We start from the raw sequence: 114,656 nt of genomic DNA, 5'->3' as shown, positions 1-114,656 counted from the left end.
GGATCGGCTCCCGGTCGAGCTGGTCGGCGAGCCGCAGGAACAGCGGGCGTACGTCGGCGGCCCGGTCCGCCACACGGTCGGGGTTGCCGGGCTCCGACGCCCACGCGGCGAAGTGCGGGAAGGTGTCCTCGACCCCCTGCTCGTGCGCCGCGAGCCAGGCCCGGTTGACCAGAGCCGGGTCGGGGTTGTCGACGCTGTCCAGCACGATCCGGTCGGTGCGGTGCGGGAACAGCTGCGCGTACACGGCCCCGACGTACGTCCCGTACGACACTCCCCACGCGGAGATCCTCCGCTCGCCGAGCGCGGCCCGGAGGCGGTCGATGTCGCGGGCCTCGTTGGCGGTGCTGAGGTGCTTGATCAGCTCGCCGCCGTTGCGTGCGCAGGCGTCGGCCATGCGCCGGGCGGTGGTCATGTTCCCGTCCACCGAGCCGTCGGGAGCCGGCCAGGGGCGCAGCCTGGAGGTGGCGAGGTCGCCGTACTCCAGCCCGCAGTCGGCGGGAGTGGACGGCGCGAGGCCGCGCGGTGCGAACCCGATGAGGTCGTGGGTGTCACGGACGTCCTGGGGGAGCTTCTGCCCCTTCCCCGAAGGGTCGTTCAGGCTCGACCCGCCCGGCCCGCCGGCGATGAGCAGCAGCGCCCCGCGCCGGGACCCCGGCTTCTCGGCGGGGATGCGGGAGACGGCCATCTCGATGCGGGGGCCGTCGGGATCGGCGTAGTCCATCGGCACGTCGAGGGTGGCGCACTCCTGCCGGGGGTCGAGCCCCGTGCCCGCGCAGGCGGACCAGGTGAGGGGCTCGGGCCCGCCCGCGCTCGTCGCGGAGGCGGTCACCGGCGCGGTGACGCCGAGGAGGGCGGTGGACACGCCGACGATGGCGGCGTTGCGGATGCTTCTGCTGTTGCTTCGCTTGCGCTGCGTCATGCGAGGAGCCTCGCGGAAGCCCGGGGGCTGCCACATCCGGGCAACAACCCGGTATTTACGGGGGGTTGCCCCCTAGGGAGCGCGCCGGTGCGGGGCTACCAGTCGCTCACGTTGGTCTCGAAGTTGAGCCAGGCCAGGGAGGCGATGGTGCTCATCGAGGGGCACAGCTCCCGCAGCTTGGCCGAGTCGGTCTTGGGCGGCGTGGAACCCATGTCGTAGCAACCGAGCTTGCGGACGGTGTTCACCGCCTTCACCACCTGCCCCGCGGAGTCCTCGACGTCCGTGTACTGACCGTCCGGGAAGTCCCGCTTGACGCTCTCGGCCATGGCGCCGGCGAGCTCCCCGGCGGCGGTGAGGTCCTCCCCGCACCCGGGGTCGTCCCAGGCGACGTGGCTGCACATCGGGGAGCTGCTCATGCCGTAGGCGATCCGGTAGGCCGGCATCAGCTCCGCCGGGGTCGCGGGCTTGTCCGAGGAGGCGGCCGCCGACGGCTGGGCCGAGTCCGCCGGGGCGGAGGAAGCGGCCCGGGTCGGTTTCCGGTCGTCGGCCGCCTGCCCGTCATCGCCGCCGCAGGCGGACAGCGTCAGGAGCGTCGTGGCGGCCGCGGACAGGGTGAGGGCGAATCGGCGCGTGAGCATGGGGCCACTCAAGCGCCGGACGAGTTGTTCAGACACCCGCTCCGCGGGACTGAACAACGGTGCGGACGAACTCCGTCCAGGCCGCCGACCCGACGACGATCACCGGGCCGTCGGCCACCTTGCTGTCCCGGACGGGTATGACGCCGGGGACTCCGTCGGTGACTTCGAGGCAGTCCTCGCCGCCGCTTCCTCCGCTGTAGCTGCTCTTGCGCCAGCAAACGTTGGTCAGGTCGTACCCGCGCATTGTCTGTAGCCCTCCGCCGCCGCCTCGATCATGTCCAGGGACGCCTCCAGTGGCAGAGCCGTGACCCTGAGAAGATCGTAATCCGCGTGCACCCGCTTCACTACTGCCGGATCGTCCAGCAGACTGCCCGACAGCACGCCCTCTGTATAGACGGTCGGTGGAGCGTCCTCGAACTCCATGAGCTTCATCGCCTTGCCCATCTGCGGATGCGCCCCGGTGGAGAACGGCAGGACCTGGGCCAGGATCTTGCGACTGCGCACCAGCTCCGTGACATGCTCCAGTTGCTGGGCCATCACGTCGGAGGAGCCGACCGGGAGGCGTAGTACGGCCTCGTGCAGCAGAGCCCAATACACGGGCCGTGTAGCGTCCTTGAGGAGTCGGGTCCGGTCCATACGGAGACCGACCATCTCCTCGATCCACTCGTCCGGCGACAGCGGGTTGCTGGCCAGGTAGAGAGCACGGGCATACCCCGATATCTGCAAGAGTCCTGGGACCACTGTGGGCGCCCACTCGCAGATGCTCGTAGCCAGACGTTCAAGTTCCGCAGCGTGCGCAAAGTACTCCGTAAACGGCTGATCCTTGATGAGCTTCTTCCACAGCCGCTCGAAAATACCGTCGGTTTGTAGTGTCTCGTCGATCCGCTGGGCCACGTCCAACTGTGGTTTCCGAATTGCCTGTTCGAACTGGCCGATGTAACCACCCGACACGAATACCCGTGCACCGAGCTCTACTTGGGTGATTCCGGCGTCCTCCCGCCGTCGTTTCAGTTCCGTTCCGAAGAACTCCCACGCGGCCTGCCGTGAACCATTGGCCATAACCAACCCCCATGTGCTGACCCGCACTTGTAGTGCACGTACTCCTGCCGAGTGTAGACACGTCGCGGCATTCTGGGGACACGAAGAGTGAAACCGTAAAGGGAAGGGAAAGCGGTGGAAGCACGACACTCGGCGCTCTGCGTCGAAGGAGCGGAGGACACGGTGAAAGAATTGCGCGCGGCGCTCGCGGAGGCAGGAATTACTCTGCCCTCACTCGGGCTCGACCCGGTGAGTCTTGCGCGGGAGGCACCCTGCCCGCTCGTCGAATTGGGCCGGTGTTCCGTCGAGACCGCGCAGCGCCTCGCGGCGGCGCTGCGATGACGACGACGCCGCCCGTCGGGGTCTACGCCGTGGACGTCCGCAGTGGACGGGTCGGGATCGTCATGGGCCACGAGGGACCGTACGTGCAGATGCGACCGTACGGCGGGGGACGGGAGTGGGACGCCGAGCCGGGTGACGTACGCCACGCCACCGCGTCGGAGCGGCTCAGCGCGGCGACGGCGTACACCAACGCCCGAAGCCGTGGCGAGGTGCCTTGAAGGATGCGCGAGAATGGGCGGCATGAGTCTGTTCCGCGACGACGGCATCGTGCTGCGCACCCAGAAGCTGGGTGAGGCGGACCGGATCATCACCATGCTCACGCGCGGTCACGGGCGCGTACGCGCCGTGGCGCGCGGGGTGCGGCGCACGAAGTCGAAGTTCGGCGCGCGGCTGGAGCCGTTCTCGCACGTGGACGTGCAGTTCTTCTCGAAGAACAGCGAGCTGGTCGGGCGCGGGCTGCCGCTGTGCACGCAGAGCGAGACGATCGCGCCGTACGGTGGCGGGATCGTGACGGACTACGCGCGGTACACCGCGGGGACCGCGATGCTGGAGACGGCCGAGCGGTTCACCGACCACGAGGGCGAGCCGGCGGTACAGCAGTACCTGCTGCTGGTCGGCGCGCTCAGGACCCTCGCCCGGGGCGAGCACGCGCCGAACCTGGTGCTCGACGCGTTCCTGCTGCGCTCGCTGGCCGTGAACGGGTACGCCCCGACCTTCGGGGACTGTGCGAAGTGCGGTCTGCCCGGTCCGAACCGGTTCTTCTCGGTCGGCTCGGGCGGCTCCGTCTGCGCCGACTGCCGGGTGCCCGGCAGCGTCGTACCCTCGCCGCAGGCCCTGGAACTGCTCGGGGCGCTGCTTGCGGGAGACTGGGGCACGGCGGACGCGGCCGAGCCGCGGTACGTGCGGGAGGGGAGCGGACTGGTCTCCGCCTACCTGCACTGGCACCTTGAGCGGGGACTGCGCTCCCTGCGGTACGTCGAGAAGTAGGAGAGAACCGATATGGCCGTACGCGGGATTCTGGGGCGGCAGCGCCGGGAGTACAGGACGCCGGAGCCGCACCCGTCCGGTGCGCGGCCGCCCGGGCTCGGTGAGCTGGTCCCGGAGCACGTGGCGATCGTCATGGACGGCAACGGCCGCTGGGCCAAGGAGCGCGGGCTGCCGCGCACCGAGGGGCACAAGGTCGGCGCCGAGCAGGTCATGGACGTCCTCCAGGGCGCGATCGAGATGGGCGTGGGGAACATCTCCCTGTACGCCTTCTCCACGGAGAACTGGAAGCGCTCGCCGGAAGAGGTGCGCTTCCTGATGAACTTCAACCGCGACTTCATCCGCAAGTCCCGTGACACCCTCGACGATCTCGGGGTGCGGGTGCGCTGGGCGGGCCGGATGCCCAAGCTGTGGAAGTCGGTGGCCAAGGAGCTCCAGGTCGCGCAGGAGCAGACCAAGGACAACGACCGGCTGACGCTGTACTTCTGCATGAACTACGGCGGCCGGGCCGAGATCGCCGACGCGGCGCAGGCCCTCGCCGAGGACGTGCGGGCCGGGAAGCTCGACCCGTCGAAGGTGAACGAGAAGACGCTCGCGAAGTACCTGTACTACCCCGACATGCCGGACGTGGACCTGTTCCTGCGGCCGAGCGGGGAGCAGCGGACGTCGAACTACCTGCTCTGGCAGAGCGCGTACGCGGAGATGGTCTTCCAGGACGTCCTGTGGCCCGACTTCGACCGGCGCGACCTGTGGCGGGCCTGCCTGGAGTTCGCCTCCCGCGACCGCCGCTTCGGCGGCGCCATCCCCAACGAGGAGCTCCTGGCCATGGAGGGCAAATTCAGCCCGTCTGGGGGTACCCCCTCTGGGGGAGCTTGAGGACGAGGCCGTTCAGGCTGATACAGGGGCCCGGGGCGCAGCCCCGGCCCCACCCCGCTCAACCGCCGGAGGCCCCCGCACAGTCGGCGCAGGTGCCGAAGATCTCCACCGTGTGCGCCACGTTGACGTAGCCGTGCTCCGCGGCGATGGCCTCGGCCCACTTCTCGACGGCGGGGCCCTCCACCTCGACGGCCTTGCCGCAGGCGCGGCAGACCAGGTGGTGGTGATGGTCGCCGGTGGAGCAGCGGCGGTAGACCGACTCGCCCTCGGCGGTGCGCAGGACGTCGACCTCGCCGGCGTCGGCGAGGGACTGAAGGGTGCGGTAGACCGTGGTGAGCCCGACCGCGTCGCCCTTGTGCTTGAGCATGTCGTGGAGCTCCTGCGCGCTGCGGAACTCCTCGACCTCCTGAAGGGCGGCCGACACGGCAGCCCGCTGCCGGGTGGCGCGGCCCTTCACGGGCGGTCCAGCGGTGGTCACTGGATTCCTCCTCACGTCTTCGCGGCTTGCCGGGCCATTGTGCCAGCCCGGCAGTCCCGCGGTCAGACGCCGACCTCGTCGGCGGCCCCCCTGGTGGCCGGAATCTTGCACTCCGCCGGATCCTCGGCGGGGTGCGCGGCGGCGAGTGCCCGCGCGCGTCGCCTGGCCAGCGGTGCGGCCAGCAGGCTCAGCAGGATGAACGCGCCGATGGTGAGCAGCACGATCGTCGCGCCGGGCGGCACGTCCTGGTAGTACGAGGTCACCGTGCCGCCGATCGTCACGCTCACACCGAGCGCGACGGAGATCGCGAAGGTGGCGGCGAAGCTGCGGGTGAGCTGCTGCGCGGCGGCCACCGGGACCACCATCAGCGCGGAGACCAGGAGCAGGCCGACGACGCGCATCGCGACGGTGACCGTGACCGCCGCCGTGACGGCCGTCAGCAGGTTCAGCGCGCGCACCGGCAGGCCGGTGACCCGGGCGAACTCCTCGTCCTGGCTGACGGCGAACAGTTGGCGGCGCAGACCGACGGTGACCAGGACCACGAAGGCGGCAAGGAGGCAGATCGCGGTCACGTCGGACTCGGAGACCGTCGACAGCGAGCCGAAGAGGTACGAGGTGAGGTTCGCGTTGGAGCCGCCCGGCGCGAGGTTGATGAACATCACACCGCCCGCCATGCCGCCGTAGAAGAGCATGGCGAGGGCGATGTCGCCGCGGGTCTTGCCGTACCAGCGGATCAGCTCCATGAGGACCGCGCCGAGGACGGAGACCAGGGTCGCCATCCACACCGGGGACCAGGAGAGCAGGAAGCCGAGGCCGACGCCGGTCATCGCCACGTGGCCGATGCCGTCGCCCATGAGGGCCTGGCGGCGCTGGACCAGGTAGATGCCGATGGCCGGGGCGGTGATGCCGACCAGGACGGCGGCGAGCAGCGCCCGCTGCATGAAGGCGTAGTTCAGGATTTCCATGGTCGTCGCCTTCTCAGCTCAGCAGGCCGGTGCGGATCGGTTCGGCGCCCGCCGGTGCGTGCGGGTGGACGTGGTCGTGGCCGGGCAGCGCGTGCTGGCCGACCGCCTCGGGCGGCGGGCCGTCGTGCAGGACGCAGCCGTCGCGGAGCACCACGGCCCGGTCGATCAGCGGCTCCAGGGGGCCCAGCTCGTGCAGCACGAGGAGGACGGTGGCGCCGGCCGCGACCTGCTTCCGCAGAGTCGCCGCCAGCACCTCCTGGCTGGCCAGGTCAACGCCCGCCATCGGCTCGTCCATGATCAGCAGTTCGGGTTCGGCGGCGAGCGCGCGGGCGATCAGTACGCGCTGGTGCTGGCCGCCGGAGAGGGCGTTCACCGAGTCCTTGGCGCGGTCGGCCATGCCGACCAGGTCGAGGGCGCGGCGCACGGCCTCGTGGTCGGCCTTGCGCAGGACGCCGAAGCGGGCCCGGGAGAGCCGGCCCGAGGAGACCACCTCGGTCACCGTGGCGGGGACGCCGCCCGCGGCCGTGGTGCGCTGCGGGACGTAGCCCACGCGCCCCCAGTCGCGGAAGCGGCGCCTGGGGGTGCCGAACAGCTCGATCTCCCCGTCCGTCACCGGCACCTGGCCGATGATCGTGCGCACGGCCGTGGACTTGCCCGAGCCGTTGGCGCCGAGCAGCGCGACCACCTGGCCGCGCCGCACGCTGAGGTCGATGCCGCGCAGGACGGGGCGTGAGCCCAGCTCGGCGCGGACGCCGCGCAGGGATATGACGGACTCGTCGCTCACGATGTCCTCCGTAACGATCGAACGGGCCGGGCTGCCCGGCCGGGCTGCTTACTTGGCGCCGAGGGCGGTTTCCAGCGCCTTGAGGTTGGCCTCCATGACCCCGACGTAGTCCTCGCCCTTGGACTTGTCGGTGATGCCCTCCAGCGGATCGAGGACGTCCGTCTTCAGGCCCGCGTCCTTGGCGAGGGTCTTCGCGGTCTTGTCGGACACCAGTGTCTCGTAGAACACGGTGGTGACGCCGTCGGCCTTGGCCTCCTCCTGGAGCTCCTTGATCCGGGCGGGGCTGGGCTCGCTCTCCGGGTCGAGGCCGTTGATGGCCTCCTGGGTGAGGCCGTAGCGCTCGGCGAGGTAGCCGAAGGCGGCGTGGTTGGTGAAGAAGACCTTGCTGTCGGTCTTCGCCAGGCCCTCCTTGTACGCCGTGTCCAGGCCGCCCAGCTTCTTCGCCAGCGCCTCGGCGTTCTTGCGGTAGTCGTCGGCGTGGTCCGGGTCGGCCTTCTCGAAGGACTCGGCGACACCCTGGGCGATCTCTGCGTACTTCACCGGGTCCAGCCAGACGTGCGGGTCGAGCGCGTGCTCGCCGCCCTCGGAGTGCTCCTCCTCGGCGTGCTCGTCCGCGTGCTCCTCGCCGCCGTGGTCGTGCTCCACGTTGCCGTGGTCCTCGAGCTTCGTCAGCGTGGCCGCGTCGATCTTCGTCTTCACGTCGGACTGGGCGATGGCCTCGTCCACGGCGGGCTGGAGGGACTTGAGGTAGAGCACCGCGTCCGCCTCGCCCATCTGGGCGGTCTGCTTGGCGCTCAGCTCCAGGTCGTGCGGCTCCTGGCCGGGCTCGGTGAGCGTGGTGACGTTCACGTGGTCCCCGCCGATCTGCTCGGCGAGGTACTCCATGGGGTAGAACGACGCGACGACGTCGAACTTGTCCGTGTTGCCCGCCGCCGAGCTGTCGCTGGAGCAGGCGGAGAGGGTGCCGAGGCCGAGCGCGGTGGCCGCGGTGACTGCTATGCCGGATATACGGCGTCGTCGTACGTTCATGACACCCATTTTCAACAAATATGGAAACCGTTGTCAACAAGCGTCCGATCGTGCAGACGGCAGGCCCCGATTTGGTCGTGGGGCGACCCACGCCGGTAACCTGAAGCATTCTCTGGAAGCATCTCGCTTCGTCGCCCGTCGTCGTAATGAAGAGAGCACCGTGGCCGCCGACAAGATCGACACCATCGTCAGCCTGAGCAAGCGCCGTGGCTTCGTATTCCCCTGCAGTGAGATCTACGGCGGTCAGCGCGCCGCCTGGGACTACGGTCCGCTGGGTGTCGAGCTCAAGGAGAACCTCAAGCGCCAGTGGTGGCGCTACATGGTCACCTCGCGCGAGGACGTCGTCGGTCTCGACTCCTCCGTGATCCTGGCCCCCGAGGTCTGGGTGGCCTCCGGTCACGTCGCCACCTTCACGGACCCGCTGACCGAGTGCACCTCCTGCCACAAGCGGTTCCGCGCGGACCACCTGGAGGAGGCGTACGAGGAGAAGAAGGGCCACGCCCCGGAGAACGGCCTGGCCGACCTCAACTGCCCCAACTGCGGCAACAAGGGCACCTTCACTGAGCCCAAGCAGTTCTCCGGTCTGCTCTCCACCCACCTCGGCCCGACCCAGGACAGCGGCTCCGTCGCCTACCTGCGGCCCGAGACCGCCCAGGGCATCTTCACCAACTTCGCCCAGGTGCAGACCACTTCGCGGCGCAAGCCGCCGTTCGGCATCGCCCAGATGGGCAAGTCCTTCCGCAACGAGATCACGCCCGGCAACTTCATCTTCCGCACCCGCGAGTTCGAGCAGATGGAGATGGAGTTCTTCGTCAAGCCGGGCGAGGACGAGAAGTGGCAGGAATACTGGATGGAGCAGCGCTGGAACTGGTACACGGGCCTTGGTCTCCGTGAGGAGAACATGCGCTGGTACGAGCACCCGGCCGAGAAGCTCTCCCACTACTCCAAGCGCACCGCCGACATCGAGTACCGCTTCTCCTTCGGCGGCAGCGAGTGGGGCGAGCTGGAGGGTGTCGCCAACCGGACCGACTACGACCTCTCCTCGCACGCCAAGGCATCCGGCCAGGACCTCTCCTACTACGACCAGGAGGCCCAGGAGCGCTGGACGCCGTACGTCATCGAGCCGGCGGCCGGTGTCGGGCGGGCGATGCTCGCCTTCCTGCTCGACGCGTACATCGAGGACGAGGCGCCGAACGCCAAGGGCAAGCTGGAGAAGCGCACCGTGCTGCGGCTCGACCCGCGGCTGTCGCCGGTGAAGGTCGCCGTGCTGCCGCTGTCCCGCAACCCCGACCTGTCGCCGAAGGCGAAGGGGCTGGCGCAGGCGCTGCGGCAGCACTGGAACATCGAGTTCGACGACGCGGGTGCGATCGGGCGGCGGTACCGGCGTCAGGACGAGATCGGGACGCCGTTCTGTGTGACCGTCGACTTCGACACGCTGGACGACAACGCGGTGACCGTGCGGGAGCGGGACACGATGAAGCAGGAGCGCGTGTCGCTGGACCAGATCGAGGGGTACCTCGCTTCTCGGCTGGTTGGCTGCTGAACGTCCGTTCGCGTTGAGGTACCAGGGGGCTCTGCCCCCTGGACCCCCGGGCCTATGCCCACCCACCACCCGACTCGGTCGGCTGGTGGGTGGGCGTTTCGGCGTTTCGGGGGATCGGATTACAGGTTCAGGGGGCCGGATTACAGGTTCAGCCCTCGGCTCAGCGGCCCTGCAGGGACTTCACGTTGGTGCCGAAGGTCCAGTTCTTCGAGCCGTCCCAGTTGAGGGACCAGGTCATCAGGCCCTTGAGGGAGCCGTTGTAGTGGTTCCACGCCTGGGAGACCAGGGACGGTGACATGTGGCCGCCGCCCGCGCCGGGCTGGGCGGGCAGGCCCGGGACCTGCTTGTCGTAGGGCAGCCGGATCGTCGTGCCCTGGATGACCAGGCCCTTGTTCAGGCAGTCGGTCTGGGCGGTGAAGCCCTGCACGGTGCCGGCCGAGTAGGAGTCGCCGGAACAGCCGTACATGCTGCCGTTGTAGTACTGCATGTTCAGCCACCACAGGCGGCCGTTGTCCGCGTACTTCTTGATGATCGGCAGGTACGCGCCCCAGATCGAGCCGTAGACGACGCTGCCGCCGGTGACGTACGCCGTCTCGGGGGCCATCGTGAGGCCGAAGTTCGAGGGCATGCGGGCCAGGACACCGTCGATGATGCGGATCAGGTTGGACTGGGACGCGGAGAGCTGGTTGATGTTGCCGCTGCCGGTCAGGCCGGTCTCGATGTCGATGTCTATGCCGTCGAAGTTGTACGTCTTGAGGATCGGCACGATCGTGTCGACGAAGCGGTCCGCGACCGCGGTCGAGTTGAGGTCGATGCCGGCCGTCGCGCCGCCGATGGAGAGCAGCAGCGTCTGCCCGGACGCCTTGGCCGCGCACATCTCGGCGGGCGTCGCCACCTTCACGCCGGAGTCCATGCCGTCCTCCCACAGGGCCGTCCCGTCGGAGAGGATCACCGGGAAGGCCGCGTTGAGGACGTTGTAGCCGTGGGCGGCGATCTGGGGGTTGGTGATCGGGGTCCAGCCGAAGGGCGGGTGGACGCCGTTGGCGGCTCCGTCCCAGTTCTCCCAATAGCCCTGGAGGACCTTGCCGGCGGGCTTCGACTTCACGGCGCAGGTGTCCGCGGCCGCGCCGGTGGGGGCGGCGCCCTCGGGAGCCGCCGACGCGGTGGCGACTCCCAGTGGGACCAGAACGGTGGCCGCCAGTGCGGCGGCCAGTAGACGGATCTTGCGGCGGATCATGCCGGGCCTCCCGGTGGGGGATCGGTGAGGGAGAGACGTCTTGTGTCGTAGGCATGACAGTGCTGTGGTCCAGACCTTTCGTCAAGAGGTCTGGACCAAGTGGCGGGGTGTGGAGGTGTGGATCGGGCCGTCGTCAGGCGATCGTCCGGGGCATGCGCAGGCTCAGCAGACCGGTCAGCGCCACCCCGGCGAGCTGGACCAGCAGCGTCGTCACCAGGGCGTCCCGCATGCCCATCCCCGGGACCAGCGACAGGAACAGCGTGCCCAGGGTGGCCACACCCAGAGCCAGGGACGCCTGCTGGGTGGTGACCATGACGCCACCACCCACGCCGGCCCGTACGGCAGGCACCTCCGACAGGACCACCCGCAGGATGACCGGGAGTTGGAGCGCCTGGCCCGCCCCGGCCACCGCCGCGCCCGGCAGCAGTTCGACCAGTCCCAGGTCGGGCCAGGAACGCCACGCGGCCAGCGTCATCAGGGCCAGGCCCACCCCCTGGAGGGCGGCGCCGACGGGTACGACACGGGTGCCGTAGCGGGCGACCAGGCGAGGGCCGGCGAGGGAGAAGAGGAAGAACACCACCGCGAGCGGGGCCAGGGCCAGGCCCGCGGCCACCGGGCCCAGGCCCGCGCCCTGCTGCAGGGCCACCGCGATGACGAACATGAAGCCGCTGAAGCCGATCGAGAACGGCACGATGAGCAGCAGGCCGCGGCGCAGCGAGACGATCGCGAACAGGCTCGGCGGGACCAGCGGCGTACGGCCCGCGCGGTCCGCCCGGCGCTCCACCGCGTAGAACGCCGCCGCCGCGAACGGGAAGGCGGCCAGCGACAGCCACGTCCACAGCGGCCAGCCCGCCGCCCGGCCCTCGGTCAGCGGGACCAGCAGGGTCAGGATCGAGGCGGCCAGCAGGAAGGTGCCGGGCACGTCCACCGGCTCGGGGCGCGCGGAGCGGGTCTCCGGGACCGCGCGGGCCGCGAGGAACAGGCCCACGAGGACGACCGGGACGTTCACCAGGAAGACGGAACGCCAGCCGGTGCCCGCGATGTCGGCCGCCACCAGGACGCCGCCCAGGATCTGCCCGGCCACCATCGACAGGCCGGCCGTCGCCCCGTACAGGCTCATGGCCCTCGCGCGCCGGGGACCGGTCGTGGTCGCCTGGATGGTCGCCAGCACCTGCGGCAGCATCGCGGCGGCCGAGGCGCCCTGCGCCACCCGCGCGGCCACCAGCGACCAGGCGTCCGGCGCGAGCCCGCAGGCCAGCGAGGTCAGCCCGAAGGCCGCCATGCCGCCCAGGAACAGGCGGCGCCGGCCGAAGAGGTCGCCGAGCCGGCCGCCGAGGACCAGCAGGACGGCGTACGCCACCCCGTACCCGGCGACGACCAGTTCCAGGACCGCCTCGCTCGCGGAGAGGTCGGCGCCGATGGTGGGCAGGGCGACGTTGACGATGAAGAAGTCGACGAGCGGGAGTGCCGCACCCAGCAGCACCGTGAAGAGTCCGAGGCCGCCGAGTGCGGGCGGCGCCTCCGGGGTGCCCGTACGGACGGGACGTGAAGTGATGGTTTCGGTCACGTGGTCGAGCCTGCGACCGTTTCCAGGGTGGTACCAGAGTCTTCTTATGCTGGTAGTAGAAGTACCTGGCAACAGGTTTCCGGGCGCGGCATCCTTGAGGCATGACGACGATGACGGGTCAGGAGACGGTGGTCCAGTCCCCGCCCCGGGACACCGGCTCGGAGATCCGGCGGCACGAACTGGCCGCCTTCCTGCGCAGCCGCCGCGAGCGCATCGCGCCCGAGCAGGTCGGGATGCCCCGCGGACGCCGGCGCCGGACCCCGGGGCTGCGCCGCGAGGAGGTCGCCCAGCTCTCGGCCGTCGGCGTCACCTGGTACACCTGGCTGGAGCAGGCCCGGGACATCCAGGTCTCCGTCCAGGTCCTCGACGCCCTCGCCCGCGCCCTGCTGCTCGACCCCTCCGAACGCGCCCACCTCTTCCAGCTGGCGGGGGCCGTCGACCCGACGCCCGCGCGGGTGTGCCCGGCGATCACCCCGGCGGTGCGCGCCCTGCTGGAGCAGTTCGAGCCGTACCCCGCCTGTGTGCAGAACAGCCGGTACGACATCCTCGCCCACAACCGGACGTACGGGCTGCTGCTGTGCGACCTGGAAGCGGTGCCGCCCGAGGATCGCAACTGCATGATCCTCTCCTTCACCAACGAGGACTGGCGCTCCTCGATCGTGCACCTGGAGGAGACCCAGCGGCTGATGGCGGCCCGTTTCCGCGCGACCATGGCCGGTCATCTCGCCGAACCCGCCTGGAAGATGCTGCTCAAGCGGCTGCGCACCCAGTCGCCGGACTTCCGCGAGGTCTGGGAGCGGCACGAGGTCGTCGCGCACCGCAGCAAGCGCAAGGAGTTCGTCAACCGGCACGTCGGGCGGATCCGCGTCGACCACACCGACCTGTGGCTCGGACCGGAGGCCGGGCCCCGGATGGTGACGTACGCACCTGCCGACGAGGTGTCCCGGGAGCGGCTGGAGAGGCTGCACGCGATCGCTCTGGAGCGTGGGCCGACTTCGTCCGGATGAGTGCCCGAGGTGCGGGAACCCGGAGATATGCGGAAGGTGATGTTCCCGGGGTTTCCACGGCCCGGGGGCCGCGGGTTCCCACAGCACGGACAGGGCGAGGACGAAGAGTCATGGCTGAGCAGAAGTCGGCGCGGACACTCCCGCGGCCGTTGCACGCGGCCGCTTCGGCGGTGCGGAAGGTGCCGGGTGCCGGGACGGTGGGCAAGGCCGCCGAGGGCGCGCTGGACAGGATCGGGGCGGTGTCGCCGCGCGGGCGGCGCGTGCTCGTCTACACGGGCGCCGGGGTGCTGGGCGTCGCCGGACTGGTGGAGTGGCCGGTGGCGGTCACCGGGGCGGCGGTGGCCTGGCTGACGCAGCAGCGCGGACAGGACCGGAACGGGAACGCGGGCAAGACGACCGCCAGGGCGGGGGCGGGAGCGGGGCACACGGGCACGGCGAAGGCCGGTACGGCGAAGTCGGGTGCGGGGGAGTCGGGTACGGCCGGTACGGCCAAGGCGGCCGGCTCCACCGGGACGGCCGCGGCGAAGCGGGCCGGCGGGGCCAAGAAGGCCGCCGCCAAGTCCACCGCCGCCAAGTCGACGGCAGCCAAGTCCTCCGCCGCGAAGAAGTCGGCCGCCGCGAAGAAGTCGGCCGCGAACAAGACCACGGCGAAGAAGACCACCGCGAAGCAGACGCCCGCGAAGAAATCCACCGCGAGGAAGTCCACCGCGAAGAAGTCCACCGCGAAGAAGACCGCCTCCCCCACTCGGGCCAAGAGCCAGTCGGGGACCAAGGCGTCCTCCAGTCGGCCCTCCACCTCCCGCGGGAGCCGCACCCGCAAGACGGCCGCCGCGTCGCGCACCCATACGTCCGGCTGAGGGACAGCCATGGCCGGTGGACTGCTGACGCGTTCCCAGGACGCCGTCACGGGGCTGGTGCTGGCCGGTCCCCGGCTCCTCGCGCGCGGCACCGCGCCCGCCGTGGGTGCCGCGGCCGGAGCGGCGGCGGGCACCGCGCGGGCCGGGGTGCGCGGCGCCGACTTCGCGGCGCGGGCGGCCCGAGTGGCCCGCGCGGCACTGCCCGGCGGATCGCGGGACTGGCGGGCCGGACCCCGGGCGCACCTCGCGCTGCGGCCGGTCGCCGCGGACGAGGTGCGCCGGGCGGGCGGTACCGAGCGGGTGGCGCGAAAGGTGGCGGCGGCACTGGCCGAGCACCCGGACGTCCTGCTCGCCTACTGGGACACCGGTCTGGCCCGGCTGGTGGTGACCGCGACCGAGGACACGCTCACCGACCGCGTCGTGGACCACGCCACCGAACTCGCCGAACACCACGGCCTCACCCGGGTGGACCAGACCGACCTCACCACCTCGGACGGCCCGGCGGACGGCTCGGCGGACGACCTGGTGGACGAGCCGGACCACCCCGGCGACCCCGCGCCCGTGCGTGTCGCGGCTGCCGCGCTCGGCGCCGACGTGCTGGGCATCGCCGCCGCCGTGACCGGTGCGCGGCTGCGGCTGCCGCCCTCGCCCCGCCTGGTCACCGCCGTCGCGACGCTGCTGCGCGAGAACCCGGCCTTCCGCGCCTGGCTGCGCGAGCGGCTCGGCGACCACCGCATGGACGTGGCGCTGGCCGCCGCCAACGCCGCCGTCCACGGCGCCGGGCAGAGCCCCACCTCGCTGGTGCTCGACGGGGCGCTGCGCGTCTGCCAGTTGACGGAGGCGGTGGCACGGGGAGCCGCCTTCGAGGTCGTGCACGACCAGTTGTGCGTCCCCGGCCGGGGCAGCCTGCCCGCCGTGTCCGCCCTGCGTCCGGCGCCGCGCACCTCACCGGCGCAGGACTACGCCGCCCACGCCTCCGCGGGCAGTGTGGCGGGCGCCGCGGCGACCCTGCTGGTCAAGCACGACCTGGCCGAGGCGGCGGAGGCGGTGCTCGCCGGTTCGCCCAAGGCCGCGCGCTACGGGCCCGCCGCCTTCCACGCCGTACTGAGCGCCGCGCTGTCCCGCACCGGTGTGCTCGTGCGCGACCCCGGGCGGCTGCGGCAGCTGGAGATGGCCCGCACGGTCGTGCTGCACCCCAGCGCGCTGCGGGTGCCGGACGCGGGCGCCGACCCGTGGACCGAGGACGTGCTGGACGCGGCGCGGCGCGCGGGACTGCGCGTGGTCATGGTCGAGGACCCGGCGCTGGCCGACTTCACCGGTCTCGCCGACCAGGTCGTCGGCGCCCGTCGCCCGCTCGCGGACGTCGTGGCCGAACTGCGCGCCGAGGGCGGCGTCATCACCGTCGTACGGCCGCTGCCCGGCGACGACGGGTCGCTGTCGGACGGGCTGCTCGCCGGGGACGTGGCCGTCGCGCTGGCCGACGCGGACTGCCCGGTGGCCTGGGGCGCGGACGTGCTCGCACCGCAGGGGCTGGCCGACGTGTGGCGGGTGCTGCGGGCGGTGCCGGTGTCCCGCGCGGTCGGGCACCGGTCGCAGACGCTGGCCAGGTCCGGGGCCGCGCTGTCCGGGCTGCTGGTGGCGGTCGGCGAGGCGCGCGGCCGGAGCCGGGGCGGCGTGTCGTCGCTGCTGGGGATGCGGCACGCGCCGGTGGACGCGAGCGCGGCGGTGGCCCTGCTGTCCGGGACGCGGGCCGCGATCGGCGTGGCGATGGCCCGCGCCCCGCACCCCCGGGCCCGGGTGGCGTGGCACGCGCTGGACCCGGACGACGTACAGGACCGGCTGGAGCGGGAGCGCGAGCCCGAGCCGACCGCGGTGGAGCAGGCCGGGGCCCGATTGCGCGCGGCCGCCGAGCGGGCGGGCCGGGTGCCGGTGCTGGCGCCGGTCCGCTGGTCGTGGCAGCTGGCCCGCGCCGTACGCGGGGAGCTGGACGATCCGCTCACCCCGGTACTGGCGGTCGGCTCGGCCGCCTCCGCCATCCTCGGGTCGGTCGTGGACGCGCTGCTCGTCGTCGGCGCCCTCGACCTGAACGCCCTGGTCGGCGGCTTCCAGCGGCTGCGCGCCGAGCGGGCGCTGTCCGGACTGCTGGCGGAGCAGAAGCAGAAGGCCCGGGTCACCGAGGAGCAACTCGGCCCGGAAAGTGCGGAGTTCGCCATGGAGGGCGAGCCGAGGATCGTGGACGCGGCCAAGCTGCACCCCGGTCACGTGATCGAGCTGAAGGCGGACGACGTGGTGCCCGCCGACGCCCGGCTGCTGTGGGAGGACGGCCTGGAGGTGGACGAGTCCGCACTGACCGGTGAGTCGCTGCCGGTGGACAAGTGCGTGGACCCGGCGCCCCGCGCCCCCGTCGCCGAGCGGTACTGCATGGTCTTCGAGGGCACGACCGTGGTGGCCGGACGGGCCCGGGCCGTCGTCGTCGACACCGGCGACCACACCGAGGCGGCGCGGGCGGTCGCGCTGGCGGCCCGTACGCCGTCGGCGGCCGGAGTGCAGGCCAGGCTCCAGGAGCTGACCCGCAAGGCGCTGCCGCTCACCCTGGCGGGCGGCGCCGCGGTGACCGGGCTCTCGCTGCTGCGCGGGGCACCGATCCGGCAGGCCGTCGCCGGTGGCGTGTCGGTGGCGGTGGCCGCGGTGCCCGAGGGGCTGCCGCTGGTGGCGACGGTGGCCCAGCTCGCGGCGGCCCGCCGGCTGAGCCGCCGGGGCGTCCTGGTGCGCACCCCGCGCACGCTGGAGGCGCTCGGCCGGATGGACACCGTCTGCTTCGACAAGACGGGCACCCTCACCGAGAACAGGCTGCGGCTGTCGCGGGTCGCGGGCCCCGACGGCACGGTCCGCCGAGTGGGCGCCCCGGAGACCGCCGACGCCGTACGGGTCGCCGCGCGCGCCTGCCCCCGGCTGAACGGCGACGGCGCCCGGCCCACCCACGCCACCGACGAGGCCGTCCTGGACGCGGCCGGGGACGACCCCGACTGGACGCAGGAGGAGGGCCTGCCCTTCGAGACCTCCCGGGGCTACGCCGCCGCCGTCGGACGCGAGGGCGGCACCGGCCCCGCCGTGCTGGTGGTCAAGGGCGCCCCGGAGACGGTGCTGCCCGCCTGCGCCGACCTGCCCGCGCACACCACCGAGGTGGCGCAGCGCCTCGCCCGCGACGGACTGCGCATCATCGCGGTGGCGCGGCGGCCCCTGGCGAGGGGCGAGAAGGCCGCCGAGGTCCTCGAACAGCCGCCGTCGAAGCTGGAGTTCACCGGACTGCTGGCGCTCGCCGACGTGCCCCGCGAGACCTCCCCGGCGCTGGTGCGCGGGCTGCGCGAGGCGGGCGTGCGGCCCGTGGTGCTGACCGGCGACCATCCGCAGACCGCCCACGCCATCGCCGTCGACCTGGGCTGGCCCGAGGACGCGGTCGTGGTCACCGGCGACGAACTCGCCGCCGCCGACCGCACCGTCCGCTCCCGGATGCTGCGCGACGCGGACGTGGTGGCCCGGGTGGCGCCCGAGCAGAAGCTCCAGGTCGTCGAGTCCCTGCGGGACGCCGGACGGGTCGTCGGCATGGTCGGCGACGGCGCCAACGACGCCGCCGCGATCCGGGCCGCCGACATCGGCGTCGGCATCAGCGCCCGCGGCTCGGCCGCCGCCCGCAACGCCGCCGACCTGGTGGTGACGGGCGACGACCTGCTGGTGCTGGTGGAGGCGGTGCGGGAGGGCCGGGCGCTGTGGCACAGCGTCGCCGACGCCATCGCCATCCTGATCGGCGGCAACGCGGGCGAGGTCGGCTTCGGCATCCTCGGCACGGTGCTGGGCGGCGCCGCCCCGCTGTCCACCCGCCAGATGCTGCTGGTCAACCTCTTCACGGACCTGTTCCCGGCGATGGCGGTCGCGGTGACCAAGACCGGCGACCCGGAGCAGGAGGCCGCCGACGCGGGCGCGCCGCTCGGTACGGCGGTGCTGGGCGAGCCCCTCATCCGGCAGATCCGGCACCGGGCCCTGACCACGGCGCTCGGGGCGACCGCGGCCTGGCTCTTCGGCCGCTTCACGCCGGGCACGCAGCGGCGCTCGACGACCATGGCCCTGTGCGCGGTCGTCGGCACCCAGCTCGCCCAGACCCTCGCCGACCGCCGCGACAGCCGCCTGGTCCAGGTCACCTCCCTCGGCTCCGCCGCCGCCCTGGTCGCCCTCGTCATGACCCCGGGCGCCAGCCGCCTCTTCGGCTGCACCCCGCTGGGCCCGGTCGCGTGGACGGGTGTGGCCGCGGCGATCGCGCTGGCCCTGGCGGGGCAGCGGGCGCTGCCGGGCGTGGAGGACGCGCTCGTGAAGTACTGGCCGAAGCTGGCGGACCGGCTGCCGGCGGTGAAATCCGGCGCGGGGCCCCAGGGCACCGGGGGATGATGCGCGGGTTCGCCGTCACCGACCGAAAGGCGTGTTCGTGCTTCCCCTGGACGAGATCCGGACGCTGCTGGGCGAACACGACGACCCGCACCACCGGGAACGGCCCCGGGACTTCGACCCGGAGACCGCGGTACGCCGCTTCGACCTGCTCACGGGCGAGCTCAGACGGCGTTTCGGACCGTCCACCCGGGCGGGGCTCTACCAGGACTCCAGCGCGTGCGGTCGGTTCTCGGTCCCGGCGGACGGTACCGGGCCGGTCGGCGGGCTGTGGGTCGAGCTGAGCAACTTCGGCGGCTTCGTCACCGCCGGAACGGGCGCCCACTGGACCGCGGACTCCGCGGCGGGCCTGAGCGGGGAGTTCGTGACGTGGCTGGACGAGGTGTGCACGGCGGCGGGGTGCGTCTTCGTCCCGCTGGACGTGCTGCTGGAGCCGTACGACGGCCCGACCCGGACGCTGGTGGACGAGGACCGGATCTTCGTGGAGACACTCGCCGCGCTCGGACACGACGGCGAGGACGGCGAGGACGAGGACGGTGAGGACGAGGACGGCGAGGACGGCGACATGCGGGCTGTCTGGGCCGACCGGTACTTCGACTACGTGTGAACCGCCGTCACGCCCCCGTCCGCGCCGCCTCCCGCACCTCCGGCGACTGCAGGCGCTCGGCCGTCCGTTCCGCCGTGCCGCGGGCCCAGCGGCCGCTCGTGACGGCGCCCAGGACGAGGACCGCGAGGCCGCAGGCGGCCAGGATCCACCAGCCGGGGCGGGCGGCGGAGACGAAGGTGTCGCGGTACGACGAGGCGCCCACGCCCGCCGCCAGCACCGCGCCGACCACCGCCACGCCGAGCGTCTGGCCCAGCTGGCGGCTGGTGGAGGCGACGGCCGCCGCGACCCCGGCCTGGGACCGGGGCATGCCGGAGACCGCGGTGTTGGTGATGGGCGCGTTGACGAAGCCGAAGCCGATGCCGAACAGGACGTAGCCGACGAAGAGCGTGACGTCGGAGGTCTCGGCCTCGAAGGCGGCGAACAGCGTCCCGCTCACGGTCAGCGCGCCGCCCGCGATCAGCAGGGGCAGGCGCGGCCCCCGGCTGCCGACCAGCCGCCCGGCGAGCGGGGCGCACAGGAAGGTCGGGACGGCCATCGGCAGCATCCACAGGCCGGCCTCCAGGGCGCTCAGTCCGCGCACGTTCTGGAGATACAGCGTGGACAGGAACAGGAAGCCGCCCAGCGCGGCGAACGCGCTGACCGCGATCACGGTGGCCCCGCTGAACGGCGCCGACCGGAAGAAGCGCAGCTCGACGAGGGGGTCGGTGCGCCGGGGCTCGTGGACGAGCAGGCCGATCAGCGCGGCGAGCGCCAGGACGGCGAAGGGCAGCACGTGCATGAACCCGGAGTTCGGCGCCTCGATGATCGCGTACGTCAGGGAACCGAACAGCACGATGACCATCAGCTGGCCCAGCGGGTCGGGGCGCCGGGCCTTCGGCGCGCGGGACTCGGGGACGAAGCGGAGGGTGAGCAGAAGGGCGGCCAGGCCCACCGGAAGGTTGACCCAGAAGATCGAGCGCCAGCCGACCGACTCCACGAGGACCCCGCCCACCAGCGGCCCCGCGGCCATGGATATGCCGACCACCGCGCCCCAGACGCCGATCGCACGGGCGCGTTCGCGCGGGTCGGTGAAGGTGTTGGTGATGATCGACATCGCGACCGGGTTGAGCATCGAACCGCCCACCGCCTGCAGCATCCGGAAGACGATCAGCGAGGACAGGTCCGGGGCCAGGGAGCACAGCAGCGAGCCGAGGGTGAAGAGCACCAGACCGGTCATGAAGACCCGTTTGCGGCCGATCCGGTCGGCCGTGGAGCCGGCCAGCATCAGCAGGGCGGCCAGCACCAGCGTGTACGCGTCGATCGCCCACTGCAGGCCGGACGTGCTCGCGTGCAGGTCGCGCTGCATGGAGGGGAGGGCGACGTTGAGGATCGTGTTGTCGATACTCACGATCAGCAGGCTCATGCAGCAGATGGCGAGCACGAGCATGCGGCGGCGATGGGTCAGCTCGGGCATGAACTCCATCGTACGCGCATTTCGATAGTGCGACTAACTAATGACTGATACATGATCTCCCCGCGTGCGTGACAATGGGGGAATGCCCACGCTCACCACGCCCGCCCCCGACCGCACCGCCGCACCCCTGCGGATCGGCCCGCACACCGTCGCGCCGCCCGTGGTGCTGGCGCCGATGGCCGGTATCACCAACGCGCCCTTCCGCACCCTGTGCAGGGAGTTCAGCGGGGGCAAGGGCCTGTTCGTGAGCGAGATGATCACCACCCGGGCGCTGGTCGAGCGCAACGAGAAGACCATGCAGCTGATCCACTTCGACGCGACCGAGACCCCGCGCTCGATCCAGCTGTACGGCGTCGACCCGGTGACCGTCGGCAAGGCCGTCCGCATGATCGCGGAGGAGGACCTCGCCGACCACATCGACCTGAACTTCGGCTGCCCGGTGCCCAAGGTGACCCGCAAGGGCGGCGGCTCGGCGCTGCCGTACAAGCGGAACCTGCTGCGCGCCATCGTCCGCGAGGCCGTCACCGGCGCCGGTGACCTGCCCGTCACCATGAAGATGCGCAAGGGCCTGGACGACGACCACCTCACCTACCTCGACGCCGGCCGCATCGCCGTCGAGGAGGGCGTCACCGCGATCGCCCTGCACGGCCGCACCACCGCCCAGCACTACGGCGGCACCGCCGACTGGGACGCCGTCGCCCGCCTCAAGGAGCACGTCCCGGAGATCCCCGTCCTCGGCAACGGCGACATCTGGTCCGCCGAGGACGCGCTGCGCATGGTGCGGGAGACCGGCTGCGACGGCGTCGTGGTCGGACGCGGGTGCCTGGGACGGCCCTGGCTCTTCGCCGACCTGGTCGCCGCCTTCGAGGGCCGCACCGACGCCTTCGTACGGCCCACGCTGCGCGAGGTCGCCGACGTGATGGTGCGGCACGCCACGCTGCTGGGGGAGTGGATCGGCGACGAAGCACGCGGCGTCATCGACTTCCGCAAGCACGTCGCCTGGTACCTCAAGGGCTTCGCCGTCGGCTCCGAGATGCGCAAGCGGCTCGCGATCACCTCGTCCCTGGAAGCGCTGCGCGCCGGGCTGGACGAACTCGACCTCGACCAGCCCTGGCCCACCGGCGCCGACGGCCCCCGCGGCCGCACCTCCGGCAACAACCGGGTGGTCCTGCCGGACGGCTGGCTGAAGGACCCCTACGACTGCGCCGGCATCGGCGAGGACGCGGAGCTGGACACCTCCGGCGGCTGACGGCCGCCGATCAGTCCCCCGCACGGGGGGGTGGGGATCAGTCCCCGGCCCCGGTGGGGTGCGGGACCGAGCCGTACGCCGTCAGGAAGCGGTCCCGGAAGGCGCTCATCGGCCACACCGGGGCGTCCTTCGCCGGTTCGAGGCCCTCCGTCCAGTTCCAGTCGTCGATCGCGTCGAGCACCTTCGGGTCCTTGGCGACGATCGACACCGGAACGTCCCGGCTCGCGCCGTCGCCGCTGACGCGGGCCAGCGGCTGGTGGTCGCCGAGGAAGACCAGGACGGTGTCGTCGGTGCCGTAGCGCTCCAGCCACTGGGTGAGGCTGGTGACCGAGTACTGGATCGACCTGCCGTACTCCTCCTTGGAGCGGGTGGAGTCGGTGATGACGTCGGACGCCTTCACGCCCGACGCCTCGATGCCGTCGTACACCGACCCGTCGCCGACCTCGTCCCAGCCGACCATCCTCGGGATCGGTGCCCAGGGCTGGTGGCTGGAGGTGAGGATGACCTCCGCCATCAGCGGCCGGTCGCGCTTCCTGCCGTGCTCCAGGCGCTGGAACGCCTCCAGCGCGTACTGGTCGGGCATCGTCGACCAGCTGAACTTCGGCCCCCGGTAGCCCACGTCGAACGCGTCGTACACCTTGTCCAGGCCGTACCAGTCCGCCTCCGGCCAGGCCTTCTGCACCCCCGGCATGACCCCGACCGTGTCCCAGTCGCCGGTCTTCTCGAACGCCTTGGTGAGGGTGAGGTGGTCGCCGGACGTGACGGTGCGGTAGCGCTGCTGGTTGTCCACCCACAGGCCGGACAGGAAGGTGGAGTGGCCGAGCCAGCTGCTGCCGCCGTACGTCGCCGACGTCAGCCAGCCGCTGCGGGCGTGGAAGCCCGCCTTCGCGAGCGATGCGGTGCTCGCGTCCAGCGTCCGGCCGACACCCGGTGCCATCACCGGGTCCTCGATCGCGCTGCGGCCGTAGCTCTCGATGAACGTGAAGATCATGTCCTTGCCGCGCAGGTCCGGCACCAGTTGGTCGCCGGGCGTGGCGCCGAACCGGTCGGCCTTCGCCTCCTTCGCGAAGGCCGCCTCGTCCCGCAGCGTGTCCACCACCCGGTGCGCCTGGGCCCGGGCCGCCTTGGAGGCGCTCGTGGTGGCGACCGGCACGCCGAAGGTCTGCACACCCAGCGCCGCGGAGGTCATCCACACGGTGGCCGCCATCAGCGCGCCCCGCGCCGCCCGCTCCCGGTGCGCGGCGAGCAGCTCGCCGAGCCGGACCGCCGCCAGCGCCATGAGCACCAGCAGCAGGACCGCCAGCACGACGGCGCCCACCGCGGCCCAGGTCGCCGCCGCCCCGCCCATCGCGTCGGCCACGAAGGACTGCGCGTCGTCGAGCAGGCCCCAGTCCAGGACCAGGTTGAAGCTGCGGCCCAGGTACTCGGTGAAGCCCATGTCGAGCAGGTTCAGCACGGTCAGCGCCCCGAGGGCGGTGCCGAACAGCGCCGCCGCCACCAGGCGCGGCACGCGCGGCAGGCAGAGCAGCAGCACCGCCGCGACGACCGCCTCCCCCGGGATCCGCGCGAAGCGGTTGGGCTCCAGCGCGACGAGGGTGTTGGGCAGCAGGAGGGACCCGAGCACCAGAATGGCCGAAAAGGCCGTCGTGACCCGGCGGACGACGAGAGCGGCGCGCGGGTGCCGGGTGCGCCACGAGCGCCAGTGGGCGAGCCGCGTCCTGAGGTTCTCCAGCGGGGCCGGACCCGCTGCGGCGGGGGTGTCGGGGTCGTCGGGAGCGTCGTCGGAAGGCCGCGGCGAACGGCGAAAAGGCGTGATGACGGGCACCCGAAGGTCCTTCCGTACGAAACCCGGTGGACGGCGGGCCCCGGCGAGGGGGCCGGGACCCGCCGGACTCTCGTACGTCCGCCGCGGGCCGTCCGTTCACCGGGTCCGTCCGCCGGTCCGCATGGTGAAATCCGGCGTCCTGTGGGAGCGTGATTCTCGCCACCTCTGATAGGAGTGGCGCTCAGATGAGCGGATCTTGAGCGACTCCACTTCTCCAAAGGGTGGCACTGAGTGCCACGCGATGATCGTTCATCGGACGAACTCAAACGTGGAGAATGACGCTCAGGTGAGCAGTTAAGTGGGTGTTCGAGAGTCCGTGCGTTCAAGAAGTGAAAACACAAGCGGTCGGTCGCTTGCCAAGCCTTGACTTTCGATCCGCTGGCGGACGAGTGGTTACGGGCGCATGACGCGCAAGTGGACGTACCCAGGTGCCTTTGATCTGGGTACATTCCTCGCCGTCAGGGCAGCCACCGCGTCCTCGAGGAGTCGAGACCCGTGTCGGAAAACAAAGATCCCCAGGTAGCGAACGCAGCGAAGTTCGTTTACGACTTCACCGAGGGCAACAAGGACCTCAAGGACCTCCTCGGCGGCAAGGGCGCCAACCTCGCCGAGATGACCAACCTGGGTCTCCCGGTCCCTCCCGGCTTCACGATCACCACCGAGGCGTGCAAGACCTACCTCGACAGCGGCGAGGAGCCGGCGGCACTGCGTGACGAGGTGAGTGCGCACCTCGACGCCCTCGAAGCGAAGATGGGCAAGAAGCTCGGCCAGGCCGACGACCCGCTCCTCGTGTCGGTGCGGTCCGGGGCCAAGTTCTCCATGCCCGGCATGATGGACACCGTCCTCAACATCGGCCTCTCCGACAAGTCCGTGCAGGGACTGGCCAAGCAGGCCGGCGACGACCGCTTCGCGTGGGACTCCTACCGCCGCCTGATCCAGATGTTCGGCAAGACCGTCCTCGGCGTCGACGGCGACCTCTTCGAGGAGGCGCTGGAGGCGGCGAAGACGGCCAAGAAGGTCGCGGTCGACACCGAGCTGGAGGCCGCCGACCTCAAGAAGCTCGTCACCAAGTTCAAGAAGATCGTCAAGACCGAGGCCGGCCGGGACTTCCCGCAGGACCCGCGCGAGCAGATGGACCTCGCCATCAAGGCGGTCTTCGAGTCCTGGAACGGCGAGCGCGCCAAGCTCTACCGCCGCCAGGAGCGCATCCCGCACGACCTCGGCACCGCCGTCAACGTCTGCTCCATGGTCTTCGGCAACCTCGGCCCCGACTCCGGCACCGGCGTCGCCTTCACCCGCGACCCCGCCTCGGGACACCAGGGCGTCTACGGCGACTACCTGCAGAACGCCCAGGGCGAGGACGTCGTCGCCGGCATCCGCAACACCGTCGCGCTGGCGGAGCTGGAGCAGATCGACAAGAAGTCGTACGACCAGCTGATGCAGATCATGGAGACGCTGGAGAACCACTACCTGGACCTGTGCGACATCGAGTTCACCATCGAGCGCGGCCAGCTGTGGATGCTCCAGACCCGCGTCGGCAAGCGCACCGCGGGCGCGGCCTTCCGGATCGCCACCCAGCTCGTCGACCAGGGCCTGATCGACGAGGCCGAGGCCCTCCAGCGGGTCAACGGCGCCCAGCTCGCCCAGCTGATGTTCCCGCGCTTCGACGACGAGGCCAAGGTCGAGCAGGTCGGCCGGGGCATCGCCGCCTCGCCCGGCGCGGCGGTCGGCAAGGCCGTCTTCGACTCGTACACGGCCGTCAAGTGGTCCCGGTCCGGCGAGAAGGTCATCCTGATCCGCCGCGAGACCAACCCGGACGACCTGGACGGCATGATCGCCGCCGAGGGCATCCTGACCTCGCGCGGCGGCAAGACCTCCCACGCGGCCGTGGTCGCGCGCGGCATGGGCAAGACCTGTGTCTGCGGCGCCGAGGAGCTGGAGGTCGACACCAAGCGCCGCCGGATGACCGTGCCCGGCGGGCAGGTCGTCGAGGAGGGCGACGTCGTCTCCATCGACGGCTCCTCCGGCAAGGTCTACCTCGGTGAGGTGCCGGTCGTGCCCTCCCCGGTCGTCGAGTACTTCGAGGGCCGCATGCACGCGGGTGCCGAGGACGCCGACGAGTTGGTCGAGGCCGTGCACCGGATCATGGCCTTCGCCGACCGCAAGCGCCGGCTGCGGGTGCGCGCCAACGCCGACAACGCCGAGGACGCGCTGCGCGCCCGCCGGTTCGGCGCCCAGGGCATCGGCCTGTGCCGCACCGAGCACATGTTCCTCGGCGACCGGCGCGAGCTGGTGGAGCGGCTGATCCTGGCCGACACCGAGGCCGTGCGCGAGGAGTCCCTGAAGGAGCTGCTGCCGCTCCAGAAGCAGGACTTCGTCCAGCTCTTCGAGTCGATGGACGGACTGCCGGTCACCGTCCGCCTCCTGGACCCGCCGCTGCACGAGTTCCTGCCCGACATCACCGAGCTGTCGGTGCGCGTGGCGCTCGCCGAGTCCCGCCAGGAGCCGCACGAGAACGAGCTGCGCCTGCTCCAGGCCGTGCACCGGCTGCACGAGCAGAACCCGATGCTGGGCCTGCGCGGTGTCCGCCTCGGCCTGGTCATCCCCGGCCTGTTCACCATGCAGGTCCGCGCCATCGCCGAGGCCGCCGCCGAGCGCAAGGCGGCCAAGGGCGACCCGCGCGCCGAGATCATGATCCCGCTGGTCGGCACCGTCCAGGAGCTGGAGATCGTCCGCGAGGAGGCCGACCAGGTCATCGCCGAGGTCGAGGCCGCGACCGGCACGAAGCTCAAGCTGTCGATCGGCACGATGATCGAGCTGCCGCGCGCCGCGCTGACCGCCGGGCAGATCGCCGAGGCCGCGGAGTTCTTCTCCTTCGGCACCAACGACCTGACCCAGACCGTGTGGGGCTTCAGCCGCGACGACGTCGAGGCCAGCTTCTTCACGGCCTACCTGGAGAAGGGCATCTTCGGCGTCTCCCCGTTCGAGACCATCGACAAGGACGGCGTCGGCTCCCTGGTCGCCGCCGCCGCGCAGGCCGGCCGCGCCACGCGTCCCGACCTGAAGCTCGGCGTCTGCGGCGAGCACGGCGGCGACCCGGAGTCGGTCCACTTCTTCCACGAGGTGGGTCTGGACTACGTCTCCTGCTCCCCCTTCCGGATCCCGGTGGCCCGCCTGGAGGCGGGCCGGGCGGCGTCGCGGTCGAAGGGCAGCGACCACCGGTAACCCCGGAAAGGGGTCAAAGGCCCCGGAGCCGCCGTCTGTCACCCGACCACCCTCACCGATCGGCGGCGGCTCCGGTCCACCAGAAAAGGCGGCACCCGTGCGGGGGTGCCGCCTTTTGTGACACGTTCAACGGTGTGAATTCCTGTGTGTGGAGCAGCAGCAAGCTGTCAGCAGAGTTGGAGGGCCCTGGCAGCGGACAGTGGCCGGCAGCCGGAACGGTGGTTGGATGACGCAGACGGATCACAGGGAACCGGCCGGCACGACCACCCGGGACGGGACCGGCGACAGAGCCGCCGACGCGGTCCCCGGCCCCCGGAGCGGGCCCCAGGAACGGGTCCCCGCCGGACCCCCCGTCCGCAGGAACCGGCTCGCGGCCCTGGACGGACTGCGTTTCCTGGCCGCCCTGTCCGTGGTCTTCTTCCACTTCGTCGGCCAGGTGCCCTCGACGATGCAGACCATCTGGGACCGCCCCGTCGAGGACGTCTTCCCCGAGGCCCACGGCTACTTCGCCTACGGCCGGCTCGGCGTCGAACTCTTCTTCCTGATCAGCGGTTTCGTCATCTGCATGAGCGCGTGGGGCCGCACCCCGCGCGACTTCTTCATCTCCCGCGTCACCCGGCTCTACCCGATGTACTGGGCGGCGATCCTGATCAGCGGGTGTGTGATCTTCTTCGCGGACAACCCCTTCGGGCACCCGTCGCCGCGCGTGATCTTCGCCAACCTGACGATGCTCCAGACCCCGCTCGGGGTGGAGCACCTCGACTCCGTCTACTGGACGCTCTGGCCCGAGCTGTGCTTCTACCTCACCTTCGCGGTGGTGGTGTGGAAGGGCCTGACCTACCAGCGCGTGGTGATCTACTGCGGCCTGTGGACGGTCGCCGCCGTGCTGGCCCCGAGCGCCGACATCCACCTGCTCACGCTGCTGGCGAACCCGCCGTCCGCGCCGTACTTCATCGCGGGCATGGCCTTCTACCTGATGTACCGCTACCGGCCGACCCCGTTGCTGTGGGGCATCGTCGCCATGTCGTGGCTGGTGGCGCTGCACTACCTGCTGACGCCCGACGGGGGCCGCCTCAACTGGGACTCCTGGCAGCCGGACCGCGCCTGGCTGGTCGTGGTGATCACGGTGTTCTTCCTGCTGATCGCCGCCGTCGCGCTCGGCTGGACCGGCCGCGTCCGCTGGCGCGGGCTGACCGTCGCGGGCACGCTGACCTTCCCGCTGTACCTGCTGCACGACGCCATCGGCGTCAACGTCCTGCACCGTTTCGGCGACCGGGCCCACCCGTGGGTGGTGGTCTGCGTCACCGTCGCCGCCCTGGTCGCGCTCTCCTACGTCGTGCAGCGGTTCGTGGAGCGGCCGGTGGCCCGGGCCGCACGGCGCTGGCTGAGCAGCGCCGCCTTCAGTCTCAAGCCGCCGGAGCCCCGCCGCTGAGCGGACGGGGCTCCGGGGCGGGGTGCCGTCGGGGGTAGCGACGCGGGCCGGGTCAGGCCGCGCCGTCGCCCCGGCGCCGTCGTGCGGCCAGCAGCAGTCCACCGCCCGCGAGCACGACGATCCCGCCGCCCGCCGCGAGGTACGGCGTGCTGTCGTCGCCGCCGGTCTCGGCCAGGTCGGTGCCCTGCTGCCCGGCGGCCTCGTCCCCGCCGCCCTGCTCGCTCCCGGAGTCCTTGCCGCTGTCGGTGCCCGCCGCGTCGTCGGTGTCCTTGTCGCTCGCGGGCACGAAGCCGGCCGGCGGCTTGTCGCAGCCCACGCCGTCCTTGTCGCGGTCCAGGTGCTCGCCGTAGTGCTCGTTGCCCTTCGGGATGTTGGAGTACCCGGCGTCGTACGCCTCGGTGCAGTTCTTGAACGGGTGGGCGCCGTCGTGCGCCTGGGCGGCGGCGGCCGGCAGGGCGGCCAGGGCCAGTGCGGCGACGGTCACGGCGGCGGGCTTGCGGAGCAGCTTCATCGAGAGTCCCGGGAATGGTGTGGATGGGCGGATATGAGGTGACGAAGCTATTGAGGTGACCGGGATGTGGTGGGGATATGGAGGACTCGTGATGGGAACGTGACGTGACTGGACGGTAGCTCTCCGCTCAGGGCCGCCGGGCGCGTACGGTGAGACGGGTCCGGACCAGCGAAGGAGCCGCGGATGACCGGCTGGAACACGGGCGACATCCCCGACCTGGACGGGCGCGTCGCCGTCGTCACCGGGGCCAACGGCGGCCTCGGCTACGTGATCGCCCGGGAGCTGGCGCGCAAGGGGGCGTCCGTCGTGCTCGCCTGCCGCAGCGCGGAGCGGGGGAGCGCGGCCGTGGAGCGCCTCCTGGGCGAGGTGCCCGCCGCCGCCGTGGAACCGGCGCGGCTGGACCTCGGGGACCTGGCCTCGGTCCGTGAGTTCGCCTACGGACTGCCGTACGAGCGGGTGGATCTCCTGGTCAACAACGCCGGGGTGATGGCGCTGCCGCACAGCACGACGACGGACGGCTTCGAGACCCAGTTCGGCGTCAACCACCTGGGGCACTTCGCGCTCACCGGGCTGCTGCTGCCCTCCCTGCTGGCCGCACCCGGCGCCCGGATCGTGACCGTCTCCAGCCTGCTGCACGTGCTGGCCAACGTCGATCCGCGCGACCTCAACAACGTGCGCCGGTACGGGCGCTGGACCGCCTACGCCCGCTCCAAGTCCGCCAACCTGCTCTTCACCCACGAGCTGGCGCGCCGGCTCGCGGGCCGGGAGGGCGCCTCGGACGTCCGCGCGGTCGCCGCTCACCCCGGATACGCCGAGACCGGACTGACGACCGCCGGGCCCCGGGCCGAGGGGCGCCGGCTCGCCGAGCGGCTGGCGCGGCTCGGGAACCGGGTCGTCGCCCAGTCCCCGGAGGCCGGCGCGCTGCCCGTGTTGTACGCGGCGACCGCGCCCGGCGTCCCCTCCGACTCCTTCACCGGCCCGTCCTTCGCGATGTGGCGCGGGGCGCCCGCACCGTCCTGGCGGGCGTCCTGGACCACCGACGACGCGATGGGGGAGCGGCTGTGGGCCGCCTCCGAGCGGCTGACCGGCGTCATCTACGAGTCGTTGCTGCCCTGAGAGGGTTCCGGGTCCGACCCTCCCTGGGGCTCAGGCCGTCTGGCCGCCGTCCACCACCAGGTCGGTGCCCACCACCGACGCCGAGTCGTCCGACGCCAGGTACAGCACGGCCGCGGCGACCTCCGCCACCTCCGAGACCCGGCCGAGCGGCGTCTCCTCCCGCATCCGCTCGGCCCGCCCGGCCTCCGTCTCGCCCGGCTGCAGGGACATGGAGGTCGCCGTGGCGCCGGGGCTGACGGCGTTGATGCGGACCCCGTCCCCGATGTGGTCCAGGGCGGCGCCCCGGGTGAGGGCCGATACGGCCGCCTTGGTCGCCGCGTAGGCGGTGGCGCCGGGGCTGCGCTTGTGCGCCCCGAAGGTGGAGGCGATGTTCACGATCGTGCCGCCGCCCGGCTGGGCGCGCATCTGCCTGACCTCCGCCCGCAGGGCGAGGAACACCCCGGTGACGTTGATGTCGAGCTGGGCGTGCCAGTCCTCCTCGGACAGGTCCGCGACGGGCACCCCGCCGCGGAAGACGCCCGCGTTGTTCACGGCCACGTCGAGGGAGCCGAAGTGGTCCACGGCGGCGGCCACCAGGGCGTCCACGTCCTCGCGCCGGGTGACGTCCGCGGTGACGGCCAGCGCCTTGCCGCCCGCCCGCTCGATCAGGGCGGCCGTCTCGTCGAGCGGTCCCCGCGCGCGCCCGGCGACGACGACGTGCGCGCCCTCGGCGGCCAGGGCGAGGGCGACGGCCCGTCCGATGCCGGAGCCCGCGCCGGTGACGAGGGCGGTCCTGTCGGTGAAACGCTGGGTGGTCATGAATCTCCCCTTTTTCCTGACCGAACTTCTGGGACGAATTTCTGGGACGAATTTCTTGACTGATCGGTTCAATATGTGGCCGTGAAAACACCCCTCCGCAGAGGGGCGCGCCCGGGGCTCAGTCGAGCAGCGCGAGCGCCTGTTCCGCCGCGTCCCGCATCCTGGCCGGGTCGGGCGAGGCCTTGCCGACCACCCGCATGCCCTGGAGCAGGACCAGCAGCATCCGGGCGAGGGCCAGCGGATCGCGTCCGGCGGGCAGGTCGCCCTCGGCGCGGGCCCGGGCCAGCGCCGAGTGCAGCACGGTCTCCAGCTGGTCCCAGTTCCGCTCGACCCGCCGGGCGGCGACCGCGTCGTGCGGGGCCAGCTCGGCGGCGGTGTTGGTGACGAAACAGCCGTGCAGCCGCGAGTCGTCGGCGCTCGCCTCCGCGGCGTAGCGCCGCACCAGGGACCGCACGCCCGGCAGGGCCGGGCCCGGCCGGGACAGGTCCTCCAACAGGTCCGGGAGCAGCCCCTGCTCGTAGCGCGCCAGCGCCTTCAGGTACAGCTCGCGCTTGTTGCCGAAGGTCGCGTAGATGCTGGCGCGCCCGACGCCGAGGTGCTCGACGAGGTCGGACATCGACGTCGCCTCGTAGCCGCGCCGCCAGAACAGCTCCAGGGCTGCCCGCAGCGCGGCGTCCGGATCGAACTCCTTGGTCCTGGCCACGACCCGGAGCCTAAGCCCATCTGAAACGATCAGTCAAGAAAGGCTGGGTGCGGTCAGGAGGGTGGCCGGCTCAAGCGGCCTTCACGGCCTGCACCTGGTACGTCTCCACCCGCATCGCCGCGTCGTCCAGGCACTCCCCGGTCGTGAGGTCGAAGCGCTGCTTGAGCAGCGGGGAGGCGACGAACGGGCGGCCCTGGTGGGTGCCGGTCAGGCCGCGGGAGAGGACCGCCGCGCCGGTGAAAGGGTCCCGGTTGTCGATGGCGTACAGCCCGCCGTCCCGGTCGCGGAAGAGGGCCACCTGGCCGCCGTCCGGGAGCAGGGCCGCCACGCCACGGCCCGGGAGCAGGGCGCCGAGGTCGCAGGCCGTGAACCAGTCGTCCGTCAGCCGCAGCCGGACCTTCAGGTCGGTCGTGTCGGGAGCGAGGGTCTCGGGTGCCAGGGTCATCGCAGGGTGCTTCCTTCCAGGAGGTCGTCTGCGGAGGCGGGCCGCCGGCCGATGTCCAGCAGCGGCAGGTCGGGCTTCATCTGGTCGCGTTCGGGCACGAAGCCCACGACCGGGTCGGGGGTGTCGGGGGCGTTCACGAAGGACACGAACCGGGCCAGCTTCTCCGGGTCGTTGATGGTCTCGGCCCACTCGTCGCGGTAGTGCGAGACGTGGGCCCGCATCAGGGACTCCAGCTCGTCGCAGATGCCGAGCGAGTCGTGCACGACGACGTCCCGTACGTGGTCCAGGCCGCCGGGGATGCGCTCCAGCCAGGTGGAGGTGCGCTCCAGCTTGTCGGCGGTGCGGATGTAGAACATCAGGAACCGGTCGATCAGACGGACCAGTTCGGCGTCCGAGAGGTCCTGCGCGAGCAGGTCCGCGTGGCGCGGGGTGGCGCCGCCGTTGCCCCCGACGTACAGGTTCCAGCCGTTGGAGGTGGCGATCACGCCGAAGTCCTTCGACTGGGCCTCGGCGCACTCGCGGGCGCACCCGGAGACCGCCGACTTCAGCTTGTGCGGGGAGCGCAGGCCCCGGTAGCGCAGCTCCAGGTCGATCGCCATCCGCACCGAGTCCTGGACGCCGTAGCGGCACCAGGTCTGGCCCACGCAGGACTTCACCGTGCGCAGCGACTTCCCGTACGCGTGCCCCGACTCGAAGCCGGCGTCCACCAGCCGCGCCCAGATCAGCGGCAGCTGCTCGACGCGGGCGCCGAACATGTCGATCCGCTGACCGCCGGTGATCTTCGTGTAGAGCCCGAAGTCCCGGGCGATCTCGCCGATGACGATCAGCTTCTCCGGCGCGATCTCGCCACCCGGGATGCGCGGCACGACGGAGTACGAGCCGTTGCGCTGGAGGTTGGCGAGGAAGTGGTCGTTGGTGTCCTGGAGCGCCGCCTGCTCGCCGTCCAGGACGTAGCCGCTCGCGCCGATCGCCGGTGCCAGCGAGGCGATGATCGAGCCGACCGCCGGCTTGCACACCTCGCAGCCCTCACCGCCCCGCGCTCCCTCCCGGCCGTGCCGGTCGAGCAGCTCGCGGTAGGAGGTGATCCGCAGGGCGCGGACGATCTCGTACAGCTCCTCGCGGGTCTGCGCGAAGCAGCCGCACAGCCCCTTGTCGACCTCGACGCCGCTCGCCTCCAGCTCGGCGGTGACGAGCTGGCCGAGCACCTTGACGCAGGAGCCGCAGCCGGTGCCGGCCCGGGTGCACTTCTTCACCTCGGGCACGGTGGTGCAGGAGTGCTCGGTCACCGCGCCCCGGATGGTGCCCTTGGTGACGTTGTGACAGGAGCAGATCACCGCGTCGTCGGGCAGCGCGGCCGGGCCGAGCTGCGCCGGGGCCCCGGCACCGGCGGGCAGTACGAGCGACTCGGGGGAGAGCGGCGGGACCGAGCCGGTGAAGGCGCGCAGGGTGCCGTACGCCTCCGCGTCGCCGACCAGGATGCCGCCGAGCAGCGTGCCGTCGCGGCCCACGACCAGCTTCTTGTACAGGCCCGCGCGGGAGTCGGAGTAGACGACGTCCAGGCAGTCCTCGGCGGTGCCGTGCGCGTCGCCGAAGGACGCCACGTCCACGCCGAGCAGCTTCAGCTTGGTGGACAGGTCGGCGCCCGTGAAGGACGCCTCGTCGTCGGCGATCGTCGCGGCGGCCGTCTCGGCCTGCTCGTACCCGGGCGCCACAAGACCGTACACCCGGCCGTCGGACGCCAGCGCGCACTCGCCGATCGCGAACACGTGCGGGTCGGTGACCGTGCGGCACTGCTCGTCGACGCTGATCCCGCCGCGCTCGCCGACCGCGAGGCCGCAGTCCCGGGCCAGCTGGTCGCGGGGGCGGACACCGGCGCTGAACACCACGAGGTCGGTGGCGAGTTCGGAGCCGTCGGACAGCTTCATGCCGGTGACGGCGCCGTCCGCGCCGGTCACGATCTCCTGGGTGCCGACGCCCGTGTGGACGGACAGGCCCATCTCCTCGATGGTGCGCAGCAGCGCCGCGCCGCCGCCCTCGTCGACCTGCACGGGCATCAGGCGGGGCGCGAACTCCACGATGTGCGAGGTGAGTCCGAGCCCCTTGAGCGCACCGGCGGCCTCCAGGCCGAGCAGCCCGCCGCCGACCACGGCACCGGTCGTCGCGTTCTTCGCGTACTCCTCGATCGCGAGCAGGTCCTCGATCGTGCGGTAGACGAAGCAGCCCTCGGCGTCCTTGCCGGGCACCGGGGGGACGAACGGGTAGGAGCCGGTGGCCAGGACGAGGACGTCGTAGTCGACGACCAGCCCGGAGCGGGCGGTCACCTTGCGCGCCTCCCGGTCGATCGTCTCCGCCGGGTCCCCGACGCGCAGCTCGATGCCGTGCTCCTCGATGAAGGCCATGTCCGTCATCGACAGGTCCTCGGGGGTCTTCCCCGAGAAGTACGAGGTGAGCTGGACGCGGTCGTAGGCGGGGCGCGGCTCCTCGCACAGGACGACCACGCGGTGCGTGCCGGTCAGGCCGCGCTCGGCGAGGGCCTCCAGGAAGCGCTGGCCGACCATGCCGTGGCCGACCAGCACGATCGTCGGGGGGTTCCCCGGGGTGGCGGTCATCAGGAGCCTCCGTCTTGGGTGAGCAGGTGGAGCAGGGGGCCGCCGTCGGAGGGGAGCGGCTCTGCTCCCTCCCAGGCGCGCGCCAGCGCGCCGACGGTGCCGAGTTCGCCGACCAGGACCCCGCCGACCAGCCGGTCGTCACGGACGACGACCTTGCGGTAGGTGCCCCGGGTGGCGTCGGCGAGCTGCACGACGTCGTCGCCGGGGCGGGGGTCGGTCTCGCCGAACGCGGCGAGGTCGAAGGGGTCGAAGGAGCCGCCGGACCCGGTGAGGGTGAGCCGGGTCAGCGAGCGGGTGCCGGTGTAGCGAGCGGTGCCGTCCCCGGCGAGCAGCTCGGCGAGGACGCCGGCCTGTTCGAGGGCGGGCGCGGCCAGCCCGTACACGCGGCCGGCGTGCTGGGCGCAGTCGCCGATCGCGCGGATGTGCGGGTCCGAGGTGCGCAGCTCGTCGTCGACGAGGACGCCCTTGCCGACCTCGAGGCCCGCCTCCCGCGCCAGCCCGACCCGCGGCCGGACCCCGCAGGCGAGGACCACCAGGTCGGCGCCGAGGGCGTACCCGTCGCCCATCTCCACCGACCGCACCGCCCCGCCGACGCTGCGCACGTCCCGTACCCGGCACTCGGTGTGCACCTCGACGCCGAGGCCCTCCAGATGCCGCCGGACCAGCGCGGAGGCCGCCGGGTCGAGCTGCCGCTCCATCAGCCGCTCGGACTGCTGGGCGAGGACGACCTGGGCGCCGCGCACGGCCAGCGCGCGGGCGGCGGACACGCCGAGCAGCCCGCCGCCGATGACGACGGCCCTGGCCCCCGGCCGCACCGCCTTCGACAGCCCGAGGCAGTCGTCCATCGTCCGGAAGGCGTGCACGCCCTCGGGCAGCTCGTGGTCCGGGGTGAACAGACCGCGCAGGGGAGGCAGCACGGCGTTGGAGCCGGTGGCCAGGACCAGCGTGTCGTACGCGATCACCGACCCGTCGGCGCAGCGCACGGTCCGCCCGGCCCGGTCGATGCCGGTGACCCGGCCGCGCAGCAGCCCGGCGGGCGCCGGCAGGGCGATCACCTCGGCGCCGTACCGTCCGGCCAGCACCTCGGCGAGCAGCACCCGGTTGTACGGGCGGTGCTCCTCGTCGCCGAGCGTCAGCGCGGGCGTGCCCAGCTCACCGAGCCGCCGGGCGAGCGTCACGCCCGCGAGTCCGGCGCCGATCACCACCACACGCGTTTTCGAGGTCATGGCACCGAGCGTGCGGTGCGGGTGTTACCCGGCCGCATCCCCTCTGTTTCCCACGGGGAACGCTGCCCTCAGCGCCCCCGGCCGGGGCGTGTGAGGGCCCCGGCCGGGGGCGCGGGAACCTCAGAAGTCCCTCATCTCGATGGACGGCACATCCATCCCGTCCATAAGGTCGCGATCATGCCCGACATATCGCTGACCACGGTCGTCCTGCTCTGCCTCGCCGCACTCGTGGCCGGCTGGATCGACGCGGTGGTCGGCGGAGGCGGCCTGTTGCTGCTCCCGGCGCTGCTGCTCGGCCTGCCCGCCGGCACCCCGGCCGCGCACGCGCTGGGCACCAACAAGGCGGTCGCCATCGTCGGCACCACGGGCGCGGCGGTGACGTACGCCCGCAAGGCGCCGGTGGACGTGCGCACCGCCGTACGCATCGGCCTGGCGGCGCTGGCCGGGTCCTCGGGCGGTGCCTTCTTCGCCGCCGGGATGAGCACCGAGGTCCTGAAACCGGTGATCATGGTGGTGCTGCTCGCGGTGGCGGCCTTCGTGATCCTGCGCCCCGCCTTCGGCACCGCGCCCGCCACCGGCCCGGCCACCCGCCGCCAGATCCTCGCCGCGATCGGTCTCGCGGGCCTCGGCATCGGCTTCTACGACGGGCTCATCGGCCCCGGCACCGGAACCTTCCTGGTCCTGGCCCTCACCGCCCTGCTCCACCTGGACCTGGTGACCGCCTCCGCCACCGCCAAGATCGTCAACTGCTGCACCAACGCGGGCGCCCTCGCCACCTTCGCCTGGCAGGGCGCGGTGCTGTGGCAGCTGGCCGTCCTGATGGCCGCCTTCAACCTGGCCGGCGGCATGTTCGGCGCCCACACCGCCCTCAAGAAGGGCAGCGGCTTCGTCCGCGTCGTCCTGCTGACGGTGGTCTTCGCCCTGGTGGCGAACCTGGCGTACGAACAGTGGGTGGCCTAGGGGGTGTCGTTTGGATCTTGCCGGGGTCGCGGGGGCTGGCACGCGCATCTGCGGCGTTGTCGTCGGTTGCCAACGCTCCGCGTTGTCGCCCTCCTCCGCCTTGCAGCTGCACGCACCAGACCCCGCTCGGGTCGGCCACAAGGCACCGTCGGCCGCGGCCGGCCTGATCCAAACGACACCCCCTAACCGCGCGGCCGGGAGCTGAACGCGTCACCGGCTGCCGGTCAGGTGGGCGAAGACGACCACGTTGCCCTGGTACCCGGTACTGCGTGAGTAGGGGCCGCCGCAGGTGATGACGCGCAGTTCGGGGCGGTCGGCGGCGCCGTAGACCTTCTCGTCGGGGAAGGCGTCGGCGGCGTAGACCTCCACCGCGTCCACGGTGAAGACCGCGACGCCCCCGTCGCGCCGGTCGATCTCGATCTCCGCGCCCTTCTTCAGGGCACCGAGGCGGTAGAAGACGGCGGGGCCCTCCGCGTTGTCGACGTGCCCGGCGACGATCGCGGTGCCCGTCTCGCCCGGGGTGGTGCCGGCCTCGTACCAGCCGGCGAGGTTCTTCTTCTCGGCGGGCGGCACGTCCAGGCTGCCCGTGCCGGTCAGGCCCAGGCCCGTCAGCGGGGCGTCCACGCCGATCGCCGGGATGCGGACCCGGTCCGGCGGGGAGGGCGGCAGCGCCGGTGCGGCGGCGCCCCGGTCACCCCGGTCGGCCTGGCCGGTGGTGCGGGCCTGCGCGGCCGACGGCTGCGGCGGGGCGTCGGTGCGGTCGCCGTCGAGCAGTAGCCACGCCCCCGAACAGAGGGCGGCCGCGGTGACGGCCGCTATCGCGGTGTCCTTGACCCTGCGCATGACGTCCCCTCTCCCTCGCATCCCTGGGACCCCCGGCCCCCTCCGGGCCGCGAGGGGCGTCGGACCCGGAGGGGGTGGGGAAGTGCGGTACCGGCGGACGGGCAGCGGAGGGTGCCCGTCAGATCCCGTCGCCTCTCGCCCGGCGATGCAGGAGCCAGGTACCGCCCGCGGCGGCGACGGCGAGAGCCGCCACGCCGGCCGCGGTCTGCACGGGATCGGAGCCAAGAGCGCCGCCGACCCCCGTCTTCACGCTTCCTCTGGGGTACACCTGCTCGGCGGCCGAGGTCAGCGTGACCACCAGGTCGCCCGTCACCCGCCGCTCGTCGTCCCCGCAGGTCGCGACGATCTCGTACGTCCCCGGCTGCGCGCTCGGCGGCACCTCGAAGTGGCCGGTCGCCTCCCCCTCGCCGGTGCCGGGGGCCAGCGGGAACGCGCCCGCGCCGACCGCGCTGGCGTCACCCGCCGCCGAGCCGCCCTCTCCGCACACCGCGGTCGTCACCACGGCCCGGTCGCCCGGCACGACCGAGGAGGGGTACACCGTCAGGCCGCCGGTGGCGACGGCATCCCCGGCGTACACCGGGGCCGCGGCGGCCGCGGTGGTCAGACCGACGGCCGCGGCGGCGAGCGCGGTACCGGTCAGCAGGCGGGCGGTACGTCGCATCGGTGCTCCTTTGAGCTCTTCGGTGGCCCCTGCCCTACCGAGGAAAGTGGCACCGGCCCCGGCCCGCTCCCCGGGCGGGTGTGAACGGGTGACCGGTGCCTCCGAACGGACCCGGGAGCGACGCGGCTTGACCTCAAGCAAACTTGAGGTACCAGGATCTCCGGCATGGACACCATGACCAGCACGACCACCGTGAACACGACGACCGCACCGCTGCGCGTCACCTTGCTCGTCGGCAGCAACCGCCACGGCCGTTTCGGCCCGGTCGTCGCCGACTGGCTCCTGGACCACCTCCGGGCCCACGAGGACCTGGTGCCCGAGGTGGTGGACGTCGCCGGGACCGAGCTGCCCACGACCTTCGCCCCGACACCGGAAGCGACCGCCGCGCTGGCGGAGATCACCCCGAAACTGGCGGGCGCCGACGCGTTCGTCGTGCTGACCCCTGAATACAACCACTCGTTCCCGGCGGGCCTGAAGAACGTCATCGACTGGCACTTCACCGAGTGGCGGGCCAAGCCCGTCGGCCTGGTCTCCTACGGCGGTCTGGCCGGCGGCCTGCGGGCCGCCGAGCACCTGCGCCAGGTCTTCGCCGAACTGCACGCCGTCACCGTCCGCGACACCGTCTCCTTCCACAACGCCGGCGCGTCGTTCGACGACGAGGGCAGGCTCAAGGACCCGTCCGGTCCGGACGCGGCGGCCAAGACGATGCTCGACCAGCTGGTGTGGTGGGGCCGGGCCCTGCGGGAGGCGAAGGAGAAGCGTCCCTACGACGGAGCGTGAGGCGCCGCAGGAGCGTCGCAGGGGTGCCATAGGAACGGGTGCCATAGGAACTTCCTATGGCACCCGCTGCAATTTCGTCTTTGCCCCCGCTCATTTCCCGGACCTACCGTGAGTGCGTCATCACGAGATTCCCGGAAAGGGCAGTGGAATGACCACGAACGAAAACACGTCGGGAAATCGGGAGCTCGCCGGAAAGCGGGCCCTGGTCACCGGCGGCACGCGCGGAATCGGAGCGGCGATCGTCCGCGGGCTCCTGGACGCCGGCGCCGAGGTGATCACGACCGCCAGGTCGGCGACCGGCCCGGCGCCGGAGGGGGCGCGCTTCGTGCAGGCGGACGTGCGGACCCCCGCCGGGGCCGAGGCGCTCGCCGGGGCCGCGCACGAGGCGCTCGGCGGGGTGGACATCCTGGTCCACAACGCGGGCGGGGCGCGGCCCCAGAAGGACGGCCTGGTCATCCCCGACGAGGAGTGGCTGGACACCCTGAACCTCAACCTCCTCGCGTCGGTCCGGCTGAACTCCCTTCTGGTGCCGGGCATGCGGGAGCGGCGTTCGGGTGCGATCGTGCACATCTCCTCCGCTGCGGTCGCGCCCCCCGCACCCCCGTTCCTGCACTATCAGGCGGCGAAGGCGGCGCTGGACAACTACAGCGCCGGACTGGCCGCGACGCTGGCCCCCTCCGGCGTGCGGGTCAACACCGTCAGCCCCGGCCGGACCTCCACCCCCGGCGGGGAGGAGACCCGGGAGCACTGGGCGCGTCTCGACGCCGGTCCGGCCCCGAGCGGCACCGCCCCGCTGGGGCGCGACGGCCTGCCCGACGACATCGCCCACGCGGTGCTGTTCCTCGTGTCCGACCGCGCGGGCTGGGTGACCGGAACCAGCCTCGCGGTGGACGGCGGGGAATATCCCAGGGGCTGACATTCTGGGGGTGCGCCCCCGAATTCCCGGGGTGCGCCCCCGAAAGAAATGAAGCTGGAAAAGTCTGCGAAAAGGGGCCCGGAAATGGGAATGTACAGCAACAGGAATGCCGTGATCACGGGTGGCGGCAGCGGAATGGGCCTCGCGATGGCGGAGCTGCTGGTGGCCGGCGGAGCCCGCGTCGTGATCACCGGCCGTTCGCAGGCCACGCTCGACGCCGCCCGGGAGCGGCTCGGCGAGAACGCGGTGGCCGTACGGGGCGACGTGGCCTCACTGCCGGACCTGGACACCCTCACCGACCGGGTGAAGGCCGAACTCGGCACGGTCGACGCCCTGTTCGTCAACGCCGGCATCGCCACCCTCACGCCGCTCGGCTCGACGACCGAGGAGGCGTACGACGAGCTGTTCGACATCAACGTCAAGGGCGCCTGGTTCACCGTGCAGAAGCTCGCCCCGCTGCTGAACACGGGCGCCGGCGTCGTCCTCACCACCTCGATCGCCAATGTCATCGGCATGGCGGACACCAGCGTCTACGCGGCCGGGAAGGCGGCGCTGCGCTCGATGGCCCGCAGCTTCTCCAGTGAGCTGCTGCCCCGCGGCATCCGGGTCAACGCGGTCAGTCCCGGCCCCGTCGACACCGGAGCCCTGGACGCGGCGATGACCGCCGAGGAGGCCGAGCGGTTCAAGGCGGAACGGGTCGCGGACAACCCCATGCGGCGCTTCGGCACCCCCGAGGAGATCGCCCGGGCCGCCGCCTTCCTCGCCTTCGACGCCACCTACACGACCGGCGCCGAGCTGGCCGTGGACGGCGGCGCCACCCAGCTCTGAGCGAACCGGTACCAGGTCTCCTGCCGCAGGAACTCCAGCAGCGCCGTCTCCGCGGGACCCGCGCCGGGCCGGACCGCGGCGACCACGGGCTGGGACACGGCGGGGGACACCGGGCGCACCAGGTGCTCGTTACCGGGGGGCACCGCGGAGGCCGGGACGAACGTCACCCCGAGTCCGTGGGCGGCCCAGCGCACGGCCGTCGCCGTCTGGGAGACCCGGGCGACGGTGGTCGGGGCCAGCCCGTTCTCCCGCAGCACCTCCACCAGGACGCCGTCGAGCGCGCTGGCGGGATCGAAGCGCACCCACGGCTCCCGCTCCAGGTCACGCAGCGCGACCCGGTCCGCGGCGAGCTGCGGGTGCCCGGCCGCCAGCACCACGACGAACTCCTCGTCACCGAGGTGGTGGCCGTCGTACAGGCCCTCGTCGCACGGTCCGGCCATGATGGCGAGGTCCAGCACGCCGCCGCGGGCCAGCCGCTCCAGCTCGGTGGGGTTCGGCTCCTCGAAGACGGTGACCTCAAGGCGCGGGAAGCGGCGGCGCAGCGCGCTCAGGGCGCCCGGCAGCTGCCGCGTGCCCAGGCCCATCTGCACCGCGACCACCAGCTCTCCCGCCAGCTCCTCGGAGCCGGCCCGCGCCGTCGCCCGCGCCCGGCGCGCCGCGTTCACCGCGATCTCCGCGTCCCGCAGGAAGGCGCGGCCGGCCACGGTGGGCACCAGACCGGTCGGGGTGCGGGAGAACAGCTCCACACCGAGGTCCCGCTCCAGGCCGCGGATCTGCTGGGACACCGAGGGCTGGGCGACGCGCAGCGCCTCGGCCGCGGCCGTCACCGAGCCCTCCTCGGCGACGGCCAGGGCGTACTCGAACTGCCTCAGGCTCATCGGCTCCCGTCCCGTCGTTCGTGCTCTCGCCGCAAGCCTAAGCGAGCGCGGGCGGGACGGGTGCCGGACGACCGGAGGTCAGTCGGGGTCAGTCGACGTACACCGCGCTCCACGCCGCGCCGACCGCTGCGTACTCGGCGCTGTCGGTGCCGTACAGGTCACCGGCCGCGCTCAGGGTGGCGGCGCGGGCGCCCGCGTAGTCGGTGGACGAGGTCATGTACACCGTCAGCGCCCGGTACCAGATGTCGCCCAGCTTGTCCCGGCCGATGCCGGCGACCGTGGACCCGTCGCAGGTCGGGGAGTCGTACGCCACGCCGCCCACGGTCCGCGTACCGCTGCCCTCGGCCAGCAGGTAGGCGAAGTGGTTGGCGACGCCGGAGGAGTAGTGGACGTCCATGTCGCCCACCGCGCTGCTCCAGCAGTCGGCCGAACTGCCGTCCCGGCTCGGCCGGTCCATGTACCGCAGGGCGTCCCGGCCGAAGCCGTCCCGGACGACCTTCTCGCCGATCAGGTAGTCCCCGGGGTCGGTGGCGTTGTCCGCGTGCCACTCCACCAGGGTGCCGAAGATGTCGGAGGTCGCCTCGTTCAGGCCGCCCGACTCGCCCGAGTACGTCAGCGCCGCCGTCTTCGACGTCACCCCGTGCGACATCTCGTGCCCGGCGACGTCCAGCGAGACCAGCGGCCCGAAGGTCGTCCCGTCACCGTCGCCGTACGTCATGCAGAAGCAACCGTCGTCCCAGAAGGCGTTGTTGTACCGGGTGCCGTAGTGCACGCGGTTGTACGAGCCCTTGCCGTCGCCCGCGATGCCGGTGCGCCCGTGGGCGTCCTCGTAGTAGTCCCAGGTGGCGTCCGTGCCGTACTGCGCGTCCACCGCGGCCGAGGCGCGGTCGTCCGCCTTCCCCGTGCCCCAGTGGTTGTCGGCGTCGGTGAAGAGCGTCGCGGGCGCCCGCACCAGGCAGACGGTGAGGAAGCACAGGTCGGTCCGGTTCTCCGCGTCACCCGTGTACGTGCCGCCGCGCGTCGGGTCCTCGAGCCGGTACGACGAACCCGACTGCGTCGTCTCCAGCGGCACCGTGCCCCCGTACAGCGACTCGCCGTCGCCGGACACCGACTCGATGGTGTCCCAGGCGTCGATGCGGGCGCCCGTGCCCGCGTCGGTCAGCACGGTGCGCGCGACCGGGTTGCCGAGGGGGTCCAGCGCCGCCGCGTCGGTGCGCCAGGCCAGCTTCGGGGCGCCGTGCAGGGCGTCGACGACCAGCTCGGGCTTGGCGGTGAGCTTCTTCAGCAGCTCGCCCGGGCTGGCGGCGCGCAGCACGTTCGCGGCCAGGTCGGCGGCCCTGGGCGCCGACAGCTTCGGGGTGACGGTGGGCAGGGAGATCGGGGCGTCGGTGGCGCGGTCGGCACCGCGGAAGCCGCCGCCGGGGGCGAGGTGGACGACGAAGTCACCGCCCAGGACGGGGAGTTCGCGGTAGGTGCGGTCGTAGCGGACGTGCTGGGTGCCGTCCTCGTCGACGATGACGTCGCGGACCTCGGTGTCCTGGGCGTCCGTCAGGCCCAGGGCGGCGGCGTGGTCCGACAGGGCGGCCGCCGCGTGGTCGAGGGCCGTGGCCGGGGTCGGGCGGCCGGCCGCCGCGGCGCCGGGGGCGAGGGCGGCGATCAGCAGGGTCGCGGTGGTGGCGGCGGTACCGGCCAGGACGAGACGGGAACCTCTGACGTGCCGTATTCGGCTCATCGATCTCCTCGGGACGGGCGCGCCTTTCGGCGCTGGGGGGCGCTGTTGCCTGACCCGGATTCAAGATCCCTGGGCATGACATGTCCATAGCGCTCCCGTGGAGATCATGGGAGGAGAGGATGACGCCGCTAGGACGTCACCGTTTCCACCCGTACCGCGCACACCTTGAACTCCGGCATCCGCGAGGTCGGGTCCAGGGCCGGGTTGGTCAGCGTGTTGGCGCGGCCCTCGCCCGGCCAGTGGAACGGCATGAACACGGTGTCGGGCCGGATGCCGGTGGTGATGCGGGCCGGCGCCACCGCCCGCCCCCGCCGGGACACGACCGCCAGCGGGTCGCCCTCGGCCGCCCCCAGCCGCGCCGCGAGCCGCGGGTGCAGCTCCACGAAGGGGCCCGGCGCGGCGGCGTTCAGCTCGGCCACCCGCCGGGTCTGCGCCCCGGACTGGTACTGCGCCACGACCCGGCCCGTGGTCAGCAGCACGGGGTACTCGTCGTCCGGTTCCTCGGCGCTCGGCCGGTGCGCCACGGGCACGAAGCGGGCCCGGCCGTCGTCGGTGGCGAAGCGGTCGAGGAAGAGGCGCGGGGTGCCGGGGTGGGGCGCGGTGGGGTTACGGGTGTCGTCGCCCCCGGTCGGCGCGGGGCAGGGCCAGAAGACGCCGTTCTCCTCGGCCAGTCGCCGGTAGTCGATCCCGGAGTAGTCCGCCGGGCCGCCCGCGCTCGCCCGCCGCAGCTCCTCGAAGACCTCCTCGGGATCGGTCGGGAACCCCTTTTCCACGCCGAGCCGCCCGGCCAGCCCGTGCAGCACCTCCAGGTCGCCGCGCACCCCGTCCGGCGGTGTGATCGCGCGCCGCCGCAGCAGCACCCGCCCCTCCAGGCTCGTCGTGGTACCCGTCTCCTCCGCCCACTGGGTCACCGGCAGTACCACGTCCGCGAGTTCGGCCGTCTCGGAGAGCACCACGTCGCACACGGCCAGGAAGTCCAGCGACCGCAGCCGCTCCTCGACGTGTGCGGCGCGCGGCGCGGACACCACCGGGTTGGACCCCATCACCAGCAGCGACCTGACGTCCGTGCCCAGCGCGTCCAGCAGTTCGTACGCGCTGCGCCCCGGCCCCGGCAGCGAGTCGGGGTCCACGCCCCACACCTCGGCCACGTGCCGCCGGGCCGCGCCGTCGGTCAGCTTGCGGTAGCCCGGCAACTGGTCGGCCTTCTGCCCGTGTTCGCGCCCGCCCTGCCCGTTGCCCTGCCCGGTCAGACAGCCGTACCCGGACAGCGGCCGCCCGGCCCGCCCGGTCGCCAGGCACAGGTTGATCCAGGCGCCCACCGTGTCCGTGCCCTTGGCCTGCTGCTCGGGCCCGCGCGCGGTGAGCACCATCGCCGCCTCGGGCGCGCAGAACAGCCGTACCGCCTCGCGCAGTTCGGGAACGGACACCCCCGTGATCCGCTCCACGTGCTCCGGCCAGTGCGCCATCGCCGCCGCCCGCGCCTCCTCCCAGCCGGACGTGCGCTCCTCGACGTACGGCTCGTCGACCCGGCCCTCGGCGACGACCAGATGCAGCATGCCCAGCGCGAGGGCGAGGTCGGTGCCGGGCCGGGGCGCGAGGTGCAGGTCGGCCTGCTCGGCGGTCTTCGTCCGGCGCGGGTCGACGACGATCAGGGTGCCGCCGTTCTCCCGCAGCTCGGTGAAGTACCGCAGGGACGGCGGCATCGTCTCCGCCGGGTTCGACCCGACGAGGATCACGCACCCGGTCCTCGGGACGTCCTCCAGCGGGAACGGCAGCCCCCGGTCGAGCCCGAAGGCCCGCGTCCCGGCCGCCGCGGCCGACGACATGCAGAACCGCCCGTTGTAGTCGATCTGCGAGGTGCCGAGCACCACCCGGGCGAACTTGCCCAGCGCGTACGCCTTCTCGTTGGTCAGCCCGCCCCCGCCGAACACCCCGAGCGCGTCCGCGCCGTACCGCGCCCGCGTGCGCTCCAGGTTCCCGGCGATCCGGTCCAGCGCCTCGTCCCAGCCGGCCGGCACCAGCGCGCCGTCGCCCGAGCGCACCAGCGGCGAGGTCAGCCGCGCTCCCGGCGCCAGCACCGCCGCCGCCGTACGCCCCTTGCCGCACAGCGCGCCCCGGTTCACCGGGAAGTCCGCCCGCTCGGACACCTCGACGGTGCCGCCCTCGACGGGCGTCAGGTTCATCCCGCACTGCAGGGCGCAGTACGGGCAGTGCGTGGGGGTGGTGGCGGGGTTGCGCGTGCCGGTGCTCTGCATGCCGCCCAGCCTGCGGCTTCCGTGTTACGCGACCGGGCGGCGCCCTGTTACACGGCGGGGACGGCGACCTCCCCGCCCCCGCCGGGCCGCGGTGAGGGACGCGTCATCCGGCGTCGGCCAGGGCCCGCGCCACCCCCGGTTCCCTCGGCCCGAGGAAGCGCGGATCCGGCTCGAGAACCGCGTCCAGCGCCGCCTTGCCCGCCGCGAGGATCTCCCGGGCGCCCCCGTAGTACCAGGTCACGTCGTGTTCGTCGTCGACCCCGACGCCGTACGAGGCCACCCCGGCCTCCTGGCACAGGGCGACCGCCCGCCGGATGTGGAAGCCCTGGCTGATCAGCACCGCCCGGTCGACGCCGAAGATCTTCTTCGCCCGGACGCAGGAGTCCCAGGTGTCGAAGCCCGCGTAGTCGCTGACGATCCGCCCGTCCGGGACACCGTGCCGGACCAGGTAGGCGCGCATGGCGTCCGGCTCGTCGTACTCCTCGGTGCTGTTGTCCCCGGACACCAGCACCACCTCGATCCGCCCGGCCCGGTAAAGCCGCGCCGCCGCGTCCAGCCGGTGCGCGAGGTACGGCGACGGCTCCCCGTCCCACAGCCCGGCCCCGAAGACGACGGCGACCTCGGTGCGCGGCACGTCGGCGACGGTACGCAGCCGGCCGTCGGTGACCAGGTGCAGCCACGCGCCCGGCAGCAGCGCCAGCACACACCCGGCCATCACCGCCTGCACCAGCCGCCGCTGCCCCTTGCGGGTGCGCGGAAGACGCGGTCTGCGAAGCCTCGGGCGGCGCATGCGGGCGGTCCCCTCCCCGGTCGGTTCCTGCCACCAGGGACGCCCGCGGAGGCCGTCCGGTTCACCCGGCAGCGCTCACACGGCGGGGGCGGCGCCGTGTGAACCGACGGAAAATCCCCGTGACACCCACGCAACGGGGAGGCAATCTCCGGCCGTCACCCTCGGTGCATGACGGTGACGACAGTGACGAGCAACAGGACCGCGCCGGCCACCGGCGGCACCCCCGCCCTGGTCGTCGTCGCGCACGGCAGCCGCGACCCGCGCGCGCTCAGCACCGTACGGGCCCTCCTCGACCGGGTCCGCGCCCTGCGCCCCGCCCTGCCGGTGCACCTGGGCCACGTCGAGCTGAACGAGCCCCTGCTGCCGGACACGCTCGCCGCCCTCGGCGACGCGGCGGCCGTCCTCGTCCCGCTCCTGCTCAGCCGCGGCTACCACGTCAAGCGGGACATCCCGGAGATGGCCGCGCTCTCCCCGGCCCGCACCCGCGTGGCCGCCCCGCTCGGCCCGCACCCCCTCCTGGTGGACGCCCTGCACGCCCGCCTCACGGAGGCCGGCTGGCCCACCCACCCGGGCCCGGAGCACGCCGTCGTCCTCGCCTCGGCGGGCTCCCGGGACCCGGAGTCCCGCGCGGACACGGCCCGCACGGCAGCGCTCCTCGCCGCCCGCCTCGGCGTCCCGGTCGTCCCCGCGTACGCCTCGGCGGCGACCCCGACGGTCGGGGAGGCGATCCGCGCCCTGCGGGCCCGCGGCCACCGCCACGTCGCCGTGGCCTCCTGCTTCACGGCCCCGGGCCGCTTCGCGACCCAGTGCGCGGCAGCGGCCCCGTGGATCGCCTCGTCCCCCTTGGGCACCCACCCGTCGATGGCCCACCTACTGCTCCACCGCTACGACGAGGCGGCGAAAACCGGCAGCGACTTGAAATCCAGGGCGATGGCCACCCCCTAAGGGGCGCGGGGAACTGCGCGACAAGCCACGGACGGCCCGCGCCCGCGCGACTACCGAACCCGGCAGACGAGTAGGCCCCCAACTGTCACACCTTCCCCTTACTGTTCATGACATGGAAGGCACCCGCACCTCGTCCCCCTTGGGCACCCACCCGTCGATGGCCCACCTACTGCTCCACCGCTACGACGAGGCGGCGAAAACCGGCAGCGACTTGAAATCCAGGGCGATGGCCACCCCCTAAGGGGCGCGGGGAACTGCGCGACAAGCCACGGACGGCCCGCGCCCGCGCGACTACCGAACCCGGCAGACGAGTAGGCCCCCAACTGTCACACCTTCCCCTTACTGTTCATGACATGGAAGGCACCCGCACCGCACCCCCCTACGACCCGGCGTCAGCCGCCCGCTACGCCCCCGAACCAGACAAACGCCCCGGCCGCACCGCCTTCCAACGCGACCGCGCCCGCATCCTGCACTCCGCCGCGCTGCGCCGCCTCGCCGGGAAGACACAGGTCGTCGCGCCGGGGGAGGGCAGCCCCGTCTGGGACGCCAGCCCCCGCACCCGCCTCACCCACTCCCTGGAGTGCGCCCAGGTCGGCCGGGAGCTGGGCGCCGCCCTCGGCTGCGACCCCGACCTCGTCGAGGCGGCCTGCCTGGCCCACGACCTCGGTCACCCGCCCTTCGGGCACAACGGCGAACAGGCACTCAACGCCTTCGCCGAGGACTGCGGCGGCTTCGAGGGCAACGCCCAGTCGCTCAGGCTGCTCACCCGCATCGAGCCCAAGCGGTTCACCGAGGCCGGCCCCGTCGGCCTCAACCTCACCCGCGCCACCCTCGACGCGGCCACCAAGTACCCCTGGCCGCGCGGCGCCCACCCCAGCGACCCGGCCTCGCCCAAGTTCGGCGTGTACGACGACGACCGGCCCGTCTTCGCCTGGCTCCGCGAGGACGCCCCCGGCGCCCGCACCTGCTTCGAGGCCCAGGTCATGGACTGGGCCGACGACGTGGCGTACTCGGTGCACGACGTCGAGGACGGCCTGCACGCCGGACACATCGACCCGAACTGCCTGCTCGCCGACCCCGAGCGCGAGGCGGTCTTCCAGGTGGCCGTCGGACGGTACGTCCCCGCCGGCACCGACCACGCCGAACTCGCCGCCGCCCTCGACCGGCTGCTCGCCCAGGACTGGTGGCCGCACGGCTACGACGGCTCGGCCGTCGCGCAGGCCCGCCTGAAGGACGCCACCAGCCAGCTGATCGGCCGCTTCTGCCTGGCCGCCGAGACCGCCACCCGGGCGGCGTACGGCGGCGGGCGGCTCACCCGCTACACCGCCGAGCTGGTCGTACCCCGCGAGACCCGCATGGAGTGCGCCGTCCTCAAGGCGGTCGCCGTCCGCTACGTCATGCAGCGCACCGAGCAGGAGCGGCTCCGCGCCGACCAGCGGATCGTCGTCGCGGAGCTGGCCGAGGCGCTGACCGCCCGCGCACCCGACGGGCTCGACCCCCAGTTCCGTGCGCTGTTCGACGCGGCCGCCGACGACCGGGCCCGCAAACGGGTGATCGTCGACCAGATCGCCTCCCTCACCGACGCCTCGGCCCGCTCGCTTCACGCCCGTCTGACGGGGCATCCATGAGACTGGCGGCGGGACGGGTGGCACCCGGCGGCGCCCCGATCGCCCGAAAAGCGGCACTCGGACGGTCGGAACGCGGCAGGTCGTGGCCTGATCGGGTCGTTCCCCCTTCCCGCACCACGCCACGTGCGGGACGCTCGCATGTGGCGGCACCCTGACGAGGAGGCAAACAAGTGGTCGACGCGGATCAGACATTCGTCATCGTCGGAGGCGGCCTGGCGGGAGCGAAGGCGGCCGAGACACTCCGCACGGAGGGCTTCACCGGCCGGGTGATCCTCATCTGCGACGAACGCGACCACCCCTACGAGCGTCCGCCGCTGTCCAAGGGCTACCTCCTGGGCAAGGAGGAGCGCGACAGCGTCTTCGTGCACGAGCCCGCCTGGTACGCGCGGCACGACATCGAGCTGCACCTCGGCCAGACCGTCGTCGCGATCGACCGCGCCGCCAAGACCGTGCACTACGGCGACGACGGCACCCACGTCAGGTACGACAAGCTGCTCATCGCGACCGGCGCCGAGCCCCGCCGCCTGGACGTACCGGGCACCGACCTCGCGGGCGTCCACCACCTGCGCCGCCTGGCCCACGCCGAGCGGCTCAAGGGCGTCCTCGCCTCCCTCGGCCGGGACAACGGGCACCTGGTGATCGCCGGCGCGGGCTGGATCGGCCTTGAGGTCGCGGCCGCGGCCCGCGAGTACGGGGCGGAGGTCACCGTCATCGAGCCGTCCCCGACCCCGCTGCACGGTGTCCTCGGTCCCGAGCTGGGCGCCGTCTTCGCCGAACTGCACGAGGCGCACGGCGTCCGCTTCCGCTTCGGCGTGCAGCTGACCGAGATCGTCGGCCAGGACGGCATGGTGCTGGCCGCCCGCACCGACGACGGCGAGGAGCACCCCGCGCACGACGTGCTCGCCGCGATCGGCGCCGCCCCGCGCACCGCGCTGGCCCAGGCCGCCGGGCTGGAGATCGCCGACCGGGCGCACGGCGGCGGCATCGTCGTCGACGACCACCTGCGCACCTCCGACCCCGACGTCTTCGCGGCCGGCGACGTGGCCTCCTTCCACCACGCCCTCTTCGACACCAGCCTGCGCGTGGAGCACTGGGCCAACGCCCTGAACGGCGGGCCGGCCGCCGCCCGCGCGATGCTCGGCAAGGGCCTCGCCCACGACCGCGTGCCCTACTTCTTCACCGACCAGTACGACCTGGGCATGGAGTACTCCGGCTGGGCGCCGGCCGGCTCGTACGACCAGGTGGTGATCCGCGGGGACGCGGCGAAGCGCGAGTTCATCGCCTTCTGGGTGAAGGAGGGCCGGGTGCTGGCCGGGATGAACGTCAACGTGTGGGACGTCACGGAGCCGATCCAGCAGCTGATCCGCTCGAAGACCCGGGTGGACACGGAGGCCCTGGCGAACCCGCACGTATCCCTGGAAAGCCTCGTCGCATAGCTGTCAGTGCGTCGCCGACCCCAATTCCCGGGGGCAACCCCCGGACCCCCGGCCGAACCCGGGAGCGCTGCGGCAGGACAGCCGCTGCGCGGCGGGGACGCACCTCCAGACGGAGCCCGACCGGCGGACCCGGACCTGTCGGTGCCGCCCCGTAGACTTCACGCGTGGCAGGACGGATCAACGACGAGGACGTGAAGGCGGTACGGGACGCGGTCCCGATCGACGCCGTCGTCTCGGAGTACCTCCAGCTGCGCAACGCGGGCGGCGGCAACCTGAAGGGGCTGTGCCCGTTCCACGACGAGAAGTCGCCGTCCTTCCAGGTCAGTCCGAGCAAGGGGTTCTTCCACTGCTTCGGCTGCCAGGAGGGCGGCGACACCATCACGTTCGTGATGAAGATCGACCACCTCACCTTCTCGGAGGCGGTCGAGCGCCTGGCCGGCCAGGCCGGCATCACCCTGCGTTACGAGGAGGGCGGGTACAACCCCTCCCACCAGCGCGGTGAGCGCATCCGCCTGGTCGAGGCCCACAAGATCGCCGCCCAGTGGTACGCGGAGCAGCTCGCCAGCGGCCCGGAGGCGGACACCGGCCGCGCCTTCCTCGCCGACCGCGGCTTCGACCAGGCCGCCGCCGAGCACTTCGGCGTCGGCTACAGCCCCCAGGGCTGGGACCACCTCACCCGCTTCCTGCGCGGCAAGGGCTTCAGCGACAAGGAGCTGCTGCTCTCCGGCCTCTCCCAGGAGGGCCGCCGCGGCCCCATCGACCGCTTCCGCGGCCGGCTGATGTGGCCCATCCGCGACATCGGCGGCGACGTCGTCGGCTTCGGCGCCCGCAAGCTCTACGAGGCGGACAACGGCCCGAAGTACCTGAACACCCCCGAGACCGCGATCTACAAGAAGTCCCAGGTCCTCTACGGCATCGACCTCGCCAAGAAGGACATCGCGAAGGCGTCCCGCGCCGTCGTCGTCGAGGGCTACACGGACGTCATGGCCTGCCACCTCGCCGGTGTGACGACGGCCATCGCGACCTGCGGCACCGCCTTCGGCGGCGACCACATCAAGATCCTGCGCCGTCTCCTCATGGACAACGGCTCGGCCCGGGTGATCTTCACCTTCGACGGCGACGCGGCCGGACAGAAGGCGGCCCTGCGCGCCTTCGAGGACGACCAGAAGTTCGCCGCCGAGACCTACATCGCCATCGCCCCCGACGGCATGGACCCCTGCGACCTGCGCCTGGCCAAGGGCGACGACGCCGTCGCCGACCTGGTCGAGCCGCGCACCCCGCTCTTCGAGTTCGCCCTGCGCCAGATCGTGGCCCGCTACGACCTCGACACCCCCGCCGGCCGCGCCGCCGCCCTGGACGAGGCCGCCCCGGTCGTCGCCCGGATCAAGAACAGCGGCGCCCAGCACGAGGTCGCCGTGCAGCTCGCCGGCATGCTCGGCATCCTCGACACCCAGTTCGTGGTCAAGCGGATCGCCCAGCTCGCCCGCTGGGCCCGCGACCGCGGCGGCAAGGGCCCCGCCCCCGACCAGCACCGGCGCGGCAGCGCCCCGCACCAGCAGGCCGGACCCGTGACAGCCACCCCCCGTGGCCCCGCCCTCAACCTCCGCAACCCGGTCTTCGCCACCGAACGCGAGCTGCTCAAGCTCGCCCTCCAGCGCCCCGAGCTGGTCTCCCCGGCCTTCGACGCGTACGGCGTCGACGAGTTCACCGCCCCGCCCTACGCCGCCGTACGCGAGGCGATCATCGAAGCGGGCGGCGCCGAGTTCGGCGTCCAGGACCCGCAGGACTACCTGGTCCGGGTCCGCGAGGCCGCCCCCGACGACGCCGTCCGCGCCATGGTGACCGAACTCGCGGTCGAGGCGATCATGCTCCACCGCGGCGTGAAGGGCGTCGACGAGGTCTACGCGGGCGCCCAACTCGTCACGGTCCGCCGCCGGGCGGTCGAGCGCCGCATCCGCGACATCACCGGCCGCCTCACCCGCCTCTCCGCCCACGGCGACCCCGCCGAACTGGCCGCCGTCCAGAACGAGCTGTGGATCCTCCAGCAGTACGACCAAAACCTCCGCGAACACGGCGCCGCCGCGCTCTAGAAGCCTCCGCGGGAACGAACACTGGCGGGTAACCCCTCGGTCACGAGCCGGACGCAAAAAGTCACCGCACGCCCCTCGTGGCGGTGATGTGTCGTACCCCACACTGGGGGCGGTACCTGAGTGCACGCGTGCGAGGCGGACGGCGGCGAGCGAGCCGGCTCCGCCCCCGACGTACCGCCGCCGGCCCCCCGCCGGCCGCGTCCATCCTGGAGGTCGCCCCCGTGCAGACCCAGACGCTCACCCAGAACGACACCGGTACCGGCGACGCGGAGCCCGACGCCGAGCGCGGTGTGCTCGTCGCGATGCCCGCGCAGCCCGGTGCCGGGGCGGCCGGGCACCACCCCGCCGACCCCGGGGACGTTCCCGAGCCTCCCGAACCTCCGCCGCCCACCCGTACGGAGTCCGGCGGCCCCTCCTCCGACCTGTTCCGGCAGTACCTGCGCGAGATCGGAAGGATCCCGCTGCTGTCCGCGGCCGAGGAGGTCGACCTCGCCCGGCGGGTGGAGGCCGGGCTGTTCGCCGAGGAGAAGCTGCGGCGCACCCCCGACCTGGACAACCGCCTCGCCCTCGACCTGGACCGGCTCGTCGTCATGGGCCGCCTCGCCAAGCGCCGCCTGATCGAGGCCAACCTGCGGCTCGTGGTGTCGGTGGCCAAACGGTACGTCGGCCGCGGGCTGACCATGCTGGACCTGGTCCAGGAGGGGAACCTGGGCCTGATCCGGGCGGTCGAGAAGTTCGACTACGCCCGGGGCTACAAGTTCTCCACCTACGCCACCTGGTGGATCCGCCAGGCCATGTCCCGCGCCCTGGCCGACCAGGCCCGCACCATCCGCGTCCCCGTCCACGTCGTGGAGCTGATCAACCGGGTGGTCCGCGTCCAGCGCCGGATGCTCCAGGAACGCGGCTACGAGCCGACCCCGCAGGAGGTCGCCGCCCACCTGGACCTGCCGCCCGCCCGGGTCGGCGAGGTGCTGCGCCTGGCCCAGGAGCCGGTGTCGCTGTACGCACCGGTCGGCGAGGAGGACGACGTCGCCCTCGGTGACCTCATAGAGGACGGCGACGCCGCCAGCCCCGTCGAGTCGGCGGCGTTCCTGCTGCTGCGCCAGCACCTGGAGGCGGTGCTCTCCACCCTCGGCGAACGCGAACGCAAGGTCGTCCAGCTCCGTTACGGGCTGGTCGACGGCCGCCCCCGCACCCTTGAGGAGATAGGCCGCCTCTTCGGCGTCACCCGCGAACGCATCCGCCAGATCGAGTCCAAAACCCTCAACAAACTCCGAGACCACGCCTACGCGGACCAGCTGAGGGGCTATTTGGACTGACCCCCTCAGCTGCGGGCAATCGTGCCTCCCCCAGTGCCTGAACGGCCTGGGAGGTACCCCCAGCGGCACGGGTGGGCGCGGCACCCCGACGCCGGGCAACCCCTCATCCCACCTCGGCCACAGCCTCCGCGAACTGCGCCTTGTACAACCGCGCGTACGCGCCATCCGCGGCCAGCAGCTCCGTATGCGCCCCCTGCTCCACGATCGCCCCGTCCTCCATCACCAGAATCGTGTCCGCGTCCCGGATCGTCGACAACCGGTGCGCGATCACGAACGACGTCCGCCCGTGCGCGAGCTTCGCCATCGCCTTCTGGATCAGCACCTCCGTCCGCGTGTCCACGGACGACGTCGCCTCGTCGAGCACCAGGATCACCGGGTCGGACAGGAACGCCCGCGCGATGGTGATCAGCTGCTTCTCACCCGCGCTCACCCCCGTGCCCTCGTCGTCGATCACCGTGTCGTAGCCGTCCGGCAGCGTCCGTACGAACCGGTCGGCGTGCGCGGCCCGTGCGGCCTCCTCGATCTCCCCGCGGGTGACCTCGCGCGACGCCCCGTACGCGATGTTCTCCGCGATGGTGCCGCCGAACAGCCAGGTGTCCTGGAGGACCATGCCGATGCCGGCCCGCAGCTCGTCCCGGGACATCTTCGCGACGTCCACGCCGTCCAGGGTGATCCGGCCGCCGGACACCTCGTAGAACCGCATCAGCAGGTTGACCAGGGTCGTCTTGCCGGCGCCCGTCGGACCGACGATCGCGACCGTGTGGCCCGGCTCCACCTTCAGGGAGAGGTCCTCGATCAGCGGCTTCTCCGGGTCGTAGCGGAAGGAGACGTGGTCCAGTTCCACCCGGCCGCGCAGGTCCTCGGGCCGGGCGCCCGGGATCGGGTCCGCCGACTGCTCCTCGGCGTCCAGCAGCTCGAAGATCCGCTCCGCCGACGCCACGCCCGACTGCACCAGGTTCGCCATCGACGCGACCTGCGTCAGCGGCATCGAGAACTGCCGGGAGTACTGGATGAATGCCTGCACGTCGCCGATGGACAGCTGGCCGGAGGCCACCCGCAGGCCGCCGACCACCGCGACCAGCACGTAGTTCAGGTTGGACACGCACATCATCAGCGGCTGCATGATCCCGCTGTTGAACTGCGCCTTGAACCCGGCCTCGTACAGCGCGTCGTTCTGCTCGGCGAACTGCTTCGCCGACTCCTCCTGGCGCCCGAACACCTTCACCAGCGCGTGCCCGGTGTACATCTCCTCGATGTGGGCGTTCAGCTGCCCCGTGGAGCGCCACTGCTGCACGAACTGCGGCTGCGACCGCTTGCCCACCCGCGTGGCCACCACGAACGACAGCGGCACGGTCACCAGCGCGACCAGCGCCAGGATCCAGGAGACGTAGAACATCATCGCGAGCACGCCGATGATGGTGAGCAGCGAGTTGATCAGCTGCCCCATCGACTGCTGGAGCGTCTGCCCGATGTTGTCGATGTCGTTGGTGGCGCGGCTGAGCACCTCGCCGCGCTGACGCTTGTCGAAGTAGGACAGCGGCAGCCGGGACAGCTTCGTCTGTACGTCCTCGCGCAGCCGGAACATCGTCCGGTTCACCGCCCGGTTCACCAGTCGCGTGGCCACCGCCATCAGCAGTCCCGCCACCGCGAACGTCGCCAGCGCGAGCAGCAGCACCTCGCCGACCGCGCCGAAGTCGATGCCCTGCCCCGGGGTGAAGTCCGTGCTGCGGAGCATGTCGGCGACGTTGCCGTCACCGCGCTCGCGCATGGTGTCCAGGACCTGCTCCTTCGTGGCCCCGGACGGCATGTCCCGCCCGACGATGCCGGCGAAGACCAGGTCGGTGGCACGGCCCAGGATCTTCGGCCCGACCACGTTGAGGCCGACGCTGACGACCACACACGCCAGCAGCGTGAACAGCGTCGCCCGTTCCGGCCGGAACTGGGAGATGAGCCGTTTGCTCGACCCCTTGAAGTCCATCGAACGCTGGTCGGGGCTGCCGCCCCCGGCCATCATGCGACCCGCAGGCCCGGCCATCAGGCAGCCTCCGCTTCCGTCAGCTGGGAGAGCACGATCTCCCGGTAGGTCTCGTTGTCCGCCATCAGCTCGTGGTGCCGGCCCACGCCGACCACCCGTCCCTCGTCCAGCACGATGATCCGGTCCGCGTCCCGGATGGTCGCCACCCGCTGCGCCACGATGACCACGGTCGCCTCGGCGGTCTCCTGGGCCAGCTCGGCCCGCAGTGCCGCGTCGGTGGCGTAGTCGAGGGCGGAGAAGGAGTCGTCGAAGAGGTAGATCTCCGGGCGCTGGACCAGCGTCCGGGCGATCGCGAGCCGCTGGCGCTGACCGCCGGACACGTTGGTGCCGCCCTGGGAGATCGGCGCGTCGAGCCCGCCCTCCAGCTCGGAGACGAACCCCTTGGCCTGCGCCACCGACAGCGCGTGCCACAGCTCCTCGTCCGTCGCGTCCGGATTGCCGTAGCGCAGGTTGGTCGCCACGGTTCCGGCGAAGAGGTACGGCTTCTGCGGCACCAGGCTCACCACCTTGGCCAGCGTCTTCGGGTCCACGGTGCGCACGTCCACGCCGTTGACCAGGACCTCCCCGTCGGTGGCGTCGAAGAGCCGGGGGACCAGGCCCAGCAGCGTCGACTTGCCGCTGCCGGTCGAGCCGATGACGGCGGTCGTCTCGCCCGGCTTGGCCACCAGGTCGATGTGCCTGAGCACCGGCTCCTCGGCACCCGGGTAGCGGAAGCCCGCCTCCCGGATCTCCAGGTGCCCGTGCCGGCGCAGCTCGGTGACCGGCGCCACCGGCGGCACCACGCTGCTCTCGGTCTCCAGGACCTCCTGGATGCGCTCGGCGCAGACCTCCGCGCGCGGCACCATCATGAACATGAAGGTGGCCATCATCACGGACATGACGATCTGCATCAGGTAGGCGAGGAACGCCGTCAGGTCGCCGATCTGCATCCCGCCGCTGTCGATCCGGTGGGCGCCGAACCACACCACCGCGATCGACGACAGGTTCACCACCGTCATGACCACCGGGAACATCAGCGCGAGCAGGTTGCCGGTGCCGAGGGCGACGTCGGTCAGCTCGGTGTTGGCCTTCCGGAAGCGCTGCTGCTCGTACTCGTCGCGCACGAAGGCGCGGATGACGCGGTTGCCGGTGATCTGCTCGCGCAGCACCCGGTTCACCGTGTCCAGGCGCACCTGCATCTGCCGGAACAGCGGGCGCAGCTTCCGCACGATCAGCGTGACGCAGATCGCCAGCACCGGTACGACCCCGAGCAGCACCCCGGACAGCGGCACGTCCAGACCGAGCGCCATCACGATGCCGCCCACGCACATGATCGGCGCCGACACCATCAGTGTGAACGTCATCAGGGCCAGCATCTGGACCTGCTGCACGTCGTTGGTGGTCCGGGTGATCAGCGAGGGCGCGCCGAAGTGGCCCACCTCGCGCGCCGAGAAGGACTGCACCCGGTCGAAGACGGCACCGCGCACGTCCCGGCCGAGGGCGGCCGCGGTGCGCGCGCCGTAGAAGACGGCGCCGATGTTGCAGACCACCTGGGCCAGCGAGATGCCGATCATCAGGGCGCCGTAGCTCAGGATGTAGCCCGAGTCACCCTTCACGACGCCGTCGTCGATGATGTCCGCGTTCAGGGTCGGCAGGTAGAGGGAGGCACAGGTCTGCAGGAACTGCAGCGCCACCAGCAGCGCGATGGCTTTCTTGTAGGGCCTGAGATAGGTCCGCAGTAGTCGTATGAGCACACTGAGTCTCTCGGAGTCGGCGATGAGGGCGGCGGTTGGTTGCCCCTGGCCCCTATCGTCGAACACTCCACCCGCGTTACCTCAACCGATTAACCCAAGAGCACGGCAAATTCCGGCCTACGGGCGGTAAGCCTCCGCTTCACAGCGCGCCCGGGTGCGTCTGCTCGCGCACCGACACGTACTGCTGGCGCACGGCCTGCCCCACCGCCAGCTCCTCGCCCGGCTCCAGGACCTGCGCCACCGCGCCCTGCCAGACCGGGGGAGTGCGCGGGTCCAGCGTGCCCTGGGAGACGCCCAGCGCCCAGGCCGCCTGGCGGGCCGAGCCGATCGCCGCGTAGTCCGCGGGCTGCGGTACGACGACCTGCGTCCCGAACAGCGCCGGCGCCGCCGCCTGCACGGCCGGCAGCTCGGCCGCCGCGCCCAGCAGGAACACCCGCCGTACGTCCACACCCCGGCCGCGCAGCACGTCCAGGGCGTCGGCGAGACCGCACAGCATGCCCTCGAACGCGGCCCGCGCCAGATGCTCGGGCCGCATCGACTCGCGCCTGAGGCCGGCCAGGGTCCCGGCGGTGTGCGGCAGGTTCGGCGTCCGCTCGCCCTCCAGATAGGGGAGCAGCACCAGCCCGTGCGATCCGGGCGTCGACTTCATCGCCAGCTCCGACAGACTCTCCAGGTCCGGCACCCCGAGCAGTTCGGCGGTGCCGCGCAGGGCCCGCACGGCGTTCAGGGTGGTGACGACCGGCAGGTGCATGCCGGTGGCGTCGGCGAGGGAGGTGATCATGCCGTACTGGTCGACGAGCGCCTCCGGGTGCACGGCCATCACGGACCCGGACGCGCCCAGCGACACCACCGCGTCGCCCAGTCCGATGCCGAGCCCGAAGGCGGCGGCCTGGGTCTCACCGGTGCCGGCGGAGATCAGCAGTCCTTCCGGCGTCGTACCGGCCGCGTCGGCCGGGCCGATCACCTCCGGCAGCATCGCCTGGTGCCCGAGCGCCAGCTCGACCAGGTCCGGCCGGTAACCGCCGGTCGCCGCCGACCAGTACCCGGTGCCCGACGCCCCGCCCCGGTCGGTGGTCCGCCGGGCGGGCCGCCCGAGCAGCTGCCACACCAGCCAGTCGTGGGCCTGGAGCAGTACGGCGGTCCGCGCGGCGGCCTCCGGCTCGCTCCGCGCCAGCCAGCGCAGCTTCGTCACCGGCTGCCCGGTCTGCGGCACCGAGCCCACGGCCTGCGCCCACGCCTCACGTCCGCCGAGCGCGTCGATGAGGTCGGCCGCCGCGACCTGGGAGCGCTTGTCGCCGCCGACCATGGCCGGGCGCACGGTGTTGCCCTGGGCGTCCAGCGGCACGACCGAGTTGGCCTGCGCCGACACGCCGATGGCCTGCACGCCCTCGAGGAGCCCGCCGCCGGCCGCCTCCCCGAGGGACAGCAGCCAGACCTGCGGATCGACGTCCGCGGGCCGGCCCCCGCCCTCGGGGCTCTCCAGCGGGTGCGGCGCGTAGCCCTGGCGCAGCACGGCACCCGTGTCCGAATCGCAGACGACGATACGAGTGAAATCGGGCGAACTGTCCAACCCGGCGACTATCCCCATACCCGAAATTCTGCCGCACCGGGGGCGGTGCCCGTACCGCCCGGGGGCCTCAGGTGTTGCTCGTGCCCCAGTCGTCCGGACCGCTGCCGTTGCTGCCGCGCTCCCGCAGCGAGCGGACCCGGTGGGTCACCGAGTCGGGCATCCGGTCACCGACCTTGTCGCTCACCACGTGGTACGCCTTGTCGGCGAAGTGCCTGCCCTGCTGGGCGGCGGACTCCGCGGTGTTGCGCACGGCCGGGTTCTGCGCGACCTGCTGCGCGGACTTCCGCAACTGCTCGTAACGCTCCCGCCCGGCCTTCGTGCCGAGCACGTAACCCACCGCTAGTCCGACGACGAACGTGAGCCGGTAACGCATGGCGGCCACCCTTCCCTTCACTGGCTCCGGGGTGCTGGCGAGTACCGATTGGCGGAGCACCCCCCTGCTTGCGCTAATGTATGTGTCGCAGCGAGCGCGCGCCCCCTGGCGAATACCCAGGCAGACGCGTTCGATGCGACACCGACATTCCTCGGTAGCTCAATTGGCAGAGCAGCCGGCTGTTAACCGGCAGGTTACTGGTTCGAGTCCAGTCCGGGGAGCTCGGTCCTCCGTAGCTCAATTGGCAGAGCAGCCGGCTGTTAACCGGCAGGTTACTGGTTCGAGTCCAGTCGGGGGAGCACCGTGAACGAGGACCCTCCGGGGTCCTTTTTCATGTGCCCTCGAGACTGCCTTCGAGACCCGGGAACCACGCGGCACGCTGCGGAGTCCTCAAGGTCATGAGGGCAGCCGTGGAAGCCGACCATCCGAGGCAGGAGATCGTATGAGCGGCTATGCTGCGGCAGACGGCGCGCACACATGTACGCGACACGCCGCTATGGGGCGGTAGCTCAGCCGGTTAGAGCAGCGGACTCATAATCCGTCGGCCGTGGGTTCGAGTCCCACCCGCCCCACTCATGTGCCTGGCCGCAGGAACGTTCTCACCTGCGGTGCGAGCCTGGACCGGGACCGCTCAAGGGCCTCCTTCCAGCCATCGCTGACGCATGTGTCATACTCGGCGCCGCTCGTAGCACTATCGGACCGGGGGGCCGCATGCACGCCGTATCTCTGCAAGCTGCCTTCCTGGATACGGCCGCGGATCAGCTCTGCTTCTCCCTGGACCTGGCCGAACTGCCGGCGCTCGCCGAGCGTGAGGTGTCCTTGGGAGGGCTCGCCGTGCGGCTGAGGCTGCTCGGCGCGTCCCATCAGGTCTTCGCGGGCCCGGTGCGGGAGACCGTGGCGTGCCTGCCCGAGGCGGTCAGGGGACTGCCGACGACGCTCACCCGGCGGCCCGCGGGGTGGACGTACGACTTCAGCGCCGTCACGGAATGCCTGGATCCCGTGGAGTTCAGCGCCCGGGTCGCGGACGCCCTGAGCCGCGCCGACGAGGCGGAGCACAGCCTGAGCGGGGTCTTCCCCGGGTCTCCTGAAGCGGTGACGGCGGTGGTCGTCGAGGCGTGCGGCGAGGGATCCGGCGGGGCGGACCGCCCGGGGCTGGCCTGGCGCACCTGGCACAGCTATCCGCAGGACGGGCACATCGTATCGACGCACAGCCGGCTGGAGGCTCGATGAACAGCGCCCGACTCTTGCGCGGGGCGGTGGCGGCCGTGCTGGTCACGGTCCTGCTCTCCGCCTGCTCCAGCGACGGGGAGGACGGCGTCCCGCGCAGCTGGATCGGCAAGACGTACTCCACCGGCGGGAGCGGGTGGCTCGACAAGGACAGCTCGCCGGCCAAGGTCGCCGACGCGATCGACGACCACCGCGACGCCCTCGACCGGGCGTCCGGCGACGGCATGGAATTCCTGCGCTACGGCGACGACATGGTGACCGTCTCGCCGTACCGGAACGGCAGCACGATCGAGATCGAGGACTACCGCAACGGCTACCGCCGGCACCAGCAGCACCTCACCTACTGGCCCAACCCGAGCAGCTTCCGAGGCGGCGGCCCCGGCTCCGGCAAGTGACGCCCGGCACCTCGCGATGACGCCCTCCAGAAAGGCAACGCAGTGACCGAGATATTCGAGTCGGCCGGGCAGGCCCTGCTCTACGGGGTCGTGGGCCTCGCCGTGATGGCCGTCGGCTTCGTCGCCCTCGACCTCGTCACACCCGGCAAGCTCTTCCACGTGGTGTGGCGCGACCGCAACCGCGGCGCAGCCGTGCTCCTCGGCAGCCAGTCCGTCGCGGTCGGGCTGGTCATCATGTCGGCCATCCGGGCCAGCGAGTCCGAAGAGGGCCTCGGATACGGCCTGTTCAGCACGCTCCTCTACGGGCTGGCCGGGGTGCTGGTGATGACGCTGGTCGGCATCGTCATCGGCATGCTGACGCCGGGCCAGATGGGCGCGGTCGCCCTCGACGACGGCGACGACCGCCGCCCGCACCCCGCCGCCTGGGTCCAGGCCGGCATGTACCTGGGCACCGCCGCCATGGTCGGCGCGGCCCTCTCCTAGGGCTACCGACCACCACCTCCCAGGACCACCGCGAGGCCACCCCCATGAGTTCCGCCCTGGACGACCGCGCCGTCGCGGCGCCGCCGCAACCCCCGGCCGACCACCACACCCGGGGGGCGCGGTTCCTGCTGCTGCTCGCCGTCTTCCTCTGCGCGGCCTGCGGCCTCGTGTACGAACTGGCCCTGACCGCGCTGGGCAGCTACCTCATCGGCAACTCGGTGCTCCAGACCTCCGTGGTCATCTCCGTGATGGTCTTCGCCATGGGCGTGGGCTCGCTGGCCGCCAAACCGCTGCGCCACCGACCCGTCGTCGCCTTCGCGGTGGTGGAGGGAGTGCTCGCGCTGGTCGGCGGCCTGTCCGTCCTGATGCTGTACGCGGCCTTCGCCTGGCTCCAGCTCTACATGCCCGCGATGATCGTGGTGTCCCTGGTGGTGGGCCTGCTCATCGGCGCCGAGATCCCGCTGCTGATGACGCTGCTCCAGCGCATCCGCAAGCAGGAGGCGAGCAGCGCCGTCGCCGACATGTTCGCCGTCGACTACATCGGAGCCCTCGTCGGCGGCCTGTGCTTCCCGCTGTTCCTGCTGCCGACCTTCGGCCAGTTGAAGGGCGCGCTGGTGGTCGGCGTGGTCAACGCGGTCGCCGGGGTCATCGTCGTGGTGTTCATCTTCCGCCGTCAGACGGGCCGGCTGGTCAAGGCCGGGCTGCTGGCCGGCGTCACCCTGGTGCTCGCCGCGCTCGGTACGACGTACGTGCTGGCGGACGACCTGGAGGTGACGGCGCGCCAGCACATGTACGCGGACCCGATCATCCACTCCGAGACCACGCAGTACCAGGACATCGTGGTCACCCGCTCCACCGCCTTCACCGGGGAGCCCGACGTACGGCTCTTCCTCAACGGCGACCTCCAGTTCAGCTCGGTCGACGAGTACCGCTACCACGAGTCGCTGGTCCACCCCGCGCTGTCCGGCCCCCACTCCGACGTGCTGGTCATGGGCGGCGGCGACGGGCTCGCGCTGCGCGAGGTGCTGCGCCACGAGGACGTCCGGCACGTCACCCTGGTCGAACTGGACCCGGCGATGACCCGGTTGGCACGCACCTTCGAGCCGCTGCGCAAGCTCAACCACGGTTCGCTGGACGATCCGCGGGCCAAGGTCGTCAACGCGGACGCCTTCACCTGGCTGCGCGAGGCCCGGCAGCAGTACGACGCGGTGATCATCGACTTCCCGGACCCGGACTCGGCGTCGCTGGCGAAGCTGTACTCGGTGGAGTTCTACGACCTGCTCCGCCGGGTGCTGGCGCCGAACGGCCAGGTCATGGTGCAGAGCGGATCGCCGTTCTTCGCCCCCAAGACCTACTGGTCGATCGCGAAGACCATCGAGACCGCCGGGTACGCGACGACCGAGTTCCAGGTCGACGTGCCGAGCTTCGGCAACTGGGGCTTCGTCCTCGCCCGCCCCGGAACCGAGGCCCCGCCGCTGCGGCTCGCCCCGGACACGCCGAAGCTCCGCTACCTGGACCGGGCGGTGCTGGAGGCGGCCACCGTGTTCCCCGTCGACCGCCGCCGCACCGACGTACGGCCGAGCACCCTGATGGATCCCGCGGTGCTCGAATACGTTCAGGACGAGTGGCGCGACTACTGAGCCGGGACGACCTGGGGCACGGCCGCGTCGCGTCCGGCGACGCGGCCGTGCCCGCCTCCGCGGGGGTACGGAGACGGGCACTGTGTCCGGGGCCGAGGGGAGCGGGGCGCCCCGCGTGGTCAGACTCCCGTCGGGTCCTTCTCGTACGTGCGCTCCGCCACCGGTGCCGGCTCGTGGCCGCCCTCGCTGAGGCCGAAGCGGTCGTGGAACTTCCGCAGGAACGGCGGGGCGTACCAGGCCGAACCGCCGAGCAGGCGCATCGCGGCGGGCACGAGCACACCCCGGACGGCGACGGCGTCGATGAGGATGGCCAGTCCGCTGCCCAGACCGAACATCTGCATGTAGCTGATCCCGGCCGTCCCGAAGGCGAAGAAGCTCACCGCCAGCAGGCAGGCCGCCGCGCTGACGATCCGTCCCGTGTGCCCGAGCCCGTCGACCACCGCGGTCCCGTTGTCCGCGCCCTGGTCGTGCAGCTCCTTGATCCGGCTGGTGACGAACACCTCGTAGTCCATCGAGAGGCCGAAGGCGATGCAGAACATCAGCAACGTCATCGACACCTCCATCGGCTGCGGCGTGAAGCCGAACAGGTCGGAGAAGTGGCCCCCCTGGAACATCCACGTCATGACGCCGAGCGCCGCTCCCAGGCTGACGATGTTGAGCACCAGCGCCCGCAGCGGCTGCACCACGCTGCCGGTGAACAGGAACAGCAGGACGAAGGTGGTGAGCGCGATCAGGCCCCCGGCGAGCGGGATCAGGCCGGTGATGGAGTCCTTGGAGTCGACCAGCGCGGCGTCCCTGCCGCCCACCAGGGGCTCCGCGCCTTCGGGTGCCGCGACCGCCCGGACGTCCCTGACCAGGTCCTGGGCCGCGTCCGACATCGGGGCCAGGTCGCTCACCACGTTGATCCGCTGTGCCTCGGGGCGGCCGAGCGCGGCGTTGCGCGGACCGGGCGCCGCGGCCCGCCCGCCGGTGTAGGTCCCGGTGGACGCCTCGACGCGGACCACGCCGTCGAGCTGCGAGAGCCTGCCCGCGTACGAGCCGAGCGGTGCCGTGCCCACGGACTCGTCCATGACCACGTGGACGGCCGCGGCGTCGCTGCCGTTGAAGTTCTCCGCCAACCGGGCCGAGACCCGGCGGCTGGCCGCGTCCTCGGGCAGCGAGCGCTCGTCCGCGATGCCGATGGAGATGCCCAGCAGCGGGCTCGCCGCCAGCAGCAGCACCGCCAGCACCGGCAGCGCGGTGAGCGCGGGACGCCGCATGGCCGTGCGGGCCAGCCGCCCCCAGAAGGGCACCCGGGAGTCGTCCGGCCGCTCCGCCGTCCTCGCCCACGGCAGCCGCCCCTTGTTGACCCGGTGCCCCAGGACGTTGAGCAGGGCCGGCATCACGAACAGGGTGCTGACGGCGGCGATGGCGACCACACCGACGCCGGCGTACCCGAACGAGCGCAGGAAGTACTGCGGGAAGACCAGCAGCGCCGCGAGCGCGACCGCCACGGTGGCGGCGGAGAAGGCGACCGTACGGCCCGCGGTGTGCACGGTGTGCCGGACGGCGTCGTCCACGCTCGCGCCCTTCGCGAGCTGTTCGCGGAACCGGCTGACCATCAGCAGCGCGTAGTCGATGCCGAGGCCGAGACCGAGGGCGGTGGTCAGGTTGGTGGCCGTGATGGAGATGCTGGTGACGCTGCCGAGCAGGAAGAGTTCCGCGAACGTCCCCACGATCGCGATGAGTCCGATGGCCAGCGGCAGCAGGGCCGAGACCACACTGCCGAAGACGAACAGGAGCAGCAGGAGGGTCAGCGGCAGGGCGATCGACTCGGCCAGGACGAGGTCCTCGCCGGAGTACGTTCCCATGTCGTCGCCCACGGCCGCGGTGCCGCCGGCCTCGACGGTGAGCCCGCCGTCCTGCGCGCCGGTGTACTCGTCGATGATCTCCTTGGCGTTCTCGCGCTCCTTGGTGTCACCGCCCTTCACATGGGCCAGCACCATCGCCTGCTCGCCGTCCTCGGAACGGAGTTCCGGGTTGCCCGTGTCCCAGTACGAGATCACGTTCGCGACCGTCTCCTCCTCCTTGAGACCGGCCGCCAGCTCCTTGCCCCGCTGCCTCGCGGTCGCGCCGTCGACGCCGCCCTCGGGGGCACTGACCAGCAGGACCAGGTTCGACTCCCCGCCGAACTTGTCGGTGATGACCGCCTTGGCCTTGCTGGACTGGGAGGACGGGTCGTCGAAGCCGCCGGGCAGGAGCTTGCCGAACGCGCCGGCGCCCAGAGCTCCCATGAGGACCACGGCCACGGCTGCGACGACGAGTACCAGCCGGGACCGGCGGACCGCCAGTTCGGCTATGCGTTCAAACACGCACCTTCTCCTTGCGTTCTTGCGGCGTGCATCCATGGCCCGCGCTGGTGGTGGGGGTGCGGCGGAGCCGCTGCCCCGTCGCCGGCCATGACGCTATCCACGCGGCAAGTGGCTTTGGCAGTGCGAGATTTTCCTGACACCGTCAAGTGTGCCGACCGTCAGTCGGCCGAAGCCTCGGGGACGAGCTCTCCCGTCCAGATCTCCTTGCCGTCCTCGTCGTAGGCCGCCACCTCGCCGTCGCGGAAGTGGTAGCTGGTTCCCTGCGGCATGAAGTCCACCACGTAGCCGTTCTCGGACTTCCTCGCTTCCGTGGGGTCGCCGTACGGTTCGCCGTCCTTCATCCTGGCGAAGTAGAAGACCTTTCCCGCCGTGGTCCGGCAGAAGGCGTACCGCTCCTCCAGGTCGTCCCTGCTGTAGGCGGCGACGAGTCGGGCCCCGGTCCCCTCCGGCAGCATCTCGGCCATCGGCTTCGGGCAGGGGCCGCTCGCCGATGCGGTCGGAAAGGGCTTCGAGGAGTCGGAGCCGGTCACGAACGAGGTCACGGCCGACCAGTTGAGGATCAGCAGGACGATCGGGACGATGACGACCGCTGCGAGGAACAGGAGGCAGCCGCATCCCGCCACCAGCTCCCCGCGGGTCGCCTCCCTCGGGGGTGTCCGGACCGGGGCGGTGCTGCTTCCGAACAGGGCCTCCATGGCAAGGGGCGGCGCGGCGCTTCCCCGTACCGTCGGGCTGCTCGGTCCCGTCATGCCGGAGCGCAGGTCGGGAGGCGTTCTCCGGCCGCTCGTGGGAGGCGACTTGGTGACGGGAGTCCTCTTGGCGGCGGCCGGCTTCTTGGCGGCGGGCGGCCTTCTCGTGGGGGCCGCCTTCTTCGTGGTGGCGGCCTTCTTCGTGGCGGGGGACCTCTTCGTGGCGGGGGTCTTCGGTACCGCCTTCTTTCCGGCAGGCGGCTCGGGAGCGTCCCGGCGTATCGCCGCGCGCGGTGTCTCACAGACGTGGCACACCCGCACCGCGGCGTCGTTGTACGTGTCGCAGTCCGAGCACTGCCAGGTCGGCCCGGCCACCATGCCTCCCCGAACTCACGCGTCCGCGACGGTCAGGCGAGCCATGACCGAGCGGAACAGGTCTCGCGTCGCCGGTGACACGGGCGCGCCGAGCCAGTCCCGGCTCCGCTCCCGCTCACCGGCGGACGGCTCGGCGTCGTCGTCCCACCAGGAGGCGGAGACGTCCTCGACGCGGTACGTGTGCGCGAACCACTGCACGAACTGCCAGGCCGGCTCCGCCTGGTCGGCGCCCACGACGATCTCCGCCGCGACGTCGCCGACGCTCATCCCCGAGGGCCGGAACCGGAACGCCAGGCGCAGGCTCCCGTCGTGGTCCGACAGCCGGCCCGCGACCGAGAGACAGCACGTGGGCTCCACATACAGGCGGCCGCCGACACCGCCCGCGACGCCGTCCCGTCGGCTCCAGGAGAACACCAGCCACCGCCGCCCGTCGAAGTCCAGCCGGACGCCGTCGCCCTGCAGCCGGAAACTCACAGGCTGTTCGCGATCGTCTCGATGATCTCGTCCATCTCGAACTCCTCCAGTCCCTCCCCGGCCCTGGAGGGGAAGTGCAGCGTGAGGTCCCACTCCTCCCCGATCGCCTCCTGCCAGGGCTCCTCCTCGGGAGCGAAGAGGACGAGCCGCTTCGCCGACTGCTCCATCACCGCCGTCTGGCTGCGGGCGTATCCCCACTGCTCGAAGAGATCGTCCATGGAGCGCGGGATGTTCCGCGGATACGTCTGCGCGCCGACACCCACCGTGCCGAGCGGGTGGGCGGGAGCGTCGGTGAACATGACGATGACGTGACGCCGCCGGTCGAGGCCGGTCTCCCAGGGGGAGTTGATGGCCAGGGCCAGCGCCTCGAGGCCGGACTCGGGGATGTCCCCGCCGCCGCCCGCCTCCAGGTTCCGTACGAAGTTCTCGAATTCCGCCACCTGTTGGGGCAGGCGCAGGAAGTCCGTCTGCTCGATCGCGTCGGAGGGATCGTCCCCGAAGTCCCGGAAGGCGATGATCCGCAGCCGCAGCTGGCTGATCTCCTTGCTCTTCCTCGCCATCACCTCGTTCAGCCGCTGATGGAACCGGAGCGAGTTGTTCTTCACGATGTCCAGTACGGGATACATGCTGCCCGTGGCGTCGATGCACATCACGATGTCGACGGCGTACTGCAGGTTGCCGTGGTACTTCTCGATCTCCGCGCTCACGCGTTGCTCCTCGGATTCGCAGGGAGGTTTGGGGGTGGTTACGGGGCGGGGCGGGGGCCGGGGAGGTCGTCCCGGTGGCGGCCGAGATTGATCCTGACCCTGGACTTCTTCGGTCCGTCGTCCGCCACCGGCGGCGGCCGGCGTACGGAGCGGTCCGGCGGGTTGAACTGCACCCGGCTCCGGCGGGGTCCGTCGGACGCCGTGGGACCGGCGTGCTCCCCGCCCGGGACGGCGGCGGCCGGACGTGGCTGCGGGGTGCTGTGGAGGGTGCACAGCCCGGCGTCCTTCAGCGCCTCCAGGAACCCGGCGACGGTGGGCCGGGCACCCGGGTCGGCCGAGGTCATGGCCGCGATCAGGGCCTGCATCGGAGTGCCGAGCCGTTCGTCGGCGACCAGTGGTTCGGCCGCGTTCACCGCGTCCGCCGGGGACCCGTAGCGGCCGGTGTACGCGGGCAGCGAGCCGGTCAGATAGAGGTGCGTCATCAGGCCCAGCGCGAAGACGTCCACGGCCGTCGTCAGGTCCCGGGCCTGTACGGACTCCTCGCCCCGCACATAGCGCCGCCACTCCGGTGCGCCGTACAGCGAGTCTCCCGCGATCTCCTCGCGGGCCGGAGGGCGGCCGGAGAGGTACGAGTCGTCGAAGTCGATGAGCTTGGCCGTGTGGAACGCGGCGGCCGTCCGCTTCTGGACCAGGACGTTGGCCGTCTTCAGATCGCCGTGCACCACGTCGATGTCGTGCAGCAGCCGCAGGCTGGTCGCCAGCGTCCTCAGCAGGACCGCCTTCTGCTTCGGGCCGAGTGACTGCGGGTCCGCCAGGCTGGCGGTGTCGATGCGTTCGGTCACCTTGTAGTAGGTGCTGCCCGCGTGGAAGAAGTCCGTGGCGAGGACCAGGTTGCCCGCGCCGCTGGCGTCGGGGCGCAGCAGCTTCATGATGCTCCGGTGCCGTTCCTCGAACTCCCGGCACGTCTCCAGCCTGATCCGCCGGCTCGCGGCGCTGCCCGCGGAGCCCTCGCGGGGGCGCTTGGGCTCCAGGAAGCGTTTGAGGAAGTACTCCTTGCCGTCCTTCTCGGCGAAGGCCCACACGCATTTCCCGCCGTCGGCGTTGGTCGGCTCGGTGACGACCCGGTACCCCCCGATCACGTCCCCCGGCTTCACTCCGGCACCTCCGGCATGAACTTCTCGTAGGCGGGCCGATAGGTCTCCCAGGTCCGGTCCTGCCAGCCGCGCAGCGCCTGCGGACCGCCGCCCGGCGGGACATCGAGGTACCCGCTCCGTACGACGTCCGCGTGCCGCTCGGCGAAGGCGTCACGCAACTGCCCGAAGCCCTCGAAGCCGAGGGCCGCGAGGGAGAGCGACGCGTCGTCGCCCGTGGCCGGCTGGATGGCGCGGCGCAGCAGCCCGGCCCAGTCGCCCATGTCCCGGGCCCGCCCGAGGGTGTCGAGCAGGACGCACTCGAACTGCGCGGGCGTGTGCACGTAGCCGAAGAAGCCGTCGGTGGCGGCCAGCAGGACGCACGGCTCGCTGAACTCGCCGCCGTGGGCGGAGAGGGTGAAGTCGCGGTCCGCGCAGATCACGTTCGTCATCGGCGGGTCCTGCCGGAGCTGGGCGAGCGCGTCGGTCTCCCGCGTGTCGTCGCGGGTGAGCGCGTGCAGGCCGCTGACCGGAAGCAGGGCGTACGACCGGGAGTCGCCGGCCCAGATCGCCTGCCAGTGGACGCCCTCCTCGTGGGCCCGGTACCGGACCGCGGCCAGGGTCGTGGGCAGGACCCGGCGCATGGATCCGGTGATCTTGCTCCGTGCTCCCGTCGGAGCCGCGTGCTGCACGGTCCGCAGGAAGTGTTTCAGGTGCGGCAGGGAGTCCTCCTCCGCGGAGGCCAGGGAGTGCTGGAACCAGCACTCCGTGGCAAGTCGGGCGACCCGGGCACCGGCCCAGGCGCTGGTGTACGTCGCGCCGTCGGGTCCGCGCCAGGCAGGGGCCGCTCCGGAGCCGCCCGAGCCGTCGAAGACGGCCAGCACGCCGTTCGCGGTGGGCCGGTGGTACACCGCGAGCGGTTCGGCGTCCTCGCCGTGGCCCGGGTGGCGTTCCGTCCACACGACGAGGGCCTGGAGCCTGCCGTCGGCGGCCGACCAGGTCAGATGGCCCGGCCGGGAGCGAGGGCTGCCCGGCGGGAGGGTGGGCTTCGGCGGAATGATCACGTCCGTCCACCGCCCCGGCCGTCGCGGCGACCATCGCTTCGTCCATCGCCCCGGCCGTCGCGTCGTCCGTTGCGGCGCGCCCCGTCGTCCGTCGTCCCGGCGCCTCGCACCCGGCTCACCCGACGCTCCGGCGCGGACGGCGCGGACGGCGCGGACGGCGCGGACGGCGCGGATGGCGCGGACGGTGGGGATGGCGTCGACGGCGGTGACGCCGGGGGCGGCGGTGCGTCCGGCGGCCGGGGTGGCCGGGGCGGCGGTACGTCGGGGGGCCGGGTCGGCCTGGGCGGCGGCAGTGGTTCCTCCTTGCGTGCCACCACCTCGCCCGGCAGCACGCGGGGTCCGTCGAACCCCGGCGCCGCAGCGGCGGGGCCGCGCGGTACTCCGCGCACGCGGCTGCCGCCGGGGCCGGCGGACGGCTCCCGACGGGGGAGCAGCTCGGCCCGGGCTCCGTACAGCCGGACGTCCGCGTCCCCGGTGAAGTCCCGCAGGGCGGCGTTCAACGCGTCCTGTACGGCCCGGGGCGGGCCGGTGCCGTATCCGCGCGACACGTCCCGCAGCCGTTCACGCAGGGGTCCCTCCCATGCGGCGCTCATGTCGCGGATGCCCCGCGCCACCACGCCGCCGGGGTCGGCCACCCGGCACATCAGCTCCACGCGGCAGTGCAACGGTGCGGGCGCCCCCCGTGCCCCCGGAGCTCCCCGTCCGCCCGGCCGCAGCTCGAGAACGAGCCGGTGCTCCGTCGTGTCCACCAGGAACATCCGCCGGTACACGCCCGCCCGGAGCTCGGGCACCGGCTCTCCCGGACCGACCGTGCGCACCGGCCCGGCGTCCGGGACCAGCACCAGCGCCCTGCCCGGCGGCGGCGTCCGCACCGGGCCCGGCGGGCGGACCCGCGGCAGCGTCCGGGCCTCGACCACCGGGTCGTACGTCAGCGGATGCGTCACCATGCCGGCTTCCGGCTGCCATCCGCCATACGTCTTCCTCCCGTGGGACGGGCGGCGCGGGGGGCCGCTCGCACGGGGTCGGACTCATTCCCCGCCCACGGAAGCGCCCGCCCTGATCGTTCCGCCGCTGAGTGATCTGAAGGGCCTGCGCTGTCGATTTGAGCGGGTCCCGAGTTGTTCAGCAGCCCGTTCCGGGCGGCTGAACAACTGTCCCGGCGGTGACGGGCCGGCCGCTTCCGCGGGTGGGACGTGTCACCGGCCTTCCGGCTCCTCCTCGGCGCTCTCGACTCCGTCGTCGCGTTCGCCCTCGGCCTGGGAGGGAGTGGTGTGCGGGACCTCCGGGGTGTCCGGTTCGTCGTCGCGTTCGCCCTCGGCCTGGGACGGGGTCGGCTCGCTCATCGTGGTACCTCCTCCTGCCGGGCGGTCACGGCACGGGTACCCCGTCCGGGAGACCAGCACCCCGCGTCCGCAGGGCAGGGCAGGGCAAGGCGGGGCGTGGCGGGGCAGGACTAGAGCGGTGCCCACCACGTGACCGTCGTCCCGTGCCCCTCCTCCGGGCCGCCCTCGCCGTCGTCGACGACTCTGAGACGTACTCCGTCCCGGCCCTCCGGCGACCTGGCGGGCGTCTCCACGGTGACCTCGACGCGGGAGACACCCGGGCGCGCCGACGTGTCGGCCAGGGCGTCGCGGAGGGCGGTCAGGAGGCGGTCGGCGACCCGGTCGGGCACCCGGGTGTCTACGGCGCCCGCGAAGTGCGTGGACGGCGCGAACCCGAGCCGGGCGGCGGCGGACGCCGTCTCGCGCAGGACCCGGCCGCGCAGTCCGGTCGGCGGGTCGGCCGGGGGCTGCTGGAGCGCGAAGATGGTGGTGCGGACCTCGCCGACCGTGGAGCGCAGCTCGTCCACCGCCCGGCCGAGGATGTCGCCGACGTCGTCGGCGCCCGGGCGGCGCCGGGTGGACTCCAGCATCATGCCGGTGGCGAACAGCCGCTGCACCACCAGATCGTGCAGGTCGCGGGCGATGCGGTCGCGGTCCTCGTAGACCGCCAGCCGCTCCCGGCCGCGGCGGGCGTCGGCCAGGACGAGGGCGAGCGCCGCCTGCGAGGCGAACTGCGTCGCGAGCAGCCGCTCCAGGTCCGTGTACGGGCGCCCGCCGCGCCGCCGGGGCAGGGCGAGGGTGCCGACGAGCCGCCCGCCCGCCTGCAGGGGCAGCATCATGCTCGGCCCGAACCGGTGCCGTACGTGGGTCGTCATCCGGGGGTCGGTCGCCGAGTCCTCGATGAACACCGGCTCGCCGCCCAGCAGCTGTTCCAGCACGGGGCTGCCCGGCGTGATGGTCGCGCCGAGCATGCCGTCCGGGTCGTAGGGCGACGAGGCGGTCACGATCGACATGCCGCCCTCGGCGGTCGGGTGCAGGATGACGCCCGCGGAGGCGCCCGCGAGCAGCCGGGCCCGTTCGGCCACCGTGGTCAGCGCGTCGCCGGTGCCCTCCTCGGTGAGCAGCGCGGTGGTGACGGCCGCCGCGCCCTCGATCCAGCGCTCGCGCTGCCGGGCCGTCTCGTACAGCCGGGCGTTGCCGATCGAGACACCGGCCTGGGTGGCCAGGACACGCAGCAGCTGCTCGTCCTCGACGGTGAACGGGGCCGCCCCGGGCCGCCCGGTCAGCCGCAGCTCGCCGAACTCCTCGTCTCCCACATGGATCGGCACCCGTAGCAGGGGCGCCGTCCCGGGTACGGGGTCGGGGCCCGGGGTGCGGATCTCGGCGAGGTCGCTCTCGGTGAGGCCGCTGTCCCCGGGGCCCGTGACGACCAGGGCCGCGCGGTCGGCGCCGGTCAGTTCGGCGGCGCCGTCCACGATGTGCTGCAGGACGCCGCGCAGATCGAGGTCGGTGCCCGCCCCCAGGAGGGCTTCCAGGAGGCGGGGCAGCCGGGGCGCGGGCCGAGCGGTCATGCGTCCGGCTCCCTCGGGTCCCCGGGGCGGGTCAGTCGGAGCCGGAGTCGGAGTCGGCGGTCGTCGGGTGCAGGACGAGCGGTTCGACCCGGCCCTCCAGCATGCTGCCGAGGCCCTGGACCGCGCACACGTCGGGCCGCTCCGCGATGTGCACCGGCATGCCGGTGGCCTGGCGCAGCATCTGGTCGAAGCCCGGCAGCAGCGCGCTCCCGCCGACCATCATGATCCCGCGGTCGGCGAGGTCCGCGACCAGGTCCGGCGGGCAGTCCCGCAGCACCTTGCCGATGCCGTCGAGCACGGCCGTCAGCGGCGTCTGGATGGCGTTGCGCACCGTGGCGGTGTCGACCCGCACACTGCGGGCCAGGCCGGTCGCGACGTCCCGGCCGTGGATCTCGGTGGACGCCGGCCCCTGCGGGGTCAGCCCGTTGCCGGACAGGGCGAGTTGCAGCGGGCGCACGGACTGGCTGGGCAGCACCAGCTCGTGCTGGTGGCGCAGCAGCTGCACGATCGCGTGGTCCACGGCCTCGCCGCCCACCGGGATGCGCTCGGCGGTCACGATGGAACCGAGGGAGAGCACCGCGACCTGCGTGGCGTGCGCGCCGCACACCATGATCATGGTCGCCTCGGGCTGCTCCACCGGCAGTCCGCAGCCGACCGCCGCCGCGATGAGCGTGTCCACCAGCTCCACCCGGCGCGCGCCGAGCCCGACCAGCGTCTCGATCGCCGCCCGCTGGGACAGCGGATCCGCGTCGTGCGGGGTGCAGACGGCGGCCCGCAGCCGGGGCTTGCGGCGCAGGGCGCGGCGGATCCGGTCGCCGAGCAGGTGGCGCAGCATGCGCTGGGCCATCTCGATGTCGACCACCGTGCCGCCGGAGACGGGCCGCACGACGCGGATGTAGCCGGGGGTGCGGCCGGTCATCTTCTCCGCGAACTCGCCGACCGCGATGAGCGCGCCCGTGCGGGTGTTGACCGCCGCGGCGGACGGCTGGTCGACGACGAGCCCGGCCCCCTTCACGTAGACGCGGGTCCGCGCCGCGCCCAGGTCGACGGCGAAGTGGCAGCGGCGCAGCGCCTCCAGACTGGCGGTATTGGCAGTACTGGCGGTCATGGCGAATCCTCCCGAGAGCGCGGACCGTGCGGGGCCGCCCGGTGGACGGCCTCCAGGCTCCGATCGTGCGCGGCGGCGCGGGCGGGCGCCCGCTGGAGGGGGCCGGGCGGGGGGCCGCTGAACGGGGGGCGCGCGGAGCGTTCAGCGGTTCCCGGCGGCCGTGCGCTCCTGAGCGGGCCCGGCACCGCCAACCAGGTGGTACCAGCCGGTGCCGTCGGGCAGCGGCCGGAAGAGGTCCGGCGGGAACGCGGGCCCGTCCTGTCCCTCCTCGCACACCTCGTCGTAGTAGAGGGAGTCGGAGACGGCGACGACCGCCCGCGCGGAGGACGCGTCCAGGACCGAGCCGACCGACTCGGCGTCGGCGCGGCCCAGCGACTGCTCCCCGGGCCCGTCCGGCCGGAACTCCACCTGCCAGAACTCCACCCGCAGCCGCGGACCGTCCGGGCCTGCCGACAGCCCGGGCAGGCCGGTCACGGTCGCCCTCAGCAGCGGCGCGGCCTCCGCACGCGGTGCCAGCAGCACCAGCAGGCCGCCGCGGTCGTCCAGCAGTTCGTAGGAGGCGCCGTCCGTGCCGCTGTCCGCCAGCAGGTCCGCGACCACGCCGTGCAGGGCCGCGCGGGGGCGGCGGTCCTCCGGGCCGTCGGCGAAGGAGTACCGGACGCAGGTGCGCAGGCCGGCGTCGAAGTCGAGGTCCGGCTCCTCGGGATCCGGCTCCTCCGACTCCGGTTCCTCCGGATCCGGTCCCTCCCACTCCGCCCGTGCCGGTTCCTGTTCCGGCTCCTCGTCCGCTTCCGGTTCCTCGGCCAGTCCCTCAGCCGGTTCCGGTTCCGGCTCCTCGTCCCACAGCACCTCACGCAGCGCGGCCCTGTCCGCTTCCGCTTCCTGGAATTCCTGCCTCTCGTCCCGGTCCACCGGTGGCCGCGCCCTGTCGTCCCCCGCCTCGCCGCCCAGCAGGGGCGTCCAGAAGTCGTCCTCGGTCGGGAAGGGACCCTCCGGCAACTCGTCCGGCGCGGCCACCACCGACCCGGGGCCGTCCGCCTCCTCGTACGCCGGCCACGGCGCGTCGTCCGCCGGTGCGGCGTGCTCCTCGCGCAGCTCCCGGCCCAGTGCCGTCAGGGCCGGGCTGCGCCCGCCGGACAGCTCGTACTCCTCGTACACCTCCAGCGCCTCCTCGCCCCGGCCCTGGCGGCGCAGCGCGATCAGGTACAGGCGGCGGAAGTCCTCCCGGTGCGGGTGGGCCCGCAGCAGGCCGGCCAGGTCGGTGGCGGCCCGGTCGTACTCGCCCAGGGCCAGGTCCAGCTCGGCGCGCCTGGTGTGCAGGGCGAGCCGCAGCCGCACCAGGCGGGTGCGGGCGGTGCGGGCGGCGGGGCCGGGCACGTCCGCCAGCGGCTCGGACCCGCCCCACAGCGCCAGCGCCTCGGTGACCAGCCCGTGGGCCTCGGTGAGCGCGTCCCGCAGACCGGCCGCGTCGGCGCGCCGCACCAGTTCGTCGCAGCGCACCAGGTCCAGCTCGTCGGCGCTGGTGTGCAGGGCGTAGCCATGGGCGGACTTCGCGAGGACACCCGGGCCAAGGACCTCCGCGAGACTCGTCGCCAGCCGGGTCACCTCGGCCCGCGGGTTGCGCGGCTCGTCGCCCGGATCCCACAGCCCCCACCGCAGCTCCTCGTGCGTCACCGTGCGGCCGTGCTTGAGCAGCAGCATCGCGAGCAGCGCGCGCACCTCGGCACCGGGACGGGCCGAGCCGTCCGGGAGACCGACCCGCAGCGGGCCCAGGGCGCGGTACCGGCGCGGTTCGTACGCCTCCTGCGCCCGGGTGAGCAGGTGCGGGTCCGCGAGCAGTTCGAGACCGCGGGCCTGGGTCTCGGACGAGGGTGACATCAGCTGGTCGAAGGCGTGCGCGTAGTGGATGCGCAGGGCGCGGGGCAGCCGGTCCAGGCGGCGGGAGTCGATCGGGACGGTCAGGCGCGAGGCCCCCGACGTCAGCCGCAGCAGGAGGTCGCACAGGGCGCGCAGGTCCGCGGAGCGTCCCGCCGGGCCCGCGGCCAGCCCCGGTTCGAAGAGGCTGAGCCGGACCGTGCCGTCCGGCAGGAGGACCACCCGGGACGCCTTCAGGCCGCCGTGCGCCACACCCGCCCCGTGCAGGGCGGTGAGCGCCCGTGCCAGCTGCGCCCCCACCGACACCGTCAGCGGCACCGGCAGCCGCCGTTCGTCGGACCGGGTGAGGGCGCTCAGCGCTATGCCGTCGAGGTGCTCCATGACGACGTACGGGACGTCGTCCTCCACGCCGGCGTCGAGGACGGTCACCAGGTTCGGGTGGGAGAGCCGGGTCAGCCGCCGCGCGTCCCGCAGGAACGCACGGCGCGAGGCCGGGTCGGTGTCCGTGCCGTGCAGCCGGATCGCCACCGTCCCCTTGGCCGCCGTCGGTCCTGACGCGGCCTGCTGCGGACCGGTGTCCTCGGCCAGCCAGATCCTCCCGGTCGGGGTGAGCCGGCGCGTGGGCCGGTAGCGGGAGCGCAGGGCGGGCGGGAAGGGCGACGGGACGGCGGGCCGCTCCCGCACCGTCAGCTGCCGGGCGCTCTCCTCGCTGATCGCCGCGAACGACTCGTTCGTGTCGGCCCGCTCGGTGCCCTCCCGGGAGGGGATCAGCGCCCGGAACTCGCCGGGCGAGCGCCCCGCCCGCTCGTCGATCAGGCCGCCGGTGCGCAGCAGCAGTTCGTGGGTGCGGTTGCGGGCGGTGCGGGGCAGCCCGCGCAGCAGCAACTCGCGCACGCCGGGGCGGAAGGCGTAGGAGCCCGGCGGCCCGGGGACCGTGGTGAGCAGTCCGCCGAGGATGACCTCGGCCAGGTGCTGGGGCCGCGGGTCCGGCTCGACCGCGGCCTGCACCAGCCGCATCACCGGCAGGTCGGGGCGCCCCAGCGCGAGGTGCCCGGCCAGCCGGTATGCCTGCGGGGAGGCGCCCGCGCGAAAGCGCAGGACGAGTTCCTCGGCCGACAGCCGCGCGAGATCGGTGCGGTCGTCGGCGTCGGCCGGCAGCGGACGGTGCAGGGCGGCGGCCGCGCCCGGGTACGGGGTGCCGCCCGGACTCGCCACCAGCGCCGCCCAGTTCGCCAGCCACTCGGGCCCCGGCTCCAGCACGGGGATGTACGCCGCGCCCTCGGGGGCCCGGGGCGCGGCGGTGTCGTACGGCGTGAAGGCGAGCGAGGCGCTGGGCGCCGCCCGGTGCGGGGCGGACAGCAGGCCCGGGACCGGCGGCAGGGCGGTGTCCCGCCACAACTGCTCGGGCAGCGGCTGGAGAACGGCCAGGGGCGTGCGGCGGGCCCAGCGGCGCAGCGTGCCGAACCACCGGGTGCCGGCCGGGCCCTCGCGCCACTGCGGTCCCATGCAGTCGCTGATCAGCAGCATGACCGTACGGCCGTCGGCGGGGATCTGGGCCCCGTCCCCGCGGACGGTGCCGTCGGCCTCCGCGCGGTGCAGCGTGACGGTGCGGAAGACGCCCGACTGGGCGAGCGCGGCGTGCAGTTCGCGGACGAGGGGCTGCCAGACGGGCATCGTGGGCCCCGCGTCGTGCACCAGGTGCAGCCGCAGCCACCGCTCCCGTACGGGGCGCAGCACGGGCAGCCACCACTCGGGTCCGGCGCCGAGGCGCGCGATGCGGTCGGCGGTCGCGTACTCGTCCACCTCGTGGCCGACGGGCGCGTCGCTGCGGCGCTTCAGCGGGCGCAGCGAACGCTGCAGCGCCAGGGTGCCGCGCAGCATCGGCGGTGCGGGCGCGAGCAGCGTGCTGTGCGGCTGCGCCGTCGAGGTGCCCGGGGCGGGGGCCGGGGACGGCAGGCGCAGGGGGGTGCGGGGGGTCTCGGCGGAGAGGGCGGGCCCGGCCGGCACGTCGTCCCGGGGCCGTTGCCCCGACCCTCGCTCCCGGTCCCCGTCCCGGTGTGCGCGCCGCTCCTGGTGCCGACGCCGGTCACCTCCGTGGTCCTGCTCCGGGTGCTCGTCCGGGCCGTCCTCGGGACCCGGTGGCGGCTCGGAGGTCCGTCTCCCGGACTCCGGGCCGTCCGACGGATCCGCCGCCGGCTCCATCTGCCCGGCCAGCCAGAGGAGTTCGGCCAGCTCCAGCGGGGTCGGACGGGCACCGGTGCCCGCCGCCCGGCCGAGGATGTCGGCGAGGCGGGGCAGCGGCGGGGGGTCCGGTGCGCCGGGCCGGTCGGTGGGCATCAGAAGGCGTCGGGCTGCGCGGACCGGCCGAGGTAGGGCATCAGCTGCTCGGCCAGCTCGTCCAGGGAGTCGGCGCCCAGACCGGAGGAACGGGCCAGGTAGATGGCGTTGAGCAGCTGGTCCGTGGCCAGTTCACCGCTGCCCACCCGGGACAGGAACCGGTGGATCAACTGGCGCGCGTACCCGTCGGGCTCGCCCAGGTGGGCGCGGACGATCTCGGCGAGGTGGTCGTCGTCGGGCTGCCGCAGCCGCAGCGAGACGCAGCGGCGCAGGAAGGCGGGCGGGAACTCGCGCTCGCCGTTGCTGGTCAGGACGACGAACGGGAAGGCGTGGCAGCGGACCCGGCCGCGCTCCACCGGCACCCGCCGGTCGGCGCCGTCGACCAGGACCTCGGCGTGGCCGCCGGGGGTGTCCCGGGAGGCCCGGACGAGTTCGGGGATCTCGTACTGGCCCTCCTCCAGGACGTGCAGCAGGTCGTTCGGCAGGTCGAGGTCGCTCTTGTCGATCTCGTCGATGAGCAGGGCACGCGGTCGCGCGTACGGCAGCAGGGCGGTGCCGAGCGGGCCCAGGCGCAGGTGGTCCTCGACGCCCGTGGCGTCGGCGGGGGCGCCGGGCGGCCGCGTGGTGTGGCGGGCCGCGTACAGGCGGGAGAGCGGGTCGTAGGTGTACAGGCCGTCGCCCAGGGTGCTGCGGCTGGTGATGTTCCACCTGAGGACCGGGCCGAGCCGCAGCTCACGGGCGACCGCGTAGGCGAGCGACGACTTCCCGGTGCCGGGCGGCCCGGTGACCAGCAGTGGACGCCGCAGGTACAGGGCCGCGTTGACCAGCTGCACCGTGTCCTCGGTGGCCTGGTAGGTCGCGGCCCGGTGGGCCCGGTCGGGCGAGGCGGCCGCAGGGTCGCCGTCCGCGTCCGGCGGATCGAGCACCGGACCGCCGTCGAAGGCCCGCCAGGGCGGCGGCGGAGGCAGCCGGGTGATGCCGTCGTGGGGGGCAGGCGCGCCGGTGTAGACGGGCCACAGGGGCATGGGTTCTTCTCTCCGGGCTGTCGGTACGGCGGTCGGTACGTCATTCGGTCTGGCGGTCGGTTCGTCGCGGTCGGGGCTCGGCATGGCGGTCGGTGCGCGGGCGCGGCGGGCGGTTCAGCCGACCGGGGAGTGGAGCAGGGCGGGCGGCTCGGCGAAGCAGCGGGGGTCGTCCCACAGGAGCTGGACGTCGCGCGCCCAGTGCTCCTCCGGGGCGTCGGCCGCGTCCGCCGTCTCGCGCAACTCCATGACCAGGCGGGGCAGTTCGGCCGGTGGCACGCCCGCCACGGACTCCGCCAGCCGGTCGAGGAACGCCGTGCCGGCGCAGCGGCCGTCGGGTCCCTCGTCGCCGGGGCAGTCCCGGCGCGGCCACAGCAGCACGGGGACCGGGAGGTTGAGGCCGACCTCGAAGTACTCCGGCACGGCCGAGGGCGGGGTGGCGAAACCGGCCAGCTCCGCCTCGTCCCGCAGGCGCTTGCGCAGTCCGGCCGGCCGCTCCCGGGTGCCGCAGTCCACGCGGTGCAGCGTGCCGCCCGGGCCGGACCCGAGCCGGTGCCACTTCTTCCGCAGCTGGTGGCGCAGGCGTCCGCTGCGATGGCGGTACCGGTCGGTCACCACGAGCGGGTAGGCGCAGCCCAGCGGTGTGGAGTCGTCCGCTCCGCACTCCCAGTGCGCCACCGGCTCGTTCAGCCACTCGCGCGGCAGCACGAAGGCGAGCAGTTCGTCGGCGCCGGGATCGAGTTGGGTGAACGCCTCGTCGATGCGCTCCTGGACGAAGGAGCGCACCGCGGCGCGGGCCAGCCGGCGCGAACCCACCGGGCGGCGCTGCCCGTCCCGGTAGGCGGACACCTCGACGGTGACCTGGTCGGCACCGGCACCGCTGCGGTCGATCTCCACGACGATGGGGGACCAGGTCGCGGGGCGCGGCGGCGGGGCGTCCAGCCGCTGTGCCAGCCGGTCGGCGAACCGGGCCACGGCGGCCGGGTCCGGCACCTCCCACTGCACGTACGCCGCGGCCTGACGCAGGGAGGCGAAACCGCCCTCCGGCAGCGGCGGGTCGAAGGCGTCCATGGCGGAGACGTACAGCCGGTTCGGGTCGCAGTCCGGGCCGCTCTCCTCGGCCCGGCGCACCAGCGCGTACAGCCGCCTGCGGGCGTCCGCCCGGTGCCCGGGGGTGGGGACCAGCTCGCCCAGCTCCGGCCAGTAGCGCGCCATGACCTCGACGGGCAGCATCCGGCCGACGCGCACGTCCTTGGCGCCGGCGACGGCGGAGACCATGCCGACGACCGTGCCGTCGGCCAGCGCCAGTGCCGCGCCGCTGAACCCGGCGGCCAGCGGCTGCCCGTGCGCCGTGAGCGCCTCCAACTGGACCCACTCGTCGGAGATCAGCGGCCCCGGCAGGGCGCGGTAGGAGGCGAGCATGCCCTCGTCGTACCCCTTGGGGAAGCCGTAGGCGATCAGCTCGGGCACGGGCGCGGTCCGCTCGGTGCCGGGCGGGGCGAAGACGGCCGGGGTGAGCGGCACGTCCCGGTCCAGTTCCAGTACGGCCAGGTCGCCGAGGTCGGCGGCGCCGTCCCGCCAGCCGCCGTGCACGGCGACCGTGCCGGACAGCTCGCCCAGCTCCCGGCGGCCCGGGAAGGTCACCGTCACCGGCGCGCGGTCGGCCCACCGGACGACATGGGCGCAGGTGAGCAACCGGCGGGCGGAGACCAGGAATCCGGCGCCCACCTCCTTGCCGCACTCGATGCGGGCGTGCCACGCGGCACCGCTCATGACAGCGCGGCGGCGTCCGGGGTCTCGGGACGCGTCTGGGACGGCAGGGGTTCGGGACGCGTCGCGGACGGCCGCGGTTCGGCAGGCGTGGGGGACGGCTCGGGCGACCAGCTCAGCCGCACCACCAGATGGCCCTCCGCCGAGCCCTTCGCGATGACCGCGCCGGCCTCCGCGCTCAGCTTGACCCCGAACTCCAGCTCCACGGCGTCGGGTCTGAGCGAGCCGTCCCGGAAGACCCGCAGCGCGGCCGCGGCCGCCGCCCGCACCCCGTCCAGGGAGTCCTCGAAGGTGCGGGCCGCGCGGGCCGGGCCGTCGCCGCGCGAGACCAGCCTCGCCCCGTCCTCGTCCTCGACGCCCTCGACGACCACCCGCACGCCGTCCTCGGTCTTGAACTCGACCAACTCGTCCATGACGTCGCTCGCTCCCCGTGTGCCGTACGTGTCCGTGCGCAGCACCATTGTGACGGACGGTACTCGGCCGTGTCCCGTCCCCGGCCGCCGGTCCGTTCGGCCGCTGGCGGAAACCCGCCAAGGCGACTAACCGCCGCCTCTGGTCAACTCCCGGGCCCCACAAGCCCCCTGAGACTGCTCACAGCACTCGTCACAGCACTCTACGACGACACGAAGAGAGACGTGGATGAGCACAGGACCAGTCAGACGTGGGGCGACCCTCCTGTCGGCGGGGCTCGTGATCGCGCTGCTGCCGGCCGGGACGGCCGCGGCGCAGGACCCGCCCCCGGACCCGGCGCACTCCCGCACGGCGGCCGCCCGCACGGCCGGTGCGGCCGACGTGGCCCGCACCGTCACCCTCGTCACCGGCGACCGGGTGACCGTCGCCGACCTCGGCGGCGGCCGGAAGACCGTCACCGTCGAGCGGCCCGCGGGCGCCACCGGCGCCGTGCGCACCAGCAGCTCGGGCGGCCGGACCACCGTCGTACCGGACGAGGCCCTGCCGTACCTGCGCGACGGCAGCCTCGACCAACGGCTTTTCGACGTCGGGGAGTTGCTGGAGCAGGGGCTCGCCGACAGCGAGACCGGCGAGCTGCCGCTGATCGTGACCTACGGCAAGGGCGCGCGGGCCGCCACCCCGCGGGGCGTCGAGCGGACCCGGTCGCTGCCCAGCGTGCGCGGAGCGGCCGTCGAGGCCGACAAGGGGCGTGAATTCTGGCGGGAATTCACCCGTGGCGGCGCCGGTGTCGACGAGGTGTGGCTCGACGGGCGGGTCACCGCGGACATGGCCGAGTCCAACGCGCAGATCGGCACGCCGGACGCCTGGGAGGCCGGGCTGACCGGCAAGGGCGTCACCGTGGCCGTGCTGGACAGCGGCGTGGACGCCGGGCACCCCGACCTCGCGGGTCGGATCGCGCAGAGCAAGAGCTTCATCCCCGGCGAGGAGGTCGCCGACCGGCACGGCCACGGCACGCACGTCACCTCCACCGTGGGCGGCAGCGGCGCGGCCTCCGACGGCAAGGAGAAGGGCGTCGCGCCCGGCGCCACGCTCGCGGTCGGCAAGGTCCTCGACGACGAGGGCTTCGGCAGCGAGTCGGAGATCATCGCGGGCATGGAGTGGGCCGCCCGCGACGTGGACGCCGACATCGTCTCCATGAGCCTCGGCTCCACCGAACCCAGCGACGGCACCGACCCGATGGCCGAGGCCGTCAACACCCTGTCCCGCGAGACCGGCGCCCTGTTCGTCATCGCGGCCGGCAACACCGGGGCCCCGTCCTCCATAGGCTCGCCCGGCGCGGCCGACGCCGCCCTCACCGTGGGCGCCGTCGACTCCGCCGACCAGGCCGCCTGGTTCACCAGCGCCGGACCCCGGTACGGGGACAACGCGCTCAAGCCCGACCTGTCGGCCCCGGGCGTCGGCATCCTCGCCGCCCGCTCCCGGCTCGCCGAGGGCAGCGGCGACTACACCAGCATGGACGGTACGTCGATGGCGACACCGCACATCGCCGGGGTCGCCGCCCTGCTCGCCGAGGAGCACCCGGACTGGACCGGCGCGCGGCTCAAGGACGCGCTGATGTCCACCTCGAAGGAACTGGACGCTCCCGTCCACCAGTTGGGCGCGGGTCGGGTCAGCGTGCCGGAGGCCGTCGGCGCCGATGTCACCGCGACCGGCAGCGCCGACCTGGGCTTCTACTCCTGGCCGTACGACGCCAACGAGCCGGTCGCCAGGACCGTCACCTACACCAACTCCTCGGACACGGACGTCGAGCTGAAGCTGTCCGTGCGGGGCGCCCCCGAGGGCGTCGCCACGCTCGCCGACACCTCCCTCACCGTGCCCGCGCACGGCACCGCCTCGACCACGCTCACCGGGGACGGGGCCAAGGCGCCGGTCGGCAACACGAGCGGGCAGGTGGTGGCGGCCGACGCGAGCGGGAAGACCCTCGCGCACACCGCGTTCGGGCTGGTCAAGGAGGACGAGCGGTACACGCTCACCGTCCACGTCAAGGACCGCTCCGGCGCCGCGACCCCGGCCGACCTGACCGTCCAGCAGCTCACCGAGGGCGTCGACCCCTTCCCGGCCCACGTCGGTGACTCGGGGACCCTGGAACTGCGGCTGCCGCGCGGGACGTACAGCCTGTCGTCCTTCCTCGACGTACGCGGCAGCCACGGCGCCGACTCCCTCGGCCTGGGCTTCCTCGCCGCCCCGGAGGTCGTCGTCGACCGGGACCGCGAGATCACCCTGGACGGCCGCGAGCTGCGCGAGATCAGCGCCGACGTCCGCAAGCGCACCGAGACCCGCCAACTGCTCATGGAGTACGACCGCAGCGCGAACGGCTCCGACCTGTTCGGCGCCGTCCAGGTGCCGCTGACGTACGACAGCATCTTCGCCGCGCCGACCGGGAAGGTCACCGAGGGCGGCTTCGAGTACCGGACCGTGTGGCGGCTCGGCAAGCCGCTGCTCGAGGTGAAGGGGATCGACGAGGCCACCGTCCAGTCCGGCGGCACCCTCGTCGAGGGCCGCACCCGGCTGCCGCTGGTCGACGTCGGTGATCTCGGTGCCGGGCCCTTCCCGGACGGCGTACGCGGCAAGGCGGTCCTCGCCGAGCTCACCGAGGGGACCGAGCCGGCCGCGCTCGCCCAGGCCGCGCAGGACGCCGGCGTCAAGGCGCTGTTCGTGACCGACGACGCCCCCGGCCGGCTGATGTCGTGGTGGGGCACGGACGACAACGCCGACCGGTCGCTCCAGATCGCCACGGTCGCCGCGGCCGACGCCCAGCGGCTCCGGCGGGCCGGGCGGGTCGACATGACCGGCACCCGCAACACGCCCTACGTGTACGACCTGTCCGAGGGACACGAGGGCGCCGTGCCCGACCGGGACCTCACCTACGAGCCGGGCCACCGCGACCTCGCGGAGCTGCGCACCAAGTACCACGGCGACGGACCGTCGAGCGGCGGCGAGTTCCGGTACTCGATCACCGACACCTTCCCGATCGGCCTCGGCTTCCGGGAGCGGATCGACTACCCGGCCGAGCGCACCGAGTACGTGTCCACCGGACCGGGCCAGCTCTGGCACGAGACCGTGACCAGCGCCGACGAGGCACTGGAGGAGCGCGGCGGACTGTCCGACTACCGGGGCGGCTCGCGTACGGAGCTGGACTGGTTCAAGCCGGTGTGGCACCCCTACCTCGGCACCGGGCTCGGCTGGGGACAGCAGCGGGCCGGGAACCGGCTCCAGTTCAACGCGCCCGGCTGGGGCGACTCGGGCCCCGACCACACCGGCTTCGGCGACGTGTGGAGCGAGGGCAGCGGCATGTCGCAGACCACGTCGGTGTACCTGGACGGTGAACTGGTCGACCAGGGGCCGAGTTCCGCCGCGTACGTGTGGGACGCCCCGGCCGACGAGCACACCTACAAGCTCGTCACCGACACCGCGCTGGACGCGGCACGCTGGCCGACGGCGACGAAGGGCCACGCGGAGTGGACCTTCCGCTCAACCGCGACACCGGACGACCGGTGGACCTTCCTGCCGCTGATCAACCTCTCCTTCGACGTGGACACCGACCTCGCGGGGAAGGTGCGCGGCGGGAAGAAGCTGCGGATCGGGCTCGGCGCCGAGTACGTGGCGGGCGCCCCGGACACCGGGACGATCGGCGGCGGGAGGCTCGAGGTCTCCTACGACGACGGGAAGAGCTGGCACCAGGTCCGGCTGCGCGGCGGTGACGGCGGCGGGGAGGCGTCCTGGCAGGGGACGCTGAGCGTGCCGCGGGACGCGGAGCACGTCTCGCTGCGGGCCTCGGCGCGCGACGACCGGGGCGGCTCGGTCACGCAGGAGATCGTACGAGCGGTGGCCGTGCGGTAGTCCGCCGCCGCTCGCTCACACGCGGACGGCGCCGCCTCCCTGGGACGGGGAGGCGGCGCCGTCGGTTTCTCGGACCGTCAGACCAGCCAGCCGACGAAGTGGACGAGGCCGGCGAGGATGTCGGTGAGAAGGTTCATGATCGTGCAGCTCCTTGCGCTGTTCAGGTGCGGGACCCGCCGGGCCCCGCTGGGACTACTCGGGACATGTGCGCCAACTACGGTCTGCAGCCCGTTGCTTGCACACCGTAAGTATCGTTGGTCCCTGCAGTCACATGCGCTCTTCAGAGCGACGATCACCTGTTCCAGGGAACAACTGCTCGCTTGTTCGGATCACGCCAAGCGCCGCCAAGTCCTGTGGCCGCAGCCGTAGTTGACCGGCCGTCGCCTCCGCCTCCTCCGGCGGGCGCTTCAGGATGGCCGCCGCGTGCTCCGGCGCGATGACGGAGAAGTAGCTGTCCGGGGTGGCCCAGGTGCTGCCGGGCGCCGCCAGGGCCAGCGCGCCGCCCGAACCGCCCTCGCCGATCACCAGCGTGGTGACCGGCGTGCGCACCGAGGCGACGGCGCCGAACAGGTCCGCGATCGCCGGACCCGCCCCCGACCGCTCCGCCGCCGCGTCGTTGGCCGCGCCCGGCGTGTCCACCAGGGTCAGGACCGGGATGCCGAGCCGGTCCGCGAGGTGGATCAGCCGGGTGGCGGTGCGGTACCCGGCGGGCCGGGTCGCCGTGCCCGTCTGGGCGGCGTACGCGACCGTGCGCCCCGCGTGCAGGCCGAAGCCGCACAGCATGCCCTCAGGGTCCCGGCCGCCGCAGCGGTCGCCGGACACCGCCACGCGGTCGGTGAAGTAGGCGTCCAGGTACGCCTCGGCGCGCGGGCGGCCGGGGTCGCGGGCCCGCCGCACCGCCTCCCAGCCGCTGACCGGCAGGTCCCGGGCGCCCAGCGGCTGAGGCACCGGCGCCGGACCGTCGGACGGCGCCGTCAGCAGCCGCAGCCACCGCCCCAGCGTCGCGCGCAGCTCCCCGGGCGGTACGACGGCGTCCGCGCTGCCCGCCGCCACCTGCGCCTCGGCCGTGTACGCCGCCGGGTCCGCGTCCGGCGGCCGGACCCGCGAGCCGGCGAAGCCGACCTGCGCGCCGGGCAGGGCGAGGACCACGTCGGCGCCCGCGCCCAGCGTCGCCCAGCCGCCCCCGGTCGCCGGGTCCCGTACCACCGCGACCTGCGCCAGACCGGCCGCCCGGGTCAGCGCCGACTGCCGGGCCACCCGCTGCAGCTGGGTCAGCGCGAGCATCCCCTCCTGCATCCGGCTGCCGCCCGTCGCGACCAACGGCACCACCGGCAGCCGGTGTTCACGGGCGTACGCGTACGCCGCCTCAAGACGGTCGCCGGTGCGGTGGCCGAGCGAGCCGCCGAGGAAGCCGAACTCGAAGGAGACGAGCACGGCCCGGGTGCCCTCCACGCGGCCGGTGCCGCAGACGACGGACTCCGCCTCGCCGGTGCGCTCGGCGGCGCGGGCCCGCGAGGCGTCGTAGCCGGGCCAGCCGAGGGGGCCGTCGGGCCGCCACGGGCCGTCCGCGTGCGGGAGTTCGGTGAAGGTGGCGTCGTCGGTGACCAGGGCGAGGAACTCCCGCGCGGTCAGGCGCTCAGCCACGGTCCAGCGCCCGCTTCATGATCTTCCCCATGTCGTTGCGGGGCACCGCGTCGAGGTACCGGACGACGCGCGGTCGCTTGTGCGGGGCGAGCCGGGCGGCGACGTGGTCGGCCAGCGTGCCGAGGGCGGGCGGTGCGGCGGGGTCGGCCGGGACGATCCAGGCCACGATCCGCTCCCCGAGGTCGGGGTCGGGCTCCCCGGTGACCGCGGCCTCCCGCACACCCGGGTGTTCGAGCAGCGCGTTCTCGATCTCCCCGGCCCCGATCTTGTACCCGCCGCTCTTGATCAGATCGGTGGCCTTGCGGCCGACGATGCGGACATAGCCGTCGGGGTCGCGCACCGCCATGTCGCCGGTGCGGAAGAAGCCGTCCTCGGTGAAGGCGGCGGCGGTGGCGTCGGGGCGGTTGAGGTACTCCGTGAACAGGTTCGGGCCGCGCACCTGGATCTCGCCGACGCTCTCCCCGTCCAGCTCCGCGATCGGCGTGCCGTCCTCCTCCACCAGCCGCAGCTCCACGCCGGGCAGCGGCACGCCCACCGCCCCGGCGCGCGGCTCGCCGTCGGCCCGCACACTGGTGTTCATCAGCGTCTCGGTCATGCCGTACCGCTCGATCACCCGGCGGCCGGTGGCGGCGGCGATGCGCTCGTGGTCGTGCACCGGCAGCGCGGCCGACCCCGACACCAGCAGCCGCGCCCCGGACAGGGCCTTCGTCAGCTCCGGGTCGTCGGGGAGCGTCTCGGCGATCCGGTGGTACATCGTCGGCACCCCGAACAGCATGGTCGCGCCGTCGTTCAGCTCCCGCGCCGCGCCCTCGGTGGAGAACCTGCCCAGGTGCCGCACGGACCCGCCCCGGCGCAGCGGGCCGAGGATGCCGAGGACCAGGCCGTGCACGTGGAACAGCGGCAGCCCCTGCACCAGCACGTCGTCCCCGGTCCACTGCCACGCGTCGGCGAGCGCGTCCAGGGTCGTCGCGAGCGCCCGCCGGGGGATGACGGCGCCCTTGGGCGGGCCGGTGGTGCCGGAGGTGTAGACGACGAGCGCGGGGTCGCCCTCCTCGGTGTGGTCCTCGGGGACGGCCCCGCGGGCCCGCACGTCGACGTCGACGCGCTCCAGGGTGCCGAGCGCGGGCGGGAGTTCGGCGTCCGGGGGCGCCAGGACCAGGGAGGGCGCGCTGTCGGAGAGGATGTGCGCGAGCTCCTTGTCGCCCGACTTCGGGTTGAGCGGCACGGCCGCGACCCCGGCCAGCAGCGCCGCGACCACGGCGACGGCGGTCTCCATCGCCGGGGTGGCCCACACCGCGACCCGGCCGGCGCCGCCGATCCTCCCGGCCGTGGCGCCCGCGGCGGCGGCGAGTTCCGCGTACGTCAGGGAGCGCTCGCCGAACCGCAGGGCGGGCCGGTCGGCCGGAGCGCCGGTCGGGGCCGGGGAGAGGGCCGGGAAGAGAGAGGACACGCGTCGTACTCCTTAGCTGTTGCCCGAAAGCTGTCGCCCGAGAGCTGTTGCCCGAAGGGCGTTGTCCGAGTGCTGTCGTTCAAGGCTGCCGGATCGCGCCGGATCGCGCCGGATCCGCGAGGCGGGGCTACCCGAATCCGGGCACGACCAGCACCAGCCAGGCCAGCACCGGCACGGCCGCCACCACGATCCCGCCGTAGATCATCAGTTGCCGGAAGAAGCGGTCGCGGTCCACGTCCGGGGCCGCGGCCAGCACCAGCGCGCCGTTGGTGGAGAACGGGCTGACGTCCACCACCGTCGCCGACACCGCGAGCGCCGCCACCATGCCGACCGCCCCGATCTCGCCCTGCGCGAGGAACGGCACCGCCAGCGGGATCAGCGCGCCCATGATGCCCACGGAGGAGGCGAAGGCCGACACGATCGCGCCGATGTAGCAGAGCAGTACGGCGGCCAGCAGCGGGACGCCGATGCCGCCGACGCCCTCACCGGCCCAGGTGATGGTGCCCATCTCCTCCAGTACGCCCACGTAGGTGAGGACACCGCAGATCAGCAGCACCGTGGACCAGGCGATCTCCCCGACGGCGCGGCGGCTGTCGTCCGGCCAGGCGGTGCTCAGGACGACGGCGAGGGTGACCGCGGTCAGACCCGCGTCCAGGTCGAAGCCGAGGACGGCCACGACCAGGGCCACCAGGGCGACGAGGGTGGCGATCCGGGCGGGGGTGAGACGGATGCCGGTGCCCTCGGCGCCGCCGGTCTCCTGCTCGGGGCGGACGGCCACGGCGGCGGGGGCGGTGCCGCCGGTTCCGGTGCCGGTGCCCGTGCCGCCGGTGCCGTCGGTTCCGGTGCCCGTGCCGCCGGTGCCGCTGCCCGTCCCGGCGGATGCCGTGCCCTTTCCGGTGACGCCGCCGTCCTCCGGCGTCACCGCCCCGCGCGCCCACAGCTTTCGCCCGCCGAGCACCGCGAACAGCACGGCCGCGATGAGGAGGTTGGCGACCAGTGAGGCGAGGAAGAGGCCGATCTCGCTGCCGGGGAGCTTCTCGCGCTCCACGATGCCGTTGACGATCGAGCCGTAGATGCTGATCGGCGAGAACCCGCCGGCCTGCGCGCCGTGCACCACCATCGTGCCCATGAGCAGCGGGCTGATCGAGTACCGGGTGGCGAAGCTCAGGGCGATCGGCGCGACGATCGCGACCGCGGCCGGACTGACCGCCCCGATCGCCGTGAGCGCGCCGGTGAGCGCGAACATCACCCACGGGATCAGCGCGACCCGCCCCCGCACCAGCCGGACGGCCGCGTGCACCAGCCAGTCGGTGGTGCCGTTGGCCCGGGCGATGGCGAACAGGTAGGTGACGCCGACGAGGACGACGAAGAGGTCGCCGGGGAAACCGGCGAAGATGCCGTCCGCGTCGAGGTCGGCGACGAGCGTGCCCACCCCGAACGCGGCGGCGAAGGCGAGCGCGCCCATGTTGACGGAGCGGGTGGTGGCGATGACGAACACCACGACGAGGACGAGGATCGAGATGAGTTCGGGGGACATGCGGGGGCTCCCGAGTGCTGACCTGACTGCCGATGGGGGTGGCCGAGTGGATCGGAGTGGCTGAGTGGGCTGAGTGGGTATGGGCTGAATGGGGAGTGGCTGAGTGGCTGAGCCACTTGTGTGGTGCGGTTGGCTGGTCAGCGTGGGCCCGGCGGGAGGCGGCGTCAAGGGGTCGCGCAACAATTGGCTCAGCCACTCGTCCACCGGGCCACCTCCTCGCCCGGTGCTACGCTCCCGTCGAGAGGGGGGACCTCATGACCGACGCCCTGCGCCCCATGACCAAACAGCGCCTGTACGAACAGGTGCTGGAGCGGCTGCGCCAGTACGTCACCGACGGGGGCCTGCGGGCCGGCGACCGGCTTCCGCCCGAGCGGGACCTCGCCCAGCGCCTCGGCGTCAGCCGTGCCTCGGTGAAGCAGGCGATCGTCGTCCTGGAGGTCCAGGGCCTGGTGGAGGCACGGCACGGCGGCGGGACCTATCTGGTCCGCGACAGCCTCGACGTCGAACCGGTCGAGGCGATGGTCGAACGCCGCCGGCGCCTCCCGGACGTCCTGGAGGCCCGCGAGGCCCTGGAGACCAAGCTCGCCGAACTGGCCGCCGAGCGCCGCACGGAGGACGACCTCGCCGCGATGCGGGCCGCGCTGGACGTGATGGCCGAGGAGATCGACGGGAGCGGGCACGGTGTCGAGGGGGACCGGCTGTTCCACGCGGCGGTGACGGCGGCGGCGCACAGCAGCCTGCTCGCCGAGTTCATGCGCTCCATCGCCCACCAGATCGCCGAGAGCCGCACCGAGTCGTTGCGCCAGCCCGGCCGGCCCGGCCGCTCCCTGGCGCAGCACCGGGCGATCCTGGACGCCGTGGCCGCCCGGGAGCCCCGGCAGGCCGCCGCCGCGATGCGCCGCCACGTCCGTACGGTCGCCAAGGTCCGGCTGCTGGACTGGGACCCGGAGGACGAACGCTGACCGGGGCCTTCGCTATGCGCCGACCGCGGTGCGCTGGAGCAGCCCCCAGGTGAACTCCGCGACCACCTCGTGTCGTACGCCGTCCCGGTCCGGGGCGGTGAAGGCCAGCCCCCACCGGGTCGGGGCCGAGCCCTGGAGCGGCCGGGCGGGGGCGAAGGCGCGGGCCGCCTCGTCGACCGTGCACGACCAGGGCGTGAGGTCGTCCAGGGTGCGCAGCTCGGGCCCCGGTGCGCCGGGGGCGCGCACCAGCCACTCGTTCCAGACGACGCCCTTGTCCGCGACGAGCACCTCGAAACGCAGGTCCGGCCACAGGGGCAGCGCCCACTGCCGGGCCTCGCACTCCAGGTCGCCGATCCGGCGCGGTGCCATCGACTCCGGCTCGCCCAGGATCGAGCGGTAGCGGGAGGCGGCCGAGCGGGACCGGGGTGAGTGGAGCATCGCCTGCCAGCGCCGGTTGGCCTCGCGCATGTCCGCGACCGAGGCGCCCAGCTCGCGGCGGGCGTCCTCGACCGGGCCGGGGTTGTGGTCGGCCATGCGGCGCAGCAGGACGAGCTGGAAGTCGCGCGGGGTGAACGGTTTCGCGGGCTGCTTTCCGGTCGGCATGGCACCCATCATCACCCGCCCGTTCATCACTGCCCATTGCCCAGGCAAACGCGGTATGAGTAGCCTGTGTTCGCTATTCCGACCGCCTGTTGAAATCTCGAACACATCTAGGGAGGGGGCTGGACATGGGACGCCTCGTGCCTGCCGTGACCCGGGCTCTCGACATACTGGAGCTCTTCCTCGACGGGGACGGCACGCTCTCCGCCCCCGACATCGTGCGCAGGCTGCAGCTGCCGCGCACCACCGTGCACGAGCTGGTCACCACGCTCGCCGCCCGCAAGTACATCGTCCCCGTCCCCGGGCAGTCCGGACGGTACCGGCTCGGTGTGCGTCCGTACCAGCTCGGCGCCCGCTACGCCGAGCACCTCGACCTCGCCGCGGAGGGCCAGCAGGTCGCCCGGACCGTCGCCGAGACCTGCGACGAGACGGTGCACGTGGCGATCCTGGAGGACACCGACGTCATCTACATCGCCAAGGTCGACTCCACGCACGCGGTGCGCATGGTCTCCGCGGCAGGACGGCGGCTGCCCGCGCACTGCACGTCCGTCGGCAAGATGCTGCTGGCCTCCCTGCCCGAGCCGGAGGTCGCCGCGCGCTTCCCGGACGGCGCCGAGCTGACCGCGATGACCCCGAACAGCATCACCGACCCGGCCGCCCTGCGCGAGGCCCTCGCCGCGATCCGCGAGCACGGCACCGCGGTGGAGAGCCGCGAGTCCAACCCGGACGTCTCCTGCGTGGCCGCCCCGGTCCGCGACCGCACCGGCCGCGTCGTCGCCGCGCTGTCGATCTCGGTGCCTATGATCCGCTGGAGCGAGGAACGCCGCGCCGAACTGGAGCAGCTGGCCGTCAAGGGCGCCGCCGACCTCTCCGAGCGGCTCGGCCACAGGAGCGCGGCATGACGACGACCGGCACGGCCTTCGAGGTGGCCGTCCACGCGGAAGCGACCCTCGGCGAGGGCCCCACCTGGGACCCGGCGACGGGCCGCCTCCTGTGGCTCGACATCCTGAACTCCCGCGTCCACACCTACGACCCGGCCACCGGCCGGCGCACGCTGCGCCGCACCGACCAGCACGTGGGCGCCGTCAAGCCCCGCGCGGGCGGCGGCCTCGTCCTCAACCTGCGGGACGGCATCGGCCTGCTCGACCCCGACGACACCTTCCGCTGGCTGCACCGCGAGCCCGTGCCCGGCCGCCGCGGCAACGACGCCGCCGTCGCCCCCGACGGCAGCCTGTGGGCGGGCACCATGCGCTACGACGAGGCGCAGGGCGGGGGCACGCTGACCCGGTTCACCGGCGACGGCACCGCCGAGACCGTCCTCGACGACGTCACCGTGAGCAACGGCACCGGCTGGAGCCCCGACGGCCGGCTGATGTACTACATCGACACCCCGACCCGCCGCATCGACGTCTTCGACGTCACCGCGGACGGCCGGGTCGCGAACCGCCGCCCCCTGGCCACCGTCGAGGAGGGCGCGGGCTTCCCCGACGGTCTGTGCGTCGACGCCGACGGCTGTGTGTGGACCGCCCTGTGGGACGGCGGCGCGGTACGCCGCTACACCCCGTCCGGCGACCTGGACCGGGTGATCGCCCTCCCCGTCCCGCGCGTCACGGCCTGCGCCTTCGGCGGCCCGGACCTCACCGACCTGTACGTCACCACGGCCCGCGTCGGCCTGCCGGCCCCGCACCCCCTGGCGGGTTCGCTGCTGGTGGTGCCGGGGGCGGGGCGCGGGGTGGCGCAGCCGGCCTTCGCGGGGTGAGGACCCCGGCCGGCTCGCTCACGCCCCCGTGCGGTCGAGGCCGTCGAGCACCTCGCGCTCGGCGGGGGTCAGCGGCGGTCCCGACAGGGCGGGCAGCGGCGAGCCGGTGAGGGCGGCCAGGACCGCGGCCGGGTGGAACATGCGGGTCGGCGGGGTGCGCATGCTGGTGACGTCCCAGATCGCCGAGGCCGCCGCGAAGGAACCGGCCGCCGCCCTGGTCATGCGCCGCGTGTACGCCGTCACCGCGCGGTCGGCGATCCCCGGCCGCCCGCCGCGCGTGGCGGGGTAGAGGACGTCCTGCCCGACGGCCATCGCCCAGGCCGCGTCCACCGGACGCGCCGCGCCCTGCAGCACCCGTCGGGCGAGGCCGGGCGCGTCGGGACCACCGGCCCGCTCCAGCTCCCGGCCGAGGACGCGGGCGCCGAAGGCGGCCACCGACATGCCCTGCCCGTAGGCCGGGTTGAAGGTGCCGAGCGCGTCGCCGAGGACCACCAGGCCCTCCGGCCAGTGCGGTGCCTTGTCCAGGTAGTGCCGCACGTTGCTGGTGGACCGGCTCACGTGCACGTCGGTGAGCGGTTCGGCGCCGGAGATCAGCCGGCCGACGATCGGGTCCGGCAGGTCGAGCGTGTACCGCAGGAAGCCCTCGGCGTCGGCCGGCGGCTCACCACCGCGCGTGCCGCCGCAGCTGACCAGCCAGCGGTCCCCCTCGACCGGCATGACCATGGCGCTCCGGCCCGGCCGGGACACGTACGGGTCGGCCTGCACGATCGTCAGCGGGAACCGCTCCGCCCCGGCGGGTACCCGGTACACGCGCGAGGCGTTGACCAGCCCCGAGTCCACGGTCCGGGTCCGGACGCCGGACAGCCCGAGCTCCTCCAGCCAGGGGACGATCCGGGTACCGCGTCCGCTCGCGTCGACGACCAGGTCGGCGTCCAGGTCAGCCTCCCCGTCGGGCCCCGAGACCCGCACGCCCCGCACCCGCCCCGCGGACCCGGTCAGCCCGACCGCGGCCGCCCGGCGCACCTCGACCCGCGGGTGTTCGAGCACCGCGGCCCGTACCGTCCAGTCCACCAGCGCCCGGGTGCAGGTGAGCATGACGGGCCCCTCGCGCCGCCACCTGCGCAGCCAGCCCTCGGGGGAGCGGGCCAGCACGCCCGAGCTGAGGGATATCTCGTGGGCCCCGGCGGCGAGCAGCCGCTTGCCCACACCGGGCACGATCTCCTCCATCGCCGTCAGCCCGCCCGTCATGAGCAGGTGGGCGTGCCGCCCCTGGGGCAGCCCACGGCGCTGACGGGGACCGTCGGGCAGCTCGTCGCGGTCCAGCACGACGACCTCCGTCACGCCCGCGTCGGCCAGGACGGCCGCGGCCAGCATCCCGGCGAGTCCGGCACCGACGACGACAGCTCTACGCGACATGGGGCTCCTCGGGTTCGTTCAGGGTTCCGGTCAAGGAAGACGGGTTCGTGCCGCCTTGGGCGGCGGCACGGCCGGGCGGGCGGTCCAGCGCCTGGGACAGTTCCACCAGCCCGCTCGGGCCGGGCACCTCCGTGGCGTGCAACCGGTAGGAACCGGTGGCCTCGGGCGGTTCCTCGTGGGCGGCGGCCCGGCGCGCGGCGTCGGCGAGCATCGCCGCCTCCGCCGCCAGCCGGGCCTGGTGGGCGGAGTGGCCCGCGCGCAGGGCGGTGTCCCGCGCCCGTTCGCGGACCCGGTGGTCGAAGTACGGCGCCAGGGTGAGCAGGGCGTCGTGGATGGAGACCTCGCGCCACTGGAGCCGGGCCCGGGGGAGCTGCCACCGGGCGGACGGCTGCCCGGGAGCCGTGGACACCGGCTTCACCAGCGACCACAGCGGCCCCAGGCGCCGGTAGTCGTCCAGCCCCCGCCAGTGGGCGAGCACGGACGGCAGCAGCCTGGGCAGCGCGAACCCCACGGAACACACCAGCGCCGCCAGCGACGCCATCGGCGGGGCCACCGTGGTGGACAGGAAGTCGAGGTCCCGACCGGCCCACCGCGCCGCCACGGCCGTGTACTTGGTGAGCTGGAACCCCATCAGGTCCAGCAGCGCGCCGAGCACGATGAGCCGCAGCCCCGCCCGCAGCAGACCGTCCACCTCACGGCTCCACTTGACGCAGACGGCGCACATCACCAGCATCGCCGCGCTGTGCCCGACCAGGTAGAGCAGGATCATCTCCCGCATGAACGGGGTGCCCGCGTAGTACGTGTCGAGGTCGGTCAGCCGCTCGGTGTCCGCGTCGGCGAGCAGGAACAGCACGACGATGGCGACCACCAGCAGACCGTAGGCGGCCATGCTGCGCAGCACCGCGCGCCGCACCACCGGCCGGGGGCCGCCCCGCCAGTTGATCAGCAGCACCAGCACGGCGCAGCTGTACGCGGAGAGCATGCCGTAGGTCAGCGGGGCACCGAAGTTGGGGACACCGGTGAGTTCGTTGACGGTGCCGAGGGTGGCCGGGGCGGCGCACACGAACACCAGGGCACCGAGGACGATCGCCACGCACGTGGACAGGGTCAGCGGATTGCTCATGGCGGTACGCGGACGGCGGAACAGCAGGACGGAGGTCATGCCGAACACCAGGGCCGCCAGGTAGACGACGAGACTCATGTCCGACCACTCCTCACGTGCGGGACTCCTGCGCCGCGGCCGCTCGCGGCACCGGCCGTGGACCCGTCGCCCGTCACGCCGTGCCCGCCGTCGTCCTGCGGCGCGGCACGGCGGACGCGGCCGGCGCCCGCTCGGCCCCGGCGAGCACGTCGGCGATCCTCGCCAGCGTCGCGGGATCCGGGGACGGGGCGGTCGGGCGACCGGTGCCGGGCACCGGTGGCGGCACCGGCCCGGGAGCGGCCTCCTGCCGCAGCGCGTCCAGGATCACCGCGGCCCACGCCTTCGCTCCGGCCAGTTCGGGATCCCCCGTCGCCGCCAGCGTGTCGGCGCGGGTCCGGTCGTACAGGTCCCGGTCGCCGTACGCGTCCAGGTGACCGAGTGCGTTGTGGATGCTCGTCCGGCGCCACATCAGGAGGGTGGCGGGGGCGGCGAACCGCGGGCGCGGCAGCCGCAGCGCCCGGCGCACGAGCAGGTCGTCCAGGGCCCGCTCCAGCGGCGCCAGCCGGGCGTACGCGCGTGCCGCCCGCCGCCACTCGGAGACCCGCGGCGTCACCAGCGGCACCAGCACGCCGACGACGATCAGCAGGGCCCCGAGACCGGCGGCGACCGGGGAGACGGCGGTGTCGAGCGCCGACCAGTCGCGCCCGGACCAGCGGGCACCCACCGCGACGAGCTTGGCCAGGCTGTAACCGGAGCCGCACAGCGCACCCGCCCCGAGCAGCGTCAGCCCCGCCCGCAGCGCGCCGCGCACCTGCCGGGCCCAGCGCAGCGCGGACACCGTGGTGACGGTCACCGCGGTCAGGTGCGCGAGCAGGTACAGCAGGATCATCTGGCCGATGAACGGGGTCGTCGCGTAGTAGGTGTCCAGATCGACGCGGCGCTCCACGGGCGCGTCGCCGAGCGCGAAGGCCACCGCGATGCCGAGGACCACGGTGGCGTAGGCCAGCGTCCACCGGCGTGCGGTGCGCCGCACCCGGGGCCCGCCGCGCCAGTGGACGACCAGGACCTGGGAGGCGGCGCAGTACCCGGTGATCGCCGCGTAGGTGAGCGGCGCCGCGAGATTGGGCACGCCGCTGAGCCGGTTGACGGCTCCGACCGTCGGCGGCGCCCCGAGCAGGAAGCAGAGCCCGGCCAGTGCCAGCACCGCGCAGATGGCTCTCAGGTACGGGTCGTGCCGGTGCCGCAGCAGGTCGGGCGCCTTCACCGCGAGACCGAGCCAGAGCGCTCCGCAGCTCAGGTAGTTGATCAGGCTGTTCATCGGGCCGTCCCGCGGTAGTTGAGCGCGGCCCCGATGCGGCCGGACAGGCTCTGCGGGCTGGCCGGGCCGCCGCTCTCCGCCGCGAACACCGAGTCGGTCGAGGCGTTCAGCCAGGTGCGCAGCCGACTGCCCATCAGCATGCCGAAGCGGTCCGCCTCCTGCTCCTCGGCCAGGGAGAAGTCGGTGCGCGCCGCCACCGGCCGGGACCGGTCGCCCGTCCCGTCGTCCGCCCCTGCCGCCCTCTCGGCCTGCCGGCAGTTCATGTGCCACACCTCGTGGCACAGGATCACGATCTGGTGCCAGACGGCCGCGCGTTCGTCCACCACCACGTCGTCGTGGCTCTCGCGCTCCAGCCACAGCCCGCTCGCGGTGTGCGGCGGGAAGGCCGCTCGGTGCACGACCACCTCCCGTCCCCGCCAGGCGCCGACGGAGGCGACGAGAGCCTGGAAGAGCACCTCCGGATCGGCCGGTACGGCCACCTGGATGGGGTCGATGAGGGCGTCAGCGAGGCGACGCATCTCCTTCCTGGTACGCACCGCTGTCTCCTCGTCCCCCCGGCCGTCCTCCGGTCACCCCTGCAATATGCCAAGACGCATGCCCCGGGGGCCAGTTCCCCGGCAGGTCCGAGGCCGTCCGTGCGCCCTCGGGAAAAGTCCTGCCCGAGATCTTGCCCGAACCATTGACGCGCAAGCGCTTCCCACCTACGTTTCCCGTTCGAAGTTACGGTCGACATTCGATATATCGAACAGATAGGGCAGGGCATGGGACGACCTGGCCTGAATCGCAGGCATTTTCTGGCCGCGGCCGGCGGTCTGACGGCCGCGGGCAGCTTCGGCTTCGCGGCGCTCGGCACCGGCGCCGACGCGCTCGCCTCCGGCGCGGACACCCGGGTGAGCTACTGGAACCTCTTCAGCGGCGGCGACGGCTACAACATGATCGCGATGCTGGACTCCTTCCGTGAGGACAACCCCGGCATCAACGTGAAGGACTCCACCCTCCAGTGGGGCAGCCCCTTCTACACCAAGCTCGCCATGGCCGCCGCCGGCAACCGCGCACCCGATCTCGGCGTCATGCACCTCGGCCGGGTCACCGGCTTCTCACCCGGCCGCCTCCTCGACCCCTGGGACCCCGCACTGCTCGCCAAGTACGGCGTCCGGCAGCAGGACTTCAACCCCGAGCTGTGGAAACGCGCCGTCATCGACGGCAAGCTCTACGCACTGCCGCTCGACATCCACGTCCAGCTCTGCTTCTACCGCAAGGACGTGCTGAAGAAGGCGGGCCTGCTCGGCGACGACGGCCGGATGGTCCCCGTCACCTCCACCGACGAGTGGTTCGGCGTGCTCAAGGAGGCCAGGAAGGCCACAAAGAAGGGACTGCAGACCCTCGGTCTGCACGTCAACGACCTCAACGTCCAGTGGTGGATGTTCGTCGCCTTCTACACCCAGCTCGGCGGCACCTGGTTCGACGCGGCCAACACCGGGGTCACCTTCGACACCGCGAAGGCCACCGAGGTCCTGGAGTTCCTGCGCCGCCACATCACCGACGGGTACTCCGTCGCGGGCGCCGCCGACGCCGAACAGTTCGTCAACGGGGCCCCCTTCACCTGGGAGGGCAACTGGTCGGTGCCGGTCTTCGACACCGCGAAGCTGCACTACGGCGCCACCCCGCTGCCGCCGGTCTTCGGCAGGCAGGCCACCCACGCCGAGTCCCACGCCTTCGTCCTGCCCCACCAGTCCGACCGCAGCGGCGCCACCAACGACGCCGCCCACCGGCTCGCCGCCTACATCGTGCGGCACGCCCAGCAGTGGGCCGGCGGCGGGCACATCCCCGCGTACACGCCGACCCTGTCCTCGGCCGCGTACCGAAAGCTCCAGCCGCAGAACGAGTACGTCTCCGCGATGGACCACCAGGCCACCGAGCCGAAGGTGTGGTTCGCGGGCTCCACCGGACTGCTCGCCCAGCGCCTCGGGCCCGTCGTGATGAGCTCGAGCGCCGGGTCCGCGAAACCGGAGAGCGCCGCCCGCCGGATGAAGGGCGTACTCACCGAACTGCTCGCCATGAAGAACCCGATGGACGGCAGGACAGCCGCGCAGGGAGGTGCGGCCGCATGACGACGACCAGTGCCGAAACGATCGTCCGCCCGGCGCGTGCGAAGACCGCCGCCAACAGCGCCACCGCACGGCGCAAGCAGGGCTTCCAGCACGGCGGCTGGTTCGTCGCCCCCTTCCTCGCGCTGTTCGCGCTCTTCATCGTCTGGCCGCTGCTGCGCGGCCTCTACCTCAGCTTCACGGACGCCAACATCTCCGGCGAGGGCGCGCACTTCATAGGTCTGGACAACTACCGCGAGGCCCTCCAGGACCCCCTGATGTGGGACGCGCTCGGCCACAGCGCGTACTTCACGCTGCTCGTCGTGCCCTGCATCACGGTCCTCGCCTTCCTCCTCGCGATGCTGGCCCACCACATCGAGCGCGGCAAGTGGCTGTGGCGGCTCTGCTTCTTCCTGCCGTTCCTGCTGCCGTCCACCGTCGCCGCCAACCTGTGGCAGTGGCTGTTCAACCCCGGCAGCGGCATGATCAATCATGTCTTCGGCATCGAGACGCCGTGGCTGAGCGACAAGTCGTACGCGATGCTCGCGGTCGTCATCACCACCCTGTGGTGGACCGTCGGCTTCAGCTTCCTGCTCTACCTCGCGGCCCTCCAGGGCATTCCCGCCCACCTGTACGAGGCCGCCAAGCTGGACGGGGCGAACGCCTGGCACCGCACGGTCCACATCACCCTGCCGATGCTGCGCAACATCACCGGCCTCGTCGTCGCCCTGCAGATCCTCGCCTCCCTCCAGGTCTTCGACCAGGCCGTCGTGATGCAGGACTTCGGACCCGGCCCGGAGGACTCGACCCGCACCTTCGTGCAGTACACGCTCGAACAGGGCTTCACCAGCTACCGCGTGGGCTACGCCTCCGCGATCTCCATCATCTTCTTCGTGCTCATCGCGGCCGTCGCCCTCGCCCGGATGTGGCTGCTGCGCAACCGTGAGGAGGGCGGCCGATGACCACCGCCGCACCGCCGGTCCGCACCCGGCCCCGCCGGGGCTGGACCCCCGGCCAGATCGTGCTCACGCTCCTCGGCACCGCCGTCTCCGTGGTGTTCCTGGCGCCGCTGGCCTGGGCGCTGTTCACCTCCCTGAAGTCGGAGACCGAGGCCGTCGAGGTGCCGCCGCACTGGCTCCCGAAGGACTGGACCGGCCAGGCGTGGTCGGCCATGTTCGAGAACGGCAACATCACCAACTGGTTCGTCAACTCGCTGGTCGTGTCGGTGTGCGTGACGACGATCGTGCTGCTGGTCGCCGCGCTCGCCGGCTACGGCTTCGCCCGCACCGAGTTCCGCGGCAAGGGCCTCCTGATGGGCGTGGTGATGGCGGGACTCATGGTCTCCCCGGCCGTGCTCGGCGTCCCGCTGTTCACCACCGTCCAGCAGATGGGGATGGTCGACACCTACTGGGGCATGATCCTGCCGCAGTGCGCGCCCGCCGCGATGGTCTACATCCTCTACAAGTTCTTCCAGGGCATCCCGCGCGAGCTGGAGGAGGCCGCGTTCATCGACGGCGCGGGCCGCTGGCGGGTCTTCTTCACGATCATCGTGCCGCTGTCCCGGCCCTCGCTCGCGGCGGTCGGCATCTTCACCTTCATCAGCTCCTGGAACAACTTCCTGTGGCCCTACATGGTCACCAACAACCCCGATTTGATGACCATGCCCAACGGCATCGCGACCGTCATGAACTCCTACGGCATCCAGTGGGCCCAGCTCATGGCCGGCGGCCTGATGGCCGGCCTGCCGCTGATCGTCGTCTTCGTCTTCTTCCAGCGCCAGATCGTGGCGGGCGTGGCGCACACGGGTCTCGCCGGTCAGTAGCGCCCCCCTCAGCCCCGAAGTCCCGAAGTCCCGAAGTCCCGAAGTCCCGAAGTTCCGAAAGGAAAAGATGCGTACCGCCCGCTTCACCCTCGACCCCGCCTTCACCGTCGGCGCCGTCAACCCCCGCCTCTTCGGCTCCTTCGTCGAACACCTCGGACGCTGCGTGTACACCGGCGTCTTCGAGCCCGGCCACCCCGCCGCGGACGCCGACGGCCTGCGCCAGGACGTGCTGGAGCTGGTCCGGGAACTCGGGGTGACCGCCGTCCGCTACCCCGGCGGCAACTTCGTCTCCGGCTACAAGTGGGAGGACTCGGTCGGCCCGGTGGAGGACCGTCCGCGCCGCCTCGACCTCGCCTGGCGCTCCACCGAGACCAACCGCTTCGGCCTCTCCGAGTACATCGCCTTCCTCAAGAAGATCGGCCCCCAGGCCGAACCCATGATGGCCGTCAACCTCGGCACCCGGGGCGTGGCGGAGGCCCTGGAACTCCAGGAGTACGCCAACCACCCCGCCGGCACCGCGCTCTCCGACCTGCGCGCCGAGCACGGCGACAAGGACCCCTTCGGCATCCGCCTGTGGTGCCTCGGCAACGAGATGGACGGCCCCTGGCAGACCGGCCACAAGACCGCCGAGGAATACGGCCGCGTCGCCGCCGAGACCGCCCGCGCCATGCGCCAGATCGACCCGGACGTCGAACTGGTCGCCTGCGGGTCGTCGAGCCAGGCGATGGACACCTTCGCGGCATGGGAGGCGACGGTCCTGGAGGAGACCTACGACCTGGTCGACCACATCTCCCTGCACGCCTACTACGAGCCGCACGACGGCGACGTCGACTCCTTCCTCGCCTCCGCCGTCGACATGGAGTCGTTCATCGAGAACGTCGTCGCCACCTGCGACCACGTCGGCGCCCGCCTCAAGTCGAAGAAGAGGATCAACCTCTCCTTCGACGAGTGGAACGTCTGGTACATGAGCAGGACCGAGGCCCAGGTGAGCGTCCTGGACTGGCCGGAGGCACCCCGCATCCTCGAGGACAACTACAGCGTCCTGGACGCGGTCGTCTTCGGCTCGCTCCTGATCGCCCTGCTCCGGCACGCCGACCGCGTCACCGTCGCCTGCCTCGCCCAGCTCGTCAACGTCATCGCCCCGATCATGACCGAGCCGGGCGGCCCGGCCTGGCGCCAGACGACCTTCTTCCCCTTCTCCCAGGCATCGAAGTACGGCCGCGGCGAGGTCCTCGACGTCCGCGTGGACTCACCGACGTACGACACCGCGAAGTACGGCGAGGCCGACCTGCTGCACGCCACCGCCGTGCGCGCCGAGGACGGCACGGTCACCGTCTTCGCCGTCAACCGCTCCCGCACCGAGGCCCTCCCGCTGGAGGTGGCCCTCGGCGGCCTGCACCTGACGGAGGTCGTCGAGCACAGCGCCCTCGCGGACGCCGACCCCGACGCCCGCAACACCCTCGCCGAGCCCGAGCGCGTCGTCCCGCACCCGGTGGACGGCACGGCCCTGGACGGCGGCAGGCTCACCGCCGCCCTGGAACCGCTGTCCTGGAACGTGATCCGGCTGCGCTGACCCCGGCGCCGGTCAGCGGCGCCGGCCGGGGGAGGGAACGGGCTTCACCGGGACTCCTCCGGCCGCGCTGCCCAGCAGCTCCAGGCGCACCGTGCCGAGGGCCGGCGCGGCGGTGCCGTCGGAAAGGACCGCGAGGGCCAGGGTGTTGGCGGCGGCGCGGGTGCGCAGGATGCCGTTCGGGAGGACGAAGGTGTGCGGGGCGCCGCCCACGTACTCGCCCATGTTCCAGCCGTTCAGGAAGACCTGGACGCGCGGGCCCCGGTCCGGGGAGCCGTCCAGGACGAGGCCCACGGAGGCGTCGATCTCCGGCGGGACGTCCAGCCGGAACGTGGTCCGGTACCAGGTCACGCCCTGGCGCCGGTCCGCGGCCGGGGCACCCGCCGGGGACCCCGGCTCCCACGCGCCGTCGTCGTACCCCGGCAGGTGCCAGCCGTGGCGCTCGCCGTACAGCCCGCCGTGGTTGAGCGGGCCGCGCACCGGGTCGGGGGCGGCCGCGCCGATGATCCGCCAGCGGACGTCGGGCGCGGCGCCCTCGAAGCGGGCCGAGGTCAGGCCGCGGGCCGCCCGGTACGCGTCCTGCCCGTGCTGCGTGCGCCGGACCAGCACGGACAGAACGGGCGCCCCGTCCGCGCCGGCCGGCGCGCGCAGGGCCCGCGGCAGCCGGAAGTCCGCCGTGGCCGTCCAGGTGCCCTGCCCGTCGCCCGCCCCGCCCGGCCGGTGGCTGCCCAGCGGCTCCCCGTCCAGCCAGGCCATCAGCAGGCCGTGCGCGCCCGTGCTGTACGACAGGGACACCGACTCCAGTCCCGCGGCGCCGGTGAGACGGCCGCGGTACCAGACGTCGCCGTAGTGGAAGCCGTAGTCGTCGGCGAAGAGCACCGGCTGCCCGTCGGGGACCGGGGTCGTGCTGTGCGACGTGCGCCGGTCGGCGACCGTCCAGCCCTCGTCGCCGTAGTCGGGCTCCGACTCGAAGTTCTCCGTGCGCCGCCGCCAGCCGTCCAGTGCGGGCAGGACCAGGTCGGGCACGCCGGGCAGCGGCCACACCGTCATCAGGCTCAGGGCGCGGCCGAGGCCCGACTGCACCCGCTCGCCGTTCCAGGTGACGTCGGTGATGCCGGGCGGTGCCCACACCTCCAGCTCGCGTTCCGCCACCGTGTCCCCGGTCAGCCGGACCACGGCGCCGTCCAGCGCGGCCTCGCGCAGCAGCTCGGGCCCGCGCACCAGGATGCGGCCCGACGGGGTCTCGTACGGCCACAGCCGCAGCGAGGCGGCGTCGTCGGCGAAGAGGAGGAGCAGGGTGCGGTCGGTCTCGCCGCTGCGCACCCGCACCCGGGTCAGGCGGTCCTCCTCCAGCGGCACCATCACGTGCAGCTTGCCGTGGTCGAAGGTCCAGGCGGCCTCCTCGTCCAGCCGGGTCGGCCACGGCTCGTTCGGACAGTCGAGGACCAGGTGCGCCGTCTCGCCCGCCCGCCCGACGAACGCGGCGACGTCCAGCTTCCCGACGCTCAGCGACAGCATGGGCTGCACGGTGGCGTACGCGAGCCTGCGCCCCGAGCCCAGGTGGAGGCCGGTGGCGAGCAGCTTGGCGTCCCGGGCGGGGACGGTGACCTCCACGTCGCTGCCGCCCATCGGCAGCGTCGAGGTGACGTCGGCCGCGGAGTCGTTGCGCAGGACGTAGGCGTGCGCGCCGGTGTCCGGGTTGGCCAGGTGTCGCACCCGGATACGGGCGTCCGCGGCCCGCACCGCCGGCGCCTCGGTCATGCGCGCGAAGTCGGGTACATGGCGCAGGAGTTGACCGAGCTGGTGGAGCGGCGCGAGCTTGTCCGTCGGCCGGCGGGCCTCGTCGATCGCCGCGGTGGGGTCGTACGTCGGGGAGGGCGCCGACGGCGCGGGCAGCCATCCCCACGAGGTGCCGCCGAAAGCCATGCGGACGTTGTGCAGCGTGCTCCCGTGCGCCAGGCGGTCGAAGTAAACCCGCCGGGCCCCGGCGGCGTCCCGGGTGCCCTCCGGTTCCTCCCAGGCCAGCGGGGAGTCGGCGTGCAGCAGCGGCACCTCGATGCCGTCGGCGCGCAGCCGCTCGCGGACGTGGTCCAGGTCGGCGCGCTCGGGGGTGTCGGCCCGGTAGAGCAGCACCGTGCCGGTGCCCCGGGTGAACTGGTGCCGGGCGGCGATCTCGTCGACCCGGCCCAGCCACTCGTCGGCGTGGCGCAGATAGGCGGGATCGGTGGTCCTGGCCCGGGCCCCGACGGTCGTCAGCCAGCCGGGCAGGCCCCCGGCGTCCACGTCGGCGCCGATGTGGGGACCGGGGTGCAGGACGACGTACAGACCGCACTCGGCGGCCGTGCGCAGGAACAGGTCGAGGTCCCGGACGCCGCTGAAGTCGTAGCTGCCGGGGGCGGGGGAGTGCTGGTTCCAGGCGAGCCGGACGCTGACCGCGTTGTGGCCGTACGCCCGCATCTTCTGGAGCACGTCCCGCCACAGGGACGGGCTCGGCAGCCGGAAGGGATGCAGCTCGCCGGACCACAGGGCCAGCCGCCTGCCGTCCACCAGCAGGGAGTACCGGTCGAGGCCGACCCGGTGGCGGCGGCCGTCGGCGCCGGGCGGGCCGGGCGGCGGCCCGGTGGGCACGGGGCCCGGAGCGCCGGAGGCGGGCAGCGCCGCGCTGCTCACGCTGCCGCCCAGCGCGAGACCGAGGACGGTGGTGCCCGCGAGGGCGCTGAACGCTCGTCTGCCGAGCTTGCTGGGCCTGCTGAGCTCCAAGGGAGCCTCTCCTGTTGCGCGCGTACCTCTGGTCCCGTCAGTCGCGCGGGACGCCTGTGCCGGGCCATTGTCCCAGCGCGCGCCACAATGGTCGGCATGAGGATCTCGGCGCGTGCGGACTACGCGGTACGGGCGGTACTGGAACTGGCCGTCCGGCAGGACGATGCCCCGGTCAAGGCGGAGGACCTGGCCGCCGCGCAGGACATTCCGCACAAATTTCTGGAGGGGATCCTCGGGGACCTCAGGCGCGGCGGCGTCGTGGCGAGCCGGCGCGGCGGGGGCGGCGGGTACCGGCTGGCGCGCGGAGCGTCGGCCATCACGGTGGCGGACGTGATCCGGGCGGTGGACGGCCCGATCGTCTCCGTGCGCGGGGAGCGGCCGACGGGACTGGTGTACACCGGCACGGCGGGACCGCTGCTGCCGCTGTGGGTGGCGTTGCGCGCCAACGTGCGCCGGATCCTGGAGGGCGTGACGATCGCGGACCTCGCGGCGGACGCGCTGCCGGACCCGGTGCGGGAGCTGGCGGCGGAACCTGCGGCCTGGGAGAACCCTTAGGCCCCTCCCGCGGGGGTCTTCCGCGGCCCCTCCCGCGGGGTGGGAACCGGCCGGTGTGAATGGCCGGGGGAGCACCTGTCCGCCCTCGGCGGGGCTCCCTACGATGCGACCGTTCCGTGAATGTCATGTGCACACCATGTGTAGATGGCGGACGCATTCAACCACATCCACCCCCCACCGACCGGGATGGGAGACCCATGGCCACCGGCCTGCTCCTGAGCGGCACGATCGCCGCGCTCCTCACCTCCGTGCTGCCGGCGCAGCAGCACCAGTCCTCCGGCGGGTTCGAGGACCCGCCGCCGGACAAGATCGTCATCAAGGTCGCCACCGTGAACGGCTCCGGCTGTCCGCAGGGCACGGCGGCGGTCGCCGTCTCCGAGGACAACACCGCCTTCACCGTCACCTACAGCGACTACCTCGCCCAGGCGGGCGGCGACTCCGCGCCCACCGACTTCCGCAAGAACTGCCAGCTCAACCTGCTCGTCCACGTCCCGCAGGGCTTCACCTACGCCGTCGCCAGCGCGGACTACCGCGGCTTCGCCGCCCTCCAGCCCGGCGCGAAGGGCACCCAGCGGGCCTCGTACTACTTCCAGGGCTCCCCGAACACCGAGTACCGCACCCACCCCTTCGGCGGCCCGTACAACGACAACTGGCAGGCCACCGACAGCACCGACTGGGCGCAGCTGGTCTGGGCGCCCTGCGGGGTCCAGCGCAACTTCAACATCAACACCGAGCTGCGGGTGAGCACCGGGACGTCCGACCCCGACGAGGTGAGCTTCATGACGATGGACTCCACGGACGGCGACATCAGCACCGTGTACCACCTGGCCTGGAAGGAGTGTCCGGAGACCTGACCGGGCCGCCGGGGGCCGTGCGCGGTCACCTTCCGGCGGGCGAACCGTCCGGCCGGCACAGCAGCGGCTTGTCCAGCTCGGCGCAGGGGCGGTGGCCCTTGGAGCGGACGATGTCCTTGCCCACCTCGTCGGCGAGGTAGCGCAGGAAGCCCGCCGCGATCGAGTCGGCCGGCGGTTCGCCGTAGGTGTAGGCGATCTCCGTCTGCCAGTACGGGTACGCCCCCTGGTCGGCGCCCTCCAGGGTGGCCGGGTAGCCGTCGATCCGGACCTGCCGGACGTCGTCGTGCGCGGCGGCGGCACCGACCTCGCTGTGCCCCAGGGCCCCGGGGGTGGCGGCCACCGTGTCCAGCAGTGTCCCGGTGCCGCCCACCTCGCAGCGGCCCGGCCGGTCGCGGTCGAGGCCGGCGCAGTCGGGCGTGGTGACCGCCGGGAGCGGGCGGCCGTCGAGGACCTGCTGTTCGAGCGTGGTGCGGGTGCCCGAGCCGGGGTTCCGGCTGACCAGGTGGACGGGGACGTCGTTGCCCTTGACCTGGCTCCAGTTGGTGACGGTCCCCGCGTAGATGTCCCGTACCTGCTTCAGGGACAGGTCCTCGACCCCGGCGTCCTTGTGCACGACCAGGGTGAACAGGGACAGCGCGACGGGCCTGGGCAGCAGCCGCGGGCGGCCGTCGGACTTCGGTCCGTCGCTGAACGCCAGTCTGTCGCCCAGCCCCCGGCCGTCCGTGAGCCGGGCGTCGGCACCGGCCGCGGCGAGCGTGTCGAGGCCGTCGACGCTGCCCTTGAAGGAGGTGGCGGTCAGCGGGATGCGGGCGTCCGGGCAGGTCCGCTCGTACTGCCTCGCGGCCTCCCGCAGCACCGGCGCGAAGGCCGTGGAACCCGACAGGTGCAGGGTCCCGGCGGCGCAGTCCAGCGGCGCGGCCGCCTCGTCGGTCCCGGCCAGGGTGAAGGCGGACTGGGTGGCGCTCACCAGGATGAGCGAGGCGAGCAGCCAGCGGACCTGGCGCGAGGCGAACGGGTAGTACGCGGTCTTCTTGATGTTCCCGCCGCGCACCCCGCCGACGACCCCCGCGGTGACCTCCGGCTCGGGGAACTCGGGCTCGGTGAAGCCCTCCTCGCGGTCCAGGACGGCCAGGACCTTGTAGTGGGCGCGGCGGTTGAGTATCACCTTGGGCAGCTTGACCTCCCGGCCCGTGGTCTCGAAGCCCTCGGCGCCCGGTACGAAGAAGGAGGGCGGGACCTGCGGACTGCGCTCGGTGACGGTCATGCCGACCACACGGCGGCCGGGGAAGGCGATGCGGATGCCGACGGGGTCGCTGGCGGGAGCGACGTAGTCGCCGGCCACGACCGGGCTCCAGCCGGCGTTCTCGATCCGCAGCAGCACGACCGAGGGGTCGCGCAGGTTCGTACCGTCCCACTGCATGCGCTGGAGCACCGTGGTGGCGGGCCCCGAGGCGGCCGAGTCCCGGATCGTGGTGTCCAGCTGGACGCGGTAGCCGAGCCGTTTGCGGCCCGCCAGCACGAACTCCCACAGGGCGGCCACGACGGGCACGGCCAGACCCAGGACGGCGGCCACGGAACCCCAGGACAGACTCACGCCCGGCTCCCCCTCAGGACGGTGACACGGGAGGCCATGGTGGCGGGGGAGGGGCCGCGGTGGGTGCGGCTGCGGTGACTGTCCGGTTCGAATTCACCCTCGGGCCACCTTCGACACCCGGCGTTTTCCGGACATCAACTGCCGCCGGTGTCACGGACATTGACGCGCAAGCGCTTCGACTCTAGGTTCCGTCACTGCGCAACGTCCGACAACACGACCGTTGTTCGACATAACGAACACGAGATGTGGAACAGGAGCCCCCCATGCGTCGCAGACGAGCCGCACTCCTCGCTCTCCCCACCGCCGCCCTGCTCGCCCTCGTCCCCTCCACGGCGTCGGCCTATCCGAACCCCGGCCGGGTCACCGGCTCCGTCGTCACCCACGACCCGACGATGATCCGCACCCCGTCCGGGCAGTACCGGCTCTACGCCACCGGCGGCGGCATCAGCAGCAAGGCGTCGTCCGACCGCACCGCCTTCGCCGCGGGCGCCGACGCCTTCGGCTCCCGGCCCGGCTGGTGGTCCGGCTACTCGTCCGTCCCGGAGGCATGGGCGCCGGACATCTCGTACCACGGCGGGAAGTACCTGATGTACTACTCCGTCTCGTCCTTCGGCTCCAACACCTCCGCCATCGGACTCGCGGGCTCCACCACCGGAGCGCCGGGCAGCTGGAGCGACTACGGCATCGTCTACACCTCGGACTCCACCAGCGACTACAACGCCATCGACCCGAACCTCTTCGTCGACGACGACGGGAAGTGGTGGCTCTCCTTCGGCAGTTGGTGGACCGGCATCAAGATGATCCGGATCGACCCGGCCACCGGCAAACAGCTCGCCTCCGACACCGCCCGCCGCTCCCTCGCCTCCCGCCCGACCGGCACCAAGGCCGTCGAGGCGCCGTACGTCGTCAAGCGGAACGGGTACTACTACCTCTTCGCCTCGTACGACACCTGCTGCGCCGGCACCAGCTCCACCTACAAGGTCAAGGTCGGCCGGGCGACGAGCGTCACCGGGCCCTACCGCGACCGGAACGGCGTCTCGATGACGGCCGGCGGCGGGACGCCGGTCCTGGAGTCGCACGGCAGCGTCATCGGCCCCGGCGGTCAGTCGATCATGAACGACGTGGACGGCGACCTGATCGTCTACCACTACTACGACGGCACCGACAACGGCACGCCCAAGCTCGGCATCAACCTGCTGGACTGGAGCAGCGGCTGGCCCGTCGCGTACTGAGCCGCACGCCGGTACGGACGCGCACCCCGGCCGCGGGCGTCACTCCGGGGCGTCGTGGCCCCGCAGATGGAGCGAGCGCAGGGCCACCTCGATGGCGAAGCGGTGGTCGGGGTCGGCGAGCCGGTCGCCCAGATGGGTGTCCAGCGTCCGCAGCCGGTAGCGGACGGTCTGCGCGTGCACCCCCAGCATCTCGCCGACCTGCTCCGCGGGCGCCCGGGTGGACACGTGCACGCGCAGGGTCTCCACGAGCCGGTCGCGCCGCCTGGCGGGCAACTCGTCGAGCGGGGCCAGTTCACGGGCCGCGATCCGGTCGACCAGGGCCGGGTCGGACAGCAGCCACAGGGTCGTCAGGTGGTCCTCGCAGCGGACCAGCGGGGCGTCGGGGACGACATCGTCGTCAACGAGCTGCAGCACCCGGCGGGCCCAGCGGACGGAGTCGGCGGCCTGGGTGATCGGCACGGTCAGGCCCAGCGCGGCGCGGGTGCCGGCCAGGGCGGTGCGGAGCATGTCCAGGCGGGCGGGGGTGAGTTCCCCGGGTACGAGCAGGTGCGGCTGCGGGATGTCCAGGTCGGCCAGGACGTCCCGGTCGAGTCCCGCCTGGATGTGTTCCGGCGCCGGAGACCGCAGGGCGACGAGGAAGCAGGACCGGGGCAGCTCCCAGGCGGCGGCCTTGCACAGTTCGGAGACGGCCGTCCGGGGCAGCGGGGAGGCGGCGAGCAGGAAGTGCAGTAACTGTCTTCGTAACGCGGACTCCTCGGAGGCGGCCCGCTCCCGGACCTCCGCGTACCCCTCGCGGGTGATCGCCTCCAGTTCCTCGACGTAGGCGAACAGGGCATCGGCGAAGGCGAGGATCAGCGCGGGGGAGAGGCTGTACTGCCGCCCCAGGGTCTTGGCCCGGCGCAGCGCGATGCGGGCGCCGAGCCGGTAGGCGCCCTGGAGGACTTCGAGGTCGCGGCCCTCGTATGCCTCCACCCGGCCGAACCTGCGCAGCAGTTCGTCCCGCAGCTCCGAACTGCTGGAGGGGTCGGCCACCCGGTCCACGAAGGCGGTGAGGGCCTGTTCGACGCCCTGGCGGATCGCGTCCCCGTCCGGGCCGTTGAGCAGCCGGCCGTAGACCGGATAGCTGCGGGTGACCTCGGTGCGTATCTCGTTCAGCAGCCCCGGCAGGAGGGGGCGCATGAAGGACGCGAACTTCTTGGGGAGGGGGTCGAGCGGTTCACCGAGCACCGAGGGACGCGCGATTGAGGGCATGAATGATCCCTTGCCGTCGACATGTCCGGTGGGGGTGGGCCGACCGGGCCCCGCCCTCGGCGGGCGGAGCCTGGACCGGTCCACTGGGCGTTCACCGGTCTGGCAAGCAGACGGTAAATCAACTTCGGTGTGATGTACATCTCTTGGGGAGGAAACGTGCCATCGTTGTGTGGGCCTGCGCCTGTTACTTGACGGCGGAGTGCCAGTTTCCGGCCAGGACCTTGCCGGCGTCGGGGACGACGGTGCCGGGTGCGTTGAGTCCGGTGAGGTGGGTCTGCGTGTCGTTGAGCGTGACGCTGTTGTTCCCGGCGGCTGAGGGCAGCCCGGTCTTCGCGTTCACCGCGAGGTTGATCAGTCCGACGTTCAGGCCGCAGCCGGTGGCGCCGGGCACCGCGAAGGTGCTGTCGTTCTGGGTGGCGCCGGTGAGGTTGATCCGGCTCATCTCGCCGGCCGGGTCCTCGGTGCCGTCACCCTGGTAGAAGGTCATGCCGAACTCGGGGAAGTCGCGGTTCTCGGGGCGCAGCACGATCGGGTTGGCGGCCGTCCCGATGTAGCACTTGCCGCCCAGCAGCGGGTTCTCCAGGTGGATGCGGACCGGCAGCGCGACGATGGGCAGGTCGCTGAGGGCACCCGCGGTCTGGTCGAAGGCGTAGGGCGCGCCGACCGACTCCATGGTCGCGGTGATCTTGTTGAGGCTGGAGTTCTCCAGCGACTCGCAGATGCCCGTGATCACGAAGATGTCGCTCGGGCACATCAGGCCGAGCAGCCCGCCGGGCACGGTGGCGGGCTCGGCGACCAGCGCGCCGGAGGCGGGGGCGACCACGCTGCTGGTGCCGTCCGCGTTCTGGACGATGCCCATCTGGAGGTTGGTCCTGCCGGTCGTCACGGTGGTGTCGCCCAGCTTGATGGTGCCGCTCGCCGAGGTGGACACCACACACTGCGGGGTCTTCTCGAAGCCGTCGGCCGCCAGCATCGCCGGGGCGTCCACGGGGCAGCGGGTGAAGGGTGCCCACTCGCCGTTCAGCGCGGGGTCGGCCGCGGTCGCCGTGCCCAGCGAGGCGAAGGCGCCGAGCGCGGTGAGCGCGGACACGGTGGCGAGCCGGGTGCGGGTGGAGATCCGGGGCATGGTGGTGGCCTTCCGTGGAGGTGTGAGACAGGGATCAGCGCTCGGCGACGGGGATCTCGTAGGGCTGGAGGTCCTCGGTGCACTGGCCTTCGTTCTCAGGGCTCGGGAAGACGGGGGCGGCGATCGCGCACGTCTGGCCCTGGACCTGCTTGATGTAGTTGCCCGGACCCGAGACGGAGGCGGTGAGCAGGCGGTCGAGGTCCTCACCGTCGCTGCCGCAGCCGGTGAAGGCGGGGATGGTCGCCTCGCCGGACAGGGCGCCGCCGCTCAGGAGCAGGTAGCCGGTGGCCGGCAGGCCGATGATCTGCTCGCCCCGGCCGTACAGCACCAGGTGGTCACCGGGGAAGTTCGCGGGGTCCGGGTCCTCGGAGGTGAGGGACGTCTCGGTCCGGCACCCGGAACCGACGTCCAGGGGTGTTCCGTTGACCTCGAGGTCCAGCACGTGCAGGACCAGCGGGGCCCGGACGTAGGTGTCGGTGATCGTGGTGAAGTCGGACAGCCGTATCTTCATGCGCGAGTCGATCCGCATGGGGGCCGTCTGCTCCAGCACCATGGTGGCCTTCACCGGGGCGAAGTCGAAGGACAGGAAGGTCGCTTCGAAGGGCGGTGTCTGCTTGCGCTCCCGGTAGTGGAAGTTCGCGTACGAGAGGGTGTCGAAGATCAGGTACTCCGGGTCGGGCGGACCCGGCACGGGGAGCCCCTGCTCGATCAGCACGCAGGACGGCGGGAGGTACGCGGCGCCCTTCATCTTCTTCACGTTGGCGTAGCCGGTGACATAGGCGTTGAGCGAGACGTCCGTGGGCGGGTGCTGCTCGTCGTAGCGGCACGGCGGGACGTCGTCGCGGCCCGCGGCGGCGCCGGGGGTGTTCTCCAGCACCTTCGGCGAGCGCTCTGACTGCCGCTCCGGCCGCCGGTCTCCCGGCGCGTCCGGCGCTCCGTCGTCGTCCGGCGCCCCGGACGACTCGGCCGGTCCCGACGAGGACGGCGAACCGCTCGGTGCCTGCCCTTCCGTGCCGACCGGCACGGTGGCCAGCAGCCCCTGGCCGGGGGCGTCCTCGGCGAGGGCGCAGTCGACGGTCAGCGAGCCGGGGTCCGCGCCCGCCGGGTCGGCCGCCCCGAGCGCCAGGTCGATCGCGAGGGCACCCGCGGAGAAGGTCAGGTCGCCGTCGCTCCGGCCGGCCACCGAGGGCACGTCGCCCCGCGCGACCAGCGTCAGCGGCCCCGACCCGGGCAGCGCGACGGGCTCGGAGCCGCCCCGCCAGGTCGCCGTGGCCGTGGCCGCGTTCTGGGCGACGCCGACGGTGAGCCGGGTGGCCGCCCGTACCTCGGCCGCGTCGCGCGCGGTGAGGTCCGCGACCGCCTCCGCCGGGAGTTCCACGGTGGTGGTGACGCCGGACGGCGTGAACGCCTCGCCCGCCTCGGCCCGCTCCGGGAAGTCCGCCGAGACCCGGACCGTCGCGGGCAGTTGCCCCGAGGGGAGGGTGCAGACGTAGGGGAGCTCGGCCTCGACCTCCTGGGTGCCCGAGGCGGTGGCTGTGGTCGGGACCAGGGCGGCGAGCACGACGAACGCGGCGATCGACGTGGTGCGGGCACGGGCCCGGGACGGCCGCGGGGCGGCGGCTGGCTTGGCTTTCATGCGACTCCGCTCGGATGGCTCGGACGGGGCGCCGGTCTGCTCGGGCGCTGGGCACGGGACACGGGGCACGGGGCCTGCGAACGCCCGGCCGGGGTGCCGGCCGGGCGGACGGGGCCGGTCGGCGGCCTACGGGTTGGAGCCGACGATGGTGGGGATGGCGCCGGTGCTCGCCACCGTGACGGCGTAGTTGCCCTTGAAGGTGGGCTTGGTGGCGGTCGTGACGATCGCACCGCAGTTGACGGGGTTGCTGACCGCCAGCTCACCGGCGGTGCTGTTGATCGCCAGGATGCCGGTGGAGTTGGTGTACGTGCCGGAGGCCTTGCCCGTCACCGTGAACTTGCAGGCACCGGCGGTCACGTTGGCCTTGACGTTGCCGACGTAGCCCTTGGTGACACCGGTGGAGGCGGTGTAGTCCACCGCGACGACGTCCCACGGGGTGATCGACGTGGTGGTGACGTTGCCCAGGACGCTGGTGCACGGCGAGCCGGACGCGCCGAAGTTCATGGTGGTGATGTCGGCGACGTCCCCGGGGTTGCCGGTGGTGCTCGCCATCGTCCCGGCCGCGGTCGAGGTCGTGCACGTCATGGGGATGGTGGCGGTGAGCACGATGTTGCCGACGTTCACGGCCTTGAAGGCGGCCGGCGAGGGGCTGACCGTCCACACCGTGGAGGGCACCGCCGAGGACGGGACGGCGGCGAGGCCGAGCGCCGACGCGGCCGCACACACCACGAGGGCCGACCTTCTGATGCTCTTCTTCATGACTCGGTCTCCTTGAGGGTTGACCTGCATTGCGCCGTGACGTTACTCGCCGGAAACATA

The 114,656-nt window shown here is 72.8% G+C and carries 93 protein-coding genes and 3 tRNA genes (1 of these 96 only partly in view); 40 read left to right on the top strand and 56 right to left on the bottom strand.

Annotation, left to right across the window (positions count from 1 at the left end; all coding sequences use genetic code 11):
* From IE258_RS09510 to IE258_RS09495, 4 genes are all read right to left on the bottom strand, one after another.
* A protein-coding gene (locus tag IE258_RS09510; RefSeq protein ID WP_189741577.1) for an alpha/beta hydrolase crosses the window boundary here: on the bottom strand, positions 1 to 919 show its 5' portion. It extends 587 nt beyond the left edge of the window; 919 of the gene's 1,506 nt are visible here — the first part of the coding sequence; the start codon lies at positions 917 to 919; its stop codon lies off the left edge, out of view.
* Positions 920 to 1,014: 95 nt separating this feature from the next.
* Positions 1,015 to 1,557, bottom strand: coding sequence for a hypothetical protein (locus IE258_RS09505; protein WP_189741575.1), 543 nt, complete (start codon positions 1,555 to 1,557; stop codon positions 1,015 to 1,017).
* 28 nt (positions 1,558 to 1,585) lie between these two features.
* Positions 1,586 to 1,801 carry a DUF397 domain-containing protein gene (locus IE258_RS09500; RefSeq protein ID WP_189741572.1) on the bottom strand — a complete coding sequence of 72 codons (216 nt, stop codon included), beginning with the start codon at positions 1,799 to 1,801 and terminating at the stop codon, positions 1,586 to 1,588.
* Positions 1,783 to 2,616 carry a helix-turn-helix domain-containing protein gene (locus tag IE258_RS09495; RefSeq protein WP_189741569.1) on the bottom strand — a complete coding sequence of 278 codons (834 nt, stop codon included), beginning with the start codon at positions 2,614 to 2,616 and terminating at the stop codon, positions 1,783 to 1,785. Before IE258_RS09495 ends, IE258_RS09500 begins: the two co-directional genes overlap by 19 nt.
* A 114-nt stretch (positions 2,617 to 2,730) precedes the next feature.
* Between IE258_RS09495 and IE258_RS41145 the strand changes: the two genes are divergently transcribed.
* The 4 genes from IE258_RS41145 to IE258_RS09480 are packed head-to-tail and all read left to right on the top strand — an operon-like array spanning position 2,731 to position 4,797.
* A complete protein-coding gene (locus tag IE258_RS41145) occupies positions 2,731 to 2,937 on the top strand; it encodes a hypothetical protein (RefSeq protein ID WP_229892006.1) in 207 nt (68 codons plus the stop codon).
* Entirely contained in the window at positions 2,934 to 3,155 is a 222-nt protein-coding gene (locus IE258_RS09490) for a hypothetical protein (protein ID WP_127893280.1), read from the top strand. Before IE258_RS41145 ends, IE258_RS09490 begins: the two co-directional genes overlap by 4 nt.
* A 22-nt stretch (positions 3,156 to 3,177) precedes the next feature.
* On the top strand, positions 3,178 to 3,924 hold the full coding sequence (recO, locus tag IE258_RS09485) for a DNA repair protein RecO (protein ID WP_161379361.1): 747 nt from the start codon (positions 3,178 to 3,180) through the stop codon (positions 3,922 to 3,924).
* 12 nt (positions 3,925 to 3,936) lie between these two features.
* On the top strand, positions 3,937 to 4,797 hold the full coding sequence (locus IE258_RS09480) for an isoprenyl transferase (protein ID WP_189741566.1): 861 nt from the start codon (positions 3,937 to 3,939) through the stop codon (positions 4,795 to 4,797).
* Between the two features lie 58 nt (positions 4,798 to 4,855).
* On the opposite strand, the gene IE258_RS09475 is transcribed toward IE258_RS09480, so the two are convergent.
* The 4 genes from IE258_RS09475 to IE258_RS09460 all read right to left on the bottom strand — a co-directional run bounded on the left by IE258_RS09475 (position 4,856) and on the right by IE258_RS09460 (position 8,053).
* On the bottom strand, positions 4,856 to 5,275 hold the full coding sequence (locus IE258_RS09475) for a Fur family transcriptional regulator (RefSeq protein WP_007449657.1): 420 nt from the start codon (positions 5,273 to 5,275) through the stop codon (positions 4,856 to 4,858).
* A gap of 62 nt (positions 5,276 to 5,337) precedes the next feature.
* Entirely contained in the window at positions 5,338 to 6,240 is a 903-nt protein-coding gene (locus tag IE258_RS09470) for a metal ABC transporter permease (RefSeq protein ID WP_189741563.1), read from the bottom strand.
* A 13-nt stretch (positions 6,241 to 6,253) separates the two neighbouring features.
* The gene (locus IE258_RS09465; RefSeq protein ID WP_189741560.1) at positions 6,254 to 7,024 is read right to left on the bottom strand and encodes a metal ABC transporter ATP-binding protein; all 771 of its coding nucleotides are present in this window, start codon (positions 7,022 to 7,024) and stop codon (positions 6,254 to 6,256) included.
* 48 nt (positions 7,025 to 7,072) lie between these two features.
* Entirely contained in the window at positions 7,073 to 8,053 is a 981-nt protein-coding gene (locus tag IE258_RS09460) for a zinc ABC transporter substrate-binding protein (protein WP_189741557.1), read from the bottom strand.
* Positions 8,054 to 8,213: 160 nt separating this feature from the next.
* Here IE258_RS09460 and IE258_RS09455 point away from each other — a divergent pair, with 160 nt between their 5' ends.
* On the top strand, positions 8,214 to 9,596 hold the full coding sequence (locus IE258_RS09455; RefSeq protein ID WP_087809454.1) for a glycine--tRNA ligase: 1,383 nt from the start codon (positions 8,214 to 8,216) through the stop codon (positions 9,594 to 9,596).
* Positions 9,597 to 9,756: 160 nt separating this feature from the next.
* On the opposite strand, the gene IE258_RS09450 is transcribed toward IE258_RS09455, so the two are convergent.
* Positions 9,757 to 10,833 (bottom strand): chitinase, encoded by a 1,077-nt coding sequence (locus IE258_RS09450; protein ID WP_189741554.1) that lies wholly within the window; start codon positions 10,831 to 10,833, stop codon positions 9,757 to 9,759.
* A gap of 133 nt (positions 10,834 to 10,966) precedes the next feature.
* The gene (locus tag IE258_RS09445) at positions 10,967 to 12,400 is read right to left on the bottom strand and encodes an MFS transporter (protein ID WP_189741551.1); all 1,434 of its coding nucleotides are present in this window, start codon (positions 12,398 to 12,400) and stop codon (positions 10,967 to 10,969) included.
* Positions 12,401 to 12,510: 110 nt separating this feature from the next.
* Between IE258_RS09445 and IE258_RS09440 the strand changes: the two genes are divergently transcribed.
* The 4 genes from IE258_RS09440 to IE258_RS09425 all read left to right on the top strand — a co-directional run bounded on the left by IE258_RS09440 (position 12,511) and on the right by IE258_RS09425 (position 19,308).
* Complete coding sequence (locus IE258_RS09440; protein ID WP_189742616.1) at positions 12,511 to 13,407, top strand: MmyB family transcriptional regulator; 897 nt, start codon at positions 12,511 to 12,513, stop codon at positions 13,405 to 13,407.
* A gap of 110 nt (positions 13,408 to 13,517) precedes the next feature.
* A complete protein-coding gene (locus IE258_RS42010) occupies positions 13,518 to 14,264 on the top strand; it encodes a hypothetical protein (protein ID WP_373309738.1) in 747 nt (248 codons plus the stop codon).
* Positions 14,265 to 14,273: 9 nt separating this feature from the next.
* Positions 14,274 to 18,704, top strand: a complete 4,431-nt coding sequence (locus tag IE258_RS09430) for a cation-translocating P-type ATPase (RefSeq protein ID WP_189741548.1) — start codon at positions 14,274 to 14,276, stop codon at positions 18,702 to 18,704.
* Between the two features lie 31 nt (positions 18,705 to 18,735).
* Positions 18,736 to 19,308 carry a hypothetical protein gene (locus IE258_RS09425; RefSeq protein ID WP_229892000.1) on the top strand — a complete coding sequence of 191 codons (573 nt, stop codon included), beginning with the start codon at positions 18,736 to 18,738 and terminating at the stop codon, positions 19,306 to 19,308.
* Positions 19,309 to 19,315: 7 nt separating this feature from the next.
* Here the strand turns inward: IE258_RS09425 and IE258_RS09420 are convergent, their stop codons facing one another.
* On the bottom strand, positions 19,316 to 20,761 hold the full coding sequence (locus IE258_RS09420; protein WP_159327347.1) for an MFS transporter: 1,446 nt from the start codon (positions 20,759 to 20,761) through the stop codon (positions 19,316 to 19,318).
* 82 nt (positions 20,762 to 20,843) lie between these two features.
* Between IE258_RS09420 and dusB the strand changes: the two genes are divergently transcribed.
* Positions 20,844 to 22,010 carry a tRNA dihydrouridine synthase DusB gene (dusB, locus tag IE258_RS09415; RefSeq protein WP_189741542.1) on the top strand — a complete coding sequence of 389 codons (1,167 nt, stop codon included), beginning with the start codon at positions 20,844 to 20,846 and terminating at the stop codon, positions 22,008 to 22,010.
* 37 nt (positions 22,011 to 22,047) lie between these two features.
* Here the strand turns inward: dusB and IE258_RS09410 are convergent, their stop codons facing one another.
* Positions 22,048 to 23,835, bottom strand: a complete 1,788-nt coding sequence (locus tag IE258_RS09410; protein WP_189741539.1) for an alkaline phosphatase family protein — start codon at positions 23,833 to 23,835, stop codon at positions 22,048 to 22,050.
* 495 nt (positions 23,836 to 24,330) lie between these two features.
* On the opposite strand from IE258_RS09410, the gene ppdK reads away from it, so the two are divergent.
* Positions 24,331 to 27,060, top strand: coding sequence for a pyruvate, phosphate dikinase (gene ppdK / locus IE258_RS09405; protein ID WP_159327350.1), 2,730 nt, complete (start codon positions 24,331 to 24,333; stop codon positions 27,058 to 27,060).
* A gap of 226 nt (positions 27,061 to 27,286) precedes the next feature.
* Positions 27,287 to 28,492 (top strand): acyltransferase family protein, encoded by a 1,206-nt coding sequence (locus tag IE258_RS09400; RefSeq protein WP_189741537.1) that lies wholly within the window; start codon positions 27,287 to 27,289, stop codon positions 28,490 to 28,492.
* Between the two features lie 52 nt (positions 28,493 to 28,544).
* Here the strand turns inward: IE258_RS09400 and IE258_RS09395 are convergent, their stop codons facing one another.
* Positions 28,545 to 29,003 carry an excalibur calcium-binding domain-containing protein gene (locus IE258_RS09395; RefSeq protein ID WP_189741534.1) on the bottom strand — a complete coding sequence of 153 codons (459 nt, stop codon included), beginning with the start codon at positions 29,001 to 29,003 and terminating at the stop codon, positions 28,545 to 28,547.
* 183 nt (positions 29,004 to 29,186) lie between these two features.
* Here IE258_RS09395 and IE258_RS09390 point away from each other — a divergent pair, with 183 nt between their 5' ends.
* The gene (locus IE258_RS09390; protein WP_189741531.1) at positions 29,187 to 30,119 is read left to right on the top strand and encodes an oxidoreductase; all 933 of its coding nucleotides are present in this window, start codon (positions 29,187 to 29,189) and stop codon (positions 30,117 to 30,119) included.
* Positions 30,120 to 30,149: 30 nt separating this feature from the next.
* Here the strand turns inward: IE258_RS09390 and IE258_RS09385 are convergent, their stop codons facing one another.
* The 5 genes from IE258_RS09385 to IE258_RS09365 all read right to left on the bottom strand — a co-directional run bounded on the left by IE258_RS09385 (position 30,150) and on the right by IE258_RS09365 (position 35,900).
* Positions 30,150 to 30,917 (bottom strand): SDR family NAD(P)-dependent oxidoreductase, encoded by a 768-nt coding sequence (locus IE258_RS09385; RefSeq protein WP_189741528.1) that lies wholly within the window; start codon positions 30,915 to 30,917, stop codon positions 30,150 to 30,152.
* A 118-nt stretch (positions 30,918 to 31,035) separates the two neighbouring features.
* Positions 31,036 to 31,620: a TetR/AcrR family transcriptional regulator gene (locus IE258_RS09380; RefSeq protein ID WP_189741524.1), complete on the bottom strand. Its 585-nt coding sequence runs from the start codon at positions 31,618 to 31,620 to the stop codon at positions 31,036 to 31,038.
* A gap of 70 nt (positions 31,621 to 31,690) precedes the next feature.
* On the bottom strand, positions 31,691 to 32,065 hold the full coding sequence (gene nirD / locus IE258_RS09375) for a nitrite reductase small subunit NirD (protein ID WP_189741521.1): 375 nt from the start codon (positions 32,063 to 32,065) through the stop codon (positions 31,691 to 31,693).
* Complete coding sequence (gene nirB, locus IE258_RS09370; protein WP_189741518.1) at positions 32,062 to 34,674, bottom strand: nitrite reductase large subunit NirB; 2,613 nt, start codon at positions 34,672 to 34,674, stop codon at positions 32,062 to 32,064. Before nirB ends, nirD begins: the two co-directional genes overlap by 4 nt.
* Positions 34,674 to 35,900: an NAD(P)/FAD-dependent oxidoreductase gene (locus tag IE258_RS09365; RefSeq protein ID WP_189741515.1), complete on the bottom strand. Its 1,227-nt coding sequence runs from the start codon at positions 35,898 to 35,900 to the stop codon at positions 34,674 to 34,676. Before IE258_RS09365 ends, nirB begins: the two co-directional genes overlap by 1 nt.
* Positions 35,901 to 36,077: 177 nt before the next feature.
* On the opposite strand from IE258_RS09365, the gene IE258_RS09360 reads away from it, so the two are divergent.
* Positions 36,078 to 36,860 (top strand): sulfite exporter TauE/SafE family protein, encoded by a 783-nt coding sequence (locus tag IE258_RS09360; protein WP_159327358.1) that lies wholly within the window; start codon positions 36,078 to 36,080, stop codon positions 36,858 to 36,860.
* A 210-nt stretch (positions 36,861 to 37,070) separates the two neighbouring features.
* Here IE258_RS09360 and IE258_RS09355 read toward each other — a convergent pair whose 3' ends face one another.
* Positions 37,071 to 37,703 carry a class F sortase gene (locus IE258_RS09355; RefSeq protein ID WP_159327359.1) on the bottom strand — a complete coding sequence of 211 codons (633 nt, stop codon included), beginning with the start codon at positions 37,701 to 37,703 and terminating at the stop codon, positions 37,071 to 37,073.
* A 118-nt stretch (positions 37,704 to 37,821) separates the two neighbouring features.
* On the bottom strand, positions 37,822 to 38,364 hold the full coding sequence (locus IE258_RS09350; protein WP_189741512.1) for a GVDTG sorting domain-containing protein: 543 nt from the start codon (positions 38,362 to 38,364) through the stop codon (positions 37,822 to 37,824).
* Positions 38,365 to 38,538: 174 nt separating this feature from the next.
* Between IE258_RS09350 and IE258_RS09345 the strand changes: the two genes are divergently transcribed.
* From IE258_RS09345 to IE258_RS09335, 3 genes are all read left to right on the top strand, one after another.
* Positions 38,539 to 39,144, top strand: coding sequence for an NADPH-dependent FMN reductase (locus tag IE258_RS09345; protein ID WP_189742614.1), 606 nt, complete (start codon positions 38,539 to 38,541; stop codon positions 39,142 to 39,144).
* Positions 39,145 to 39,292: 148 nt separating this feature from the next.
* Positions 39,293 to 40,060, top strand: a complete 768-nt coding sequence (locus IE258_RS09340) for an SDR family oxidoreductase (RefSeq protein WP_189741509.1) — start codon at positions 39,293 to 39,295, stop codon at positions 40,058 to 40,060.
* Between the two features lie 84 nt (positions 40,061 to 40,144).
* Positions 40,145 to 40,888: an SDR family oxidoreductase gene (locus IE258_RS09335; RefSeq protein ID WP_189741506.1), complete on the top strand. Its 744-nt coding sequence runs from the start codon at positions 40,145 to 40,147 to the stop codon at positions 40,886 to 40,888.
* Here IE258_RS09335 and IE258_RS09330 read toward each other — a convergent pair.
* The 4 genes from IE258_RS09330 to IE258_RS09315 form a co-directional block, all read right to left on the bottom strand.
* The gene (locus IE258_RS09330) at positions 40,837 to 41,766 is read right to left on the bottom strand and encodes a LysR family transcriptional regulator (protein ID WP_189741503.1); all 930 of its coding nucleotides are present in this window, start codon (positions 41,764 to 41,766) and stop codon (positions 40,837 to 40,839) included. The genes IE258_RS09335 and IE258_RS09330 overlap by 52 nt on opposite strands.
* 88 nt (positions 41,767 to 41,854) lie before the next feature.
* Positions 41,855 to 43,498: a M4 family metallopeptidase gene (locus tag IE258_RS09325; RefSeq protein ID WP_189741499.1), complete on the bottom strand. Its 1,644-nt coding sequence runs from the start codon at positions 43,496 to 43,498 to the stop codon at positions 41,855 to 41,857.
* Positions 43,499 to 43,626: 128 nt separating this feature from the next.
* Positions 43,627 to 45,753: a molybdopterin oxidoreductase family protein gene (locus tag IE258_RS09320; RefSeq protein WP_189741496.1), complete on the bottom strand. Its 2,127-nt coding sequence runs from the start codon at positions 45,751 to 45,753 to the stop codon at positions 43,627 to 43,629.
* 103 nt (positions 45,754 to 45,856) lie between these two features.
* Complete coding sequence (locus IE258_RS09315) at positions 45,857 to 46,543, bottom strand: SanA/YdcF family protein (RefSeq protein WP_189741493.1); 687 nt, start codon at positions 46,541 to 46,543, stop codon at positions 45,857 to 45,859.
* 168 nt (positions 46,544 to 46,711) lie between these two features.
* Between IE258_RS09315 and IE258_RS09310 the strand changes: the two genes are divergently transcribed.
* From IE258_RS09310 to IE258_RS09290, 5 genes are all read left to right on the top strand, one after another.
* Positions 46,712 to 47,488, top strand: coding sequence for a sirohydrochlorin chelatase (locus tag IE258_RS09310; RefSeq protein WP_189741489.1), 777 nt, complete (start codon positions 46,712 to 46,714; stop codon positions 47,486 to 47,488).
* Positions 47,489 to 47,841: 353 nt separating this feature from the next.
* The gene (locus IE258_RS09305; RefSeq protein WP_189741486.1) at positions 47,842 to 49,116 is read left to right on the top strand and encodes a deoxyguanosinetriphosphate triphosphohydrolase; all 1,275 of its coding nucleotides are present in this window, start codon (positions 47,842 to 47,844) and stop codon (positions 49,114 to 49,116) included.
* A gap of 170 nt (positions 49,117 to 49,286) precedes the next feature.
* On the top strand, positions 49,287 to 50,552 hold the full coding sequence (locus tag IE258_RS09300; RefSeq protein ID WP_159327369.1) for an NAD(P)/FAD-dependent oxidoreductase: 1,266 nt from the start codon (positions 49,287 to 49,289) through the stop codon (positions 50,550 to 50,552).
* Positions 50,553 to 50,716: 164 nt separating this feature from the next.
* Positions 50,717 to 52,642 (top strand): DNA primase, encoded by a 1,926-nt coding sequence (gene dnaG / locus IE258_RS09295; RefSeq protein ID WP_189741483.1) that lies wholly within the window; start codon positions 50,717 to 50,719, stop codon positions 52,640 to 52,642.
* Positions 52,643 to 52,770: 128 nt separating this feature from the next.
* Positions 52,771 to 53,961: an RNA polymerase sigma factor gene (locus IE258_RS09290; RefSeq protein WP_189741480.1), complete on the top strand. Its 1,191-nt coding sequence runs from the start codon at positions 52,771 to 52,773 to the stop codon at positions 53,959 to 53,961.
* Positions 53,962 to 54,064: 103 nt separating this feature from the next.
* Here IE258_RS09290 and IE258_RS09285 read toward each other — a convergent pair whose 3' ends face one another.
* The 4 genes from IE258_RS09285 to IE258_RS09270 form a co-directional block, all read right to left on the bottom strand.
* On the bottom strand, positions 54,065 to 55,996 hold the full coding sequence (locus tag IE258_RS09285) for an ABC transporter ATP-binding protein (protein ID WP_189741477.1): 1,932 nt from the start codon (positions 55,994 to 55,996) through the stop codon (positions 54,065 to 54,067).
* Positions 55,996 to 57,729 (bottom strand): ABC transporter ATP-binding protein, encoded by a 1,734-nt coding sequence (locus IE258_RS09280; protein ID WP_189741474.1) that lies wholly within the window; start codon positions 57,727 to 57,729, stop codon positions 55,996 to 55,998. Before IE258_RS09280 ends, IE258_RS09285 begins: the two co-directional genes overlap by 1 nt.
* Positions 57,730 to 57,868: 139 nt before the next feature.
* Entirely contained in the window at positions 57,869 to 59,317 is a 1,449-nt protein-coding gene (locus IE258_RS09275; protein WP_189741471.1) for a xylulokinase, read from the bottom strand.
* 49 nt (positions 59,318 to 59,366) lie between these two features.
* Positions 59,367 to 59,672: a YtxH domain-containing protein gene (locus IE258_RS09270; RefSeq protein WP_189741468.1), complete on the bottom strand. Its 306-nt coding sequence runs from the start codon at positions 59,670 to 59,672 to the stop codon at positions 59,367 to 59,369.
* Between the two features lie 148 nt (positions 59,673 to 59,820).
* Between IE258_RS09270 and IE258_RS09265 the strand changes: the two genes are divergently transcribed.
* The 7 genes from IE258_RS09265 (at position 59,821) to IE258_RS09235 (ending at position 63,417) form a co-directional block, all read left to right on the top strand.
* Positions 59,821 to 59,893 (top strand) — tRNA-Asn (locus IE258_RS09265).
* 5 nt (positions 59,894 to 59,898) lie between these two features.
* Positions 59,899 to 59,971 (top strand) — tRNA-Asn (locus IE258_RS09260).
* A 199-nt stretch (positions 59,972 to 60,170) separates the two neighbouring features.
* A tRNA-Ile gene (locus IE258_RS09255) sits at positions 60,171 to 60,244 on the top strand.
* Between the two features lie 139 nt (positions 60,245 to 60,383).
* Positions 60,384 to 60,902, top strand: a complete 519-nt coding sequence (locus tag IE258_RS09250) for a DUF2617 family protein (protein WP_189741465.1) — start codon at positions 60,384 to 60,386, stop codon at positions 60,900 to 60,902.
* A complete protein-coding gene (locus tag IE258_RS09245; RefSeq protein WP_127894221.1) occupies positions 60,899 to 61,294 on the top strand; it encodes a DUF4247 domain-containing protein in 396 nt (131 codons plus the stop codon). Before IE258_RS09250 ends, IE258_RS09245 begins: the two co-directional genes overlap by 4 nt.
* Positions 61,295 to 61,336: 42 nt before the next feature.
* Positions 61,337 to 61,777: a DUF350 domain-containing protein gene (locus IE258_RS09240; protein WP_007388107.1), complete on the top strand. Its 441-nt coding sequence runs from the start codon at positions 61,337 to 61,339 to the stop codon at positions 61,775 to 61,777.
* Between the two features lie 44 nt (positions 61,778 to 61,821).
* Positions 61,822 to 63,417 carry a polyamine aminopropyltransferase gene (locus IE258_RS09235; RefSeq protein WP_189741463.1) on the top strand — a complete coding sequence of 532 codons (1,596 nt, stop codon included), beginning with the start codon at positions 61,822 to 61,824 and terminating at the stop codon, positions 63,415 to 63,417.
* A 119-nt stretch (positions 63,418 to 63,536) separates the two neighbouring features.
* Here the strand turns inward: IE258_RS09235 and IE258_RS09230 are convergent, their stop codons facing one another.
* The 14 genes from IE258_RS09230 to IE258_RS09165 all read right to left on the bottom strand — a co-directional run bounded on the left by IE258_RS09230 (position 63,537) and on the right by IE258_RS09165 (position 81,625).
* Positions 63,537 to 65,768 (bottom strand): MMPL family transporter, encoded by a 2,232-nt coding sequence (locus IE258_RS09230; protein ID WP_189741460.1) that lies wholly within the window; start codon positions 65,766 to 65,768, stop codon positions 63,537 to 63,539.
* Positions 65,769 to 65,926: 158 nt separating this feature from the next.
* Positions 65,927 to 66,835 (bottom strand): zinc finger Ran-binding domain-containing protein, encoded by a 909-nt coding sequence (locus IE258_RS09225; RefSeq protein WP_189741457.1) that lies wholly within the window; start codon positions 66,833 to 66,835, stop codon positions 65,927 to 65,929.
* A gap of 12 nt (positions 66,836 to 66,847) precedes the next feature.
* A complete protein-coding gene (locus IE258_RS09220; protein WP_189741454.1) occupies positions 66,848 to 67,306 on the bottom strand; it encodes a hypothetical protein in 459 nt (152 codons plus the stop codon).
* Positions 67,303 to 68,013 (bottom strand): vWA domain-containing protein, encoded by a 711-nt coding sequence (locus IE258_RS09215; protein ID WP_127894225.1) that lies wholly within the window; start codon positions 68,011 to 68,013, stop codon positions 67,303 to 67,305. The genes IE258_RS09220 and IE258_RS09215 overlap by 4 nt, the downstream gene beginning before the upstream one ends.
* A gap of 38 nt (positions 68,014 to 68,051) precedes the next feature.
* Entirely contained in the window at positions 68,052 to 69,167 is a 1,116-nt protein-coding gene (locus IE258_RS09210; RefSeq protein ID WP_229891998.1) for a protein kinase domain-containing protein, read from the bottom strand.
* Entirely contained in the window at positions 69,164 to 70,207 is a 1,044-nt protein-coding gene (locus IE258_RS09205; protein WP_229891996.1) for a serine/threonine protein phosphatase, read from the bottom strand. The genes IE258_RS09210 and IE258_RS09205 overlap by 4 nt, the downstream gene beginning before the upstream one ends.
* Positions 70,204 to 71,154, bottom strand: coding sequence for a hypothetical protein (locus IE258_RS09200; RefSeq protein ID WP_189741452.1), 951 nt, complete (start codon positions 71,152 to 71,154; stop codon positions 70,204 to 70,206). Before IE258_RS09200 ends, IE258_RS09205 begins: the two co-directional genes overlap by 4 nt.
* A 249-nt stretch (positions 71,155 to 71,403) precedes the next feature.
* Positions 71,404 to 71,550: a hypothetical protein gene (locus tag IE258_RS09195; RefSeq protein ID WP_229891994.1), complete on the bottom strand. Its 147-nt coding sequence runs from the start codon at positions 71,548 to 71,550 to the stop codon at positions 71,404 to 71,406.
* Between the two features lie 110 nt (positions 71,551 to 71,660).
* Positions 71,661 to 73,100 (bottom strand): GAF domain-containing sensor histidine kinase, encoded by a 1,440-nt coding sequence (locus tag IE258_RS09190; protein WP_189741449.1) that lies wholly within the window; start codon positions 73,098 to 73,100, stop codon positions 71,661 to 71,663.
* 31 nt (positions 73,101 to 73,131) lie between these two features.
* Positions 73,132 to 74,208: a rod shape-determining protein gene (locus tag IE258_RS09185; protein ID WP_189741445.1), complete on the bottom strand. Its 1,077-nt coding sequence runs from the start codon at positions 74,206 to 74,208 to the stop codon at positions 73,132 to 73,134.
* A 141-nt stretch (positions 74,209 to 74,349) separates the two neighbouring features.
* On the bottom strand, positions 74,350 to 78,420 hold the full coding sequence (locus tag IE258_RS09180; RefSeq protein WP_189741443.1) for an SAV_2336 N-terminal domain-related protein: 4,071 nt from the start codon (positions 78,418 to 78,420) through the stop codon (positions 74,350 to 74,352).
* Positions 78,420 to 79,445: an AAA family ATPase gene (locus tag IE258_RS09175; RefSeq protein WP_189741438.1), complete on the bottom strand. Its 1,026-nt coding sequence runs from the start codon at positions 79,443 to 79,445 to the stop codon at positions 78,420 to 78,422. The genes IE258_RS09180 and IE258_RS09175 overlap by 1 nt, the downstream gene beginning before the upstream one ends.
* Before the next feature lie 114 nt (positions 79,446 to 79,559).
* Positions 79,560 to 81,215, bottom strand: a complete 1,656-nt coding sequence (locus IE258_RS09170) for a VMAP-C domain-containing protein (RefSeq protein ID WP_189741435.1) — start codon at positions 81,213 to 81,215, stop codon at positions 79,560 to 79,562.
* Positions 81,212 to 81,625: a CU044_2847 family protein gene (locus IE258_RS09165; RefSeq protein WP_189742608.1), complete on the bottom strand. Its 414-nt coding sequence runs from the start codon at positions 81,623 to 81,625 to the stop codon at positions 81,212 to 81,214. The genes IE258_RS09170 and IE258_RS09165 overlap by 4 nt, the downstream gene beginning before the upstream one ends.
* Before the next feature lie 226 nt (positions 81,626 to 81,851).
* On the opposite strand from IE258_RS09165, the gene IE258_RS09160 reads away from it, so the two are divergent.
* A complete protein-coding gene (locus IE258_RS09160; RefSeq protein ID WP_189741432.1) occupies positions 81,852 to 85,523 on the top strand; it encodes a S8 family serine peptidase in 3,672 nt (1,223 codons plus the stop codon).
* A 267-nt stretch (positions 85,524 to 85,790) separates the two neighbouring features.
* On the opposite strand, the gene IE258_RS09155 is transcribed toward IE258_RS09160, so the two are convergent.
* The 3 genes from IE258_RS09155 to IE258_RS09145 all read right to left on the bottom strand — a co-directional run bounded on the left by IE258_RS09155 (position 85,791) and on the right by IE258_RS09145 (position 90,154).
* On the bottom strand, positions 85,791 to 87,167 hold the full coding sequence (locus tag IE258_RS09155; RefSeq protein WP_189741429.1) for a carboxyl transferase domain-containing protein: 1,377 nt from the start codon (positions 87,165 to 87,167) through the stop codon (positions 85,791 to 85,793).
* A complete protein-coding gene (locus IE258_RS09150; protein ID WP_189741427.1) occupies positions 87,160 to 88,617 on the bottom strand; it encodes an acyl-CoA synthetase in 1,458 nt (485 codons plus the stop codon). The genes IE258_RS09155 and IE258_RS09150 overlap by 8 nt, the downstream gene beginning before the upstream one ends.
* 127 nt (positions 88,618 to 88,744) lie before the next feature.
* Complete coding sequence (locus IE258_RS09145; protein ID WP_189741424.1) at positions 88,745 to 90,154, bottom strand: SLC13 family permease; 1,410 nt, start codon at positions 90,152 to 90,154, stop codon at positions 88,745 to 88,747.
* Positions 90,155 to 90,408: 254 nt separating this feature from the next.
* Between IE258_RS09145 and IE258_RS09140 the strand changes: the two genes are divergently transcribed.
* Positions 90,409 to 91,116 (top strand): FadR/GntR family transcriptional regulator, encoded by a 708-nt coding sequence (locus IE258_RS09140; protein ID WP_159327400.1) that lies wholly within the window; start codon positions 90,409 to 90,411, stop codon positions 91,114 to 91,116.
* A 12-nt stretch (positions 91,117 to 91,128) separates the two neighbouring features.
* Here the strand turns inward: IE258_RS09140 and IE258_RS09135 are convergent, their stop codons facing one another.
* Positions 91,129 to 91,731 carry a hypothetical protein gene (locus tag IE258_RS09135; protein WP_189742605.1) on the bottom strand — a complete coding sequence of 201 codons (603 nt, stop codon included), beginning with the start codon at positions 91,729 to 91,731 and terminating at the stop codon, positions 91,129 to 91,131.
* Between the two features lie 113 nt (positions 91,732 to 91,844).
* Here IE258_RS09135 and IE258_RS09130 point away from each other — a divergent pair, with 113 nt between their 5' ends.
* The gene (locus tag IE258_RS09130; protein ID WP_127896400.1) at positions 91,845 to 92,618 is read left to right on the top strand and encodes an IclR family transcriptional regulator; all 774 of its coding nucleotides are present in this window, start codon (positions 91,845 to 91,847) and stop codon (positions 92,616 to 92,618) included.
* The gene (locus IE258_RS09125; RefSeq protein WP_189741420.1) at positions 92,615 to 93,475 is read left to right on the top strand and encodes an SMP-30/gluconolactonase/LRE family protein; all 861 of its coding nucleotides are present in this window, start codon (positions 92,615 to 92,617) and stop codon (positions 93,473 to 93,475) included. Before IE258_RS09130 ends, IE258_RS09125 begins: the two co-directional genes overlap by 4 nt.
* A gap of 18 nt (positions 93,476 to 93,493) precedes the next feature.
* Here IE258_RS09125 and IE258_RS09120 read toward each other — a convergent pair whose 3' ends face one another.
* The 4 genes from IE258_RS09120 to IE258_RS09105 form a co-directional block, all read right to left on the bottom strand.
* Positions 93,494 to 94,891 (bottom strand): FAD-dependent monooxygenase, encoded by a 1,398-nt coding sequence (locus IE258_RS09120; RefSeq protein WP_189741417.1) that lies wholly within the window; start codon positions 94,889 to 94,891, stop codon positions 93,494 to 93,496.
* On the bottom strand, positions 94,881 to 96,092 hold the full coding sequence (locus IE258_RS09115) for an MAB_1171c family putative transporter (RefSeq protein WP_189741414.1): 1,212 nt from the start codon (positions 96,090 to 96,092) through the stop codon (positions 94,881 to 94,883). The genes IE258_RS09120 and IE258_RS09115 overlap by 11 nt, the downstream gene beginning before the upstream one ends.
* 73 nt (positions 96,093 to 96,165) lie before the next feature.
* Positions 96,166 to 97,350, bottom strand: a complete 1,185-nt coding sequence (locus tag IE258_RS09110; protein WP_189741411.1) for an MAB_1171c family putative transporter — start codon at positions 97,348 to 97,350, stop codon at positions 96,166 to 96,168.
* Positions 97,347 to 97,886, bottom strand: a complete 540-nt coding sequence (locus IE258_RS09105; RefSeq protein ID WP_189741408.1) for a toxin — start codon at positions 97,884 to 97,886, stop codon at positions 97,347 to 97,349. The genes IE258_RS09110 and IE258_RS09105 overlap by 4 nt, the downstream gene beginning before the upstream one ends.
* A 225-nt stretch (positions 97,887 to 98,111) precedes the next feature.
* On the opposite strand from IE258_RS09105, the gene IE258_RS09100 reads away from it, so the two are divergent.
* From IE258_RS09100 to arfA, 4 genes are all read left to right on the top strand, one after another.
* On the top strand, positions 98,112 to 99,461 hold the full coding sequence (locus IE258_RS09100; protein WP_189741404.1) for an extracellular solute-binding protein: 1,350 nt from the start codon (positions 98,112 to 98,114) through the stop codon (positions 99,459 to 99,461).
* On the top strand, positions 99,458 to 100,399 hold the full coding sequence (locus IE258_RS09095; RefSeq protein ID WP_189741401.1) for a carbohydrate ABC transporter permease: 942 nt from the start codon (positions 99,458 to 99,460) through the stop codon (positions 100,397 to 100,399). The genes IE258_RS09100 and IE258_RS09095 overlap by 4 nt, the downstream gene beginning before the upstream one ends.
* Positions 100,396 to 101,259, top strand: coding sequence for a carbohydrate ABC transporter permease (locus IE258_RS09090; protein WP_189741397.1), 864 nt, complete (start codon positions 100,396 to 100,398; stop codon positions 101,257 to 101,259). Before IE258_RS09095 ends, IE258_RS09090 begins: the two co-directional genes overlap by 4 nt.
* 67 nt (positions 101,260 to 101,326) lie before the next feature.
* Positions 101,327 to 102,832 (top strand): arabinosylfuranosidase ArfA, encoded by a 1,506-nt coding sequence (arfA, locus tag IE258_RS09085; protein ID WP_189741394.1) that lies wholly within the window; start codon positions 101,327 to 101,329, stop codon positions 102,830 to 102,832.
* Positions 102,833 to 102,844: 12 nt separating this feature from the next.
* On the opposite strand, the gene IE258_RS09080 is transcribed toward arfA, so the two are convergent.
* On the bottom strand, positions 102,845 to 105,589 hold the full coding sequence (locus IE258_RS09080; RefSeq protein WP_189741391.1) for a beta-galactosidase: 2,745 nt from the start codon (positions 105,587 to 105,589) through the stop codon (positions 102,845 to 102,847).
* A gap of 96 nt (positions 105,590 to 105,685) precedes the next feature.
* On the opposite strand from IE258_RS09080, the gene IE258_RS09075 reads away from it, so the two are divergent.
* Together IE258_RS09075 and IE258_RS09070 are read left to right on the top strand one after the other, a co-directional pair.
* Positions 105,686 to 106,144 carry an RrF2 family transcriptional regulator gene (locus IE258_RS09075; RefSeq protein WP_189741388.1) on the top strand — a complete coding sequence of 153 codons (459 nt, stop codon included), beginning with the start codon at positions 105,686 to 105,688 and terminating at the stop codon, positions 106,142 to 106,144.
* A 197-nt stretch (positions 106,145 to 106,341) separates the two neighbouring features.
* On the top strand, positions 106,342 to 106,998 hold the full coding sequence (locus IE258_RS09070; protein WP_189741385.1) for a DUF4360 domain-containing protein: 657 nt from the start codon (positions 106,342 to 106,344) through the stop codon (positions 106,996 to 106,998).
* Positions 106,999 to 107,023: 25 nt separating this feature from the next.
* Here the strand turns inward: IE258_RS09070 and IE258_RS09065 are convergent, their stop codons facing one another.
* Positions 107,024 to 108,592 carry a substrate-binding domain-containing protein gene (locus tag IE258_RS09065; protein ID WP_189741382.1) on the bottom strand — a complete coding sequence of 523 codons (1,569 nt, stop codon included), beginning with the start codon at positions 108,590 to 108,592 and terminating at the stop codon, positions 107,024 to 107,026.
* Positions 108,593 to 108,855: 263 nt separating this feature from the next.
* Between IE258_RS09065 and IE258_RS09060 the strand changes: the two genes are divergently transcribed.
* Positions 108,856 to 109,824: an arabinan endo-1,5-alpha-L-arabinosidase gene (locus tag IE258_RS09060; protein WP_189741379.1), complete on the top strand. Its 969-nt coding sequence runs from the start codon at positions 108,856 to 108,858 to the stop codon at positions 109,822 to 109,824.
* Between the two features lie 39 nt (positions 109,825 to 109,863).
* Here IE258_RS09060 and IE258_RS09055 read toward each other — a convergent pair whose 3' ends face one another.
* The 4 genes from IE258_RS09055 to IE258_RS09040 all read right to left on the bottom strand — a co-directional run bounded on the left by IE258_RS09055 (position 109,864) and on the right by IE258_RS09040 (position 114,596).
* Positions 109,864 to 111,075, bottom strand: a complete 1,212-nt coding sequence (locus IE258_RS09055) for a PucR family transcriptional regulator (RefSeq protein ID WP_189741376.1) — start codon at positions 111,073 to 111,075, stop codon at positions 109,864 to 109,866.
* 184 nt (positions 111,076 to 111,259) lie between these two features.
* The gene (locus tag IE258_RS09050) at positions 111,260 to 112,201 is read right to left on the bottom strand and encodes a hypothetical protein (protein WP_189741373.1); all 942 of its coding nucleotides are present in this window, start codon (positions 112,199 to 112,201) and stop codon (positions 111,260 to 111,262) included.
* 34 nt (positions 112,202 to 112,235) lie between these two features.
* Positions 112,236 to 113,837 carry a DUF6801 domain-containing protein gene (locus IE258_RS09045; protein WP_189741370.1) on the bottom strand — a complete coding sequence of 534 codons (1,602 nt, stop codon included), beginning with the start codon at positions 113,835 to 113,837 and terminating at the stop codon, positions 112,236 to 112,238.
* Between the two features lie 126 nt (positions 113,838 to 113,963).
* On the bottom strand, positions 113,964 to 114,596 hold the full coding sequence (locus IE258_RS09040; protein ID WP_189741367.1) for a hypothetical protein: 633 nt from the start codon (positions 114,594 to 114,596) through the stop codon (positions 113,964 to 113,966).
* Positions 114,597 to 114,656: the final 60 nt, after the last annotated feature.

Source organism: Streptomyces tendae, assembly GCF_014650435.1.
GTDB classification, from domain to species: domain Bacteria; phylum Actinomycetota; class Actinomycetes; order Streptomycetales; family Streptomycetaceae; genus Streptomyces; species Streptomyces tendae.
The sequence above is the reverse complement of the archived record's forward strand: the minus strand, read 5'-3'. Positions and strand labels throughout refer to the sequence as shown.

Coding starts and splice junctions, on each gene's coding strand:
- IE258_RS09095 (WP_189741401.1), top strand. CDS start 99,458: ATGACGACGACCAGTGCCGAAACGATCGTCCGCCCGGCGCGTGCGAAG.
- IE258_RS09505 (WP_189741575.1), bottom strand. CDS start 1,557: ATGCTCACGCGCCGATTCGCCCTCACCCTGTCCGCGGCCGCCACGACG.
- IE258_RS09335 (WP_189741506.1), top strand. CDS start 40,145: ATGGGAATGTACAGCAACAGGAATGCCGTGATCACGGGTGGCGGCAGC.
- IE258_RS09090 (WP_189741397.1), top strand. CDS start 100,396: ATGACCACCGCCGCACCGCCGGTCCGCACCCGGCCCCGCCGGGGCTGG.
- IE258_RS09130 (WP_127896400.1), top strand. CDS start 91,845: ATGGGACGCCTCGTGCCTGCCGTGACCCGGGCTCTCGACATACTGGAG.
- IE258_RS09225 (WP_189741457.1), bottom strand. CDS start 66,835: ATGGTGGCCGGGCCGACCTGGCAGTGCTCGGACTGCGACACGTACAAC.
- IE258_RS09045 (WP_189741370.1), bottom strand. CDS start 113,837: ATGAAAGCCAAGCCAGCCGCCGCCCCGCGGCCGTCCCGGGCCCGTGCC.
- IE258_RS09125 (WP_189741420.1), top strand. CDS start 92,615: ATGACGACGACCGGCACGGCCTTCGAGGTGGCCGTCCACGCGGAAGCG.
- IE258_RS09170 (WP_189741435.1), bottom strand. CDS start 81,215: ATGAGCGGTGCCGCGTGGCACGCCCGCATCGAGTGCGGCAAGGAGGTG.
- IE258_RS09355 (WP_159327359.1), bottom strand. CDS start 37,703: ATGCGCAGGGTCAAGGACACCGCGATAGCGGCCGTCACCGCGGCCGCC.
- IE258_RS09345 (WP_189742614.1), top strand. CDS start 38,539: ATGACCAGCACGACCACCGTGAACACGACGACCGCACCGCTGCGCGTC.
- IE258_RS09270 (WP_189741468.1), bottom strand. CDS start 59,672: ATGCGTTACCGGCTCACGTTCGTCGTCGGACTAGCGGTGGGTTACGTG.
- IE258_RS09040 (WP_189741367.1), bottom strand. CDS start 114,596: ATGAAGAAGAGCATCAGAAGGTCGGCCCTCGTGGTGTGTGCGGCCGCG.
- IE258_RS09430 (WP_189741548.1), top strand. CDS start 14,274: ATGGCCGGTGGACTGCTGACGCGTTCCCAGGACGCCGTCACGGGGCTG.
- IE258_RS09340 (WP_189741509.1), top strand. CDS start 39,293: ATGACCACGAACGAAAACACGTCGGGAAATCGGGAGCTCGCCGGAAAG.
- IE258_RS09320 (WP_189741496.1), bottom strand. CDS start 45,753: ATGCAGAGCACCGGCACGCGCAACCCCGCCACCACCCCCACGCACTGC.
- IE258_RS09330 (WP_189741503.1), bottom strand. CDS start 41,766: ATGAGCCTGAGGCAGTTCGAGTACGCCCTGGCCGTCGCCGAGGAGGGC.
- IE258_RS09390 (WP_189741531.1), top strand. CDS start 29,187: ATGACCGGCTGGAACACGGGCGACATCCCCGACCTGGACGGGCGCGTC.
- IE258_RS42010 (WP_373309738.1), top strand. CDS start 13,518: ATGGCTGAGCAGAAGTCGGCGCGGACACTCCCGCGGCCGTTGCACGCG.
- dusB (WP_189741542.1), top strand. CDS start 20,844: ATGCCCACGCTCACCACGCCCGCCCCCGACCGCACCGCCGCACCCCTG.
- IE258_RS09245 (WP_127894221.1), top strand. CDS start 60,899: ATGAACAGCGCCCGACTCTTGCGCGGGGCGGTGGCGGCCGTGCTGGTC.
- IE258_RS09385 (WP_189741528.1), bottom strand. CDS start 30,917: ATGACCACCCAGCGTTTCACCGACAGGACCGCCCTCGTCACCGGCGCG.
- IE258_RS09180 (WP_189741443.1), bottom strand. CDS start 78,420: ATGCCCACCGACCGGCCCGGCGCACCGGACCCCCCGCCGCTGCCCCGC.
- IE258_RS09395 (WP_189741534.1), bottom strand. CDS start 29,003: ATGAAGCTGCTCCGCAAGCCCGCCGCCGTGACCGTCGCCGCACTGGCC.
- IE258_RS09190 (WP_189741449.1), bottom strand. CDS start 73,100: ATGACCGCTCGGCCCGCGCCCCGGCTGCCCCGCCTCCTGGAAGCCCTC.
- IE258_RS09305 (WP_189741486.1), top strand. CDS start 47,842: ATGGAAGGCACCCGCACCGCACCCCCCTACGACCCGGCGTCAGCCGCC.
- IE258_RS09360 (WP_159327358.1), top strand. CDS start 36,078: ATGCCCGACATATCGCTGACCACGGTCGTCCTGCTCTGCCTCGCCGCA.
- IE258_RS09460 (WP_189741557.1), bottom strand. CDS start 8,053: ATGAACGTACGACGACGCCGTATATCCGGCATAGCAGTCACCGCGGCC.
- IE258_RS09100 (WP_189741404.1), top strand. CDS start 98,112: ATGGGACGACCTGGCCTGAATCGCAGGCATTTTCTGGCCGCGGCCGGC.
- IE258_RS09110 (WP_189741411.1), bottom strand. CDS start 97,350: ATGAACAGCCTGATCAACTACCTGAGCTGCGGAGCGCTCTGGCTCGGT.
- IE258_RS09250 (WP_189741465.1), top strand. CDS start 60,384: ATGCACGCCGTATCTCTGCAAGCTGCCTTCCTGGATACGGCCGCGGAT.
- IE258_RS09400 (WP_189741537.1), top strand. CDS start 27,287: ATGACGCAGACGGATCACAGGGAACCGGCCGGCACGACCACCCGGGAC.
- IE258_RS09470 (WP_189741563.1), bottom strand. CDS start 6,240: ATGGAAATCCTGAACTACGCCTTCATGCAGCGGGCGCTGCTCGCCGCC.
- IE258_RS09195 (WP_229891994.1), bottom strand. CDS start 71,550: ATGAGCGAGCCGACCCCGTCCCAGGCCGAGGGCGAACGCGACGACGAA.
- IE258_RS09165 (WP_189742608.1), bottom strand. CDS start 81,625: ATGGACGAGTTGGTCGAGTTCAAGACCGAGGACGGCGTGCGGGTGGTC.
- IE258_RS09115 (WP_189741414.1), bottom strand. CDS start 96,092: ATGAGTCTCGTCGTCTACCTGGCGGCCCTGGTGTTCGGCATGACCTCC.
- IE258_RS09365 (WP_189741515.1), bottom strand. CDS start 35,900: ATGACCTCGAAAACGCGTGTGGTGGTGATCGGCGCCGGACTCGCGGGC.
- IE258_RS09350 (WP_189741512.1), bottom strand. CDS start 38,364: ATGCGACGTACCGCCCGCCTGCTGACCGGTACCGCGCTCGCCGCCGCG.
- IE258_RS09050 (WP_189741373.1), bottom strand. CDS start 112,201: ATGCCCCGGATCTCCACCCGCACCCGGCTCGCCACCGTGTCCGCGCTC.
- IE258_RS09120 (WP_189741417.1), bottom strand. CDS start 94,891: ATGTCGCGTAGAGCTGTCGTCGTCGGTGCCGGACTCGCCGGGATGCTG.
- IE258_RS09440 (WP_189742616.1), top strand. CDS start 12,511: ATGACGGGTCAGGAGACGGTGGTCCAGTCCCCGCCCCGGGACACCGGC.
- nirD (WP_189741521.1), bottom strand. CDS start 32,065: ATGACCCTGGCACCCGAGACCCTCGCTCCCGACACGACCGACCTGAAG.
- IE258_RS09450 (WP_189741554.1), bottom strand. CDS start 10,833: ATGATCCGCCGCAAGATCCGTCTACTGGCCGCCGCACTGGCGGCCACC.
- IE258_RS09200 (WP_189741452.1), bottom strand. CDS start 71,154: ATGGTGACGCATCCGCTGACGTACGACCCGGTGGTCGAGGCCCGGACG.
- IE258_RS09060 (WP_189741379.1), top strand. CDS start 108,856: ATGCGTCGCAGACGAGCCGCACTCCTCGCTCTCCCCACCGCCGCCCTG.
- IE258_RS09325 (WP_189741499.1), bottom strand. CDS start 43,498: ATGAGCCGAATACGGCACGTCAGAGGTTCCCGTCTCGTCCTGGCCGGT.
- IE258_RS09135 (WP_189742605.1), bottom strand. CDS start 91,731: ATGATGGGTGCCATGCCGACCGGAAAGCAGCCCGCGAAACCGTTCACC.
- IE258_RS09490 (WP_127893280.1), top strand. CDS start 2,934: ATGACGACGACGCCGCCCGTCGGGGTCTACGCCGTGGACGTCCGCAGT.
- IE258_RS09420 (WP_159327347.1), bottom strand. CDS start 20,761: ATGCCCGAGCTGACCCATCGCCGCCGCATGCTCGTGCTCGCCATCTGC.
- nirB (WP_189741518.1), bottom strand. CDS start 34,674: ATGACCGCCACCCCGGGGAACCCCCCGACGATCGTGCTGGTCGGCCAC.
- IE258_RS09175 (WP_189741438.1), bottom strand. CDS start 79,445: ATGCCCCTGTGGCCCGTCTACACCGGCGCGCCTGCCCCCCACGACGGC.
- IE258_RS09235 (WP_189741463.1), top strand. CDS start 61,822: ATGAGTTCCGCCCTGGACGACCGCGCCGTCGCGGCGCCGCCGCAACCC.
- IE258_RS09315 (WP_189741493.1), bottom strand. CDS start 46,543: ATGCGCCGCCCGAGGCTTCGCAGACCGCGTCTTCCGCGCACCCGCAAG.
- IE258_RS09500 (WP_189741572.1), bottom strand. CDS start 1,801: ATGCGCGGGTACGACCTGACCAACGTTTGCTGGCGCAAGAGCAGCTAC.
- IE258_RS09480 (WP_189741566.1), top strand. CDS start 3,937: ATGGCCGTACGCGGGATTCTGGGGCGGCAGCGCCGGGAGTACAGGACG.
- IE258_RS09075 (WP_189741388.1), top strand. CDS start 105,686: ATGAGGATCTCGGCGCGTGCGGACTACGCGGTACGGGCGGTACTGGAA.
- IE258_RS09055 (WP_189741376.1), bottom strand. CDS start 111,075: ATGCCCTCAATCGCGCGTCCCTCGGTGCTCGGTGAACCGCTCGACCCC.
- IE258_RS09070 (WP_189741385.1), top strand. CDS start 106,342: ATGGCCACCGGCCTGCTCCTGAGCGGCACGATCGCCGCGCTCCTCACC.
- recO (WP_161379361.1), top strand. CDS start 3,178: ATGAGTCTGTTCCGCGACGACGGCATCGTGCTGCGCACCCAGAAGCTG.
- IE258_RS09285 (WP_189741477.1), bottom strand. CDS start 55,996: ATGGCCGGGCCTGCGGGTCGCATGATGGCCGGGGGCGGCAGCCCCGAC.
- IE258_RS09145 (WP_189741424.1), bottom strand. CDS start 90,154: ATGTCCCCCGAACTCATCTCGATCCTCGTCCTCGTCGTGGTGTTCGTC.
- IE258_RS09140 (WP_159327400.1), top strand. CDS start 90,409: ATGACCGACGCCCTGCGCCCCATGACCAAACAGCGCCTGTACGAACAG.
- IE258_RS09275 (WP_189741471.1), bottom strand. CDS start 59,317: ATGGGGATAGTCGCCGGGTTGGACAGTTCGCCCGATTTCACTCGTATC.
- arfA (WP_189741394.1), top strand. CDS start 101,327: ATGCGTACCGCCCGCTTCACCCTCGACCCCGCCTTCACCGTCGGCGCC.
- IE258_RS09495 (WP_189741569.1), bottom strand. CDS start 2,616: ATGGCCAATGGTTCACGGCAGGCCGCGTGGGAGTTCTTCGGAACGGAA.
- IE258_RS09310 (WP_189741489.1), top strand. CDS start 46,712: ATGACGGTGACGACAGTGACGAGCAACAGGACCGCGCCGGCCACCGGC.
- IE258_RS09160 (WP_189741432.1), top strand. CDS start 81,852: ATGAGCACAGGACCAGTCAGACGTGGGGCGACCCTCCTGTCGGCGGGG.
- IE258_RS09185 (WP_189741445.1), bottom strand. CDS start 74,208: ATGACCGCCAGTACTGCCAATACCGCCAGTCTGGAGGCGCTGCGCCGC.